This window comes from Aliirhizobium smilacinae (genome assembly GCF_006335145.1).
Classification (GTDB): Bacteria; Pseudomonadota; Alphaproteobacteria; order Rhizobiales; family Rhizobiaceae; genus Neorhizobium; species Neorhizobium smilacinae.
On the sequence record NZ_VDMN01000007.1, the window covers coordinates 112,242 to 226,386 of the forward strand.

At 59.9% G+C, this 114,145-nt stretch carries 107 protein-coding genes, 1 tRNA gene, 2 pseudogenes and 2 riboswitches (2 of these 112 only partly in view); of the genes and pseudogenes, 45 read left to right on the forward strand and 65 right to left on the reverse strand.

Annotation, left to right across the window (positions count from 1 at the left end):
• The 5 genes from typA to FHP24_RS23880 all read right to left on the reverse strand — a co-directional run.
• On the reverse strand, window positions 1-1,813 hold the 5' portion of the coding sequence (gene typA, locus FHP24_RS23860; protein ID WP_139678753.1) for a translational GTPase TypA. 8 nt of this gene lie to the left of the window's left edge; 1,813 of the gene's 1,821 nt are visible here — the first part of the coding sequence; the start codon lies at window positions 1,811-1,813; its stop codon lies off the left edge, out of view.
• 122 nt (window positions 1,814-1,935) lie between these two features.
• Window positions 1,936-3,615: an ABC transporter permease gene (locus FHP24_RS23865; RefSeq protein ID WP_139678754.1), complete on the reverse strand. Its 1,680-nt coding sequence runs from the start codon at window positions 3,613-3,615 to the stop codon at window positions 1,936-1,938.
• Between the two features lie 132 nt (window positions 3,616-3,747).
• Window positions 3,748-4,707 carry an ABC transporter substrate-binding protein gene (locus FHP24_RS23870; protein ID WP_139678755.1) on the reverse strand — a complete coding sequence of 320 codons (960 nt, stop codon included), beginning with the start codon at window positions 4,705-4,707 and terminating at the stop codon, window positions 3,748-3,750.
• A gap of 13 nt (window positions 4,708-4,720) precedes the next feature.
• Window positions 4,721-5,815, reverse strand: a complete 1,095-nt coding sequence (locus FHP24_RS23875; protein WP_139678756.1) for an ABC transporter ATP-binding protein — start codon at window positions 5,813-5,815, stop codon at window positions 4,721-4,723.
• Window positions 5,816-5,925: 110 nt separating this feature from the next.
• Entirely contained in the window at window positions 5,926-8,013 is a 2,088-nt protein-coding gene (locus FHP24_RS23880) for a M3 family metallopeptidase (RefSeq protein ID WP_394344666.1), read from the reverse strand.
• A gap of 158 nt (window positions 8,014-8,171) precedes the next feature.
• Between FHP24_RS23880 and FHP24_RS23885 the strand changes: the two genes are divergently transcribed.
• Together FHP24_RS23885 and FHP24_RS23890 are read left to right on the forward strand one after the other, a co-directional pair.
• Window positions 8,172-8,669 carry a MarR family winged helix-turn-helix transcriptional regulator gene (locus tag FHP24_RS23885; protein ID WP_139678757.1) on the forward strand — a complete coding sequence of 166 codons (498 nt, stop codon included), beginning with the start codon at window positions 8,172-8,174 and terminating at the stop codon, window positions 8,667-8,669.
• A gap of 22 nt (window positions 8,670-8,691) precedes the next feature.
• On the forward strand, window positions 8,692-9,867 hold the full coding sequence (locus FHP24_RS23890) for a multidrug effflux MFS transporter (protein ID WP_139678921.1): 1,176 nt from the start codon (window positions 8,692-8,694) through the stop codon (window positions 9,865-9,867).
• 50 nt (window positions 9,868-9,917) lie between these two features.
• On the opposite strand, the gene FHP24_RS23895 is transcribed toward FHP24_RS23890, so the two are convergent.
• From FHP24_RS23895 to FHP24_RS23905, 3 genes are all read right to left on the reverse strand, one after another.
• Window positions 9,918-11,141, reverse strand: coding sequence for an argininosuccinate synthase (locus tag FHP24_RS23895; RefSeq protein ID WP_139678758.1), 1,224 nt, complete (start codon window positions 11,139-11,141; stop codon window positions 9,918-9,920).
• A gap of 110 nt (window positions 11,142-11,251) precedes the next feature.
• Entirely contained in the window at window positions 11,252-11,542 is a 291-nt protein-coding gene (locus FHP24_RS23900) for a type II toxin-antitoxin system RelE/ParE family toxin (protein ID WP_139678759.1), read from the reverse strand.
• Window positions 11,539-11,790 carry a type II toxin-antitoxin system ParD family antitoxin gene (locus tag FHP24_RS23905; RefSeq protein WP_139678760.1) on the reverse strand — a complete coding sequence of 84 codons (252 nt, stop codon included), beginning with the start codon at window positions 11,788-11,790 and terminating at the stop codon, window positions 11,539-11,541. Before FHP24_RS23905 ends, FHP24_RS23900 begins: the two co-directional genes overlap by 4 nt.
• A 102-nt stretch (window positions 11,791-11,892) precedes the next feature.
• On the opposite strand from FHP24_RS23905, the gene FHP24_RS23910 reads away from it, so the two are divergent.
• Together FHP24_RS23910 and FHP24_RS23915 are read left to right on the forward strand one after the other, a co-directional pair.
• On the forward strand, window positions 11,893-12,747 hold the full coding sequence (locus tag FHP24_RS23910) for an SDR family NAD(P)-dependent oxidoreductase (RefSeq protein WP_139678761.1): 855 nt from the start codon (window positions 11,893-11,895) through the stop codon (window positions 12,745-12,747).
• Between the two features lie 71 nt (window positions 12,748-12,818).
• Window positions 12,819-13,460, forward strand: a complete 642-nt coding sequence (locus FHP24_RS23915; RefSeq protein ID WP_139678762.1) for a LysE family translocator — start codon at window positions 12,819-12,821, stop codon at window positions 13,458-13,460.
• A gap of 20 nt (window positions 13,461-13,480) precedes the next feature.
• Here the strand turns inward: FHP24_RS23915 and FHP24_RS23920 are convergent, their stop codons facing one another.
• From FHP24_RS23920 to FHP24_RS23930, 3 genes are all read right to left on the reverse strand, one after another.
• Window positions 13,481-14,275: an ABC transporter ATP-binding protein gene (locus tag FHP24_RS23920; protein WP_139678763.1), complete on the reverse strand. Its 795-nt coding sequence runs from the start codon at window positions 14,273-14,275 to the stop codon at window positions 13,481-13,483.
• On the reverse strand, window positions 14,272-15,153 hold the full coding sequence (locus tag FHP24_RS23925) for an ABC transporter permease (protein WP_139678764.1): 882 nt from the start codon (window positions 15,151-15,153) through the stop codon (window positions 14,272-14,274). The genes FHP24_RS23920 and FHP24_RS23925 overlap by 4 nt, the downstream gene beginning before the upstream one ends.
• Before the next feature lie 102 nt (window positions 15,154-15,255).
• Entirely contained in the window at window positions 15,256-16,209 is a 954-nt protein-coding gene (locus tag FHP24_RS23930) for an ABC transporter substrate-binding protein (protein ID WP_139678765.1), read from the reverse strand.
• Between the two features lie 191 nt (window positions 16,210-16,400).
• On the opposite strand from FHP24_RS23930, the gene FHP24_RS23935 reads away from it, so the two are divergent.
• Together FHP24_RS23935 and FHP24_RS23940 are read left to right on the forward strand one after the other, a co-directional pair.
• Complete coding sequence (locus FHP24_RS23935; protein WP_139678766.1) at window positions 16,401-16,868, forward strand: MarR family winged helix-turn-helix transcriptional regulator; 468 nt, start codon at window positions 16,401-16,403, stop codon at window positions 16,866-16,868.
• 2 nt (window positions 16,869-16,870) lie between these two features.
• Window positions 16,871-18,721 (forward strand): FUSC family protein, encoded by a 1,851-nt coding sequence (locus FHP24_RS23940; protein ID WP_139678767.1) that lies wholly within the window; start codon window positions 16,871-16,873, stop codon window positions 18,719-18,721.
• A 12-nt stretch (window positions 18,722-18,733) separates the two neighbouring features.
• Here the strand turns inward: FHP24_RS23940 and rlmN are convergent, their stop codons facing one another.
• Together rlmN and FHP24_RS23950 are read right to left on the reverse strand one after the other, a co-directional pair.
• Window positions 18,734-19,978, reverse strand: a complete 1,245-nt coding sequence (gene rlmN, locus FHP24_RS23945) for a 23S rRNA (adenine(2503)-C(2))-methyltransferase RlmN (RefSeq protein WP_139678768.1) — start codon at window positions 19,976-19,978, stop codon at window positions 18,734-18,736.
• A 217-nt stretch (window positions 19,979-20,195) separates the two neighbouring features.
• A complete protein-coding gene (locus FHP24_RS23950) occupies window positions 20,196-20,705 on the reverse strand; it encodes an invasion associated locus B family protein (RefSeq protein ID WP_139678769.1) in 510 nt (169 codons plus the stop codon).
• Window positions 20,706-20,957: 252 nt separating this feature from the next.
• Between FHP24_RS23950 and FHP24_RS23955 the strand changes: the two are divergent.
• Window positions 20,958-21,517, forward strand: a pseudogene (locus FHP24_RS23955) (sigma-70 family RNA polymerase sigma factor).
• 6 nt (window positions 21,518-21,523) lie between these two features.
• Here FHP24_RS23955 and FHP24_RS23960 read toward each other — a convergent pair.
• From FHP24_RS23960 to FHP24_RS23975, 4 genes are all read right to left on the reverse strand, one after another.
• Entirely contained in the window at window positions 21,524-21,916 is a 393-nt protein-coding gene (locus tag FHP24_RS23960; protein WP_139678770.1) for a YkvA family protein, read from the reverse strand.
• Between the two features lie 64 nt (window positions 21,917-21,980).
• Window positions 21,981-22,283 (reverse strand): 4a-hydroxytetrahydrobiopterin dehydratase, encoded by a 303-nt coding sequence (locus FHP24_RS23965; RefSeq protein WP_139678771.1) that lies wholly within the window; start codon window positions 22,281-22,283, stop codon window positions 21,981-21,983.
• A gap of 30 nt (window positions 22,284-22,313) precedes the next feature.
• Window positions 22,314-22,901, reverse strand: coding sequence for an RNA 2',3'-cyclic phosphodiesterase (gene thpR, locus FHP24_RS23970; RefSeq protein ID WP_139678772.1), 588 nt, complete (start codon window positions 22,899-22,901; stop codon window positions 22,314-22,316).
• A 69-nt stretch (window positions 22,902-22,970) separates the two neighbouring features.
• Window positions 22,971-23,621, reverse strand: a complete 651-nt coding sequence (locus FHP24_RS23975) for an arylesterase (protein WP_139678773.1) — start codon at window positions 23,619-23,621, stop codon at window positions 22,971-22,973.
• Between the two features lie 51 nt (window positions 23,622-23,672).
• Here FHP24_RS23975 and FHP24_RS23980 point away from each other — a divergent pair, with 51 nt between their 5' ends.
• The 4 genes from FHP24_RS23980 (at window position 23,673) to FHP24_RS23995 (ending at window position 28,592) form a co-directional block, all read left to right on the forward strand.
• On the forward strand, window positions 23,673-24,404 hold the full coding sequence (locus FHP24_RS23980) for an ABC transporter ATP-binding protein (protein ID WP_394344667.1): 732 nt from the start codon (window positions 23,673-23,675) through the stop codon (window positions 24,402-24,404).
• Window positions 24,401-26,944, forward strand: a complete 2,544-nt coding sequence (locus FHP24_RS23985; RefSeq protein ID WP_139678775.1) for an ABC transporter permease — start codon at window positions 24,401-24,403, stop codon at window positions 26,942-26,944. Before FHP24_RS23980 ends, FHP24_RS23985 begins: the two co-directional genes overlap by 4 nt.
• 229 nt (window positions 26,945-27,173) lie before the next feature.
• On the forward strand, window positions 27,174-27,911 hold the full coding sequence (locus FHP24_RS23990) for a Bax inhibitor-1/YccA family protein (protein ID WP_139678776.1): 738 nt from the start codon (window positions 27,174-27,176) through the stop codon (window positions 27,909-27,911).
• A gap of 123 nt (window positions 27,912-28,034) precedes the next feature.
• Window positions 28,035-28,592, forward strand: a complete 558-nt coding sequence (locus tag FHP24_RS23995; protein WP_139678777.1) for a GNAT family N-acetyltransferase — start codon at window positions 28,035-28,037, stop codon at window positions 28,590-28,592.
• 19 nt (window positions 28,593-28,611) lie between these two features.
• Here the strand turns inward: FHP24_RS23995 and FHP24_RS24000 are convergent, their stop codons facing one another.
• The 4 genes from FHP24_RS24000 to acnA all read right to left on the reverse strand — a co-directional run bounded on the left by FHP24_RS24000 (window position 28,612) and on the right by acnA (window position 33,831).
• Window positions 28,612-29,001, reverse strand: coding sequence for a DUF2794 domain-containing protein (locus tag FHP24_RS24000; protein WP_139678922.1), 390 nt, complete (start codon window positions 28,999-29,001; stop codon window positions 28,612-28,614).
• A gap of 302 nt (window positions 29,002-29,303) precedes the next feature.
• Complete coding sequence (locus FHP24_RS24005; protein ID WP_139678778.1) at window positions 29,304-30,053, reverse strand: DUF1223 domain-containing protein; 750 nt, start codon at window positions 30,051-30,053, stop codon at window positions 29,304-29,306.
• A gap of 184 nt (window positions 30,054-30,237) precedes the next feature.
• On the reverse strand, window positions 30,238-30,975 hold the full coding sequence (locus tag FHP24_RS24010) for a sulfite exporter TauE/SafE family protein (protein WP_210237869.1): 738 nt from the start codon (window positions 30,973-30,975) through the stop codon (window positions 30,238-30,240).
• 162 nt (window positions 30,976-31,137) lie between these two features.
• Window positions 31,138-33,831, reverse strand: a complete 2,694-nt coding sequence (gene acnA, locus FHP24_RS24015) for an aconitate hydratase AcnA (RefSeq protein WP_139678779.1) — start codon at window positions 33,829-33,831, stop codon at window positions 31,138-31,140.
• Window positions 33,832-34,103: 272 nt separating this feature from the next.
• Between acnA and ccmA the strand changes: the two genes are divergently transcribed.
• The 5 genes from ccmA (at window position 34,104) to FHP24_RS24045 (ending at window position 37,282) form a co-directional block, all read left to right on the forward strand.
• Complete coding sequence (gene ccmA / locus FHP24_RS24020; protein WP_139678924.1) at window positions 34,104-34,748, forward strand: heme ABC exporter ATP-binding protein CcmA; 645 nt, start codon at window positions 34,104-34,106, stop codon at window positions 34,746-34,748.
• Between the two features lie 271 nt (window positions 34,749-35,019).
• Entirely contained in the window at window positions 35,020-35,679 is a 660-nt protein-coding gene (ccmB, locus tag FHP24_RS24030; protein ID WP_139678780.1) for a heme exporter protein CcmB, read from the forward strand.
• A 43-nt stretch (window positions 35,680-35,722) separates the two neighbouring features.
• The gene (locus tag FHP24_RS24035) at window positions 35,723-36,493 is read left to right on the forward strand and encodes a heme ABC transporter permease (protein WP_139678781.1); all 771 of its coding nucleotides are present in this window, start codon (window positions 35,723-35,725) and stop codon (window positions 36,491-36,493) included.
• A 1-nt stretch (window position 36,494) separates the two neighbouring features.
• A complete protein-coding gene (ccmD, locus tag FHP24_RS24040; RefSeq protein ID WP_139678782.1) occupies window positions 36,495-36,674 on the forward strand; it encodes a heme exporter protein CcmD in 180 nt (59 codons plus the stop codon).
• On the forward strand, window positions 36,671-37,282 hold the full coding sequence (locus FHP24_RS24045) for a DsbE family thiol:disulfide interchange protein (RefSeq protein WP_139678783.1): 612 nt from the start codon (window positions 36,671-36,673) through the stop codon (window positions 37,280-37,282). The genes ccmD and FHP24_RS24045 overlap by 4 nt, the downstream gene beginning before the upstream one ends.
• Before the next feature lie 12 nt (window positions 37,283-37,294).
• On the opposite strand, the gene FHP24_RS24050 is transcribed toward FHP24_RS24045, so the two are convergent.
• From FHP24_RS24050 to dapF, 6 genes are all read right to left on the reverse strand, one after another.
• Window positions 37,295-38,476: a GGDEF domain-containing protein gene (locus tag FHP24_RS24050; protein WP_139678784.1), complete on the reverse strand. Its 1,182-nt coding sequence runs from the start codon at window positions 38,474-38,476 to the stop codon at window positions 37,295-37,297.
• 112 nt (window positions 38,477-38,588) lie between these two features.
• Window positions 38,589-39,167, reverse strand: coding sequence for a DUF2585 domain-containing protein (locus FHP24_RS24055; protein WP_139678925.1), 579 nt, complete (start codon window positions 39,165-39,167; stop codon window positions 38,589-38,591).
• Between the two features lie 5 nt (window positions 39,168-39,172).
• The gene (locus tag FHP24_RS24060) at window positions 39,173-39,826 is read right to left on the reverse strand and encodes a septation protein A (protein ID WP_139678785.1); all 654 of its coding nucleotides are present in this window, start codon (window positions 39,824-39,826) and stop codon (window positions 39,173-39,175) included.
• A gap of 53 nt (window positions 39,827-39,879) precedes the next feature.
• A complete protein-coding gene (gene ftsY / locus FHP24_RS24065) occupies window positions 39,880-41,430 on the reverse strand; it encodes a signal recognition particle-docking protein FtsY (RefSeq protein ID WP_139678786.1) in 1,551 nt (516 codons plus the stop codon).
• Between the two features lie 17 nt (window positions 41,431-41,447).
• On the reverse strand, window positions 41,448-42,734 hold the full coding sequence (mtaB, locus tag FHP24_RS24070; protein WP_139678787.1) for a tRNA (N(6)-L-threonylcarbamoyladenosine(37)-C(2))-methylthiotransferase MtaB: 1,287 nt from the start codon (window positions 42,732-42,734) through the stop codon (window positions 41,448-41,450).
• Window positions 42,731-43,633, reverse strand: a complete 903-nt coding sequence (gene dapF, locus FHP24_RS24075) for a diaminopimelate epimerase (protein WP_139678788.1) — start codon at window positions 43,631-43,633, stop codon at window positions 42,731-42,733. The genes mtaB and dapF overlap by 4 nt, the downstream gene beginning before the upstream one ends.
• 172 nt (window positions 43,634-43,805) lie before the next feature.
• On the opposite strand from dapF, the gene FHP24_RS24080 reads away from it, so the two are divergent.
• The gene (locus tag FHP24_RS24080) at window positions 43,806-44,477 is read left to right on the forward strand and encodes a spermidine synthase (protein WP_139678789.1); all 672 of its coding nucleotides are present in this window, start codon (window positions 43,806-43,808) and stop codon (window positions 44,475-44,477) included.
• 22 nt (window positions 44,478-44,499) lie between these two features.
• Here the strand turns inward: FHP24_RS24080 and FHP24_RS24085 are convergent, their stop codons facing one another.
• The 4 genes from FHP24_RS24085 to FHP24_RS24100 are packed head-to-tail and all read right to left on the reverse strand — an operon-like array spanning window position 44,500 to window position 46,946.
• The gene (locus FHP24_RS24085) at window positions 44,500-45,087 is read right to left on the reverse strand and encodes a biliverdin-producing heme oxygenase (protein ID WP_139678790.1); all 588 of its coding nucleotides are present in this window, start codon (window positions 45,085-45,087) and stop codon (window positions 44,500-44,502) included.
• A 54-nt stretch (window positions 45,088-45,141) separates the two neighbouring features.
• Window positions 45,142-46,227 (reverse strand): MBL fold metallo-hydrolase, encoded by a 1,086-nt coding sequence (locus FHP24_RS24090; protein WP_139678791.1) that lies wholly within the window; start codon window positions 46,225-46,227, stop codon window positions 45,142-45,144.
• Between the two features lie 39 nt (window positions 46,228-46,266).
• Window positions 46,267-46,704: a type II toxin-antitoxin system VapC family toxin gene (locus FHP24_RS24095; protein WP_139678792.1), complete on the reverse strand. Its 438-nt coding sequence runs from the start codon at window positions 46,702-46,704 to the stop codon at window positions 46,267-46,269.
• On the reverse strand, window positions 46,704-46,946 hold the full coding sequence (locus FHP24_RS24100) for a type II toxin-antitoxin system VapB family antitoxin (RefSeq protein ID WP_139678793.1): 243 nt from the start codon (window positions 46,944-46,946) through the stop codon (window positions 46,704-46,706). The genes FHP24_RS24095 and FHP24_RS24100 overlap by 1 nt, the downstream gene beginning before the upstream one ends.
• 311 nt (window positions 46,947-47,257) lie before the next feature.
• Here FHP24_RS24100 and ffh point away from each other — a divergent pair, with 311 nt between their 5' ends.
• The 5 genes from ffh (at window position 47,258) to trmD (ending at window position 51,076) form a co-directional block, all read left to right on the forward strand.
• Window positions 47,258-48,838: a signal recognition particle protein gene (gene ffh / locus FHP24_RS24105; RefSeq protein ID WP_139678794.1), complete on the forward strand. Its 1,581-nt coding sequence runs from the start codon at window positions 47,258-47,260 to the stop codon at window positions 48,836-48,838.
• A 12-nt stretch (window positions 48,839-48,850) separates the two neighbouring features.
• Complete coding sequence (locus tag FHP24_RS24110; RefSeq protein WP_139678795.1) at window positions 48,851-49,165, forward strand: chorismate mutase; 315 nt, start codon at window positions 48,851-48,853, stop codon at window positions 49,163-49,165.
• Window positions 49,166-49,290: 125 nt separating this feature from the next.
• Window positions 49,291-49,653: a 30S ribosomal protein S16 gene (gene rpsP / locus FHP24_RS24115; protein ID WP_139678796.1), complete on the forward strand. Its 363-nt coding sequence runs from the start codon at window positions 49,291-49,293 to the stop codon at window positions 49,651-49,653.
• A gap of 122 nt (window positions 49,654-49,775) precedes the next feature.
• Window positions 49,776-50,384, forward strand: a complete 609-nt coding sequence (gene rimM, locus FHP24_RS24120) for a ribosome maturation factor RimM (RefSeq protein WP_139678797.1) — start codon at window positions 49,776-49,778, stop codon at window positions 50,382-50,384.
• Between the two features lie 8 nt (window positions 50,385-50,392).
• On the forward strand, window positions 50,393-51,076 hold the full coding sequence (trmD, locus tag FHP24_RS24125; protein ID WP_139678798.1) for a tRNA (guanosine(37)-N1)-methyltransferase TrmD: 684 nt from the start codon (window positions 50,393-50,395) through the stop codon (window positions 51,074-51,076).
• A 66-nt stretch (window positions 51,077-51,142) separates the two neighbouring features.
• Here the strand turns inward: trmD and FHP24_RS24130 are convergent, their stop codons facing one another.
• Window positions 51,143-51,892, reverse strand: coding sequence for a sulfite exporter TauE/SafE family protein (locus FHP24_RS24130; RefSeq protein WP_139678799.1), 750 nt, complete (start codon window positions 51,890-51,892; stop codon window positions 51,143-51,145).
• Between the two features lie 269 nt (window positions 51,893-52,161).
• Between FHP24_RS24130 and rplS the strand changes: the two genes are divergently transcribed.
• Entirely contained in the window at window positions 52,162-52,704 is a 543-nt protein-coding gene (gene rplS / locus FHP24_RS24135; protein WP_139678800.1) for a 50S ribosomal protein L19, read from the forward strand.
• 59 nt (window positions 52,705-52,763) lie between these two features.
• On the opposite strand, the gene FHP24_RS24140 is transcribed toward rplS, so the two are convergent.
• Window positions 52,764-54,071: an MFS transporter gene (locus FHP24_RS24140; protein ID WP_139678801.1), complete on the reverse strand. Its 1,308-nt coding sequence runs from the start codon at window positions 54,069-54,071 to the stop codon at window positions 52,764-52,766.
• Between the two features lie 184 nt (window positions 54,072-54,255).
• Between FHP24_RS24140 and FHP24_RS24145 the strand changes: the two genes are divergently transcribed.
• On the forward strand, window positions 54,256-55,053 hold the full coding sequence (locus tag FHP24_RS24145; protein ID WP_139678802.1) for a transporter substrate-binding domain-containing protein: 798 nt from the start codon (window positions 54,256-54,258) through the stop codon (window positions 55,051-55,053).
• Between the two features lie 40 nt (window positions 55,054-55,093).
• On the forward strand, window positions 55,094-55,927 hold the full coding sequence (locus tag FHP24_RS24150) for an amino acid ABC transporter permease (protein ID WP_139678803.1): 834 nt from the start codon (window positions 55,094-55,096) through the stop codon (window positions 55,925-55,927).
• Between the two features lie 2 nt (window positions 55,928-55,929).
• On the opposite strand, the gene FHP24_RS24155 is transcribed toward FHP24_RS24150, so the two are convergent.
• Complete coding sequence (locus FHP24_RS24155) at window positions 55,930-56,955, reverse strand: sensor domain-containing diguanylate cyclase (protein ID WP_139678804.1); 1,026 nt, start codon at window positions 56,953-56,955, stop codon at window positions 55,930-55,932.
• 352 nt (window positions 56,956-57,307) lie between these two features.
• Here FHP24_RS24155 and leuC point away from each other — a divergent pair, with 352 nt between their 5' ends.
• The gene (leuC, locus tag FHP24_RS24165; protein ID WP_139678805.1) at window positions 57,308-58,717 is read left to right on the forward strand and encodes a 3-isopropylmalate dehydratase large subunit; all 1,410 of its coding nucleotides are present in this window, start codon (window positions 57,308-57,310) and stop codon (window positions 58,715-58,717) included.
• A 168-nt stretch (window positions 58,718-58,885) separates the two neighbouring features.
• Here leuC and FHP24_RS24175 read toward each other — a convergent pair whose 3' ends face one another.
• The gene (locus FHP24_RS24175; RefSeq protein WP_139678807.1) at window positions 58,886-59,437 is read right to left on the reverse strand and encodes a L,D-transpeptidase family protein; all 552 of its coding nucleotides are present in this window, start codon (window positions 59,435-59,437) and stop codon (window positions 58,886-58,888) included.
• Window positions 59,438-59,572: 135 nt separating this feature from the next.
• On the opposite strand from FHP24_RS24175, the gene FHP24_RS24180 reads away from it, so the two are divergent.
• Entirely contained in the window at window positions 59,573-60,253 is a 681-nt protein-coding gene (locus FHP24_RS24180; RefSeq protein WP_139678808.1) for a response regulator transcription factor, read from the forward strand.
• Entirely contained in the window at window positions 60,253-60,708 is a 456-nt protein-coding gene (locus FHP24_RS24185; protein WP_139678809.1) for a cyclic nucleotide-binding domain-containing protein, read from the forward strand. Before FHP24_RS24180 ends, FHP24_RS24185 begins: the two co-directional genes overlap by 1 nt.
• 176 nt (window positions 60,709-60,884) lie before the next feature.
• Here the strand turns inward: FHP24_RS24185 and FHP24_RS24190 are convergent, their stop codons facing one another.
• The 6 genes from FHP24_RS24190 to tesB form a co-directional block, all read right to left on the reverse strand.
• Window positions 60,885-61,685: an exodeoxyribonuclease III gene (locus tag FHP24_RS24190; RefSeq protein WP_139678810.1), complete on the reverse strand. Its 801-nt coding sequence runs from the start codon at window positions 61,683-61,685 to the stop codon at window positions 60,885-60,887.
• Between the two features lie 105 nt (window positions 61,686-61,790).
• The gene (locus FHP24_RS24195) at window positions 61,791-62,438 is read right to left on the reverse strand and encodes an outer membrane lipoprotein carrier protein LolA (RefSeq protein ID WP_139678811.1); all 648 of its coding nucleotides are present in this window, start codon (window positions 62,436-62,438) and stop codon (window positions 61,791-61,793) included.
• A gap of 85 nt (window positions 62,439-62,523) precedes the next feature.
• Window positions 62,524-65,211: an FtsK/SpoIIIE family DNA translocase gene (locus FHP24_RS24200; RefSeq protein ID WP_139678812.1), complete on the reverse strand. Its 2,688-nt coding sequence runs from the start codon at window positions 65,209-65,211 to the stop codon at window positions 62,524-62,526.
• A 211-nt stretch (window positions 65,212-65,422) separates the two neighbouring features.
• Entirely contained in the window at window positions 65,423-66,784 is a 1,362-nt protein-coding gene (locus FHP24_RS24205; RefSeq protein WP_139678813.1) for an ammonium transporter, read from the reverse strand.
• A 26-nt stretch (window positions 66,785-66,810) separates the two neighbouring features.
• The gene (locus tag FHP24_RS24210) at window positions 66,811-67,161 is read right to left on the reverse strand and encodes a P-II family nitrogen regulator (RefSeq protein WP_180356110.1); all 351 of its coding nucleotides are present in this window, start codon (window positions 67,159-67,161) and stop codon (window positions 66,811-66,813) included.
• A gap of 209 nt (window positions 67,162-67,370) precedes the next feature.
• Entirely contained in the window at window positions 67,371-68,249 is an 879-nt protein-coding gene (tesB, locus tag FHP24_RS24215; RefSeq protein WP_139678815.1) for an acyl-CoA thioesterase II, read from the reverse strand.
• Between the two features lie 87 nt (window positions 68,250-68,336).
• On the opposite strand from tesB, the gene FHP24_RS24220 reads away from it, so the two are divergent.
• On the forward strand, window positions 68,337-69,551 hold the full coding sequence (locus tag FHP24_RS24220) for a ubiquinone biosynthesis hydroxylase (RefSeq protein WP_139678816.1): 1,215 nt from the start codon (window positions 68,337-68,339) through the stop codon (window positions 69,549-69,551).
• Between the two features lie 124 nt (window positions 69,552-69,675).
• Here FHP24_RS24220 and FHP24_RS24225 read toward each other — a convergent pair whose 3' ends face one another.
• The 4 genes from FHP24_RS24225 to FHP24_RS24240 all read right to left on the reverse strand — a co-directional run bounded on the left by FHP24_RS24225 (window position 69,676) and on the right by FHP24_RS24240 (window position 72,205).
• Complete coding sequence (locus FHP24_RS24225; RefSeq protein WP_139678926.1) at window positions 69,676-69,864, reverse strand: Trm112 family protein; 189 nt, start codon at window positions 69,862-69,864, stop codon at window positions 69,676-69,678.
• Between the two features lie 7 nt (window positions 69,865-69,871).
• Complete coding sequence (locus FHP24_RS24230) at window positions 69,872-70,549, reverse strand: LON peptidase substrate-binding domain-containing protein (RefSeq protein ID WP_139678817.1); 678 nt, start codon at window positions 70,547-70,549, stop codon at window positions 69,872-69,874.
• A gap of 106 nt (window positions 70,550-70,655) precedes the next feature.
• The gene (gene trxA, locus FHP24_RS24235) at window positions 70,656-71,645 is read right to left on the reverse strand and encodes a thioredoxin (RefSeq protein WP_139678818.1); all 990 of its coding nucleotides are present in this window, start codon (window positions 71,643-71,645) and stop codon (window positions 70,656-70,658) included.
• 62 nt (window positions 71,646-71,707) lie between these two features.
• Complete coding sequence (locus FHP24_RS24240) at window positions 71,708-72,205, reverse strand: prolyl-tRNA synthetase associated domain-containing protein (protein WP_139678819.1); 498 nt, start codon at window positions 72,203-72,205, stop codon at window positions 71,708-71,710.
• Window positions 72,206-72,470: 265 nt separating this feature from the next.
• On the opposite strand from FHP24_RS24240, the gene FHP24_RS24245 reads away from it, so the two are divergent.
• Both FHP24_RS24245 and FHP24_RS24250 read left to right on the forward strand, forming a co-directional pair.
• Window positions 72,471-72,545 (forward strand) — tRNA-Gly (locus FHP24_RS24245).
• Between the two features lie 186 nt (window positions 72,546-72,731).
• Window positions 72,732-72,968, forward strand: a complete 237-nt coding sequence (locus FHP24_RS24250) for a hypothetical protein (RefSeq protein WP_139678820.1) — start codon at window positions 72,732-72,734, stop codon at window positions 72,966-72,968.
• Window positions 72,969-73,044: 76 nt separating this feature from the next.
• Here the strand turns inward: FHP24_RS24250 and FHP24_RS24255 are convergent, their stop codons facing one another.
• Entirely contained in the window at window positions 73,045-74,067 is a 1,023-nt protein-coding gene (locus FHP24_RS24255) for an aldose epimerase family protein (RefSeq protein WP_139678821.1), read from the reverse strand.
• A 100-nt stretch (window positions 74,068-74,167) separates the two neighbouring features.
• Window positions 74,168-75,091 (reverse strand): homoserine O-acetyltransferase MetA, encoded by a 924-nt coding sequence (gene metA, locus FHP24_RS24260; RefSeq protein WP_139678822.1) that lies wholly within the window; start codon window positions 75,089-75,091, stop codon window positions 74,168-74,170.
• A 62-nt stretch (window positions 75,092-75,153) separates the two neighbouring features.
• Window positions 75,154-75,231: riboswitch (SAM riboswitch) on the reverse strand.
• 128 nt (window positions 75,232-75,359) lie between these two features.
• Here metA and FHP24_RS24265 point away from each other — a divergent pair.
• The 8 genes and pseudogenes from FHP24_RS24265 (at window position 75,360) to FHP24_RS24300 (ending at window position 84,263) form a co-directional block, all read left to right on the forward strand.
• Complete coding sequence (locus tag FHP24_RS24265) at window positions 75,360-76,010, forward strand: thiamine diphosphokinase (protein ID WP_139678823.1); 651 nt, start codon at window positions 75,360-75,362, stop codon at window positions 76,008-76,010.
• Window positions 76,011-76,019: 9 nt separating this feature from the next.
• A complete protein-coding gene (locus FHP24_RS24270) occupies window positions 76,020-77,846 on the forward strand; it encodes an ABC-F family ATP-binding cassette domain-containing protein (protein ID WP_139678824.1) in 1,827 nt (608 codons plus the stop codon).
• Window positions 77,847-78,009: 163 nt separating this feature from the next.
• Window positions 78,010-78,462 carry a response regulator gene (locus FHP24_RS24275; protein WP_139678825.1) on the forward strand — a complete coding sequence of 151 codons (453 nt, stop codon included), beginning with the start codon at window positions 78,010-78,012 and terminating at the stop codon, window positions 78,460-78,462.
• A gap of 104 nt (window positions 78,463-78,566) precedes the next feature.
• Window positions 78,567-78,961, forward strand: a pseudogene (locus tag FHP24_RS24280) (VOC family protein).
• Between the two features lie 60 nt (window positions 78,962-79,021).
• A riboswitch (TPP riboswitch) is annotated at window positions 79,022-79,130 on the forward strand.
• A gap of 48 nt (window positions 79,131-79,178) precedes the next feature.
• A complete protein-coding gene (gene thiB, locus FHP24_RS24285; RefSeq protein ID WP_246091927.1) occupies window positions 79,179-80,180 on the forward strand; it encodes a thiamine ABC transporter substrate binding subunit in 1,002 nt (333 codons plus the stop codon).
• Between the two features lie 27 nt (window positions 80,181-80,207).
• A complete protein-coding gene (gene thiP / locus FHP24_RS24290; RefSeq protein WP_139678827.1) occupies window positions 80,208-81,827 on the forward strand; it encodes a thiamine/thiamine pyrophosphate ABC transporter permease ThiP in 1,620 nt (539 codons plus the stop codon).
• Window positions 81,820-82,527: a thiamine ABC transporter ATP-binding protein gene (locus tag FHP24_RS24295; RefSeq protein WP_139678828.1), complete on the forward strand. Its 708-nt coding sequence runs from the start codon at window positions 81,820-81,822 to the stop codon at window positions 82,525-82,527. The genes thiP and FHP24_RS24295 overlap by 8 nt, the downstream gene beginning before the upstream one ends.
• Before the next feature lie 317 nt (window positions 82,528-82,844).
• Entirely contained in the window at window positions 82,845-84,263 is a 1,419-nt protein-coding gene (locus FHP24_RS24300; RefSeq protein WP_246091928.1) for a M48 family metalloprotease, read from the forward strand.
• A gap of 27 nt (window positions 84,264-84,290) precedes the next feature.
• Here the strand turns inward: FHP24_RS24300 and FHP24_RS24305 are convergent, their stop codons facing one another.
• The 5 genes from FHP24_RS24305 to FHP24_RS24325 all read right to left on the reverse strand — a co-directional run bounded on the left by FHP24_RS24305 (window position 84,291) and on the right by FHP24_RS24325 (window position 90,526).
• Window positions 84,291-85,154 carry an RNA polymerase factor sigma-32 gene (locus FHP24_RS24305; protein ID WP_112458855.1) on the reverse strand — a complete coding sequence of 288 codons (864 nt, stop codon included), beginning with the start codon at window positions 85,152-85,154 and terminating at the stop codon, window positions 84,291-84,293.
• Window positions 85,155-85,433: 279 nt separating this feature from the next.
• Window positions 85,434-86,006 carry a CarD family transcriptional regulator gene (locus FHP24_RS24310; protein WP_139678830.1) on the reverse strand — a complete coding sequence of 191 codons (573 nt, stop codon included), beginning with the start codon at window positions 86,004-86,006 and terminating at the stop codon, window positions 85,434-85,436.
• 391 nt (window positions 86,007-86,397) lie between these two features.
• Entirely contained in the window at window positions 86,398-86,736 is a 339-nt protein-coding gene (gene fdxA / locus FHP24_RS24315) for a ferredoxin FdxA (protein ID WP_139678831.1), read from the reverse strand.
• A 193-nt stretch (window positions 86,737-86,929) separates the two neighbouring features.
• Entirely contained in the window at window positions 86,930-87,367 is a 438-nt protein-coding gene (locus FHP24_RS24320) for an RNA-binding S4 domain-containing protein (RefSeq protein WP_139678832.1), read from the reverse strand.
• Window positions 87,368-87,373: 6 nt separating this feature from the next.
• Window positions 87,374-90,526 (reverse strand): helicase-related protein, encoded by a 3,153-nt coding sequence (locus tag FHP24_RS24325; RefSeq protein ID WP_139678927.1) that lies wholly within the window; start codon window positions 90,524-90,526, stop codon window positions 87,374-87,376.
• Between the two features lie 496 nt (window positions 90,527-91,022).
• Between FHP24_RS24325 and FHP24_RS24330 the strand changes: the two genes are divergently transcribed.
• Entirely contained in the window at window positions 91,023-91,178 is a 156-nt protein-coding gene (locus tag FHP24_RS24330; protein WP_082547286.1) for a DUF3309 family protein, read from the forward strand.
• A 30-nt stretch (window positions 91,179-91,208) separates the two neighbouring features.
• Window positions 91,209-91,466, forward strand: coding sequence for a YMGG-like glycine zipper-containing protein (locus FHP24_RS24335; protein WP_139678833.1), 258 nt, complete (start codon window positions 91,209-91,211; stop codon window positions 91,464-91,466).
• Window positions 91,467-91,553: 87 nt separating this feature from the next.
• Here FHP24_RS24335 and phbB read toward each other — a convergent pair whose 3' ends face one another.
• Together phbB and FHP24_RS24345 are read right to left on the reverse strand one after the other, a co-directional pair.
• Window positions 91,554-92,282, reverse strand: a complete 729-nt coding sequence (gene phbB, locus FHP24_RS24340; RefSeq protein WP_139678834.1) for an acetoacetyl-CoA reductase — start codon at window positions 92,280-92,282, stop codon at window positions 91,554-91,556.
• 34 nt (window positions 92,283-92,316) lie between these two features.
• A complete protein-coding gene (locus FHP24_RS24345; RefSeq protein WP_139678835.1) occupies window positions 92,317-93,498 on the reverse strand; it encodes an acetyl-CoA C-acetyltransferase in 1,182 nt (393 codons plus the stop codon).
• Window positions 93,499-93,728: 230 nt separating this feature from the next.
• On the opposite strand from FHP24_RS24345, the gene phaR reads away from it, so the two are divergent.
• Window positions 93,729-94,310: a polyhydroxyalkanoate synthesis repressor PhaR gene (gene phaR, locus FHP24_RS24350; RefSeq protein ID WP_139678836.1), complete on the forward strand. Its 582-nt coding sequence runs from the start codon at window positions 93,729-93,731 to the stop codon at window positions 94,308-94,310.
• Window positions 94,311-94,397: 87 nt separating this feature from the next.
• On the opposite strand, the gene rpmF is transcribed toward phaR, so the two are convergent.
• The 3 genes from rpmF to mtgA form a co-directional block, all read right to left on the reverse strand.
• Window positions 94,398-94,583 (reverse strand): 50S ribosomal protein L32, encoded by a 186-nt coding sequence (gene rpmF, locus FHP24_RS24355; RefSeq protein ID WP_112458846.1) that lies wholly within the window; start codon window positions 94,581-94,583, stop codon window positions 94,398-94,400.
• Window positions 94,584-94,750: 167 nt separating this feature from the next.
• Window positions 94,751-95,410 carry a glutathione S-transferase family protein gene (locus FHP24_RS24360; RefSeq protein ID WP_139678837.1) on the reverse strand — a complete coding sequence of 220 codons (660 nt, stop codon included), beginning with the start codon at window positions 95,408-95,410 and terminating at the stop codon, window positions 94,751-94,753.
• A gap of 67 nt (window positions 95,411-95,477) precedes the next feature.
• Window positions 95,478-96,179 (reverse strand): monofunctional biosynthetic peptidoglycan transglycosylase, encoded by a 702-nt coding sequence (gene mtgA / locus FHP24_RS24365; RefSeq protein ID WP_139678838.1) that lies wholly within the window; start codon window positions 96,177-96,179, stop codon window positions 95,478-95,480.
• Between the two features lie 173 nt (window positions 96,180-96,352).
• On the opposite strand from mtgA, the gene FHP24_RS24370 reads away from it, so the two are divergent.
• Window positions 96,353-97,267, forward strand: coding sequence for a polyprenyl synthetase family protein (locus tag FHP24_RS24370; RefSeq protein WP_139678839.1), 915 nt, complete (start codon window positions 96,353-96,355; stop codon window positions 97,265-97,267).
• Between the two features lie 68 nt (window positions 97,268-97,335).
• On the opposite strand, the gene FHP24_RS24375 is transcribed toward FHP24_RS24370, so the two are convergent.
• Window positions 97,336-97,992 (reverse strand): OmpA family protein, encoded by a 657-nt coding sequence (locus FHP24_RS24375; RefSeq protein WP_139678840.1) that lies wholly within the window; start codon window positions 97,990-97,992, stop codon window positions 97,336-97,338.
• 124 nt (window positions 97,993-98,116) lie between these two features.
• The gene (locus FHP24_RS24380; RefSeq protein ID WP_139678841.1) at window positions 98,117-98,611 is read right to left on the reverse strand and encodes a cupin domain-containing protein; all 495 of its coding nucleotides are present in this window, start codon (window positions 98,609-98,611) and stop codon (window positions 98,117-98,119) included.
• Between the two features lie 71 nt (window positions 98,612-98,682).
• Between FHP24_RS24380 and FHP24_RS24385 the strand changes: the two genes are divergently transcribed.
• On the forward strand, window positions 98,683-99,285 hold the full coding sequence (locus FHP24_RS24385; RefSeq protein WP_139678928.1) for a TetR/AcrR family transcriptional regulator: 603 nt from the start codon (window positions 98,683-98,685) through the stop codon (window positions 99,283-99,285).
• Here the strand turns inward: FHP24_RS24385 and ispG are convergent, their stop codons facing one another.
• The 5 genes from ispG to FHP24_RS24410 all read right to left on the reverse strand — a co-directional run bounded on the left by ispG (window position 99,286) and on the right by FHP24_RS24410 (window position 107,075).
• A complete protein-coding gene (gene ispG, locus FHP24_RS24390; protein ID WP_139678842.1) occupies window positions 99,286-100,539 on the reverse strand; it encodes a flavodoxin-dependent (E)-4-hydroxy-3-methylbut-2-enyl-diphosphate synthase in 1,254 nt (417 codons plus the stop codon).
• Window positions 100,540-100,638: 99 nt separating this feature from the next.
• Window positions 100,639-101,832, reverse strand: a complete 1,194-nt coding sequence (locus FHP24_RS24395) for an MFS transporter (protein WP_139678843.1) — start codon at window positions 101,830-101,832, stop codon at window positions 100,639-100,641.
• Window positions 101,829-102,641 (reverse strand): DeoR/GlpR family DNA-binding transcription regulator, encoded by an 813-nt coding sequence (locus tag FHP24_RS24400; RefSeq protein ID WP_139678844.1) that lies wholly within the window; start codon window positions 102,639-102,641, stop codon window positions 101,829-101,831. The genes FHP24_RS24395 and FHP24_RS24400 overlap by 4 nt, the downstream gene beginning before the upstream one ends.
• A gap of 121 nt (window positions 102,642-102,762) precedes the next feature.
• A complete protein-coding gene (gene pyc / locus FHP24_RS24405) occupies window positions 102,763-106,221 on the reverse strand; it encodes a pyruvate carboxylase (RefSeq protein WP_139678845.1) in 3,459 nt (1,152 codons plus the stop codon).
• Between the two features lie 113 nt (window positions 106,222-106,334).
• Window positions 106,335-107,075 carry a helix-turn-helix transcriptional regulator gene (locus tag FHP24_RS24410; protein WP_139678846.1) on the reverse strand — a complete coding sequence of 247 codons (741 nt, stop codon included), beginning with the start codon at window positions 107,073-107,075 and terminating at the stop codon, window positions 106,335-106,337.
• 272 nt (window positions 107,076-107,347) lie between these two features.
• Here FHP24_RS24410 and FHP24_RS24415 point away from each other — a divergent pair, with 272 nt between their 5' ends.
• Window positions 107,348-109,123 carry a glucan ABC transporter ATP-binding protein/ permease gene (locus FHP24_RS24415; protein WP_139678847.1) on the forward strand — a complete coding sequence of 592 codons (1,776 nt, stop codon included), beginning with the start codon at window positions 107,348-107,350 and terminating at the stop codon, window positions 109,121-109,123.
• A gap of 723 nt (window positions 109,124-109,846) precedes the next feature.
• Here FHP24_RS24415 and FHP24_RS24420 read toward each other — a convergent pair.
• Window positions 109,847-114,145 carry the 3' portion of a GH36-type glycosyl hydrolase domain-containing protein gene (locus FHP24_RS24420; protein WP_139678848.1) on the reverse strand. 4,164 nt of this gene lie beyond the right edge of the window, so 4,299 of the gene's 8,463 nt are visible here — the last part of the coding sequence; its start codon lies off the right edge, out of view; it ends in the stop codon at window positions 109,847-109,849.

Here is a 114,145-nt window from a genome sequence, read left to right on the forward strand (position 1 = left end):
CGGCCTTCGACTTGTCGAAGCGCTTGCGGTCGTTTGCGTCGAGATAGATCTTGCGCAGGCGGATCGACTTCGGCGTCACTTCCATCAGCTCGTCGTCCTGGATCCAGGAGAGAGCGCGGTCGAGCGTCATGCGGATCGGCGGCGTCAGGCGGACGGCTTCGTCCTTGCCGGCCGAACGGATGTTCGTCAGCTGCTTGCCCTTCAGAACGTTGACCTCGAGATCGTTGTCGCGGGTGTGGATGCCGATGATCATGCCGGCATAAACCTTTTCACCCGGCTCGATGATCATCGGGCCGCGATCTTCCAGGTTGAACATCGCATAGGCGACGGCTTCACCAGCCTGGTTGGACAAGAGAACGCCGTTGGTACGGCCGCCGATTTCACCCTTGTAAGGCTGATAGTCGTTGAACAGGCGGTTCATGATCGCCGTGCCACGCGTGTCGGTGAGCAGTTCCGACTGGTAGCCGATCAGGCCGCGGGTCGGGGCAAGGAACTTCAGACGAACGCGGCTGCCGCCCGAAGGACGCAGTTCGGTCATCTCGGCCTTACGCTCGGACATCTTCTGCACGACGATACCGGAATGTTCTTCATCAACGTCGATGACGACTTCTTCGATCGGCTCCATCGTGACGCCGTTCTCGTCCTTGTGCATGACGACGCGCGGACGCGAAACGGCAAGTTCGAAACCTTCGCGACGCATGGTCTCGATCAGGACGGCAAGCTGAAGTTCGCCGCGGCCGGACACGTAGAACGAATCCTTGCCTTCGGCTTCTTCGATCTTCAGCGCAACGTTGCCTTCGGCTTCCTTGAACAGACGGTCACGGATGACGCGGCTGGTAACCTTATCGCCTTCGGTACCGGCAAGCGGGCTGTCGTTGACGATGAAGGACATGGTAACGGTCGGCGGGTCGATCGGCTGAGCCGTCATCGCCTGGGTGACCGACGGGTCGCAGAACGTGTCGGCGACGGTGCCCTTGGAGAGACCGGCAATGGCGACGATGTCGCCAGCGATCGCTTCATCGATGGCCGTACGCTCGATACCGCGGAATGCGAGGATCTTGGAAATACGGCCGGTTTCGACCGTCTTGCCGTCCTGTGCCAGAACCTTGACGGCCTGGTTCGGCTTGATCGAGCCGGAAGCAACGCGGCCGGTGATGATACGGCCGAGGAACGGGTTGGCTTCGAGAAGCGTACCGATCATGCGGAACGGGCCTTCTTCGACCGTCGGCTCCGGAACATGGCTGAGCACGAGATCGAGAAGCGGTGCCAGACCCTGATCCTTTGGACCTTCCGGGTTGACGTTCATCCAGCCATCGCGACCGGAACCGTAGAGGATCGGGAAGTCGAGCTGCTCATCGGTGGCGTCGAGGTTTGCGAACAGGTCGAAAACTTCGTTGATGACTTCTTCGTGGCGGCCGTCCGGACGGTCGATCTTGTTGATCGCAACGATCGGGCGCAGGCCAACCTTCAGAGCCTTGCCGACCACGAACTTGGTCTGCGGCATTGGGCCTTCCGACGAATCGACCAGAACGATCGCGCCGTCCACCATCGACAGGATACGCTCGACTTCGCCGCCGAAGTCGGCGTGGCCGGGGGTGTCGACGATGTTGACGCGAACGCCCTTCCATTCAACCGAAGTCGCCTTGGCGAGAATGGTGATGCCGCGTTCCTTTTCGAGATCGTTCGAATCCATCACGCGTTCTGCAACGCGCTGGTTCTCGCGGAACGAGCCGGACTGTTTCAGGAGCTCGTCAACGAGGGTCGTTTTGCCATGGTCAACGTGCGCGATGATCGCGATGTTGCGAAGTGCCATACTGGGGTTCTCTGAAGTTGGGGCGCAACAATCACGGGGCCACGCCAATTTCGTTGGCGCGCTCATACCCCGTTTTTTGCAAATGCGAAAGGGGGGCAGAGCGCAACGGCTTAATCCACGGTCTATTCGGCGACGAGACCGCTCCTCTTCAGGAGTGCCAGAAGCGTCAACGGCAGGAGTGTTGTGATCAGGATGGCGATAAAGGCCATGGCCATGCCGAGCCCGATCGACCCCTGTTCGAACTGTCGCCAGATGAAGGTAGCGATCGTCTGCATGCCGACCGGAGCAATGACGACGGAAGCAACCAGTTCTCGCGAGGCAAGCGCAAAGACGAGCAGCATGGCCGAGGCGAGGCTGGGGAAAACCAGCGGCAAAAGAATACGCCGGAAGGCTGTCACGCCGCTTGCACCGAATACACGTGCCGCCGCTTCCAGATTGTCGCCGATCTGCTGGAAAGCCGCCGTGGCGTATCGCATCGGCTGCGGCAGCAGAATGCAGCAATAGGCAAGCAGCAGTATGAAACCGGTATTGTAGGGTGTCACGGGTAGCCAGGGCATGTTCCACGCCAGAATGAGACCGACGGCCACGACGATGCCGGGAAGCGCATTGGGAATGATCGTCAGCGTATCGATCGCCAGCCGCCCGCGGATTTTTGTCTTCACTACGGTATAGGCGGCCGTCACCCCGATCAGCCCGGTGATCAGCGCAGTGCCGATGCCGAGCGAAAAACTGTTGGCAAGCGCACCGAGCGCACCGGCGCTGTTCTGGAAAACCGCCAGAAAATTATCGAGGCTGAGATTGTCGAACGCCAGCCCGCCGGAAATCGTCCGCGACAGGGCCGTCGCAAGGATCGACAGAAGCGGCACCCCGGTTGCCAGGAACGAAACGATGGAAAATGCCAGCACGACGGGCAGCTTGAGCGCCCCGAGCGGCCGTTTGTCCTTCGAGGTCGGCTTGCCGTTGACCGTCTGATAGGAGCGGCGCGACAGGATCCAGCGCTGGCCGAGGAAGGTGACCAGCGACAAGCCCACCAGCAGCAGCGACATGATCGAAGCGCCCGGAAGGTCGATCGGCCAGTCGGAAATTCTGAGATCGATACCTGTGACGAGAACCTGGAAACCCGCACGGCGCCCCAGCGCTGCAGGTGTACCGTATTCCTCGATCGCAGCGGCGAACACCAGCATCAGGCTGGCGGCAAGGCCGGGAGCGGAGAGGGGCAGCGTGATGCGCCAGAAGGCGCGCGCAGGCGTGGCACCGAACACACGACCGACATCGGCATAACGCGCACCGACGGCCTCCACCGTGCGGGAGACCGCGAAATAGACGACCGGAAACGTGTTGAACGCCATGACCATGGTCATGCCGGCCAGCGAAAACAGGAACGGGGAAAGATTGAAGCCAAGCAACTGCTGCAGATAACCGCGCGGTTGCAGTGTCATGATCCAGCCGAGCGTCGCGATATAGGGCGGGATCATAAAGGGCACGAGCAGTAGAACATCGAACAGAGCCGCACCCGGCACGCGATACAGCGCGCGGAACACACCGAGCGGCACGGCCATCAGCGCCGACGCCAGCACGACGCAGGCGCCGAGCAGGATCGTATTGCCCGCCATGCCGATCAGCGCGCCGTCATTCAGCGTTGCAATGAAGGAGGAGAAGGGGCCTGAAAAGGAACCCTGTCCGAGATTGGGGAAAATGGCCTGCAAAACGATGGCGACGAAGGGAACGACAACCACGAGAACCAGTCCCGCGATCGCCAGCCATGCTGCCGGAGCCGGTCCGCCAATGCTTTTTGCCGCCATCGATCAGTCCTTCATGACCTGTCGCAGCATTCTTCAAGCCATCGCGTTAGGCGACCTGAAGAATGATGCGCGATCTTCTAAAAACGGAAAGGCGCCGCCTGACACGAAGGACAGGCGGCGCCAGAGAGAGAATTATTTGCCACCAAAAATCTTGGTGATCTCGCCGAGTGTTTCCTTGCGCTTGCCATAGACGGCAGCGTTATCGAACTTCAGGAGCTTGAGATCGCCGATCAGCGGACGGTCGGCCGGGATATCGGTGCGGGCCGGCATCAGCATCTGCGCGGCAACCAGCTTCTGGCCGGCGTCGGAGAGCATGTAATCGATGAACTTCTTGGCCTCGTCCTGGTTCTTGGACCAGTTGAGGATCATCGCCGGACGCGGTGCAATGACCGTACCGGATGCCGGGAAGATCACGTCGATGCTTTCGCCCTTCTTCTTGGCGGCAAGCGTGATGTAGTCGACGGCGCCGAAGACGGCAGCCTTGGCACCCTGCAGAACGGGGTTAAGTGCTTCGGCATTGGCACCGGCAATGATCGCGCCATTGGCCTGAAGGTCCTTGAACAGCTTGAACTCGTCCTGGCCGGCAAGTGCAGCCGTCAGTTCGAAGGACGAGCCGGACTGGGCCGGGTCGGGAATGTTGACCATGTCCTTGTATTCGGCCTTGGTCAGGTCAGCCCATTCGGTCGGCTTCGGCGTGCCGCTCTTGGTGTTCCAGGCGATGCCGAGGGCCGAAATGCCCTGTGCGACGGCATAGTCCGACTTCAGGAAATCCGGAACCTTGGCAGCGTTGGGGCTCGAATACTTGACCAGCCAGCCGCGCTTTTCGAAATCGGTCGCGGTATCCCACGAAGCGGAGATCAGTACGTCGACAACCGGGTTCGAAGCTTCGGCTTCGATACGGGCCATGACCTTGCCGGTGGTTGCCTGGAAGACGTTGACCTTGATGCCGGTTTCCTTGGTGAAACCTTCCGACATCTTGTCGATCAGGCTCTGCGGGCCGGCGGTGTAGACGGTGACATCGGCGTGAGCGACGCCGGCCATCAGGGCGGCAGCGACAACACCGAGCGAAAGGCTCTTCAACGACTTGAACATATCCCAAAATCTCCTATTGGGGTGAATGCACTGGATGTGCGAACCAGCGGATCTGGTCGTGATCGATCAGGAGCCCGACCCCGTCTCCGGGCTTGAGCTTGTGGCGGCTGAGAACCTGCAATTCGACATGATCGGCACCGATCAGCGAGACGGTCGCCAGATGCCCGTCGCCGCGAAACTGTGACCGCAGCACGGTTGCTGCCAGACGATCCGGCTGGATATCGCCCGGTGTGATGGCGGCGACAGGGATCAGCACGCGGCTGTTGTCGGTGCGGCCTTCATCGGCACGCATGAGGGCGATGTCGCTATTGCGGAAAACCCAGCAGGCATCCCGCCGTTCGAGTTCGGCAATGCCGCCCAGTCGCAGGAAATCCGCGACTTCAGGGGTTGCCGGCTGCGCCACGAGTTCGTCCGGTGTCGCCAGCTGTTCGATCAGCCCGCCGCGCATCACCGCGACCTGATCCGCAAGCGTCAGCGCCTCGCTGTGATCATGGGTGACATAGATGGCGGTAAGGCCGAGCGAGGCGATCAGCTCTGCCAGTTCACCGACCATGTTTTCGCGCAATTCGCGGTCGAGATTGGAAAGCGGCTCGTCGAACAGGATGAGTTGCGGTTCGGCAACGATGGCACGCGCGATCGCCACGCGCTGCTGCTGACCACCGGAAAGATCGCTCGGCCGACGTCCGGCATAGGCAGAAAGACCAACCCGATCCAGCGCATGCAGGGTCCGTCGCTCCCGATCGGCACGGGAAACGCCACGCATTTCCAGCGGAAAGGAAACATTGCCGCCGACCGTCATATGCGGCCAGAGCGCATAGTCCTGAAAGACCATGCCGAGATTGCGCTTTTCCGGTGGCGAAAAGGCGTTGGTCGCTGCGTCCGCCACGATCTGGCCGGCAATGGCGACCGAGCCCTTGCTCGGCGCCAGAAGACCGGCGACCAGTCTTAGTAGTGTCGTCTTGCCACAGCCCGAAGGACCGAGAAGAGCAAGCGTCTTGCCCTGGCCAAGCGACAGGTCGATGCCGCGCAATACCGGTGTTGCACCATAGTGCAATTCCAGTCCGGCCGCAGAGACGGCAGCGTTGCTTGTCGAGGGATCGATTGTCATGGGAACCGGCGTCGGAGAAGAGATGCCGGTTCCATAGTCAGCCTGCATGACAGGACGGTTACATTTTTATGACAGCAGAATGACAGTTGTTCCCGAAGGATGGGATCCGCCTATGCGTCGCTGCCGGTAAGCTCGGCTACCATGGCCAGTCCCTTCTTCTTCAGCATGGCCGTCGGATCGGGCAGCTTGCCGCGGAAAGCCGTGTAGGTCACTTCCGGATCGATCGAGCCGCCGACGGAATAGATATTATTCTTCAGCTTGCGCGCCATCACCGGATCGAAGGGGTTGCCGACCTCCTCGAATGCCGAAAATGCATCGGCATCCAGCACTTCCGACCACATGTAGGAATAATATCCGGCCGAATATCCTTCGCCGGAAAACACGTGCTGGAAATGCGGAGTGGCGTGACGCATCACGATCGAAGCCGGCATTTTCAGCTCCGACAGAACCTGCGCCTGCATCGCCATCGGATCCTCCACCGTGTCTCTTGTGTGGAACGCCATGTCGACCAGCGCCGACGAGGTAAACTCGACGGTCGCGAAACCTGCGTTGAAAGTGCGCGCCGCCAGAACCTTGTCCAGCAACTCCTTCGGCATCGGCTTTCCGGTCTCGTAATGCACGGCGTATTTTTCGAGGATTTCCGGCACCGTCAGCCAGTGTTCGTAAAGCTGTGACGGCAGCTCGACGAAATCGCGCGAGACGCCGGTCCCGGAGACGGATGGATAGGTCACATCCGACAGCATGCCGTGCAGTGCGTGGCCGAATTCATGGAACAGCGTGCGCGCATCGTCGAGCGACAGAAGCGCCGGCTTGCCTTCCGCCGGCTTGGCGAAATTGCAGACGTTGAAGATGATCGGCAACTCGCCCTCAGCGCCGCTTTTCAGCGTCAGCTTGTGTTGCGACTGGAATGAACTCATCCACGCGCCGGAGCGCTTGGAGGACCGGGCGAAATAATCGCCGAGGAAAAGCGCCTTCAGCGCACCGCTCTCGTCGCGCAATTCGAACACGCGCACGTCCGGGTGATAGGCTGCAATCCCCTTCAGCTCGGTCAGCGTGACGCCGAACAGGCGCTTGGCGACATCGAAGCAAGCCTCGATGATCTTTTCCAGCCGCAGATAAGGCTTCAGCTCGGATTCGGAGAAAGAGAAGGTCCGCTCACGCAGCTTCTCGGCATAATAGCGCCAATCCCACGGCATGACCGAATGGTTCTTGCCCTCTTCCGCCACAAGCTTGCCAAGGCTCGCCTCTTCCTCGAGCGCCTTGGAGCGTGCCTTTTCCCACACCTGGCCAAGCAGATCGTTCACAGCATCAGCCGTTTTCGCCATCGTGTTATCGAGCTTCAGGGCGGCAAAGTTCTCATAGCCCAGAAGTTTCGCCTTTTCAGAACGCAGGGCGAGCGTCTCCCGTACGATCGCGATATTGTCCCGCACACCGCCATTTTCGCCGCGAGCCACCCAGGCCCGGAAAGCCTGTTCGCGCAGGTCGCGCCGTGCGGAAAACGTCAGGAACGGCTCGATGATCGAGCGGGACAGCGTCACCATGTACCCATCGGCCTCGCCGCGGTCGCTTGCGGCAGAAGCCATCGCATCACGCAGGAAGGTCGGCAGGCCTTCGAGATCGGCTTCCTCGGTCAGCTTCAACGACCATTCCTTCTCGTCTCCGAGAACGTTCTGGCCGAACTGCGCACCAAGGCCCGCGAGTTTCTCGCCGATCGCCGAAAGCCGGTCCTGCTCGGGCTTTTCAAGCTTCGCACCCGACTTGACGAAACCCTTCCAGTGGCGCTCCAGCACCCGCTCCTGTTCGAGCGTCAGGTCAAGCTCGGCCCGCTTTTCCCACAACGCATCAATGCGCGTGAAAAGTGCGGCATTGGTGCCGATCTTCGAATAATGGCGCGACATCTTTGGCGCGATCTCGCGCTCCAGCGCTTGAATCGTCTCGTTCGTGTGGGCACCGGCCTTGCCCCAGAACAGGGACGAGACGCGGGAAAGCTCGTCGCCGGCGATTTCCAGTGCCACGACCGTGTTTTCGAAGCTCGGCGCGTCCGCATTGTTGGCAATCGCGTCGATCTCTGCCTCGTGGCTCGCCAGGGCCACCTCGAAAGCGGGGGAAAAATCCTCGTCTTTGACGAGATCGAACCGCGGCAGGCCTTCGTGCCCGCTCCATTCGACGAGGGCACGGTTGACGGAAGCGTTGGCCATCAGGGAGATCCTTCTGCGATTCAAAATTGTTTCTGGTCTACAGGATAGGTTGTCGGGCGCTTGGATCAAGTCCGACGAAGCGGAGCTTCACGCATTCGTTGCGAAGGGTCTCAAGCTTTTCCGTTTGCGGCCACGCGGAAAGATAGTAAGTCAACCTTATGAGCCTTCCAGTCAAAATTTCCCATGATGAATCGCAGGGCGATCTCCTGGGTCTGCTGATCGTCGATACCGCACGCGCATTGCGGACTGCGTTTGAAAATCGCATCAACGCGGCAGGGTTGGGCCTCACACCCGGCGAGGCAAGGGCGCTGATCCACATTGCCGACCATGAGGGCAGCCGGCAGCTCGACATCGCCTCGCAGATGGGCGTCGAGCCTATGACGCTTTGCACCTATCTCGACAAGTTGCAGACGCTCGGCCTGATCGAACGCCACAAATGTATTGCGGACCGGCGCGCCAAGCGGATCGGACTGACGACGACGTCGGACGACATGATCCGCAGAATCCGCGCAGAGCTCCACGTCATTCTGGATCACGCGACATCCGGCCTGTCCCACGAGGCCAAAAGCCATCTGGAAGCGTCGCTCGCCGTTCTAAACCGGAACCTTCAGGAGGCATGCCCTCCAGCTCAACCAGGTACAGATGAGAGCCGCTAACGCCGCCGAACACTCTCCGATCATGAGCGAGAGGCGCACGACCGTGCTCGGCGCCCTGTTGACTGCGATCGGCCCGATATCGATGGCAGTTTATACGCCGGCAATGCCGGAACTGGTGCGCGCCTTCGGCACGACGGAAGCGGCGATCAAACTCAGCCTGTCACTTTATTTCGGCGGCTTCGCCATTGCCCAGCTTCTGGCCGGTCCCGTCTCGGATGCTTTTGGCCGGCGTGCCGCCTCCATCGCCTTCCTGACGATCTATGTCCTGGGTTCGTTGGTTGCCGCGATGGCGATCGACGTCAACTGGATCCTCGCGGGACGCCTTATCCAGGGTATCGGTGCCTCGGTGGGCGTGACTGTCGCGCGTGCCGCCGTCCGCGACCAGTTCACCGGCGAGCGAGCCTCCCGCATCATGAACATGATCGGCATCATTTTGGCGATCGGCCCGGCGCTCGGGCCCACCATCGGCGGGCTCGCTCTTTCCACCTTCGGCTGGCAGTCGATCTTCCTGCTGATGGTCGCCTTCGGCGGCGGGGCTCTTTTGGCCTGCATATTCGTGCTGAAGGAAACGACGGTTCCGGATCGCTCACGTCTGCAACCCGTCACGCTCGTGCGCACCTATGCCGGCCTCATCACCGATCTCCGCTTCCTCCTCCCCTCGCTCATCCTCGGCGGCTCGATCGGCGCGCTTTATGCCCAAGGCACCATGTTGCCCTTTGTGCTGATCAATGTCGTGGGACTGAGCCCGACCGAATTCGGCCTCGGCATGCTGGCGCAGACGGGCTCCTATCTGGCGGGCTCGATCGCTTTGCGCACGGTCTCGGGGCGCATATCCGGCCCTGCGGCTGTTTCGATCGGCGTCAGTTTCTGCGGGGTCGGCGGCCTGCTGATGTTCCTCTCAGTTCATCTTCTGAGCCCGACCTTCCTGTCGATAATGGTCCCGGTCGGCATATGCACTTTCGGCATTGCCTTTCTGTCGCCTCATGTCGTGACCGCCGGCCTTGCAGCCTTCCCCAGGACGGCAGGGTCCGCGTCGGCGCTGATGGGCTTCATCCAGATGGGCGGCGGTTTTGCCGGAGGGCTTGCGGCAGCCGCTTTTGCCAGCCCGCTGACCTCCTTTGGTACGATCATTCCCGCAATGGAGTTCACGGCAGTCGCGAGTTATCTCGCCTATCGCTTCGTCAGCAAACGCCAATAAAAAAACCCGCTGCGGTGACAGCGGGGCATGTTTCTAGATCGAGAACCCGATTACTTCGACTGGTTGCGCTTGGCGAGCGTGCGCAGACGCAGCGCGTTGAGCTTGATGAAGCCGGCTGCATCCTTCTGGTCATAGGCGCCCTGGTCGTCCTCGAACGTGACGAGCTGGTCGGAATAGAGCGACTTTGCACTCTCGCGGCCGATGACCATGACATTGCCCTTATAGAGCTTCAGCGTCACTTCGCCCTCGACATGCTCCTGGCTCTTGTCGATCATCGCCTGCAGCATTTCGCGCTCCGGCGAGAACCAGAAGCCATAATAGATCAGCTCGGCATATTTCGGCATCAACTCATCCTTGAGGTGAGCAGCACCTCGGTCGAGCGTGATCGATTCGATGGCGCGATGGGCCGCCAGCAGGATCGTGCCGCCGGGGGTCTCGTAGACACCGCGCGACTTCATGCCGACATAACGGTTCTCGACCAGATCGAGACGGCCGATGCCGTTGTCGCGACCGTAATTGTTGAGGGTGGCGAGCAGCGTTGCCGGCGACATAGCGACACCGTTGATCGAAACGGCATCACCCTTGTTGAAGCCGACCTTGATCGTCGTTGCCTTGTCGGGAGCGGCTTCCGGCGAGATCGTGCGCATATGCACGTATTCGGGAGCCTCAACGGCCGGATTTTCCAGAACCTTGCCTTCGGAAGACGAGTGCAACAGGTTGGCATCGACCGAGAACGGCGCTTCGCCCTTCTTGTCCTTGGCAACCGGGATCTGGTTTTCTTCGGCAAACTTCAAAAGATCTGTACGGCTCTTGAACGACCAGTCGCGCCAAGGTGCGATGACCTTGATATCCGGGTTCAGCGCATAGGCCGAAAGCTCGAAACGAACCTGGTCGTTGCCCTTGCCGGTCGCGCCATGGGCGATCGCGTCGGCACCGGTCTTCTTGGCGATGTCGATCAGGTGCTTGGAGATCAGCGGACGGGCAATCGACGTGCCGAGCAAATAGACGCCTTCATAAACGGCATTTGCGCGGAACATCGGGAAAACGAAATCGCGGACGAATTCTTCGCGGACGTCCTCGATATAGATTTCCTTGATGCCGAGCATTTCGGCCTTCTTGCGGGCCGGCTCGAGCTCTTCGCCTTGGCCGAGATCGGCGGTGAAGGTAACGACTTCAGCATTAAGCTCGGTCTGCAGCCATTTCAGGATGATCGAGGTGTCGAGACCGCCGGAATAGGCGAGAACGACCTTTTTTACGTCTTTCGGGAGTGCCATGATGAAAATGTCCGTCTGCGGGTGGTGGCGGAAACAATCCGCCCAATTTGGATCGCCGAAGTTTTTAGCGAGTTTCTGCTGTCACGCAAGAAAAACCCGGCAGGACGGGATCAGAGATGACGCCGCACGTTCATGCGCTGGTGAAGGATGCGGATAATTGCGATACGATCATCTCCACCGAGATAAATGATGACGTGCGAATTAAAGGACAGCGCGAGATAGTCTCGTTTTAAACCCGCAATCACCTTGCCGGAGCGACGTCCTTCCGCAATCATTCGGCACGCATCCCGAAGATCGAAAATGTAAGCTTTAGCCTTCTCGAAGCCCCAATGCTCTTCGGTATAATCATAAATTTCGTCGATATCGGCTTCGGCCTTTGGCGAGAAGACAAGTGTCTTCATCTCTGCGCGCGCTGTGCTCTTTTGCGTTCGATGAATGCGTCGAAATCAAACGGCTGCGGCTCTCCCGAAGCCTCACCCTCATCGATCGCCGCCCGGATCGCCTCGATCTCGTCCTCTTCGCTTTCCTTCAAAAGCCGTAGCGCCTCTTCGATGACCTCGCTCTCGGACGCATAACGTCCGTCATCGACCTGCTTCTTGACGAAGGCGGTCAGTTCCTCATCCACCCTGATCGATATGATTTCGCCCATCGGCCCGGCTCCGCTTCAATATCCCGTCATGTTGACGGGATAGCGGTAAGTACCATATCCCGGCGGACCTTTGAACAGAAGCGTCATAGAGGAGACCGACCCATGACCGTTACTCATCCCGCTCTGAAAAAGGACAACGTCGCCGTCGTCACCGGAGCCGCATCCGGCATCGGACTTGCCGCAGCGAAGGAATTTGCCCGTCTGGGCCTTTCCGTCGTGCTGGTCGATCTCGAAGGAGACAAGCTTGTCGAGGCAGCCCGCGAGGTGACGGCACTTGCCGAAGGCGGCGAGCATGACGTTGCAGCCATCGGCACCGACGTGTCGAAACCGGAAGAGATCGCAGCTCTTGAGCGAGCCGTCATCCAGCGTTTCGGCCGGGTCCATGTGCTGATGAACAATGCCGGTATCCAGCCCGGCAGCAGCATTTTCGGCCCGCAGGCGAATTGGGAGAACGTGCTTGCCGTCAACCTGATGGGCGTCGTCAACGGCAGTCGCATCTTCGGCCCCGCGATGATTGCCCATGGCGAACCGGCCCTCATCATCAACACCGGTTCGAAACAGGGCATCACCACGCCTCCCGGCGACCCCGCCTACAACGTTTCCAAGTCCGGCGTAAAAACCTTCACCGAGGCGCTGCAGCACGAGTTGCGCAACACCGAAGGCTGCCAGGTTTCGGCGTATCTCCTGATCCCCGGCTTCGTCTATACCGGTCTCACAACCGGTCACACCGAAAAGCCCGAAGGAGCCTGGACATCGGAACAGACGGTCGAGTTCATGATAGAAAGCCTCGGTCACGGTGATTTCTACATCCTGTGCCCCGACAACGATGTCGATCGCGCCACCGACGAACGCCGCATGGCCTGGGCGATAGGCGACGTCATCGAAAACCGCCCGCCGCTTTCCCGCTGGCACCCGGATTTTGCCGATGCATCAAAACAATTCATCAACAACCGTTGATTGATTGATTTGGCAGAAGCACGAAAGCCGGATAAACGAACCCGACGATCCTCCGGCTTTCGAGAACGACCATGGAATTCCTGCCAAGCCTGCCTATTCTGCTTGCCTTCACCGCCGCCGGTCTTCTGCTCTCGATTACGCCGGGGCCGGATATGACATTATCGGTCAGCCGCGCCATCAGCGAAGGCCGCAAGCCGGCACTATTTGTTGTGCTGGGCACAAATCTCGGGGTCGTCTGCCACACTCTGCTGGTCGCTTTCGGCATCTCGGCACTGATCACCGCCTCGCCGACCGCCTTCTTCATCCTGAAGACCGGCGGTGCGGCCTATCTTCTCTGGCTCGCGATTCAGGCGATCCGCTTCGGCTCCAGCCTGTCGGTGGAAAAGGTCGAGCGGCCGGAAAGCAGCGCGCTTGCCAGCATGTCGCTCGGTTTCTGGGTCAACATATTGAACCCCAAGGTCATCATCTTCTTCATGACCTTCCTGCCGCAATTCGTCTCGGCGCAGGATCCGCATGTCACGGGCAAACTGATCTTCTTCGGGCTTTATTTCATTGCCATCGGCATGCCGATCAACCTGATCGTCGTGCTGGCCGCCGACAGGCTCTCCGCCTGGCTGCAGGCCAATCCAAAAGTCCTGCGCGGCATCGACTACACCTTTGCCGGCGTCTTCTCGATCTTTGCGGCAAAAATCTTCTTCACTCAGGCTCGCTGAAAAATGGCACGCTGACCGGCTCAGCCGATCAGCAACGCGTCGTCGTCCAGCGTTTCGCCCCGCATCTTGCGGAACATGGCGATCAGGTCCTCGACCTGCAGGTCCTTGCGGCTGTCGCCGCTGACATCGAGAATGATCTCGCCGCCATGCAGCATGATCGTGCGATGGCCGAAATCCAGCGCCTGACGCATGGAATGCGTCACCATCAGCGTCGTCAGCTTGCGCTCCGACACGACGCGCTGGGTGAGTTTCATGATGAACTCCGCCATGCCCGGATCGAGCGCCGCCGTATGCTCGTCGAGCAGCAGCACTTCAGAGCCCGCCAGGGTTGCCATGACCAGTGACACCGCCTGTCGCTGACCGCCGGACAACAGGTCCATGCGATCCTTCATCCGATTTTCGAGCCCCAGATTGAGTTCGGCAACCCGCTCGCGAAAAAGCTCGCGACGGCGCGGGCCGAGCGCCGAACGCAGCCCACGACGTTCGCCGCGCCGCGCTGCAAGCGCAAGGTTTTCTTCTATCGACAGGGAGCCGCAACTGCCGGCCAGCGGGTCCTGGAACACTCGGGCGACGAGACCGGCACGGGCGGATGTCGACTTGCGCGTGACATCGGTCTTGCCGATCATCACCTTGCCTTCGTTGGCCAGCACGTCGCCGGCCAGAACGCCGAGCAGGGTCGACTTGCCGGCGCCATTCGAGCCGATCACGGTCACGAACGAGCCTTCCTCGATCGTCAGGTTGACGCCCTTGAGCGCCTCCTTCTGCAGCGGCGTACCCTTGCCGAAAGTAACGTGGATGTTGCTGAGATCGATCATGACGAGGCTCCCCGGCGCAGGCGCGGCAGAACGAGCGCCACGGCCACCAGAACGGCGGTGACGAGATTGAGATCGGAGGCTTTCAGGCCCAGCGCATCCGTCGACAGCGCCAGCTGGATGGCGATACGATAGAGAATCGAGCCGACAACGCAGCCGATCAACGCCAAGAGGATGCCACGTGCGCCGAACAGCGTCTCGCCGATTATGACGGCGGCAAGACCGACGACAATGGTACCGACACCAGACGTGACATCGGCAAAACCGTTGGTTTGCGCAAACAATGCACCGCCCAACGCGACCAGCGCGTTGGAAAGCGCAAGCCCGAGATAGACCTGCCAACTCGTATCGATGCCTTGCGCCCGCGACATGCGCGGATTGGCGCCGGTCGCCCGCATCGCCAGCCCGGCATCGCTCTCCAGAAAGCGCCAGACGGCGATGACCGCAATCACTACCAGCACGCCGACGAACAACGGACGTACATAGACTTCCCTCAGGCCCAGACCGAAGAACGGGCTCAGCATCGTATCGGCATTGATCAGCGCGACGTTCGGCTTGCCCATCACCCGAAGATTGACGGAGAAGAGCGCGATCATCGTCAGGATCGAGGCGAGCAGGTTGAGGATACGGAAGCGCACATTGAGAAACGCCGTCACCGTACCGGCGGCAGCACCGGCCAGCATGGCGGCAAAGGCTGCAAGCCACGGGTTGATACCGACCGTAATCAGCACAGCCGCGACGGCGGCCCCGAGCGGAAAGGAACCGTCCACGGTGAGATCGGGAAAATCGAGCACCCGGAAAGCGAGAAATACACCGATGGCGACAAAGGCGAAAACCAGCCCGAGTTCCACTGCGCCCCAGAAGGCGATCTGACTAAGCACCTTGTCGTGCCCCCCTCTTTATCCGGCGCGTGGCGCGCCGGTTGGTCGTCGGTCACACCGGATGAGAATTATCCCTCATCCGGTGCTTTGGTGACAGGCGGATTATTCGACGGTGCGGGTGGCGCGCGAAACGATGGCTTCCGGCAACGTCACGCCCATGCGGGTTGCGGCACCCTTGTTGATCACCAGATCGGTTCCGGCAGCAACGGTCACCGGAATATCGCCGGGAGCTTCGCCCTTGAGGATACGGGCAACGATCGCGCCGGTCTGCTTGCCGACATCGTAATAGTTGAAGCCGAGAGCGGCAACGGCACCGCGATCGACCGAACCGGTATCGGCGGCATAAAGCGGGATCTTGGCTTCCTCGGCAACACCAACGGCCGCCTCGAAAGCAGAAACGATCGTGTTGTCGGTCGGAATGTAGAAGACATCGGCGCGGCCGACGAGCCCGCGGGCAGCCCCCTGCACTTCAGCGGACTTGGTGGCGACCGATTCGACGACGGTCATGTCGTTCTTGTTGGCTTCTTCCTTCAGCGCGGCGAGGATCGAAACGGAATTGGTTTCGGCCGTATTGTAAAGAAAACCGATCGACTTCGCCTTGGGCGAGATTTCCTTGATCAGCTTGATATGCTCGGCCACCGGCGACATGTCCGAAAGGCCGGTCACGTTGCGGCCGGGCTTCGTCACATCCTTCACCAGCTGCGCGCCAATCGGATCGGAAACGGCGGTAAAGACGACCGGAATATCGCGCGTCGCGGAAACTACGGCCTGGGCCGAAGGCGTGGAGATCGGCACGATGACGTTTGGCTCTTCGCCGACGAACTGGCGGGCGATCTGCGCCGCCGTGCCGGGATTACCCTGCGCCGATTCATACAGGAACTTCAGGTTCTCGCCGTCCTTGTATCCGGCCTCCGCCAGCGCGTCCTTCACGCCATCACGCACGGCGTCGAGCGCAGGATGTTCGACGATGGCAGTCACGGCAACGGTGACGTCCGCAGCCTTGACAGGCATGGCAAGAGCCGTCGCAGCGGCAAGGGCAAGAATGAAAGCGCGCATAGGTTTCCTCCGGTCAATTTTTTGTCTTTCGCGCTTTTAGAAAGCATACGGCCCAAAATCAACAACGAGCTGGTCGCAGCAGGCTACTGCAAATTTTCAACGGGTGATCCGGCCGCGCCCTGCACCCATTGCATCACAATCAAGATGATTGAGCACTTGCAGAAATAATAGTTTTGATCCAAATAATTTTAATGCATAGAAATCCAAATGATCCCAAGGCCGTTTTTGGTGGCGCCATCGTCGTATTTGCCCGCCGATGGCGCATGTTCATCGATGAAAAGCTGGCGGAAAGCGGCCTGACCGACGCCAGCTGGACACCGCTGATCTATCTGCACCGGCTGGGCGACGGCCTGCTTCAGAAGGAGCTGGCCGCTGCCTCCGGTCTCGACGAATCCAGTCTCGTGCGGCTGATCGATATTCTATCGCAGCGCGGCCTTCTCGAACGCCGGATCGATCCAGACGATCGCCGCGCGCGCAGGCTGTATCTCACCGACGACGGCCGGCAGACGGCCGCTGCTATTCGCCTGCAACTTGTGGCGCTTGAGAACGAACTGCTGGCCGACTTCAGTGATGGAGACGTCGCCGCCGTTCTGGGCATCTGTGAAGGCGTTGAAGCCAAGATCGAAAAGGCAAAATCCGAAATTAAGGCGCGGGGATAAAAATGTTCTCCGCCCTTATCGACATCGATCCGGCCCGGCTGCGTGTCACTGCCCGCACGGCGATCGCCTCATGCCTGGCGCTGGGTATCGGCATTCTCATTGGGCTGGATCATCCTCAATGGGCGGCGATGACCGTCTGGATCACCGCACTGCCGACACGGGGTCAAAGGCTCGAACGCAGCCTTGCCCGCGTTGCCGGCACGATCGCCGGTGCGCTGGCCGGTGTCGGTCTGATGGCTCTCTCGGGAAACTATCCCGCCGGCATCATCATCGGACTGACGCTCTGGCTGGGGCTGTGTGCAGGGATCGGAAATCTGCTCACTGGCCCCGCGTCCTATATCAGCCTTCTCGCCGGATATTCCGCTGCGATGGTTGCACTCCTCGGATACGGCCACGACACGTCGCTCTGGATGCTCGCCGTCGATCGGGTTGCAACGATCTGTCTCGGCGGTGCAGTGGGCACGATCGTCGCTCTGGTCTTTTCCCCCAAAACCCAGCCGGTCGACATCTCCCGGCGCATACAAACCGTCATGCACGCCTGCCTCGACCATATCGCCGCCGGCGGGACCGACAGGGCAGAACGGGCGCGCCTGATCAGGGAGATCGCCGCGCTGGACGAAAACCTCGATCTAGCCTCGGCCGGTTCGCTTCGCGTCCGCCGGCAGGCTCGCGACATCCGCAGCCTGTTCTCCGCCCTGACCGAATTGCTGCTGGATACACCGCTGTCACGCGATCGCAGTCCTGTAGCGCATGAGGGCAAGGGAGACTTGCTAACAAGGCTGAACCAACTGGCAAGCCAGATGGAGGCGGATTGTCCGCAGCGCGCCGCTCTGTTGAAGGCTTTGGTGCCGCTTTGGCAGCGTGCGAACCAAACAGCGGAAGCGATCGGGCCTGTACCGGAGCGCCACGCGCCCATCCCCCTGCATCGTGACTGGATATGCGCCCGTTATGCGGCGCTGAGATCGATGAGCGCAGTCGCGGCAACCGGGCTGGTGTGGATCGCAACCGGCTGGTCGCTCGGTCCCTACATGGTCATGGGTGCAGCCATCATGACCTCGGTCTTTTCCACCTTCCCGAACCCCGGCCTGCAGATGCGCTGGGTCGTGGGAGGCTCCTTGAGCGGCGCTTCAGCCGCGGTCTTGGCCCATGTCTTCATCATGCCGATGGCAAGCAGCACCGGCGCCGCGGTCCTGCTCACCATGCCTCTCATGCTTTTCGGCATGGTCGTCATGGCGCATCGCCGCGTCGGATTGGCCGGCATGGAATACAATCTCATCTATCTGCTAATGATGAACCCCAACCTGCCAGCCGATCCCCAGGTTGGCCACGCGCTTCTGCAAGCCTTCGCCGTGTTGATGGGACCTGTCAGTGCCTATCTCGCCTTTGTCGCACTTCCCGTCGATGCCCGCCGACGGCTGGATTTCGTCATCCGGCTGATGGTGCATGAGCTGACGGCCATGGCCAAAGGGGCATTCGACAGTCCGGGCCGCCATCGGCATTGGCGCCTGCGCCTCTATCATCGCCTCGTCATGCTGGTTCGCTGGGGCGAACGAAACGGATATGGCGGGGATTTTGCCACTGATGGCGGCATGGGCACGTTGCAGCTCGGAAACAGCCTGCATGTCATCCGCGAAATGATGGCGGAGGGAGTGGTCGATGCTCGTTCAAAACGGGCGCTCCGCGCCACGTTATTGAGCGTAGCCTATCTGCCGCGGAAACCGGAACGTGTCGAAAAAGCCTTGAGGAGAGCGGCAAGAAACCTGCAATCAGCCTACCCGGAAAATGCCGCTAGGCTGGATGAGACGGCCGCTCTTGTTGCGGCCAATCAGGATTTCTTCCGCCGGGCCGGCTGAACTAGGACAGGCTCAGTCGTCGTCCTCACCATGGCCGGCGATCATCATCGCTTCGAAGGCAAGCCGCTCGGTCTTGCGCATCCGTTCGGATTCCGACTTCAGCTGGCCGCAAGCAGCGAGAATGTCACGGCCACGCGGCGTTCGGATCGGTGAGGCATAACCCGCCGCGTTGATGAAATCGGCAAATTTTTCGATCGTCGCCCAGTCGGAGCACTGATAGTTGGTGCCCGGCCACGGGTTAAAGGGAATGAGATTGATCTTCGCCGGGATGCCCTTCAACAGCTGCACCAGCAGCTTGGCATCTTCCAGGCTGTCGTTGACATCCTTCAGCATCACATATTCGAAGGTGATGCGGCGGGCATTCGACAAGCTCGGATATGCGCGGCAAGCGTCGAGCAGATCTTTCAGCGGATACTTCTTGTTGATCGGCACCAGCATGTCGCGCAATTCGTCGCGCACCGCATGCAGCGAGATTGCCAGCATCACGCCGATCTCTTCACCGGTCCTGTAGATTTCCGGAACGACGCCCGAGGTCGACAGCGTCACGCGGCGTTTCGACAGCGACAGGCCATCGCCGTCGGTCGCGATCAGAAGCGCGGTCTTGACGGCTTCGAAATTGTAGAGCGGCTCGCCCATGCCCATCATCACGATATTGGTAACCTTACGGTCGCCGGTCGGCACGAAACCGCCGGGTGGCGTATCCGCACCCGGAAAATCGCCGAGGCGTTCGCGGGCAAGCAGCAGCTGCGAGAGGATTTCCTCCGCCGTCAGGTTACGCACCAGCATCTGCGTTCCGGTATGACAGAACGAACAGGTCAGCGTGCAGCCGACTTGGCTGGAAATGCACAGCGTGCCGCGGCCCTCTTCCGGAATGTAGACGGTCTCGATCTCGACCGGGCGGCCGGCACCGCGCGACGGAAAGCGCAGCAGCCACTTGCGAGTACCATCGTTGGAAATCTGTTCCTCGACGATTTCGGGACGCGAAATGGTGAAATGCTGCTTCAGCATTTCACGCATATCCTTGGCGACATTGGTCATCGCGTCGAAATCGGAAACGCCGCGGATATAGAGCCAGTGCCAGAGCTGGTTGACGCGCATGCGCAACTGCTTTTCAGGCACGCCCTTTTCATGCAGGGCTTTTGCCATCTGCGCCCGGCTCAGGCCGATCAGCGATGGCTTGGATGTGAAAAGATCCGGATTGGCGACCAACGGCTTCTTGGCGACGGCGTTGGGTGCAATGGCGTCTGCGACTGACATATTCTATCCCGTTCAAACACATGACCATCGCCACCGCGGTTCGGCGGAAGGGCTGGGGCATGTCTGTTCGTGAAACCTGTTTCGGCCGTGGCAACATCAGGCCCGACCATGTTGAGCGGGCCTTTACCATCAAAATGGGGCCAAGTCACGCTGTCTTCAACAAACACGAAAGGCCGGCTCATCGAACCGGCCTCCGTCAGAACATGCAACGCGATGCTTACTTGCAGGTTTCGATCTGCTTCAGTGCCGCCGAAATGCCCTGCAGCGAATAGGCGTAGGACGTCTTGGTGCCGCGGCCGGAAACGGCGCTGACGCTCATGTTGTGGCCGGTCTTCATCGCGTTGACGAGCGCCGGCTCTTCAGCGGCGTTCTCGACCCAGGCGGCCTTTTCCTTGGTGAACATGGTGAAATTCTTGTTGTCGATGGTGACGGTCACCTTCGAATTTGCCTGCAGCGGATAACCGACCATTGCCTGCGGTTCATAGGAAACGCTCTGGCCCGGACGCTGGGAAACGATGAAGAAGATGTCGCCGTGATCGACGCTTGCGGGTTCCTTGGTCGTCGGAACCGAAAGGACGTAGCAGACCGTGCTGTTGCCGGACTTGTAGGAATATGCACCCCATGCCTTGAACTGCTGGATGCGGGTCGGCGTTTGAGCCGAGGCGATGCCTGCGCTTACGAAGGTAAGAGCAAGGGCGAGTGCGAGTGCGACTGTACGTGCGGACATGGTTTCCTGCCGGGTTTGTTATACGTAACGCTTCAACGTCGATGGTGAATGAAGCGGGCCATGATCTGGTTCATTTTGACTTAATTCTGGTTACCAATCCGTCAACATCGGAACTGGTTGCGCGCTCGCTGGGACGCGCTGTCAATGACACAAGGAATAGGGCAACAGTTTGTCCTCTTCCAAACTCCCGCAATGACATTAGTATGGCAGCATAGATGCGAATCTAGGTTTTGAAAGAATTGCGTAGTTTGGATGCAGGGTGACGATCGGGACTACTTTGCGCGTTTGACCATGGCTGTTGCCGTGGAGCGTGATCAGGTGGCCTTTGGCCTGCTCTTCGATCATTTTGCTCCCCGGCTCAAATCCTGGTTGACGGGCCAGCGTATGCCTGTCGATGAAGCGGAGGAGCTTGTGCAGGAGGTCATGACCATCCTCTGGCACCGCGCTTCGTTATACGACCCACAAAAATCATCACTGTCCACCTGGCTGTTTCGCATTGCGCGCAACCGGCGCCTCGATGCGCAGCGCCGTGCCAAGGGAAGGATGCGTTCGGCGAGGCGCAGTGGCAGATGATGGAAATACAGGCGACCGATTCCCTCGTCGAGCACAAAGAGCGTGACGCGCGCGTGCGTCACGCTTTGAGCCGAATACCCGGCGAACAGATGGAACTGGTGAAAGCCGCTTTTTTCTTGGGACAGACTCACTCGGAGATTGCACAGGCGACCGGCCTGCCCCTTGGCACGGTAAAATCCCGGATCCGCCTTGCCTTCCAGCACCTGCGACGTGCCCTGGAAGATCCGGCCGCGCCATAATACCGGTTACGCCGGAGCTTTTCCGACATCGGGATTGTCAGTCAGCATCTGATCCGCCGCATCATAGTGGCGATCGGCGATATGGCCCTGAACCATCCTCAGCGCCGCAGCGAGCACGGCAACGTCATCTGTAAATCCGACCATGACGAACATATCCGGGATCAGATCAAAAGGCAGGACGAAATACGCGAGTGCCGCCAGAAGCACGCCGCGAACCCTGGTCGGCGTCTTCGGATCGACGGCGCAATAATAAGCAGCCACCAGGTCGCGGCTGAACGGCACGAATTTGACCGCCCGCTTCAGCGTCGGCCAGAATTTCGCACGAACCTGCTTTTCGCGACGATCCTGGGTATAGTCGTCACCGGGCAAGAGAATTTCACCGATCTTTACGTCGTCCATGAGCGCTCCGTTGGAGACCTTCATCGATTTCATCATGCCCCATATGGGGATCGACAATGGTGTTTCAAAGGCGGCGCGCCCAGGCTTCATCCATCAGTGCGGCGAGCCTGAAGTCGCGGTCGGTCAGCTGTTTCCTTGCATGTGTCGTCAGCTTTACCTCGACACGGGAATAGCTGTTGCTCCAGTCCGGGTGATGATCGAGCTTTTCCGCAGCCAATGCGCATTCGGTCATGAAACCGAACGCCTCTGCAAATGACCGGAATTTGAACGACTTGCGGATAAAGAGACCATCCGCAGAAAGCTCCCAACCCTCCAGCTTGGCCAGCTCCTTGCCGACCTCATCCGGTTCCAACAATTCGTAGGTCATGGGCGTTTAGCCCCTTGAGAACAGCTCCCGTCAGAAATAGCTCTTGGCCGTTTCCGCGTCACTATATTCGTAAGCGAAATTGTCATCCCTCAAGGAAAAAATTTCTTCCGTCACATAAGGCCCGCCGCCGACGGATTCCTTTGATGACATCAGAACAAATCGCGAGACGTTGAAAGCCGTGGTGTGGAAATTGCCGCGACCCGAGAGATAATGCACCACGTCGTCGAGACGGCAGTGCTTGAGCCGTGCAAGTGTCACATGCGGCATGAACTTGCGCGGGTCGGGTGGCAGTGCGATCCGCTGGCATATCCGCTCGATCTCGCCCTGTAGCGCCAGCATGTCGGCAGACATGGAAACACCGGCCCAGATAGAATGCGGCTTCTTCGATCCGAATGAGCCGATCCCGGTCAGCTGCGCCTGAAATTCGGGCCGGTCGATCCGGTCCAGCCGATCGACGATCTCGTCGGCAGTGCGGTTATCGACATCGCCGATGAAGCGCAGGGTGATGTGGTAATTCTCGACGTCGATCCATCGCGCGCCCGGTATTCCGCCCCGAAGAAGGGACAGGCTTAAGGCAACATTGCGCGGGACTTCGAGGGCGGTGAAAAGTCTCGGCATACGCAGAACCTCCTCGAATCTCTAGCAGATATCAATAGCGGAACACGCAATCCGGTTCCGTGCAAGTTGTTATTTTGTGGCCGAACCGATCTCCCCTAAAAATGATTCCACCATGGGAAGAGTGCGCTCCACCATCACGGCCAAGCCCCGGGCATTTGGATGCATCCCGTCTTCCAGCTGCATTCCCGGCACGGTCGTGACCCCGTCGAGGAAGAAAGGATAGAGTGGAACCGCATATTTTTCGGCCAGTCTCTTGTAGATCGGGTTGAACTTTTCCGCATAGTCGCCGCCCATATTCGGCGGCGCCAGGATCCCCACCAGCAGCACCGGAATCCCGCGCTCCTTCAACCGCATCAGCATCGCATCGAGGTTCTTTTCCGACTGCTCCGGCGCGATACCGCGCAGTGCGTCGTTGGCACCGAGCTCGAGAATGACGCCGTCCGTCCCATCGGCGACCGACCAGTCGATGCGGGAAAGCCCGCCGGACGTCGTGTCGCCCGAAACGCCGGCATTGGTGATCGTCACGTTACGTCCCTTGGCCTTCAACGCCGCTTCAAGTTGGGCCGTGTAGGATTCCGAGGGTGCGAGCTGATATCCCGCCATCAGGCTGTCGCCGAAGCCGACCAGATTGATCGCTTTATCCTGCGCTTTTGCCGAAGCTGAGCCGGCGAAAAGCGCAACCATGACGATGAAGTGAAGAAGGCTTGCTTTAAAACTCAACTCACGTCTCCTAGATTTCCACAACGGCGCTGCAGCATTGACCGGCGCACCATGGATATAGGGTTATTCGCTTTGACTGAAACCGTTATCGATCTCAAAAATGCCGACCTGACCCTCGGAAGCGCCGCAGCCTCCGTCCATGTGCTGAAAGGCATCGACCTGACCATCAAAGCCGGTGAGGCCGTCGGCATCATCGGGCCCTCCGGTTCCGGCAAGTCGACCCTCTTGATGGTTTTGGCGGGGCTCGAACGGCTGGATAGCGGCGAGATCTTCATCAAGGGTGAGCCCCTTCACAGCTTTTCAGAGGACGTGCTGGCGGAATTCCGTGGCCGCAACATCGGCATCGTCTTCCAGTCCTTCCACCTGATCGCCAACATGACCGCGCTGGAAAATGTTGCCGTTCCGCTCGAGCTTGCAGGCAATTCGGAAGCCTTCGATATTGCAAGACGCGAACTGACGGCGGTCGGGCTCGGCGAACGGCTCAACCACTATCCGGGCCAGCTTTCCGGTGGCGAACAGCAGCGCGTGGCGATCGCCCGCGCACTCGCCCCCTCGCCGGCCCTGCTGATTGCCGATGAGCCGACCGGCAATCTCGATACCGAAACCGGCCGGCAGATCGCCGATCTTCTTTTTGCCAAACAGGCCGAACGCGGCACGACGCTGCTGCTGGTCACCCATGACAACAGCCTTGCTGCCCGTTGCTCGCGGCAGATCCGCGTCAGATCAGGAGAAATCGTCGAGGACAGCGCCGACCGGCCGATCGGTCAGGCGGTGCCGGCATGAGCGCGGCTACGGCCCGCATGTCCATCGCCTTCCGCCTGGCGCTTCGCGAGATGCGCGGCGGCCTCGGCGGCTTCTACATCTTCCTCGCCTGCATCGCGCTTGGAACGGGCGCGATAGCGACCGTCAACTCGGTTTCGACGGCGATCACCGGCGCAATCGCCAATCAGGGACAGGCGCTGCTCGCAGGCGATGTTCGTTTCGAACTCAACAATCGCGAAGCCAGCGAAAGCGAACGCGCATTTCTAAATGGCCTTGGTGAAGTCAGTGTCTCGACCGGCCTGCGGTCGATGGCGCGCAAGCCGGACGGCTCCAGCCAGGCGCTGGTCGAGGTCAAGGGGGTCGATGGCGCCTATCCGCTTTACGGGCAGATGCAGACCGAACCGCAGCAGCCGATCAATCAGCTTCTGGCCCAACAGGGCAACGGATTTGGAGCGGTCGCCGCACCGCTGCTTCTGGAGCGGATGGGCCTTTCGGTCGGCGATGAAATCCTTCTCGGAAACACCCGCCTTGTCCTCAAGGGCACGATCGCCAACGAACCCGATGCCCTTTCCGATGGTTTCGGTTTTGCACCGCGTCTGATGATCAGCCGGGAGGCGCTCACCGCGTCCGGATTGATCACCATCGGCAGCCTTGTCGAACATTCCTACAAGATCCGCCTCGAAAACCCGTCGACACGGGCGTCCATCGTCACAAGAGCAAACAGTGATTTTCCCGATGCCGGCTGGTCGGTGCGCACCAGCGACCGCGCAGCGCCTTCGCTCGCCGAAAACATCGACCGTTTCTCGCAATTCCTCACGCTCGTTGGCCTCACCGCACTGATCGTCGGTGGCGTCGGTATCGCCAATGCGGTCCGCGCCTTCCTCGACGCCAAACGGACGACTATCGCCACGTTCAAATGCCTCGGCGCCCCGGCCTCGGTCGTGACGATGATCTACCTTTTCCAGATTATGCTTCTGGCCGCGATCGGAATTCTCATCGGCCTTATCATCGGCGCCATCTCGCCCTTCATCGCTTTCCGTTATCTTGAAGGCGTGCTTCCTATTCCCGAGCAGACGACCATTTATGCCAGCGCGCTGGCGATTGCGGCCGCCTTCGGTCTTCTCGTCACCTTCGCCTTCGCCATCCTGCCGCTCGGCCATGCGCGGGAAGTCCCTGCGACGGCACTGTTCCGCGAACAGGGTTTCGAGGCACGGCGCCTGCCGTCATGGCCTTATCTCCTCGCAGCCGGCGCGGCACTCGCCTTGCTCGCGGCACTTGCCGTATTCTGGGCCGACGATAGGCGCATCGCCTCCGTCTTCCTCGTCGCGGTTGCAGGCGCATTTCTCCTGCTGCGGGTCGTGGCTGCCGGTATTACTGCGCTTGCCCGCAAAAGCCCTCGTGTAAACTCACCGGCCCTGCGCCTCGCGATCGGCAATATTCACCGCCCCGGAGCGCTCACGCCCTCCGTCGTGCTGTCGCTCGGGCTCGGCCTTGCACTTCTCGTGACGCTGGCGCTGATCGACGGCAACATGCGCAACCAGCTGACCGGTAGGATCACCCAAGGCGCACCGAATTTCTTCTTCGTCGATGTCCAGAGCGCCGAAGTCGACGGCTTCCGGCAGTTATTGAAGACCCAGGCTCCCGAAGGCAAGGTCTTCGAAGTGCCGATGCTGCGCGGACGCATCCTCGCATTCAACGGGCAGGACGTCAGCCAGATGAACGTGCCGCCGGAAGGCCGCTGGGTTCTGCGCGGCGATCGCGGCATCACCTACGCGAAAAACAAACCGGAAAGCTCGACGCTGACCGCAGGCGAATGGTGGCCGGCGGATTATGACGGCGAACCGCTCGTTTCCTTTTCCGCAGAAGAGGCGGGCGAGCTCAACCTGAAACTCGGCGATACCGTCACCGTCAACGTGCTCGGCCGCAATATCGCCGCCAAGATCGCCAGCTTCCGCAATGTCGAATGGGAATCGTTGTCGATCAACTTTGTCATGGTCTTTTCGCCAAACACGTTCCGCGGCGCACCTCATGCCTGGCTGGCGACCTTGACCGATCCTTCCGCCTCGGCGGCCAAGGAAGCAGAGATCCTGCGCACCGTGACAACCGCCTACCCGACGATCACCAGCGTCCGGGTCAAGGATGCGATCGATCTCGTCGATCAGCTGGTCGGCCAGCTTGCAACCGCCATCCGTGCGGCAGCGGCAGTGGCGCTCGTTGCCTCGGTTCTGGTCCTGGCCGGTGCGCTTGCGGCCGGAAACCGGGCACGAACCCATGATGCGGTCGTCCTGAAAACGCTCGGCGGTACCCGCAGCATGCTGATGCGCGCCTTCGGTTACGAATACTTGATCCTGGGCGCGGCGACGGCAGTCTTCGCGCTTCTCGCCGGCGGCATATCCGCATGGTTCGTCGTTTCCCGCATCATGCGCATGCCATCGTCCTTTCTGCCCGATGTCGCAGCGTTTACCCTCTTGATTTCACTCGTTTTGACGGTCGGGATCGGTCTTTTGGGCACCTGGCGCATCCTCGGACAGAAAGCGGCTCCGGTCCTGCGCGAGCTTTGATCGACCAAAAGTTGCAAAACGCATATATAGGCGATCAAATTCCCGTCAGAATGTCCCAGAGGTTGCTAAATTACGCTTCCTGCTGATCTTTTCCCAAGGCGTGCCCCTTGTATGCAAAGCGATCTGGCATCATATTCGCCTATAGGCTTGCTGGAGCTCCGCAGCGGCGCCTGGGACTGATATAAAAGTGCCCGACACCGTAGTAATTCCGGAGCTTAAAGAGGAAACAATGGCTGACTTCAACAACTACCAGAACCGAATGGCGCAGTCCCGCGCCCAATCCGGTGAGATGATCGATGCAGGCCTTCGTGCCTACATGCTGAAGGTTTATAACCTGATGGCTCTCGGTCTGGCGATCACCGGTCTGGCAGCTTACGGCACCTACGCTTTCGCGGTTTCCAACCCGGCTGTTGCGCAGGCGCTTTACGGCGGTCCGCTCAAGTGGGTGATCATGCTGGCGCCGCTGGCAATGGTCTTCTTCCTGAGCTTCCGCATCAACTCGATGAGCGTACCTGCCGCGCAGACAGCCTTTTGGGTCTATGCCGCGCTGATGGGCCTGTCGCTGTCGTCGATCTTCCTGGTCTTCACCGGCCAGAGCATCGTCCAGACGTTCTTCGTCACCGCCGCTTCGTTCGGCGCCCTGTCGCTTTACGGCTACACGACGAAGAAGAGCCTGTCCGGCCTCGGCTCGTTCCTGATCATGGGTCTTTTCGGCCTGATCATCGCGTCGATCGTCAACATCTTCCTGCAGTCGTCCGCAATGGGCTTCGCGATCTCCGCCATCGGCGTGCTGATCTTCGCTGGCCTGACAGCCTATGACACGCAGAAGATCAAGGAAATGTACTGGGAAGGCAATGATTCCACCACGACCGGCCGCATGGCGATCATGGGTGCGTTGACGCTTTACCTCGACTTCATCAACCTCTTCACCTTCCTGTTGCAGTTCATGGGCAACCGCAACAACTAAACGGAAGTGTGATACCTACGAAGAAGGCGTCTCTCGGGACGCCTTTTTTATTGCCTTGTTTTTGGCGCAAGCCTAGGCTGAAGCCAAATCCCTTAAATCCAACATCCATTTCGCTCCTCCGCCATGACATTTTCCATTCGTAATGCCACCGCGGCCGATCTGCCGGCCATCACCGAGATTTATCGTGACAGTGTTTTGAATGGCACCGCAAGTTACGAAATCACGCCCCCTGACCTTGCTGAGATGGACAGTCGCCAGTCGGGCATTGTCGACAAGGGTTATCCCTATATCGTGGCAGAGGCGGAAGACGGCACCCTTCTCGGTTATGCTTATGCCTCGGCATTTCGGACCCGCCCCGCTTATCGATGGCTGGTGGAGGATTCGATTTATCTCGCGCCGGAAGCACGTGGACGTGGTGTCGGCAAGGCACTGTTAAGGGAGCTGTTGGTCCGCTGCGAAGCCTTGGGATTTCGCCAGATGGTGGCCGTCATTGGCGGCGCCAGCCCCGCTTCGGTTGCCGTTCACAAAACACTCGGCTTCGAGCTCACCGGCACTCTCAAAGGCACCGGCTTCAAACACGGGAAATGGCTGGATACCGTCCTGATGCAGATCGCACTCGGCGAAGGTACGGAAACCGAACCTGATCTTGAGGCTTATCCCGGAACGCTGTTTGCCGGATGATGAGAGGGTGGGTAACCCCTCAGTCGATCAGCTTCAAGGCCTTGTCGAAAACCTTCAGCACCTGCTTCAACTCCTGGCCTCGCTTCAAAATCATCCCGTTGGTGTTAATGACGGAATAGGCGCCCTGTTTGGCGGCAAGCTTTGGATTTTTTTCGATACGGAAAAGCGGCAATTCACCGGATCGCTTGAAGACCGAAAACACTGCGCGATCCTTCAGGTGATCGATCGCGTAGTCTTTCCATTCTCCTTCTCCGACCATGCGGCCGTAAATCCAGAGGATAGCGTCCAGCTCGCGCCGGTGAAACGTTACCGGAGCGGGATCGAGACTTTGCTTGTATTCACTGAGACTGACGACAACGGCCGCATCCTGCGGTCCTGCGCGCGCTGGCAAATCAGACTGATCAGCCATCAAAGCTCCAAATCTTATATGTCGTTGGCATGACAGTGTGCCCGAGCCGCGCAAAAATGCAAGCCGTAGGAAATCACCCTCTACAGAGACGATCGGCACGACAGATTTTTTCGTCTGCCTAAATTCGGACAAAACAGCGCCTAAATCGCCATCCATGTTGTGGATGTTGGTTGGCGCGTTTAGCGCCATTGGCCCGGTCAGGTGCATTGACCCTTACCCCCAGCCCCCCAATGTTTCCGGGCCGGGCCATCAGCCAACAATCTCCTGAAAAAACCAGAAGACGTCCTGACAAAAATGTCAGCTCAGTCTTTTTTGCGGCCCGCCATCAGAACTGTGGCGCCGATGATCGAGGCCGGCTCACCGCCCGAACCAGAGGTCTGCAGAAGGATGGCGCATCCATCCTTCTTGGTCTTGCCCAGCGCCTTGCCGGGCAGTTTCAGCGTCATCTTCTGGCCATTCCACATGCCCACCGACTGCACGTCGTAAACGGCATGCCAGTATTCCATGTTCTTGCCGCTGTTTTCGCCCTTGGTCACGTCCACCTGCTGATGCCTGGTGAAATAGGCCACAACCACATCGGCCTGTCCCTGCCCTTCACCGATCTCGATCTCGATCTCGTCACCATGCATGGTGGCTGCGACAGGAACCGTCAGGCCCTGACCTGCCTTCTGCAGACCATCAACCTTGCCGTTGATCATCGCCTGATCGGTGCCCTTCACATGCTCCCGGCCATTGATGATCGCCTGAGGCGTATAGACGCCACTGCGTCCCATCGTCTTGGCATAGCCATATTGCCGCTCGGTATTTTCCTTGGAAGACAAGGTATCGGTCCAGCCGAGATAGTTCCAGTAATCCACATGGTAGGAAAGCACCACCAGATCACCTTGGGCAACCAGCTGCGACAGCGTGTTGTCGGCCGGTGGACAGGAGGCGCAGCCCTGCGAGGTGAAGAGTTCGACGACGCCCTTTGGCGACCGCACCTCTCCGGCCGATGCGACACTGCCGACGAGCAGGCTCGCAAGGACGATAAGGGCACGCAAGGCAAACGGCATGGACGGCAAACCTTTTGTCAGGGCAATCGCAGGAAGCGCTTGCCATTGGCAGGGAAGAACAAATCTCTGGGCTGGCGGAAAGTAACCATCCACAATTTCAAGAGAAAGTCACGATGGGGTGAGAACAGAAATGTGATCGATATTCGCCTTTTGGTTGAAAATCGAATCCCACGCTTGATCATCGTCACATAAGCTTGAGTATGCCTTGAGCGAGATAGACGGCCCCGACACCGGTAACGACCCAGCGGGTCCAGGCGCGGAAATTGGCATCCGTCATCTTCTGCAGGATACCGTTGCCGGCACGTGCGCCGAGAATGGCGATAGGTGCGGCAATCAGCACCGCGATAGCGTCTACCGACGGCAGTTGCGAGGCTGCATCCCAGTAGAAGGCAATCTTTGCCAGGTGTGACAACGTCTGGATCGATGCCTTGGTGGCAATGATCTTGCGGCGGTCCATCTGCGTGCGGATAAAGAAGATATCAACCGTCGGACCGGCAACGCCGACGCTGATCGTCATCGCGCCGGAAAGAAGCCCCGCCAGAAACGCGTGCGACGGACGCGAGGCATCAAGCTGCAGCCGATTGACCGGCAGCCAGACAAGGATCGGCATCAGGCCGACCCCGATCAGCACCACCATCAGGCTCGGCGTATAATTGGTCAGGAACAGGATGACGGCCGACAGTGCCACCCCGGAGCACAGGATGGAAAGGATCCTCCAGTCGATATAGGCCCGCGAAAACCAGGCGCGCGACCCGTTCGACACCATCTGGATGACGCCCTGGATTGCGATCGCGGTGCCGACGGGATAGAGAAAGAGTAGCACCCAGAGGAGGATCAGGCCACCGGCCATGCCGAAAATGCCGGACAGAAGCGACGTCAGGAATACGGTGACGGCCATGCCGATGAAAATGATGAGGGACACGCGGTAGGAACCTTGGAGATGCGATGAGAAAGCGAAAACGCCCACCACCCTCATTCCCGTCCTAGGGCTTGTTCCGGGGATTGGCACAGGAATGAGGGAGATTTTGGCACCCTCGCGGGCAAGAAACCACCCGCCGGAAAACCCGGCGGGTGGCTGATGTCGTTAAGCCACGAGATCCCGCAGAACCGTTTGCAAAATGCCGCCGTTGTTCATGTAGATGACCTCGTCGAGCGTATCGATGCGGCAGAGGATGTTGATTTCCTTCACCGTGCCGTCGCCATAGGTGATCTTGGCGGTTTTCCATTCGCGCGGCTTGATGTCGCCTTCGAGACCGAGGATCTCGACGACCTCGTCACCCTTGAGATCGAGCGAAGCCCAGGTCGTGCCTTCCTCGAAGACGAAGGGAACGACGCCCATGCCGACCAGGTTCGAGCGGTGGATACGCTCGAAGGACTGGGCGATGACGGCCTTGACGCCAAGCAGGTTGGTGCCCTTGGCAGCCCAGTCGCGCGACGAACCATTGCCGTATTCGACACCGGCGAAGATGACCAGAGGCACACCCTCTTCCTTGTACTTCATTGCCGCATCGTAGATCGACATCTCTTCCTTCGACGGATAGTGGATCGTGTAGCCACCTTCCTTGCCGTTCGGACCGAGCATGTGATTGCGAATGCGGATATTGGCGAACGTTCCGCGCATCATCACTTCATGGTTACCGCGACGCGTACCGTACTGGTTGAAGTCGGCAACGGCGACGCCGTTTTCCGTGAGGTAGGCACCGGCAGGCGATGCCGCCTTGATCGAACCGGCAGGGGAAATGTGGTCGGTAGTGATCTTGTCGCCGAAGAGACCGAGGACGCAGGCGCCCTTGATGTTCTTCAGGCCCGAACCGGTCTTGCCCATGCCGACGAAATAAGGAGGGTTCTGCACATAGGTCGACTTGTCGTCCCACGCATAGGTCTCGCCATCCGGGATCTGCACGGCCTGCCAGTTTTCATCGCCCTTGAACACATCCGCATACTTGCTCTCGAACAGTTCACGGGTGACGTATTTCTGGATGAACTCCTGCACTTCGGCAGAGGTCGGCCAGACGTCCTTGAGGAAGACCGGCTGGTCATCGCTGCCGATCCCGAGCGGTTCCGTCGTCAAATCCTTCTGCACCGTGCCAGCCAACGCATAAGCGACGACGAGCGGCGGTGAAGCGAGATAATTGGCCTGGACGTCCGGCGAGATACGGCCTTCGAAATTACGGTTGCCCGACAGCACGCCCGAAACGATCAGGCCCTTGTCGTTGATCGTCTTGGAGATCGGCGCCGGCAACGGGCCGGAATTGCCGATACAGGTCGTGCAACCGAAACCGACGAGGTTGAAGCCGAGTGCATCGAGCGAATCCTGCAGGCCGGACTTGGCGAGATATTCGCCGACCACCTGGGACCCTGGTGCAAGCGAGGTCTTCACCCACGGAGCGGTTTTCAGACCCTTGGCGACTGCGTTGCGGGCAAGAAGGCCGGCAGCGATCAGCACGCTCGGGTTGGATGTGTTGGTGCAAGAGGTGATGGCGGCAATCGCCACGTCGCCATGGCCGAGATCGAAATCGGTGCCTTCGACCGCATAACGGTTATCGAGCTGGCCCGGCTTCTTGTAGTCGCTTTCCATCGAACCGGCGAAACCGGAAGCGATACCCTCGAGCGGAATGCGGCCTTCTGGTCGCTTCGGGCCGGCCATGGACGGCACGACGTCGCTCAAGTCGAGCTCCAGCGTGTCGGTGAACACGAGGTCGGCGCCATCGCTATCGCGCCACATGCCTTGAGCCTTGGAATAGGCTTCGACGAGCGCAATACGCTCCTTGGTGCGGCCGGACATGTTGAGATAGTTGACGGTTTCGGCATCGACGGGGAAAAAGCCGCAGGTCGCGCCGTATTCCGGGCCCATATTGCCGATCGTTGCGCGGTCGGCGACCGGCATATTGTCCATGCCCGGGCCAAAGAACTCGACGAATTTGGAAACGACGCCCTTCTTGCGCAGCATCTGCACGACGGTCAGCACCAGGTCGGTCGCGGTGACGCCTTCCTTCAGCTTGCCGGTCAGCTTGAAGCCGATGACTTCAGGCAGAAGCATCGAGACCGGCTGGCCGAGCATCGAGGCTTCCGCTTCGATACCGCCCACACCCCAGCCGAGCACGCCGAGACCGTTGATCATCGTAGTGTGCGAATCGGTGCCAACGCAGGTATCCGGATAGGCGGTTGTTTCGCCGTCTTCCTCGTTGGTCCACACCGTCTGGCCGAGATATTCGAAATTCACCTGATGACAGATGCCCGTGCCGGGCGGCACCACGCGAAAATTCTTGAACGCCTGCTGGCCCCATTTGAGGAAGCGGTAACGTTCGCCGTTGCGCTGGTATTCCAGCTCCACATTGCGGGCAAAGGCGGTCGGCGTGCCAAATTCGTCGACGATGACCGAGTGGTCGATGACGAGATCGACGGGCACCAGCGGATTGATCTTTTCAGGATCGCCGCCGAGCGCCTTGATACCGTCGCGCATCGCGGCAAGATCGACCACCGCCGGAACGCCGGTAAAATCCTGCATCAGGACACGAGCAGGGCGATAGGCGATTTCAGCCTCGGTCAGGCCCTTGTTGTTGAGCCAGTCGGCAACAGACAGGATCTGTTCCTTGGTGACGGACTGTCCGTCTTCGAAGCGCAGCAGGTTTTCCAGCAGCACCTTCATCGAGAAGGGCAGCTTCGAAACCCCGGCGAGACCGTTCGCTTCGGCCTTCGGAAGGCTGTAATAGACATAGTCCTTACCACCTACGGTAAGGACGGAGCGACATTGAAAGCTGTCGATAGATTTGGTCACGGAAAATAACCCCGCTGATATCAAGAGCCAACACGCGCGTGCGGACGCCTATGCACTTTAGAGATGCACTATAGGATGCGGGTGCGACCATTTCCGCTGTCCGCACGAGAAGATTTTTATCTTCAGGTCCGGCGCTGAGTGGAAATCACGCCGGCCGCTGGCGTGGTTGCTATGTATATAGATAGTTTCTAAGAACCTTCCAGACACTTTGTCGCAGCGGGCAAAAGATTTTTTGCGGCTAGATGATTGAGAACTTAAACAAGGTTTCCGTGATGCGGCTGACGGCCGAAAACTTGAGCGCCAGGCGCGGTGAAGACCTGATTTTCAAGGACATTTCCTTCACTCTCGGTGCCGGCGAAAGCCTCGTCCTGACCGGCCGCAACGGCTCCGGCAAATCAACGCTGCTGCGCACGGTGGCAGGATTGCTGCGTCCCGAGACCGGTCGGGTGGCGTGGACATCCGATGGCGCAGAGGCTGGAATGCGCGCCGCGGAAGCCTGTCATTATCTGGGTCACCGCAACGCGATGAAGGCCGAGTTGTCCGTCTCCGAGAACCTCGCTTTCTGGAAAGACTGCTTTGGCGACTTTTCTGGCGGACGCGGCATCTCGGTCGGCGAGGCAGCGGAATCCGTTGGCCTCGGCGGCATCACCCACCTGCCTTTCGGTTATCTTTCCGCCGGCCAGCAACGCCGCATGGCGTTTGCAAAACTCCTCGTCGCCTGGCGCCCGGTCTGGATACTGGATGAGCCCACCGCGGCGCTGGATGTAAATGCCGAAAGCGTCTTTACGACCTTGATAGAGAACCATCTCGCAGCCGGCGGCATCCTGCTTGCCGCCACGCACCAGCCTCTCGGACTGCAGAATGCGCAGGAACTGAAAATGACGGGGTTCGCAGGGGTGATGGAGAATGTGTGGTGATCAATCTCCCTTATCCGCTCGCCACTGCAGCCCCCCTCTGCCCTGCCGGGCATCTCCCCCACAAGGGGGGAGATCACAAGCCGACTGACCATCGCTTCTCCAAAAAACTTGCGCGCTGCAGAAAAGCCAATGTTGTTTGTGGAGCGTGCTCCCAGCCGATCTCCCCCCTTGTGGGGGAGATGCCCGGCAGGGCAGAGGGGGGTAGCTCCACTCACCAAGGCGGCAATTCTCCAAGCACGGCCAGTGCTTTGATCCGCAAAGGCCAGCCGCAATGACCGCCCTCCTCCTCCGTGACCTGAAACTCTCGATCCGTTCCGGCGGCGGCGCATTGATCGGTGTGCTGTTCTTCATGACGGTCGTCGCCGTCATTCCCTTCGGCGTTGGCCCCGATCTCAATCTTCTGTCGCGCATCGGCCCGGCGATCGTCTGGATCGGCGCGCTTTTATCCGCCCTGCTCGGCCTCGACCGGATGTTCCAGACCGATCGCGAGGATGGCTCTCTCGACCTGCTTTTGATGCAGGAACATCCGCTCGTCCTGACGGTACTGATCAAATGCCTGGCCCACTGGCTGGGCAACGGCCTGCCGCTGGTCATCGCCTCGCCGCTACTCGGTCTGTTCATGAATATGAGCGAAGTGGCGATCGGCGCGACCATGCTGACGCTGTTGGTCGGCACGCCGGCGCTCACATTCATCGGCGCGGTGGGTGCAGCCGTCGCCGTTGCCCTGCCGCGCGGCGGCCTGCTCGTCTCGATCCTTGTCCTGCCGCTGGCAATCCCGGTTCTGATCTTCGGAGTGAGCGCATCCTATGCGGCAGTCGAGGATCCCGCCCCCTTTATGCCGCCTTTTCTGATATTGGTGGCCATCACGATGTTTTTTGCGGTGATCGGTCCAATCGGCGCTGCGCTCGCTTTGCGAAACACGGCGGATTGATTAGAATCATTCTTGATCCCGCGCTATCCGGTTAGAAAGTACAATGCCCGAAAGTCTCGCCATCACGAAATTCTCCGATCTGGCCAACCCGACGCGGTTTCTAGGCCTCGCGGCACGCATCCTGCCCTGGATGGCAGGTATTACCGCGATCCTGTTCGCGCTAGGGCTTTATCTGACCTTCTCCAGCGAAGGCGATTACCAGCAGGGCATGACGGTGCGCATCATGTATGTGCACGTACCTGCCGCCTGGCTGTCGATGATGTGTTATTCGGTCATGGCCGTATCGGCGATCGGCACGCTCGTCTGGCGCCATCCGCTGGCCGATGTGTCCCACAAGACAGCCGCCCCTATCGGCGCAGCCTTCACCCTGATCGCACTCGCCACCGGCTCGCTCTGGGGCAAGCCGATGTGGGGCACGTGGTGGGTCTGGGATGCCCGGCTGACCTCCGTCTTCGTGCTGTTCCTGATGTATCTCGGCCTGATCGCGCTCAACCGCGCCATGGACGATCCGGGCAAGGCCGCCCGCGTTTCCGCCGTGCTGATCCTCGTCGGCTTCGTCAACATTCCGATCATCAAGTTTTCGGTCGACTGGTGGAATACGCTGCACCAGCCGGCAAGTGTGATCCGCGTGGACGGCCCGACGATCGACAAGGAATTTCTCTGGCCGCTGCTGATCATGGCGATCGCCTTCACGCTTCTGTTTTTCACCCTGCATATCGCGGCGATGCGAAACGAGATCTGGCGCCGCCGCGTTTCCGCCCAGCGCCGTATGGCCGCCCGCATGGCCGGCCAGACCCCGGCAAAGGAGGCGTAAGATGACCCACACCTTCTACATATCCGCCTCTTACATCGTTGCCGCCATTGTCATCCTCTGTCTGATCGGCTGGGTCTGGCTCGACGGCCGCGCCCGCCAACGGGAACTGGCCGAACTCGAAGCCTCAGGCATTCGCCGCCGCTCGGCTCGCCCGGCCCCGACAGACGGAGCAGCATTATGACAACCGAGACGGAGGACAAAAACCTCAAGCCTCAGCGCAATCGCACCCGTTATGCACTTGCTCTGATCCCGCTTCTGGTCTTCGCCGGTTTTGCCGCAATTGCCGGCAAGATGCTCTACGACCAGGACGTAAACGGGCTCGACGTTTCCGCTATTCCTTCCGCGCTGATCGGCAAGACGGCACCGTCGCTCGCATTGCCGCCGCTGGAAGGCTCGAACACGGCGGCTCTCACAAATACCGCCATCACCGGCAAGCTGACCCTGGTCAACGTCTTCGCATCATGGTGCGTACCGTGCCGGCAGGAACACCCGATCCTGAAGCAATTGGCAAACGATAGTCGGCTCAACATTGTCGGCATCAACTACAAGGACCGCAACGACAACGCCCTGCGTTTTCTCGGCGAACTGGGCAATCCGTTCAAGGCGATCGGTGTCGATCCGAACGGCAAGGCGGCGATCGACTGGGGTGTCTACGGCATTCCGGAAAGTTACCTCGTCGGCCCCGACGGCAAGATCCTCTACAAGAAGGTCGGACCCTTCGATGAGCGCAGCCTGACGCAGGACCTGCTGCCCGCGATCGCAAAAGCCTCGGCCGCAGCCAAAAGCTGAACAAGCTCAAATTTACGAGACGATCCTGAGCGGCGGCGGACCTTCGGGCGGGCGCTGCCCCTCGGTTACCACCCTGTTGCGACCCGCATTCTTCGCCACATAAAGACAGGCATCCGCCCGCGAAATGGCATCATGAACGGAATGATCGCCGGGCGCGCTGGCGGAGACGCCAAAGCTTGCGGTGATCGTCGCATCGATTCCGTGATCCTGCCAATTCATGGCGGCAAAACCGAGCCTTGCCTTCTCGACCATCTCCGCCGCTTCCGCTTGGCCGACACCCGGCAGAAAACCGACGAACTCCTCCCCGCCAAAGCGGGCGATCGCTACGCTTTTGAGATTTGCCCTCAGGATCTGCGCAAATCCGATAATGACATGGTCACCGGCCGCATGGCCGAACCGGTCATTGACCTGTTTGAAGTGATCGATATCCCCGACGATAACGGCACCCGCTGGAAAAGCTCCGCCCCTTGCCTGCGGCAGGGCCTGCTCGAAACCACGCCGGTTGAACAGCCCGGTCAGCGGATCGCGCGCCGCCGCGTCGCGATGCCCCGTCACCACATCGGAGACGACCGACCCCAGCACGGAGAGTGCCATGATAAAGCCGACGATACTTGCCGCCATCTGCATCAGGAAGGCGTAGTCGGACGACAGGAACTGGTCTAGCGATTCAAAGCTGTCTGCAGACGTGGAAAGCAGAAGAACTGTCACCCGTATGGCCGTTTCCAGCACCACCATCGACGCCATGGCCACAAGCATGCGGTCGATAGCCGATCGGGCAAACCTCCAGCCAGAAACGACAGCGATGCCAAGCAGCACCGCCAGTGACGAATCGCCAACCGCAAGCTGCGATCGCAGATCCTCCCGGACGACGATCAGCCAGCAGACGACGGCGAAGGCTGCCAGCGTGAACAGAAGTCTCGGCAGCAACAGCGTCGGTCGCCTGAACCGGACAAGCATGGCGTGGCCGTAAAGGAAAAAGGCAACGTAGAAGAACACGTTGGAAAGCACGGCCTGTACGGGCAATGGCAGCGCATAGGCGACGATCGGAAAAGCGAAGCCGAGCGCCGCCGAAATGTAACCCAGCCCCCAATAACGCGCGGAGCCATCGGACCATCGGTCGACAATCAGGAAAATCGTGCCGAAGACCAGAAAAATGAATGGTAAAAGATAGGCAAAATTATCGGTCTGTTCCATCTGACCCTGCGCAGACGCCGTCATGCGTCCTGTCGGTAATGGAAAAAGCCGTAGGCTCAGAACGTTAACAATTCAACGCCGGAAAGATACCAAAAGATGCCTCTGCACAGGTTCAACCGATGGCTCCCTGCCACACCTTGATCGCCTCGACAGGCCAGACAAGCATTAGCACGTTGAGCGTAAGATTGTCGCGGATCAGCCAGCCGGTAAAAAGCTCGAAGACGATCGCGATCGAAACCGTCAGCCAGACCGGCGCGCGAGCCGCGAACAGAAACCCGAGCGCCATGAACACCGTGTCCATAGCCGAATTGAGAATGCTGTCGCCCGAATAACCGAGCGCCATGGTGGCGTTGCGGTAACGGTCGATGATGAGAGATGAGTTTTCCGCGATCTCCCAGGCAGCTTCGATGAAAACCGCCAGCGCCAAGCGTTCGGATTTCGACGCACGACGCAGGACCAGCCAGCCGAAACCGTAAAACAGAAAGCCGTGAATGATGTGGGACGGCGTGTACCAGTCAGCCAGATGCTGCGAGTTTCCGGGCGAATTTACGCCCGGTTCGAACAGCTTGATGTAACCGCATTCGCAGATCGGAACGCGCCCCATGACATAAAGGATTGTGATCTGCAGCAGGAACAGCACAAGCGCCGCGAGCAGCCAGCGCTTCGACGACAGGCTGTGCTCCGGCTCCATATCCCTCACTTGTCGGCGTCCGCCGTGGAAACGTCCTGAACGGTATGGCGCATGATCAGCGGCATCTGGGCGAGCGTGAAGAGGATGGTGATCGGCATCGTGCCCCAGACCTTGAAATTGACCCAGGCTTCGTCAGAGAAATTGCGCCAGACGAATTCGTTGAGGACAGCAAGGAACAGGAAGAAGATACCCCAGCGCAATGTCAGCTTCCTCCAACCTTCCGCATCGAGGTTGAACGCCGCGTTGAAGACATAACCAAGCAGCGACTTGCCGAAGAACAGACCGCCCAGCAGCACGACGCCGAACAAAGTGTTGACGATGGTCGGCTTCATCTTGATGAACGTGTCGTCCTGCAGCCAGATCGACAGCGATCCGAACACCAGAACCACGACGCCCGACACGAAGGGCATGACCGGCAGGTGCTTGAAGACGATTTTCGAAATGACCAGCGAGATCACGGTGGCAACCATGAACAGCGCGGTTGCGACCAGCAGAGGCCCACCGATCGTTGCAAGTACCGGGAATTTTCCCACCAGCCATTCGCCGCGCAGGTTGCCGAAGAAGAAGACCATCAGAGGGCCGAGTTCCAGCGCCATTTTCAGGCCCGGTTTCTGCTTCTCTTCCTTGGTCGGCTTGATATCGCTTTCGATCGTCTGCATGGGACCCAACTTAGAACTATGGTTGCGCGGAGCAAAATCGTTTTTCTGTGTCATCAATGCGGCGCGGGCGTAAGCCCTGCAATCGCTTCGGCAAAATCCTTCGCCTCGAAGGGCTCAAGATCGTCGACACCCTCACCGACGCCGATGAAGTACACCGGCAGCCGGTGCTTGGCGGCGATGGCGACGAGAATGCCGCCCCGCGCCGTGCCGTCGAGCTTGGTCATGATCAACCCGCTGACGCCGGCAACGTTGCGGAAAATCTCCACCTGGTTCATCGCGTTCTGCCCGGTTGTCGCGTCGAGCGTCTGCAACACCGTATGCGGCGCATCGGGATCGAGCTTGCCGAGCACGCGAACGATCTTCTCCAGTTCCGCCATCAGCTCGGTCTTGTTCTGCAATCGGCCGGCGGTGTCGATGATCAGAACGTCGGACTTGTTTTCCTTCGCCTGCACATAGGCGTCATAAGCAAGACCGGCCGCATCGGCGCCGAGCTTGGTGCCAATGAATTCCGAACCCGTACGATCCGCCCAGATCTTCAGCTGCTCGATCGCCGCGGCACGGAACGTATCGCCGGCGGCAAGCATGACCTTGAGGCCGGAGCCTGAAAGTTTTGCCGCCAGCTTGCCGATCGTCGTCGTTTTGCCGGTGCCGTTGACGCCGACGACGAGAATGACATGCGGCTTGTGATTGAGATCGAGCTGCAGCGGTTTTGCGACCGGCGCCAGCACCTTGGTGATTTCCGCCGACATGATGCGCGACACGTCCTCGCCGGTCACGTCCTTGCCGTAACGCTCGGAGGACAATGTGCCGGTAATCCGCATCGCCGTCTCGACGCCGAGATCGGCTTGGATCAGCAGGTCTTCCAGATCTTCAAGGGTCTCGTCGTCAAGCTTGCGCTTGGTGAACAGCGCCGCGATCTGGCCGGTCAGCTGCGACGAGGTGCGCGAAAGCCCGGCCCGCAGGCGCTGGAACCATGTGAGCTTGAGCGGCGGTACGACGACGACCGTTTCCGGCTCGGAACTCGAGGTGGAGAAGCCCTTGGGAAGAACGAGCGGCGCGACAACGACATCCTCGGAGGCGCCCCCCCCCTCTGTCCTGCCGGACATCTCCCCCACAAGGGGGGAGATCGAGTCGTGGGCAGCGACTCGCTCTACGCCAGATACCGTGTCCGCTGAAATGTCTTCGGAAGTGGCTCTTTCACCTTCCGCACCTTGCTCGAATGCAGCCGAAGAAGGCGCATCCGTGATCTTCCCACCTGTGGGGGAGATGCCCGGCAAGGCAGAGGGGGGGGTATCAGCAGAAAGCCCGCCATCCACTTCAGCCGCAGCCTCGGCCTCCAGCAGCGACAATGGCACGACGCCGAGATCGGAGATTTCCTCAACGCCCGGAAGAACCGCAGCCACTTCATCATCCGCAGCGACATCGCCCGAAGGACCACCGGCAGTCTCGATCTCCGCTGGTGCGACCGGATCGATGGGCGTGACGGGCAGTGTTTCAGTGGCAACGACGTCCGCTGCGGGCGAATGGTCTTCAACAGGCTTTTCAGCCGGCCGATCGACCGGTTTGTCGCCGAAGGTGAAGACGCGTTTGATAAAACTTACCATGAAAAATTCCGTTTCAGTCAGGCCGCCTGCTCTTCGCGAGTGTCGGCGATGACCCGCATGTCGAGATGTTTGCCACTATGTCCGGTAATCATAACGTGCTTGATGTCGCGGGGAACCAGCCCCGGCGTTGCAACCAGCGAAAAGTTTTCCGTATGCGCCATGCCGTTGTTTTCTACGACGATCGTCTGTTCGGTTCCGACCATCCGGTCGAGATGCGCAAGATGGAGCGCCTCGCCCCGTGCCCGAAGCCGTGCGGCGCGATCCTTGACCAGCGCCCGATCGACCTGCGGCATGCGCGCAGCCGGCGTGCCGGGACGCGGGCTGTAGGGGAAAACGTGTAGGAACGAGATGCCGGCCTCTTCCGCCAGCGACGCCGCCCCTTCGAACATCTCTTCCGTCTCGGTCGGAAAACCGGCTATCATATCCGCGCCGAAGGCGATCTCTGGCCGCAGACGTCGCGCCTGTTCGACAAAGGCCAATGCCTCGGCGCGCGAATGGCGGCGCTTCATCCGCTTCAAAATCATGTCGTCGCCATGCTGCAGAGACAGATGCAAGTGCGGCATGAAACGCGGTTCGTCGGCGATCAGGTCCCAGAGATGATTGTCCGCCTCGATACTGTCGATCGACGACAGGCGAAGCCGCAGGATTTCCGGCACCTGTTTCAAAAGCGTCTTGGCAAGATAGCCCAGCGTCGGGTGGCCCGGCAGATCGGCGCCGTAACTCGTCGCGTCGACGCCGGTGAGCACGATTTCGCGATAACCGCTCTCGACGAGCCTGCGGGCCTGCTCCACCACGGCGCCTATCGGCACCGAGCGGGAATTGCCGCGACCATAAGGGATGATGCAGAAGGTGCAGCGATGATCGCAGCCGTTCTGCACCTGGATGAAGGCACGCACATGCCCGTCGATATGCCTGACCATCTGCGGCGCAGTCGCCTTGACGCTCATGATGTCGTTGACGCGCAGCTTCTCTTCCGCTGAAACGCCGAAATCCGGCAGGCCGCGATAGGAGCCGGCTCTCAGCTTTTCCTCGTTGCCGAGCACCGCATCGACTTCCGCCATTTCGGCAAAGGTCTGCTTCTCGGTCTGCGCGGCGCAGCCGGTAACGATGATGCGTGCATGCGGGTTTTCACGGCGAACACGGCGGATCGCCTGGCGTGCCTGGCGCACCGCCTCGCCGGTCACGGCGCAGGTATTGACCAGCACGGCATTGTTCAGGCCCGCCTTCTCGGCCTGCGCCCGCATCACTTCCGATTCGTAGGTGTTGAGCCGACAGCCGAAGGTTATGACCTCGACGCCGCTCAATTGACCCTCACCTCAGGTTCTGCATCGCGGATAAAAGTGCCGGTCACGGGATCGACCTTGCCGGACCATTCCCATTCGGCAGGGCCGGTCATCACGACGTGATCGTTATCCCGCCATTCGATGGTAAGCGGCTGACGGCTAGGCGCAGAGGCTACATCGATCGTGACCCTGCGTCCCGTGCGACCGGTGCGGGCGGCAGAGACACCTGCGGCACAGGCAGCCGAACCGCAGGCAAGCGTCAACCCGGCGCCGCGTTCCCAGGTGCGGGTGCGCAGAGACGTGTCGGATGTAACTTGCGCCAGCGTGATATTGGCCTTTTCCGGAAACATCGGATGATTTTCCAGAAGCGGTCCGAAACGTTCGAGATCGAACGTCATCGGGTCCTTGTCGACCCAGAAGATCGCATGCGGATTGCCCATCGACATCACCGCCGGCGAATGCAGGATAGGCGCGTCGATCGGCCCGATCTGCAGCTCGATACGGCTGGTATCGAAAAACTCTTCCGACAGCGGAATCTTGTCCCAGGCAAAGACCGGCTTACCCATGTCGACGGAAATCGTGCCGTCCTCATGCTCCTGCGCATTCAGGATGCCGGCAACCGTCTGGAAGGTAAAAGTCTTGCGGCCGGTCTCAGAGCTCAGCGCCTGCACCACGCAGCGCGTGCCGTTGCCGCAGGCCTGCGCCTTGGAGCCGTCGGAATTCAGGATATCGATCCAGGCATCGGTACCTTGTGCCTTGGGATCGTGGATCGCCATGATCTGGTCGAACTGGGTGGCCGGATCGGCATTGAGCGCGACCGCCGCCTCAGGCGTCACCTTGTCGGTGCGGCCACGCATGTCGACGACCAGGATCTTGTTGCCAAGCCCGTTCATCCGCGCAAATTCGACCTGTCCTGCCATGATGCTGATCCATTCCCAGGGGACCGGCCAAACCGCCAGCCCGCAATCTTACGGCGTATATGGCCGAAAGTGCTGCAAATTACCAGTGGCGGCGCTGCGCATCCTTAATAGCCAGGCAATGGCGAAATGCCCTGACCCATGTTAGGGGAGCCGTAAAAATGAGGCTTCGATCATGTTTCCCTGGGTTCAACTGGACAGCGCGAAAATACCGGACGATGGCGGCGAGCTGCGGCTGAAGCAGCGCGGCCAGGAGTTTTCCATCATGCTCGGATCGAACGAGCTGATGAACAGCCGACTGAGCGGATCGGAAGAGGCGCTCGCCACACTTTCCTGGGAAAAGATCAGGGATCGCCAGAGGTCATCCATTCTCATCGGCGGCCTCGGCATGGGCTTCACCCTGCGTGCGGCGCTGGCAATCGTACCGCCGGATGCCTCCATCACCATCGCCGAACTCGTACCAGCCGTGGTGAAATGGGCGCGCGGCCCGATGGCCGACGTCTTCAAGGGATGCCTCGACGATCCACGAACGCATATTCATCAAGGTGACGTGGGAGAACTGATCCGCGATTCGAAAGGCGAATTCGATGCGATCTTGCTCGATGTCGATAACGGACCTGATGGCCTGACGCGGGAATCCAACGACAGCCTGTATAACCGCCGTGGTCTGCGGGCAACCTATGACGCGCTGCGCCCCGGCGGCGTCCTGTCCGTCTGGTCATCCGGGCCGGATAACGGTTTTACCCGGCGCCTGAAGGAAGTCGGCTTCGACACGGAAGTGGTCAATACCCGTGCCAACGGCAATCGCGGTGCCAAGCATGTCATCTGGGTGGCGACGAGGCCCTGAACTTGAAGCAGAACCGGCTTCCTCAGCCGAAAATCTCGTCGACCAGCGCATGCACGCGACGGAAGGCAGCCTTGGCGCCTTCGGCAGCTTCGAGCTCCTCCGCTTCGGTCAGCGGCAGATCGTTATAGGCGGCGACGAAATTGCGCCAATGCAGCCCGCGCCCATCGGGATGGCCGGCGAGATGCCGGGCACCGAAATCGTCCGAAAGTCCGATCTTGGCCGCTTCCTTGCGCAGGAAAGCGGCGCCGAGATTGGAACCTTCAGCCACATAGACCCAGCCGAGCGCTGCGGCAGGCGTCAAGGGGCCGGTCGTCGCGGCCAGCTTTTCCGCAACGCCGCCGAGATCAGCAATATCCTGGCGAAGCGCCTCGAAGCGGTTGCGATCGGCAAGGCCCGGCAGACGGTGGTTGAGGTCCTCATCGGCGTAAAGCGGCGCCACGTCGGCATGGAAATGATGCTGCACATCGAGGAACAGCGCATAGCGTTCGCGGCTGGCGAAGGGTTCGGCGCGCATGATGCGTTTATCGAGCGTGTCGTGCGTGCCGGTCGTCATCGCCTTCAAGCGCTGGATGCGGGTGGCTTCAGTCGGACGGTCCAGCTCGATCTGCATTACTTTCCCCATACACTCATATTTTCCGCATCAAGCAAATGAAGGAGCGACAAGTCAAGCAGGAGTTGGATCCGGAACCTCGAAAACTTCGCCCGGTCGCATCGGACGAAAACGCTCGCGGGCAATTTTTCGTGCGTCGAGCGCGGTATGAAGCGCCTCGACCGGCTGCTCGATACCCTCGTCGGTCAGCTTCACCGTACCCCAGTGATGTCCCGCAGCGAAGGAAGCCCCGCAAAGCTGCATCCCCTCGACGGCCTCTTCCGGATTCTGGTGCTGCGCCTCCATGAACCAGCGCGGCTCATAGGCGCCGAAGGGTAGGTTGGCGAGACGGAACGGCCCGTGTTTCTGGCCGGCAGCACGATAGTTCCTGCCCTCGTGAAAACCGGTATCGCCGATATGGTAGATCTTGCCGGCCGGTGTTTCGAAAACGAAAGCTGCCCATAGCGCCATGCGGCGATCGCCAAGGCCCCGTGCCGACCAGTGATGGCATGGCTCGCAATGGAAAATGGCGCCGGGACCGACCGTCTCGCTGCCGCCCCAGTCCATCACGGTAATCCGTGCATCCGGAGCGCGGGGCCGGATGATCGCATCATTGCCAAGAGGCGTTATGAAATGCGGCTTGTCGCGCCCCTGCAGTACCCGAAGCGTCTCAAGATCGAGATGGTCGTAATGATTGTGGGTGACGAGCACGATGTCGATCGGCGGCAGGTCGCCGATGCGGATACCGGGCGGATTGACGCGTTTGGGGCCGGTCCAGGTAAACGGACTTGTGCGCTCCGACCAGACCGGGTCGGTCAAGATATTGAGGCCGGCGACCTGGATCAGCAGAGATGCGTGGCCGACCATGGTGACGACCAACCGATCGCCATCGACGCGAGTTTCTGGCACCGCCTGCGGAAACGGGCTGGTGAAGGTGTCGGGCCAGGGAATATTGCCGTTGCCGAGTTTCCAACGCAGCAGGTCCAGCCCGCCGCGCGGCTCCACGCCGCCCGGATTGAAAAAGCTCGTGCCGTCGAAATGATCCGAGACGGGACCGGAATAATATTTGTTGCCAGCCATGGCGCTCCTCGCGGTCACCCCACCGGCAAGCGCTGCGATAGCTGCAAGACCGGACCATTTGAAAAATTTGCGACGATTCATGAGATCTGTCCGGTGGAGGGTGTTTTCAAGGAGGACCGCTTAGGCGGCTTCGATATCCGTTTGTGCAAAATCGTTTCCGACGAAAAGAAGCGACGTTTCGAGTTGCTTTGCGCACGCATATGAGAAGCAGTCGCCAAAATTGAGCTTGGCTGGATGACCGACAAAACGGCCATAGGTCCTGGCAGCGTTGAGTGCGGTTTTATGCAGGCCAGATGAAAGCTCAACTTCCGTGGCCTCTATGTCCCGTAGAAAGGCTTCGACTGAAACTTGAGTGTTGGCGATCAATTCGGGCGGCGTAGGAGCATGTTCGCCAAGCAAGGCAATCTTTTTCTGGCGAGCGAGAGCGACAACGACCTCAAAAACCACCAGCGATGAGTATCGGAGCGGTTCCTTCGAGGTCTTCATGCGAGCGATCAGTGAGCCCGCATTATCTTCCGCCTTAAGGATTGCAACAATCGCAGACGCATCGAGAAACATCAGTATTCCCACATTTCGTCCAAAAACGCCTTTTCATCGAAATTCGGATCATTAGGACCAAGTGCAGCAATCTGTGCCTGATATTTTTTGGCAATCTCCTCAAGCGAGGGCTTGCGCTGCTCTCGTTTCAACTGGTTTTCTAGCGCCAGACGAACAGCTTCCGTCTTGGTCTTGGTGCCAAGCTGGCGCATCACCTCATCCGCCAGTTCATTGACCTTCGGATCTCGAATATAAAGAGACATGGCACTTCACCTGCCGGCACGAGCGATGGAATATTCAATATAGGCCAATTGAATATTCCTGCAAGCAGGCGCCCAAAACTGCCCGCACCTTGACTCTCCGCCCCATTTCCTGTTTAAGCCACGCCATCTGCTGACAAGTCACGACTTGGAGCCGCCGACCGGGGCCGACATACTGAGCCCGGAGGTCAACATCCGACAGCGCGTTGCGCCCTCGGGTGCTTTTTGGCTTTGCGCGTTTCTGACGTCTTGTTTTTGCCGGCAAAAGACCCGACGTTTCCGGACACTATCCGGAAGCGAAGAAGGAAGACACGATGTTTGAAAACCTCCAGGACCGTCTTGGCTCCATTCTGAATGGACTGACCGGCCGTGGCGCATTGAGCGAAGCGGATGTTTCCGCCGCCCTGCGCGAGGTTCGCCGTGCGCTGCTCGAAGCCGACGTGGCGCTCGAAGTCGTGCGCGCCTTCACCGACAAGGTCCGCGAAAAGGCCGTCGGCGCCGAAGTTCTGAAATCGATCAAGCCCGGCCAGATGGTCGTCAAGATCGTTCATGACGAGCTGATCGAGATGCTCGGCTCCGAAGGCGTCGGCATCGATCTTCATGCTGCCGCCCCCGTTGTCATCATGATGGTCGGCCTGCAGGGTTCGGGTAAAACGACAACGACCGGCAAGATCGCCAAGCGGCTGACCGATCGCGACAAGAAAAAGGTGCTGATGGCGTCGCTCGATACGCGCCGCCCTGCAGCCCAGGAACAGTTGCGCCAGTTGGGCGTACAGACCGGCGTCGATACGCTACCGGTGATCTCCGGCCAGTCGCCGACCGATATCGCCGCGCGCGCCGTACAGGCTGCGAAGCTTGGCGGCCATGACGTCGTCATTCTCGACACCGCCGGCCGCACGCATATTGACGAACCGCTGATGCAGGAAATGGCGGAGATCAAGCGGAAGTCCAATCCGCATGAAATCCTGCTCGTGGCCGACAGCCTCACCGGTCAGGACGCCGTCAATCTCGCCCGCAATTTCGACGAACGCGTCGGTATTACCGGTCTCGTTCTGACCCGCATGGACGGCGATGGCCGCGGTGGTGCAGCGCTTTCGATGCGTGCCGTCACCGGCAAGCCGATCAAGCTGATCGGCGTCGGTGAAAAGATGTCGGAGATGGAGGAATTCCATCCCCGCCGTATCGCCGACCGTATTCTCGGCATGGGCGACATCGTTTCGCTCGTCGAAAAGGCTGCTGAAAACATCGACGCGGAAAAAGCCGCGGCGATGGCCAAGAAGATGCAGTCGGGAAAGTTCGACCTGAACGACCTTGCCGACCAGCTGCGCCAAATGAAATCGCTCGGCGGCATGGGCGGGATCATGGGCATGATGCCGGGCATGGCCGGCATGAAGGACAAGCTCGCCGCATCCGGCATGAGCGACAAGACCTTCGACCGCCAGATCGCCATCATCGGCTCGATGACCAAGGCCGAGCGCGCCAATCCCGATATGCTGAAACACTCCCGCAAAAAACGCATCGCTGCCGGCTCCGGCTCCGATGCTGCGGAAATCAACAAGCTTCTGAAAATGCACCGCCAGATGGCCGACATGATGAAAATGATGGGCGGCAAGGGCAAGGGCGGCATGATGAAGCAGATGATGGGCGGCCTTGCCGGCAAGATGGGGCTCGGTGGCATGGGCGGCGGAATGGGCGGCATGCCCGACCTTTCCAAGCTCGACCCGAAGCAGCTCGAAGCGCTTCAGAAGCAGGCGGAAGCCGCAGGCCTGAAGCCGGGCGGCATGCCGGGCATGGGCGGTGGCCTTCCTGGCGGCATGGGCGGCCTTCCCGGCCTTGGCGGAGCCAAGCTCCCCGGTCTCGGTGGTTTCCCCGGCCTGCCCGGAAAGAAGAAATAAGGGAGGATGTCCATGGTTGATCCCGAAGTGAAGGCGCGCCTTATGAGCTACCGCCAGTCGATCGATAATATCGATGCTGCACTGGTGCATATGCTGGCCGAGCGCTTTCGCTGCACCAAGGAAGTTGGCCTCCTGAAGGCCAAATACGAATTGCCGCCGGCAGACCCGGCGCGCGAGGAATACCAGATCGAACGTCTTCGCCGTCTGGCGAAGGAGGCCAATCTGGATCCGGATTTCGCCGAGAAGTTCCTGAACTTCGTCATCACGGAAGTCATCCGGCATCATGAAGCCATCGCCGCCGAACACGGCGGCAAGGAAACAGCATGACCGAGCCCGCCTGACGGCGGCCTCAAACAGAACCTGGCCAAAACCCGGCTTGCCGGCAGCGGCCCGAAACCAATCCATGGCCCACCGGATGGTGGCCCACAAGAAAACACCTAAGGAGTAACACAATGTCCCTGAAGATTCGTCTCGCCCGTGGCGGTTCCAAGAAGCGTCCTTACTACACCGTCGTCGTTGCCGACGCCCGTTCGCCGCGTGACGGCCGCTTCCTCGAAAAGCTCGGTTCCTGGAACCCGATGCTCGGCAAGGAAGACGCAAAGCGCGTTGAACTGAACGAAGAGCGCATCAAGCATTGGATCGCTGCCGGCGCACAGCCGACCGACCGCGTTCTGCGCTTCCTCGCAGAAGCCGGCATTGCCCAGCGCGAAGCCAAGAGCAACCTGGAAAAGGCAAAGCCGGGCAAGAAGGCTCAGGAGCGCGCTGCCGAGAAGGCTCAGAAGGCTGCTGACGCCGCCGCTGCTGCTGCAGAATAATTTCTGACCATCGATGCAAAACGGGCGGTGCGGCGACGCGCCGCCCGTTTTGTTTTCTGCGTCTTCCTCTCAAGCGGTTTAGAGGTTAAATGAGCGCAGCCCACGAAAACGGAACGCCCCGCATGACGAAGCTCGAAAACCCTATCCTGATGGCGATGATCGGTGCCGCCCAAGGCCTGAGGGGCGAGGTGCGGGTAAAATCCTTCACCGCCGACCCGACAGCACTTGGTGATTACGGCCACCTTTATGCCGAGGACGGCCGGGTGTTCGAAATCCTCGAAATCCGCGAGGCGAAGACCGTCGTCGTCGTCCGCTTTCGCGGCGTGAATGATCGCAATGCAGCCGAAGCCCTGAACGGTCTGGAACTGTTCGTTGAGCGGGACAACCTTTCCGATGACGAACTGGATGAAGACGAGTTTTATTACGCCGATCTTGAAGGCCTCGAGGCCGTAGACAAAGACGGCAAGAGCTACGGCACGGTCAGCGCCGTCTTCGATTTCGGCGCCGGCGACCTGCTTGAGCTGAAGGGCCCTGGCCGACGCCCGGCACTCATTCCCTTCTCCGAGGCCGCCGTTCTGGAAATCGACCTCGACGCCGGCAAGATCCTGATAGACCCGGATGCCGCCGGCCTGATCGAAGACCCGAATGACCGGGATCCGACCGCTGTCGGCAAACCCAAGCCCAAACCTCGCCAGGGTCCCGGCAAGAAAGACCCCGGCCAGAGCGAATGAGCGGGCGCATGACGACGTTCCGCGCCACCATCCTGACGCTCTATCCGGAAATGTTCCCCGGCCATCTCGGCTTCTCGCTATCCGGCAAGGCGATGGAGCGCGGCGACTGGTCGTTGGATACGGTGCAAATCCGTGATTTTGCCGAGGACAAGCATCGTACGGTGGACGACACGCCGGCCGGCGGCGGTGCCGGCATGGTGCTGAAGCCCGACATTCTGGCGAAAGCGATCGATTCCGTCGCCGCCGATACCCGCCCCCGCCTGCTGATGAGCCCGCGTGGGCGACCTCTGACACAGAAACGCGTGCGCGAACTTGCCGATGGCGAAGGCGTGGTGATCGTCTGCGGCCGTTTTGAAGGCATCGACCAGCGCGTCATCGATGGGCGCAATCTCGAAGAGGTCTCGATCGGTGACTATATCCTCTCCGGTGGAGAGCCGGCAGCGCTGACGGTGCTGGACAGCGTTATCCGGCTGCTGCCCGGTGTCATGGGTAATGTCCATTCCGGCACCAATGAGAGCTTCGAACACGGGCTGCTGGAACACCCGCATTATACCCGCCCGCAGGTTTTCGAAGGCGAGGAAATCCCCGCAGTGCTGACCTCAGGCAATCATGCCGCAATCGAGAAATGGCGACTGGAAAAAGCGCTGAGATTGACCGGGGAACGGCGTCCGGACCTGCTGACCGACGACTGACCGAAGCCTGCGGCTTGACGGACATTTAGCTTGAGGCTCAGCACGTTCGGCTACGCCTATAATTCCTTACCCGCTCACGAAATAATAGACCGTCAGTGCAGTCCCCACGCAAACGACGCACCAGCGCAGCAATGCCTGCGGTACGCGCCGTGCCAGCCACACGCCGGAATAACCGCCAAGCGCGCCCGCCGGGATCATCACCAGCGCCTGTGGCCAGGCCACTACGCCGCCGCCGATGAACACCACGATCGCCACGCCGGCGATCAGCATCGCAAACAGGTTCTTCATCGCATTGAGGTGATGATAGGTGCCGCCGGTGGTCAGTCCAAGCACGGCAAGCATCATGATACCCATGCCGGCACCGAAGAACCCGCCATAAATGGCGTTGAGGAACTGGCTGACGACGCTGGTGACGGAACTTGCACTGTACTCAGCGGAAGATGCCTTCGGCGAAAGCCACGGACCTGCGGCAAAGATCGCGGTGGCTGCCAGAAGCAGCCAGGGCACCAGCGTCCTGAACGACGGGTTGTCCAGCGACAGAAGGATAAGCGCACCCACCAGCGCCCCGAAAAGCGACACGATGCCGAGCACGACGATGCTGCGCCAGCGATGCATGATCTCCGCCCGATAGGCGAGCGTCGAGGTCACGTAGCCGGGAAACTGGACGATGGAAGAAGTGGCATTGGCGGAAATCGGCGGGATGCCTGCAAGCGTCATCGCCCCGAAGGTGAGAAACGTCCCGCCTCCCGCAATCGCGTTGACCGCGCCCGACAGAAAACCTGCCGCGGCCAACAGCAGCATCATCGTAATTGTCATTTGTCATTTCCTCATCCCGGCAGACGAGATATCCCGTTCCCGGCGAGGCAGCAACGATGGCGCGCGACAAAATTCGCGACAATGGGATGACAAACGCTCGGTCTTGGTGTATCGCCACCTCCGGAAATGGGAAAACTCCCGTCGACCAGCAACAAAGAATAGCGAATTCGCTACGCCCGCAAGGCACGTCACGAGGCCCTTCTGGATAAGGAGGCGACCAAGGATGTAGGCGCTCTGGCTGTTTCAGAAGAAATGAAAAGGTTTGACCGATGAACATCATCCAGCAGCTGGAAGCCGAACAGGCAGCCAAGATCGAAGCCAAGCGCAAGCTTCCCGCATTTGAAGCCGGCGACACTGTCCGCGTCAATGTCCGCGTGACGGAAGGTACCCGTACCCGTGTACAGGCTTACGAAGGCGTCTGCATTGCCCGTTCGGGCGGCGGCATCAACGAGAGCTTCACCGTTCGCAAGATCTCCTACGGCGAAGGCGTCGAGCGCGTATTCCCGGTTTACTCGCCGCTCGTCGAAGGCGTCGAAATCGTTCGCCGCGGTAAGGTCCGTCGCGCCAAGCTGTACTACCTGCGCGATCGTCGCGGCAAGTCGGCTCGTATCGTCGAGAACACCGGCACCCGCGCCCGCAAGCTGAACGACGCCGAGCGCGCCGCAGTTGCCGAGGAAAAGGCACGCCTTGAAGCCGAAAAGGTAGCAGCAGCACAGGCACTGGCCACCGAAAAGGCAGCACAGGAAGCTGCTGAAGCAAAGGCTGCACAGGAAGCTGAAGCAGCGAAGGCTGCAGAAGCTTCTGCAGAATAAGAATTGCCGTTACGGCATGAGAAAAAGGCGGCCTCCGGGCCGCCTTTTTTGTTGCGCTGTTATCGCGGACCACCCGGCCTGACCGAGGGCGGCACGTCGCCCGCCTGCCGGCCCAGCGTCCGGCCGACAACCATCACCAGCACACCCGCTATCGCAAGGCAGGCCGCCAGGAAGAACATCGGCAGGATGTTGCTACCCGTCGCATCGTTGATCCATGGCACGACATTCTGGGCGATGAAGCCGCCAAGATTTCCGACCGAGTTGATCGCGGCGATACCGGCGGCGGCACCTGCTCCCTTGAGGAAACGCGACGGCAGGCTCCAGAATACCGGCTGGCCGGCAAAGATCCCCGCGGCAGCCACGCACAGGAAGGCAAACTGCAGATAAGGTGAGGTCACCAGGACCGAGAACGCCAACGCGGCTGCACCGACAAAGGCCGGAACAACGATATAGGGCGTCTTCTTCTCCGTCTTGTCGGCAGCGGCGGGCACGACCCAGAGCGCAACGGCGACGATGATCCACGGAATGATGTTGATGAAACCGTTGGTCGTGTTGGAGACGCCGAAACCCTTGACGATCGTCGGCAGCCAGTAGCTGAGACCGTAGGCTGCCAGCGGAAAGCCGATATAGCAAAGCGCCATCAGCAACACCCGCGGATTGACCAGCGCCTTGAAGCCGTGATCCGCATCCTCCTCCATTCCGGCATTTTCCCGCGCCAGCCGGTCCTTCAGCCAGCGCTTCTCGTCGTCGGTAAGGAATTTCGCCTTCTCCGGCGTGTCGTCGAGATAGAAGAAGGTCACGACACCCGCGATCACGGCCGGCACGCCGGTTGCTAGGAATACCCATTCCCAACCCGCAAGCCCCAGCGCACCGTCGAGATCGAGCAGCACACCGCCGAGCGGCGCTCCCACCGCATTGGCAAGCGCGCTGAAGATCATGAACAACCCGACCATACGGCCGCGATAATCCTTCGGGAACCAGAGCGTAAGCAGATAGAGCACACCGGGAAAGAAGCCCGCTTCGCAGACGCCGAGCAGGAAGCGCAGGATATAGAACATCGTCATGTTCTGTGTGAAGGCGAGGCCGATCGTCACCAATCCCCAGGACACGAGGATACGTGTGAACCAGATCCTTGCCCCGAAGCGGGTGAGGAAAAGATTGGCAGGCACTTCGAAAATGAAATAGCCGACGAAAAACAGGGATGCGCCAAGGCCATAGGCATATTCGCTCATGCCGAGCGCATCGACCATCTGCAGCTTGGCATAGCTGACATTCTGCCGGTCGATATAGGCGATCAGGTAGAGGATGCCGAGAAACGGCATCAGACGCCACGTGATCTTTGAAATGAGTTGATTTTCGGAAACCAAATTGCTCCTCCGGGCCGCATGGCCAAAGCATGCTGATGCTAGGTCATTTAGTCGCAGTCTTCGAACCGGCAAGTGCCGTACCGAAATGGAGATTTCCGGTGATCACCGTTCGGGAGAATGGTTGTGCTTGTCATGGCGGCAGAATTGGTGAGACTTGCCGGGACCGTTTTCTTGAGGATCCCCGATGCTGACCAGACGCGCCCTATTTGCAGGCTTCGCCATCGCAGCCCTGTTTCCCGTTGGCGTTTTTGCGCAGGGCTTGCCCGACCTGAAAGGCCGCCCGGTCACCGTCGTCACCGAAAATGCCTATCCGCCGCTGCAATTCGTTGATCCGAAATCGGGGCAGGCGATCGGCTGGGAATATGACGCGATGAACGAGATCGCCAGGCGGCTGAATTTCAAGCTCGAGTACCAGAACGTCTCCTGGGATGCGATGATCCAGGCCGTGTCCGACGGCCAATACGACATCGGCATGACCGGTATCACCATCAAGGACGAGCGTAAGGAGAAGGTCGATTTCTCGGAGCCCTACATGCGCTCCGAACAGTTCATGCTGGTGCGAAGCGACGAGACCCGCTTTTCCGAGGAAAAGGGCTTTGCCGCCGTGGGCGACGCGCTGATCGGGGCGCAGCCCGGTACATCCCCCTTCTACACCGCGGTCTACAACATCCTCGACGGCAACGAACAGAACTCTCGCATCAAGCTGTTCGAGACGTTTGGCGCGACGGTGCAGGCCCTGAAGACCGGCGATGTCGATCTCGTCCTCACCGATAGCGTCGCCGCCAAGGGATATGTCGATGCGTCCAATGGTGGGCTCAAGGTGATCGGTGGGCCACTCGGCGCAGAAGATTTCGGCTTCATCTTCAAGAGGGGCTCGGATCTTGCCGCACCGGTCAACGCAGCAATCACGGCCTTGAAGGCAGACGGCACGTTCGACGCGCTGAACAGAAAATGGTTCCTCGATTACAAGATGGGTCAATGATCAGCGACCGGGAAGAAATGCACCTCCGGATCGCAGCCTGATGGGCTTTCAGACCTTGCCGTCATCAAATGGCAGCGACGACAGGCCGTGGTGGCTGATCGCACTCGTCGTCATCGGCGTTGCGATTGCCGCTGTCATCGTCGCCAACGACCTTTACGCTCAGGTGTTTTCCACGGTTTCACGCGGCATCTGGATCACGGTCTTCGTTAGCGTCGTGGCCTTCGCACTTGCTTCTGCGCTCGGCCTCCTGATTGCGCTTGCCGGAATTTCCGACAGCCTCGTCCTGCGACAGACGGCACGTTTTTATATCGAGGTGGTACGCGGCATCCCGGTTCTCGTGCTGCTCTTCTACATCGCCTTCGCCGGTGCGCCGGGTCTCGTTGACCTCTATAATTTTCTCATGACGCCCCTGGTGGAAGCCGGTTGGCTGAAGACGGCGCAGGTTCGCGACATATCGCTGATGTGGCGGGCAATCATCGCTCTGATGATCGGTTATTCCGCCTTCATCGCAGAGATCTTTCGCGCCGGCTTTCAGTCCGTGGACAAGGGCCAGATCGAGGCGGCCATGGCGTTGGGGCTGAACCGCGCCCAGCGCTTTCGCCTGATCGTCTTTCCCCAGGCGATCCGGGTGATCTTTCCGCCGCTGTCGAACGATTTCGTCGCCATGGTGAAGGATAGCTCGCTGGTCTCCGTTCTTGGCGTTGCCGATATCAGCCAGGCCGGCAAGATCTATGCATCCGGCTCGTTCCGCTTTTTCGAGACCTACTCGATTGTCGCTTACATCTACCTGATCCTGACAATCGGCCTGTCGCTTGGCCTGCGGCGGGTCGAGAAACGCCTGAAGAACCGCGGGCGCGAACCCGAAAGGCGGTAAGCCTATCGCAGCACGTAGCGGTCCCGGCCGGCTTCCTTGGCCTGATAAAGCGCCGTATCGACGGCCTTCAACAGGCTGATCCGGTCCGACCCTGCATCCGGCGCAAGAGCCGCCCCTATGCTCAGCCTTGCGCTGACGATAGTGTCATCCACCACGAAGGGACGACGGAATTCCTCGAGAAGACGCTCGGAAAGCACAGACAGCGCAGCGGCATCCGGCGGGTCCGGCACGAAGATCGCAAACTCGTCGCCCCCCATTCGGACCACGACATCGCTCGCACGCAGGCATTCGCTGATCCGCTCTGCGGCATGGGTGAGAACCTGATCGCCCGCCGGATGGCCGAGCCGGTCGTTGATCTGCTTGAAACCATCCATATCGAGATAAAGCACGCCGAACCCTTGGTGCGAGGACAGCGCATTGCCCAGCATCACATCGATCAGCGAGACGAGCGCCGATCTGTTGTAGAAACCGGTCAGCGGATCGGTCATCGCCGCGAGCTTCAGCTTCTCCTCGGCAAATCCCATGACGAAATTCGCCTTCTGCAGCCGCAAAAGGCCGCTGGCGACATCCGCGAATTGGCGCAGGTTGCGGATTTCGGCATCGCTTAGGTCCCTCGGCCTGACATCGAGCAAGCAGAACGAACCGATCGGAAGATCGGGCTCCAGCGAGACGGGGGCACCGGCATAAAACCGGAAGCCGGGTTTGCCCGCGATGGCCGGGAAATTGCGAAATTCCGGATGCCGGCTGAGATCGGGCACAACAACGACCTCGTTTTCATACACCACGCGGGAGCAGACGGAATCGTCGCGGCTGCATTCACCGATCGGGATAGTGCCGACCTGGCAGGCAACCCGCTGCCAATCCTCGTCGATGATATTGACCGCTGCGCAGGGTGTGCCGAAAACATCCTTTGCCAGCTGCACGAGCGCGGCGAGTTCCGGTGTTGTATTGCCATCCGTCGAGATCAGGCCTCGAACCGAAAGCAGGCGGTCAGCTTCATTGGCAGGAAGCTGGACTGTGAGTGCCATATGCACCTCCTCATTGCCCCTGCCCGCCGCCGCCGCACACGAATAAGGACACAAAAAATAGAGCTTTAACTGCCTCTTGCTTGTGCCATGTGCCTCCCATCGAAGCAATTGCCGCCGCTATAAAAAACTGCTAATGAACCTTCCATGGGATCAAAATTCGGATGCCTCGCGAACCAGATGATCGTGCTGCAGGACCATAAGCGTCTGCCGGCACGCTTCTTCGCGCGCGTGTCGGGCGCCCTTATCAGCCGACTTAGCTGACGGCCGCAGCATGCGGCCCGTGCCACGGCACACGTCCTTGCCGATATCCTGAATCCATCTTCCAAAACTGTTCTCGAACGGAATAGCAGCCATGAGCGCACCTCGTACCCTCTACGACAAAATCTGGGACGACCACATCGTCTCTCAGGACGAAAACGGCACCTGTCTTCTCTATATCGACCGTCACCTGGTTCACGAGGTGACGTCGCCGCAGGCCTTCGAGGGACTGCGCATTGCCGGCCGCAAGGTTCGCGCGCCGGAAAAGACGCTTGCCGTCGTCGATCATAACGTGCCCACCACGGCCGATCGCCACGAGGGAATCAAGAACGAGGAAAGCCGTATCCAGGTTGAAGCGCTCGCCCAGAACGCTGCCGATTTCGGTGTCGAATATTATTCCGAAAAGGACGTCCGCCAGGGCATCGTCCATATCGTCGGACCGGAACAGGGTTTTACCCTGCCCGGCATGACCATCGTCTGCGGTGACAGCCACACCTCCACCCACGGCGCGTTCGGCGCCTTGGCCCACGGTATCGGCACGTCGGAAGTCGAGCATGTTCTCGCCACCCAGACGCTGGTGCAGAAGAAGGCCAAGAACATGCTGGTGCGCGTCGATGGCTTGCTGCCGCAGGGCGTCACCGCCAAGGATATCATCCTTGCCATCATCGGCGAGATCGGCACGGCCGGCGGCACCGGCCACGTCATCGAATTTGCCGGCGAGGCGATCCGTGCGCTGTCGATGGAAGGCCGCATGACGATCTGCAACATGACGATCGAAGGCGGCGCGCGCGCCGGCCTGATCGCGCCGGACGAGACGACGTTCGACTATATCAAGGACAAGCCACGCGCCCCGAAAGGCACCGCATGGGATATGGCGGTCGACTACTGGAAGACGCTCTACACGGAAGAAGGCGCCCATTACGACAAGGTCGTCGTGCTGGATGCCGCCAACCTGCCGCCGATCGTCTCCTGGGGTTCGTCGCCGGAAGATGTCGTCTCCGTTCAGGGCATCGTTCCCAACCCGGACGACATCCAGGATGAGAACAAGCGGACCTCCAAACAGCGCGCACTCGACTATATGGGCCTGAAGGCCGGTACGAAGATGACCGACATCACCGTCGATCGTGTCTTCATCGGCTCCTGCACCAACGGCCGAATCGAGGACCTGCGCGCAGCGGCAAAGGTGGTCGAAGGCCGGAAGGTCGCGTCTACCGTTTCCGCGATGATCGTTCCGGGCTCCGGAATCGTCAAGGAGATGGCGGAAGCCGAAGGCCTCGACGTCATCTTCAAGGATGCCGGCTTCGAATGGCGCGAGCCTGGCTGCTCCATGTGCCTTGCGATGAACGACGACCGCCTGAGCCCTTACGAGCGCTGTGCCTCCACCTCGAACCGCAATTTCGAGGGCCGCCAGGGCTACAAGGGCCGCACCCATCTGGTCTCCCCGGCAATGGCAGCGGCGGCGGCGGTTGCCGGTCACTTCGTGGATATCCGCGAGTGGAAGTAGGCGCCAACAAGGCTGCCCCTCACCCCGCGCGCGGGGCGAGGGAACCTGCCCCGCTCGACGTTACGGGGAACAGCAACGGCATGGCTTGCTCCCTTCTCCCCGCATGCGGGGAGAAGGTGCCGGCAGGCGGATGAGGGGCAAACCTCTCCGACAGGCCACAAGATCGAGCTACCCCACCACCTTCACCATCGTCCCCTTCCTCAGATGCGGCAAAAGCCGCTTCATATCGCGCGGACTGACCGCGATGCATCCGGCTGTTGGCTGGTAACCCGGCTTGATCAGATGGAAAAAGATCGCCGACCCGCCATGGCGTTTCCGTGACGTGATATTCCAGTCGAGTACGAGGCAGACGTCGTAGAGTCCGTCGGCGCGCATCATCTCCTCATGGCTTGGCCGGAAGGGTGACTTCACCAGACGATTGTAGGCGGCATGTTTCGGCTCGTCACACCACAGCATGTCGCGACCTATGCGCCGCATCGAAAGCGGCGTCTGCGGCAAGCGGATTCGCTCTCCGCGAACGAACCCGTTCAAGAGCCGCATCGAGGCAATCGGCGTCGCTCCATCCCCTTCCCGCTTAAAGGCGGAGACCCCGGAACGGCCGATTGCGGCCTGAAAAGTGATTCCCTTGAACGAGACAATCGCCCGTTGTCGGCTCCGCGGTGCCGTCCGAACGGTGATGATCGATTGTTTTTTGGGGTTTTGCACACGGAAAAGCGGCATTTTCTCACGAGGTTTTGCTTTGAATATCATTTCGTTTGAAATCATAGCATCTTGGGCTTTACATCGAGGAGCCCTAAATACGCTTAGAATCCGCATGCGCGGGTGCAAACGGGCGACACGAAAGGCAAGAACTGTATGGCAAGAACGATACTCCTGGTGGACGACGACAATGACCTGCGCGAAACGCTGGTCGAACAATTGTCGTTGTACGACGAGTTTTCGCTGTTGCAGGAGGAGAATGCCACCAAGGCCATGAACACGGCCAAGACGGCGCAGGTCGACCTTCTGATCATGGATGTCGGGTTGCCCGACATGGATGGACGCGAGGCCGTCAAGCTCCTGCGCAAGAACGGCTTCAAGGCGCCGATCATCATGCTGACCGGCCATGACACGGATTCCGATACGATCCTCGGTCTCGAGGCCGGCGCCAACGATTATATCGTCAAGCCCTTCCGCTTTGCCGTGTTGCTCGCCCGTGTACGCGCGCAGCTGCGCCAATACGAGCAAAGCGAGGACGCCACGTTCACGGTCGGCCCCTATATCTTCAAGCCGAGCCAGAAGCTGCTGACCACCGACGATGGCAAGAAGATCCGCCTGACGGAAAAGGAAGCGGCGATCATCCGCTATCTCTACCGCGCCGGCCAGAAGGTTGTCACCCGCGACGTGCTTCTCGAAGAAGTCTGGGGTTACAATTCCGGCGTCACCACCCACACGCTCGAAACCCATGTCTACCGTCTTCGTCAGAAGATCGAGCGCGATCCATCCAGCGCAGAGATCCTCGTGACCGAAAACGGCGGCTACAAGATCGTCCCGTAATGGCGCTGAACGACGATATACGGCTCCTCTCCAGCGTGCCGCTCTTTCGCGAGCTGGACGAAGATCAGTTGCGGCTCGTCGCCTTCGGCGCCGAGCGGCGTTCGCTTGCCGAGAGCCAGGAACTGTTTCGCGAGGGCTCGCCCGCCGAAGCCGCCTATATCGTCGCCAAGGGGCAGATCGCACTCTATTCGGCCGACCGGATAGGCGACATCCGCCATCAGAAGACCGTCGGTCCGGGCACGCTTCTCTCCGAACTCGCGCTTGTGACGATGGTGGAGCGCAAGTTCACCGCCGTCGCGGCTTCGGACGCCGAGGTGATGAAGATCAACCGTCAACTCTTCCAGCGCCTGCTGGAGGAATACCCGCAGGTGGGCCGGCTGATCGAGGCCCGCATCCGCGAGAATATCGCAGGCCTCGCCAAGGCTGCGGCCGCGATGGGGCATCGGTTCCGATAAAGTTGTTTGGGCATTGCAGCCCCTCATCCGGCTGCCGCCACCTTCTCCCCGCACGCGGGGAGAAGGGATATGCCGCGCGTTATCCATCCACCTCTCATGTCCCGTGAGGCATGTCCCCTCGCCCCGTTTACGGGGAGAGGGTTAGGGTGAGTGGCGCGGCTTGCTATGCGTATCCCTCAGATCTTGAACACCGCCGTTACCGGCACGTGGTCGGACGGCTGGTTCCAGCCGCGGGCTTCTTTCAGGATATCGATCCGCTCGAGGAAAGGCCCGAGATCCGGCGACGACCAGACATGGTCGAGGCGGCGGCCCTTGTTGGCCGCTTCCCAGTCCTTGGCGCGGTAACTCCACCACGTATAGATCTTTTCCGGTTCCGGCGTGTACTGACGCATCAGGTCCAGCCAGCCACCCTTGGCGATCAGATCCTTCATCCCCTCGGTTTCCACCGGCGTATGGCTGACGATCTTTAAAAGCTGCTTGTGCGACCAGACGTCGTGTTCCAGCGGCGCGATATTGAGATCGCCGACGAGGATCGACGAGACACCGGGCATATCCGCCCTCAACGCCTTCATCTCCTCGACGAAATCGAGCTTGTGGCCGAATTTCGGATTGACCGTCCGGTCCGGCTCGTCGCCACCAGCAGGCACATAGAAATTATGCAGCCGGATGCGCCGCGAGCCACGCTCGAAGATTGCCGAAATATGCCGCGCATCGCCCATGCCGCAATAATTCTGCCGGTGGTCCTCGGCAAGCGGCAGTTTCGAGGCGATGGCAACGCCATGATAACCCTTCTGGCCGTGGACGATGATGTGTTCGTAACCGAGATCCCTGAGCGGCTGGTGGGGAAACTCCGGCTCCTGGCACTTGATCTCCTGCAGGCAGAGAATATCCGGCTGGTTGCGGACGATGAACTGCTGCACGATCGGCATGCGCAGGCGCACCGAATTGATATTCCAGGTGGTCAGGGAGAATGTCATGGAAAACCTCGATTGTCGGTCGAGGTCTAGGCCATTTCGGGAATCATGAGAAGCAAAAAGGGCCGCGAATGTCGCAGCCCTTCAGATAGCCCGATGATGTGAAACTTACCCGCGGCCGCGAACCTCGGCATAGTCGATCGCAAACACCTTCTCGTCCAGGCCGACGCCCGTCTTGACGTTGTAGATCATCACCGACGTGTCCTTGCCCTGGTTGTCAGTGATCGTCCACTGGCGCAGGTCATAGGTCTTGCTGTCAAACATCATGGTGATCGTCGAATCGCCGAAGATCGTCTTGTTGCCGAGCACAATCGTGGTGAGATCGCTTTCCTCGCGCACGCTGCGCACGGCATCGTTGGACAGGTCGATCCGATCCGACAGAAGCAGCGTCAGCGGCGTCTTCGACAGCGGATAGAGATCCCAGGTCTTCAGCTTGATATTGCCGACCACCACGTTCTTTCCGTCGGAAATGACGCGCAGCGGCGATGGGTCCTCGAAGTTGAAGCGCAGCTTGCCCGGACGCTCGATATAGAACTTGCCGCCGGTCTGCTCGCCGCGAGGGCCGAACTGCACGAACTCGCCCATCATCGTCTTCACCGACGAAAAATGGTCGGCAATCTTCTGCGCCGCGGCCCCGCCGGCACCCTGCGCAGATGCGATTGCGGGCAGGAATGTGGAAGCCGCAAGGCCGAAAAGGCCTGCGGAAAACTGTCGGCGATCGATCCGAATGGAAAGAGCTGTCTTTTCTTTTGTCATTCTGGTCTCCATCCGAATGCACTGGGCCGCAAACGCGGCGGCTTGATGACGGACTCAAGTCCGCCTGGGCTCGATCACGAAAGTGCTACCGTTCGAGCACATCGGCCTCGGTCGGCACCAGGATCTCTCGTTTGCCGGCATGGTTCGCCGGTCCGATCAATCCTTCCTTCTCCATCCGCTCGATCAGCGAGGCGGCACGGTTGTAACCGATGCCGAGGCGTCGCTGGATGTAGGAGGTCGAAGCCTTGCCATCCCGCAGAACGATCGCAACGGCCTGATCGTAGGGATCGTCCGAATCCGACAGATTGGACGTGCCCGCCGGGCCGCTGCCACCACCGTCTTCATCCTCGTCGTCGGCCGTGATCGCTTCGAGATATTGGGGCGACCCTTGAGTTTTCAAGTAGGCGACGATCTCTTCCACCTCGGTATCCGAAACGAAAGGTCCGTGAACACGCTGGATGCGTCCGCCACCGGCCATGTAGAGCATGTCGCCCTGGCCGAGAAGCTGTTCGGCACCCTGTTCGCCCAGAATGGTGCGGCTGTCGATCTTCGACGTCACCTGGAAGGAAATACGCGTCGGGAAGTTGGCCTTGATCGTACCGGTGATGACATCGACCGACGGCCGCTGCGTCGCCATGACGACGTGAATGCCCGCGGCACGCGCCATCTGCGCCAACCGCTGCACCGCACCTTCGATATCCTTGCCGGCCACCATCATCAGGTCGGCCATTTCGTCGATAATGACGACGATATAGGGCATCGGCTCGAGATCGAACTCCTCCGTCTCGTACATCGCCTCGCCCGTCTGGCGGTCGAAGCCGGTCTGCACGGTGCGGGTCAGGATCTCGCCCTTGTCCTTCGCCTGCTCGACGCGGGAATTGAAGCCGTCGATATTGCGCACACCGATCTTCGACATCTTCTTGTAGCGCTCTTCCATCTCACGGACGGTCCATTTCAGCGCAACGACGGCCTTTTTCGGATCCGTGACGACAGGAGAAAGCAGATGCGGAATGCCGTCATAGACGGACAGTTCGAGCATCTTCGGGTCGATCATGATCAGGCGGCACTTCTCCGGCGTGTAGCGGTAGAGAAGCGACAGGATCATCGTGTTGATGGCAACCGATTTACCCGAGCCGGTGGTGCCGGCAACCAGCAGATGCGGCATCTTGGCGAGGTCGGCCACGACCGGTTCGCCGCCGATCGTCTTGCCCAGCGCCATGGCGAGTTTCGCCTTGCTGGTCTCGAAATCCTTGGAGCCGATCATCTCGCGCAGATAGACAGTTTCGCGGGTGCGGTTCGGCAATTCGATACCGATCGCATTGCGGCCCGGAACGACCGCGACACGGGCGGCAATCGCGCTCATCGAGCGGGCGATGTCGTCCGCAAGGCCGATAACGCGGGACGACTTGATGCCCGGCGCCGGCTCCAGTTCGTAAAGCGTCACGACCGGGCCGGGACGGACATGGATGATCTCGCCCTTGACGCCGAAATCCTCCAGCACGCCTTCCAGCATGCGGGCATTTTGTTCGAGTGCATCTGCCGAAAGCGTTGCATCGCGGGCAATGGCCTTCGGTTCGGCAAGCAGATGCACGGAAGGCAGCTGAAAGCCGTCCGGACGGATGAAGGAACCCTGGGCATCGCGGGTAACGCGCGCGCTCGGTTTGGGTGCGGTTGCAGCCGGCGCAACGCGCGGCGAACGACCGGCGGATTGAGGCGCGCGCGACGTCACGAACGGAGCGTCGTCATCATCCTCGTCATCGGAAAGGATACCGGCCGGCCGGCGGGGCATGTCGTCCGTGTCGAACGGCGGGTCTTCGTCGTGGCCATAGATCGGAGGAGCCGAAACCACCCGACGCGGATTTCCGGCAACGCGTTCACCCGCACCGTCGAGCGAGGGCTCCATCCGGCGCGTATCGCCATTGGAAGCCTTTGCCCGGACAGGCTCGTTCAGCGTACCGAATTCGTCCTCGTTGAAATCATAGGGCTGATCGTATGCCTGGCGCGTACGCGGCTTCATGCCCACCATACGGCGCAGACGTGCCTGGGTGATGTACCAGTAATGCGCGGCAAGGCCGAGCGGCAGGATGCGCTCCAGGAAGCTGCCGTCGTCTTCCTCTTCGTCCTCTTCATCCCGCCGCGCACGCGATACGACGGCCGCGACCGGCTGGTCATCGTCTTCCGGCGTATCGAGTTCAAGCGGATCGCCGACGAGACCCGAGGCAAACAGCATCAGCCAGATGCAGGGAATGGTGAAGACACCGCCCAGCACCATGGCGACCATGCCCGTGGGATAGGCGCCGACGAACAGCGCCGGAAACCGCAGGATCATGTCGCCGATGACGCCGCCGATACCGTTGGGGATCGGCCATGTCTGTGGCGCGGGAAAACAGCCGAGCGTAGCGGAGGCCAGAATCGTACCGCCGCCCCAGGCAGCAATCCGCGCCGGAATGCGATCGAATCGACGACCGGAGATCAGCGCCAGCGCGAAGGAAAGTACAGGCAGAAGCGCGATGAGCCCGGCAAGGCCGAGAAACTGCATCATCAGGTCGGCAAAGGCCGCGCCACCGAAGCCGAGAAGATTGGTTGGCGGGTTATCGGTCGCGTAGGAAAAACTCGGATCGGCGACATTCCAGGTGGCAAGTGCCGCAACCGCAAGCGCAAGCCCCAGGAAAATGCCGAAGCCCACCAGCGCCAGCGTCTGCCTGAGAACGAAAGAGCTGAGAACCGAGCGGGTTGACCGGTTTGCCAATGCCGCCGAACTGCTTCTGCTCATCGTGTCTGCCCGCCGTCTGTGAAACGAAATAAGGTGCGCTGTCCGGCGAATGCCGTCGCACAATTCCAAGACAAGGTAACGCAGGGATGGTTAATGCAGTTTTAACCAGATGCGCTGCAGATGGCTTCCACACATGAAAATGGCCCGACACAAGACCGGGCCAGCTTATTCTTTAGGAGTGGTCAGGCCGGTTGAACCCGGCCTCCCCCTTTTAGCTGTGGTAGGCGGATTCGCCGTGGGCAGAAAGGTCGAGGCCTTCGCGCTCGGCTTCGACCGGAACGCGCAGACCGACGATCAGGTCGACAACCTTATAGAGGATGAACGAGCCGATACCGCACCACAGGATGGTGACGACGACAGCCCAGACCTGTGTCATGAACTGGCCGCCCATGGTTACGCCTTCAGCATAACCGATGCCGCCTAGCGACGAGGAGGCGAAGATGCCGGTTGCAAGCGCGCCGAACAGGCCGCCGGCACCGTGAACGCCGAACACGTCGGCCGTGTCGTCATAGCCGAACTTGTTCTTGATGACGGAGACGAAGAAGTAGCAGATCGGCGAAACGAGCAGACCCATGACGATGGCGCCCATCGGGCCGGCAATGCCGGCAGCCGGTGTGATGGCGACGAGGCCGGCGATCATGCCGGACACCGCGCCGAGCAGCGAAGCCTTGCCGCGGGTAAACGTTTCGACAACCGACCAAGAGACGACGGCTGCAGCGGTTGCGAGGAAGGTGTTGACGGTTGCGAGCATCGCACCGCCGGAAGCTTCCAGGTTTGAACCGGCGTTAAAGCCGAACCAGCCGAGCCAAAGCATGGCTGCACCGACCAGCGTCAGCGTCATCGAATGCGGAGCCATCATGTCCTTGCCGTAGCCGGTACGCTTGCCGACCATGATGGCGCCGATGAGACCTGCAAGACCGGCATTGATGTGAACGACGGTGCCGCCGGCGAAGTCAAGCGCGCCCCAACCGAAGATCAGGCCGTTTGCGTCCCAGACCATGTGGGCGATCGGGAAGTAGACGAAAGTGACCCAGAGCAGGCAGAACAGGACCGCAGCCGAGAACTTGATGCGTTCGGCAAAGGCGCCGACGATCAGAACAGGCGTGAGCGCTGCGAATGTCATCTGGAACAGCATGAAGATGAATTCCGGAATGACGACGCCATCCGAGAAGGTCGTTGCGGTCGAATCGATCGTCACGCCCGAGAGGAACATCTTGGCCGTACCGCCCCAGAAGGCAGACGTACCGCCACCGAAGGCGAAGGAATAACCGTAGATGACCCAGACGAGCATGATGGCGGAACCGACGACGGTGCACTGCATCAGCACGGACAGCATGTTCTTGCTGCGTACGAGGCCACCGTAGAACAGGGCGATGCCCGGCATGATCATGAAGAACACCAGAAGGGTGCAGACGAACATGAAGGCGGTATCGGCCTTGTCCGGAACCGGGGCAGCAGCAGCAGCTTCGGCGGCCGGCGCTGCAGCGGTCTGCGCGAAGGCGGCAACCGGCGCAAACAGGGCGGCTGCAGCAGCGCCCATGCGTCCGAGATTGGAAATTCTGGTCAATTGCATGGTTTTAAATCCCCTGTAAGCCGTTTTTAGAGCGCTTCGGTGTTGGTTTCGCCGGTACGAATGCGCACGGCCTGCTCGATGGAATAGACGAAGATCTTGCCGTCCCCGATCTGGCCGGTCTTCGCGGAAGAGGCGATCGCCTCGATGGCCTTTTCCACCAGGTCGGCGGATACGGCGATTTCGATCTTCAGCTTCGGCAGAAAACTTACGGCATATTCGGTGCCGCGATAGATTTCGGTATGTCCCTTCTGGCGTCCGTAACCTTTGACTTCGGTAACGGTCAGGCCCTGGATACCGACAGCCGTGAGTGCTTCGCGCACCTCATCGAGCTTGAACGGCTTGATAATGGCCATCACGATTTTCATCTGGCTTCCCATCCTTTGTTTATTTTTCGGCCGAGGCCGACTCTCCTGATCACTGGCGTCAGAGCCCGAGACTGCCCCACTACATTCAAAGGGCGTGCCAGTTTTGAATATCCGTTAAGTTATTGAAAAGTAAAGGAACAATTATCAGCCTCTACAAATGAGGCAGTCGGGCGCCATAAAGGAGCCGAAATTCTGTGCATTTTGTATTTTTAGCACAAATTTTAGTCATTTGCCTTTTTACGAATCAACCCCTCCTGCGCCACCGAAGCGACAAGCACGCCGGAACGCTTATAGAGGCTGCCACGCGTCATTCCTCGTCCACCGGAAGCACTCGGACTTTCCTGGCTGTAGAGCAGCCAGTCGTCGAACCGGATCGGCCTGTGGAACCACATCGCGTGATCGAGGCTTGCCGCCTGAAGCCGCGGATCGAAAACCGAGGTGCCATGTGGATAAAGCGAGGCGTCAAGAAGCGTCATGTCGGAGAGATAGGCGAGGATTGCCGCCTGGACGCCACGGTCGTCCGGCACGGCACCGATGGTGCGCACCCAGACATCCTGGCGGGGCTCCAGCTTCTCCGTCGTCAGATAATGTTTCAGTGATGTGGGCCGAAGCTCGATCGGGCGCGGCCGCTCCCAGTAACGACGAATGGCATCCGGCGCCTTGGGCAGGAAAAGCCGCTTGAACTCGGCCTCCTCCATCAGATCCTCCGGCTGCGGCACATCGGGAAACTCGATCTGGTGCTCATAACCGCCTTCGTCAGGCTGGAACGAGGCCAGCATGGAGAAGATCGCCTTGTCATGCTGGATCGCCTGCACCTGACGCGTGGCGAAACTTCCGCCGTCTCGGATCCGCTCAACCTGGTAGACGATCGGAACGTTGGGATCGCCCGGACGCACGAAATAGGCATGCAGCGAATGGACGAAGCGATCGGCATCGACAGTCCTCTGGGCGGCAACCAGCGCCTGCGCAATCACCTGCCCGCCGAACACGCGCTGCCAGCCGATGCTCGGCCCCGTACCACGATAGAGATTGTGCTCCAGCCGCTCCAGATCCAGCGTCTTGATCAGCTGTTCCATCGGGTTAAGGGTCGAACCTGACATTTTTACGAACTCCGGCAATAGGAAGCAGCGGTTGGATGATCTATATCCACCCCATCAACAACCACAAGACTGACAGGAGCCTGGCAGATGCTGGACATGATGGTGGTAGGAGCGGGCTATGTCGGTCTGGCAGCGGCGGTCGCCGTCAAGCAGGCTGCCCCGCATCTCAACATCGAGGTCGTGGAAGCGGCTCCCGCGCATGTATGGGAAAAGGATGAACGAGCTTCCGCCATCATCACGGCGGCCAGCAAGATGCTCGACATCCTCGGCGTCTGGGACGAGATCCTCGTCCACGCGCAGCCGATCAACCGGATGATCGTCACCGACAGCCGCACGTCCGATCCTGTGCGCCCGGTTTTTCTCACCTTCGATGGCGAGATCGAGGAAGGAAAACCCTTCGCCCATATGGTGCCCAATGTCGAAATGGTGAGAGCATTGAGGGGCGCTGCCGAACGGCTTGGCATCGCAATCCGCCACGGGCTTTCAGCCACCGCATTTACCACCGGCGGAACCTGCACCACCGTTACCCTGTCCGACGGTTCGACGGTCGAGACGCGCCTCCTTGTCGCCTGCGATGGCGTGCGCTCGAAACTACGCGACATGGCCGGCATCAGGACAGTGAACTGGCAATACGGACAGTCCGGCATCGTCGCGACCGTAGCGCATGAACGCCCGCACGAAGGCGTGGCCGAAGAACACTTCCTGCCCTCCGGACCGTTTGCCATCCTGCCACTGACCAACAACCGCTCTTCGCTCGTCTGGACGGAACGGACGGCCGATGCCGACCGGCTGATCGCGTCAGACGATCTCGTCTTCGAGGATGAGTTGCAGCGCCGCTTCGGCCACAAGTTGGGCGAACTGACCGTGGTCGGCGGCCGCAAGGCCTTCCCTCTCGGCCTCACCCTCTCCCGTGCCTTCGTCGCCCCGCGCTTCGCGCTCGCCGGCGATGCCGCCCACGGCATCCACCCGATTTCCGGCCAAGGCCTCAATCTCGGCTTCAAGGATGTCGCGGCTCTTGCCGAGACCGTGGTCGAAGCCGATCGTCTCGGCCTTGATATCGGCTCGCTCAATGTGCTGGAACGTTATCAGTCCTGGCGCCGCTTCGACACCTTCCGCATGGGCGTCACCACCGATGTGCTGAACCGGCTGTTCTCCAACGACATCACCCCGATCCGCATCGCCCGCGATTTCGGCCTCGGCCTCGTCGAGCGCATGCCGAAGCTGAAGGATTTCTTCATCGGCCAGGCAGCCGGAACGACCGGAGAAGGCAATCCGAAGCTTCTGGCGGGAGAGCAAATCTAAGGTATCGACCCACCGCACGTCATCCTAGGGCTTGCCCTTAGGATCTAATCACGTTGAGAAAGAATAGAAGCGAAGCAGATGCTCGGATTGAACCCGAGGACCGGCACGATGAAAATCAGGGCCTTCAGTCCTCGATCTTCCGGGCCTCGGAAACCAGCATGATCGGAATGCCGTCGCGGATCGGATAGGCCAGACGGGCTCTCTCGGACACGAGCTCGTTTCGTTCGCGATCAAGAGAAAGCGTCCCTTTCGTCAGCGGGCAGACAAGCAGATCCAGAAGCTTCGGATCAACCTTGCTCATTTTCTCGTCCATCATCGCCTCACTGCAGAATGGTGTCGGTATCCCCCACCCCTCGGGCGAGCAGGATTTCCGTAATCGCGATTAGCGTCTCGGCCCGCGTCCTGAGATCGGGCGCCTCGAGCAGCGCCTGCTTTTCCGCCGGTCCGAAAGGCGACATCATCGACAGCGAATTGACGAGCGTGCGATTTCCGGCGCGCCCCACGCTCTCCCAGTCTACCTCCAGCTTGTTGGCGTCGAGATAGGCCCGGAACACCCGTAAAAGCTCGCGGCGGTCAACGGACCCCTCATCATCTTCTTCCGACAGATCGCTCATGAAGGGTGCGAACCGGAAAATGCGGTAAGGCTGACTATCATCCGCTTCGTCCAGCAGGCGGAAGCGGCATACGCCGCTGATCGAGGTAATGTAACGCCCGTCTCCGGTTTCGGCAAACGACGTGATCCGCCCAAGGCAACCGACCGACGAAAGAGCCGGGCGCAGAGGATCGGACGTATCGGATGGCTCCAGAAGAGACGGCTGGATAACGCCGATCAACCGGTTACCGGCAAGCGCCGCATCGAACAGAGCAAGATAACGCGGCTCGAAGATATTGAGTGGAAGCTGTCCGCTCGGAAGCAGAAGCGCTCCCGTCAGCGGAAACACCGGCACGACTTCCGGCAGATCTTCACGTTTTACGTACCGCGCGTTTCCCACATGCATCGGCTCGGCACCTCCCGCAGAATGCTCCTGATTACAGTTTTCCTACCCGAGTATCTGGGGCTCCAGCCGCCGATCGCAAGACCGGCGGTGACGGATAACGTGTTGTTTAGGAAAAGAGGATGGACGAAAGCCGCCGGCGAGCCGCGATCGTCGCCGGATCTTTCGGACCCCAGACCTCGAAGAACTGCAGAAGTTCGCGACGCGCGCCGTCGTCGTCAAAAGTGCGGTCCTTGCGCATGATCGCCAGCAGATGATTAGCAGCCTCTTCGCGCTCGCCCTGCACGTTGAGGATCTTCGCAAGCTTGATCCGCGCCGCATGGTCGTCCGGATTGGCTGCGAGTTCGCGCTCCAATGCAACGGGATCGCCGAGCTTGCGGGCTTCGACGATCTGCTCCAGCTTTTTCGAGACCGCCTGGATTGCCGGATCGGCCGTCATTTCCTCGGGCAGGGACGCCAGCATCTGGCCGACGCGCTCCGTCTCGCCCATGGCGATCAGGCATTGCATCATGCCGGCAGCGGCCTTCGCGTTTTCCGGATCGGCCTGCAGCACGGCGCTGTAGAGCTGCGCTGCGCCCTCGATGTCGCTATTGGCAAGCAACGTATCCGCCTCACCGAGGATCGCCTCGATCTCGGCCGCTTGATCGGCACCGGCAGGTCCGGCGACCTTGTCGATGAATTCGTTGACCTGGCTTTCCGGCACAGCACCCATGAAACCATCGACCGGACGGCCATCGACGAAGGCGATGACGGCCGGGATAGACTGAATGCCGAGCTGGCCGGCGATCGACGGATGATCGTCGATATTCATCTTGACCAGCTTGACGCGCCCCTGGGCCTCGTTGACGGCTTTTTCGAGCACCGGTGTCAACTGTTTGCACGGACCGCACCACGGCGCCCAGAAATCGACCAGAACCGGCTGCTGGCGCGATTCTTCCAGAACATCCTTGGTAAATCCGGCCGTCGTCGTATCGCTCACATAGCCGCCTGCCGCCGGAGTAACCGCGTCAGGGGTAGCCGAAGCCGCGCCGAAATTGGCGGTCTGGCCACTGTATCCGCCGCCATAGGACCCGGCATAGGGATTGTCGTTGCCGCTCATGGATGTTCTCCCGGGAAATCAGGGTATGAACCCTTTTAAATGTCTGCCCGAAACATCGTATGTCAGGCCGTAACTTTCAAGACAAGCGGCGTGTGACCGGTCGCCTCCAGAAAACGGATGAGATCATCTCGCCCGATCGACGTCGTCGCGTCGTTGGAAAGCGGATGACCGTTGATGATCTCGTGTCGCATCAGGTCTTCATCGATTACGAACGTGACGTTGTGGCCGGCATCGCAGAATGCACCGAACACCGTCACCGAACCCGGCACCACGCCGAGATAGTCCAGCATCATCTCCGGACGGCCGAACGATACCCTGCTCGAAGCGCCAATCACCTTGTGGACCGTTTTCAGATCGACCACCGCATGTTCCTCGACGGTGATGACGAAATACTGGTCCTTCTTGTCCTTCACGAACAGGTTCTTCGTGTGCCCGCCAGGGATCTCGTCCCGCAGGCTCTGCGATTCGGCCACGGTAAAAACCGGCTCGTGATGTTTCGTCGTGTGGGAAATGTTGAGGCTGTCGAGAAAGGCGAACAGATCGGCGGCTGTTTTTGGCATAATTCCGGTCACAAAAGAGGGCACCACGGGCGGGGAGCTGGACTATAACGGGATTGCTCCACACCACCAAGTGCCGCCGCACACAATGCGCCACGACGAAAATCCCTGCATTTCAAGGGATTTAGCGGATAGCCAAAAAATCTTTGGCCGGATCGTCATTTCCCTGTTGCATTTGAAAATCGGCTGGGCCATATAGCGCCTCGTCGGCGGCAACGAGCCACGGCCCAACGGTTCAGACTACCACCACGAACCGATGGATTTATGAGCGGGTGTAGCTCAGTGGTAGAGCACAACCTTGCCAAGGTTGGGGTCGAGGGTTCGAATCCCTTCGCCCGCTCCAAATCTTCCCGAAGAATACAGAAGATCGACGGAAGTCCGGGTAACAATCCGGGAACATACGTTGTTTCGCGACGTCGAAAACCTTGGATCTCGTGTTCCGCTTTTCATCAGCAGAATCTTTTCGACATTGCCAATTGACTTATCCCACCGAAGCAGAACAAAATGCGAACACACAAGGATAATCAAAATGGCCCATGCGGAAAAGTTCATCGTCCTGCAGTTCAAGAAGAATCGCGGCCAGATCGTGCCGGGCGAGATGCGTCAGGCGTCGAACGCCGTGTCGGCGGAAAAGATTGCCGCGGCAATGGCTTCGCGCGTGGTTGGCGTGGCAGCTTACGCAGTGATGGTCGACGAGGAAACCGGCGACATGGCCTCGCCCCGCCTGATCTCCCAGCATGGCGAGACGACTGACCTCGCGGCATAGTCACCCGCGAGGCGAGAACCCACCACAGCACGAAGACGCAGCCAGCCTCTCGAGAGATGCTCGCGCCGGCTTCTCCTCAGGTCTTCGAAAACACGTAATCCGTTTCCTGCCGCAGGACTTCGCCCGGACGCAGCACCGCATTCGGGAAGTTCGCGTGGTTGACCGCATCCGGCCAGACCTGCGTTTCCAGGCAGAAACCGGCATAGGGGCCATAATGATGGCCATCGAAACCCGGCACCGGAACATTCAACATCACGCCTGCATAAAACTGCACGCCAGGCTCGGTCGTCCTGACTTCCAGCGTGACGCCCGAATAAAGGCTGCGCACCAGTGCCACCGAACGCTTTTCGCCGCGCTCGGGCGAGAGGCAATAATTATGGTCGAAGGGCACCTGCCGGCCATCTTCGAACGAGCGGCGCACAGGCCCCATCTGGCGTAGATCGAAAGGTGAGCCTGTCAGGTCCTTCAGCACACCGGTCGGAATAAGCTTTTCATCGACATCCGTCATCCGGTCGGCGGCAATCATGATCTCATGCCCGAAAATGTCTTCCCGGCCGTCGAGATTGAAATAAGAATGCTGGCAGGCATTTGCCGGCGTCGGCTGGTCCGACACCGTTTCATAGACCACCGACAAGACGCCATGATCCTTGAGCTGATAGGTTGCCGTTGTCGTGCAATTGCCCGGATAACCGGCGCGACCGTCCGGGTCGGTGATCGTCAGCACCACCCTGTCGGGCTGGTGGTCCGAAATCGTCCAGTTGCGCTTTGCCATCCCGTCCGAGCCGCCATGCAGATGCGTGACCCCACGCTCGTTGAGTTCGAGCTTGTAGGCCCTGCCGTCGATCGAGAATTTTCCGCCGCCGATCCGGTTGGCACAGCGGCCGGGCGTCGCGCCGAAATAGGGCGAATGGGCGGGATAGGAATCGAAATCGTCAAATCCAAGCACCAACGGCGCATCGTGCCCCTCCAGGCGAAGATCCTGAATGACCGCGCCCCATGTCAGAACACTGGCACTTAAGCCGCCACCGACGATATGAACACGAAACACGGGTTCACCATCCTTCGTCGTGCCGAAAACTTCGAACGCCTGCCCTGCCATTGCTTTTCTCCGCCCTTGAGACCGGCGGCAAACTGCGCGATTTGGCGAACAGCCGCAATGGAAATCGGCGGGCTGCGGCAACCCTTACCCGGACACTCTCTTACTTGCTGCCGATCTTGCTCAGGTCATATTGGGTGGTCTGGTAGAGTTCGTTGATCCAGTTGCCGAACAAGAGATGCGCATGACCGCGCCAGCGGTTCAGGGGCGTCAGCGTATCGTCATTGTGCGGAAAATAGTCGTGCGGCATCTTGATCGGGATGCCGGCATTCACATCGCGAAAATATTCGTCCGCCAGCGATGTGGAATCATATTCGACGTGATTGAACATGTAGAGCCGGTTTCCGGCCTTCTCGTGCACGAGGCACAGCCCCATCTCGTCTGATTCCATCAGGATTTCGAGCGTTTTTCCGGCCTTTTCGACATCCTCGCGGCGCACTTCCGTCCAACGCGACACCGGCACCTGGAAATCGTCGGAGAAACCGTTGAGATAGACAGAAGCCGGCGCGAGATTGCGATGCCGGTAGACGCCGAACGCCTTTTCGGTCAACGGATGTTTCGGCACGCCATGGAAATGGTAGATCGCAGCCATCGCGCCCCAGCAGACATTCATCGTCGAATGAACGTTGGTCGTGGTCCAGTCGAAGATCTGGCGCATCTCGTCCCAGTAGTTCACATCCTCGTAGTCCATCTGCTCTACCGGCGCGCCGGTGATGATGAAACCGTCGAACTTGCGGTCCTTCACCTCGTCCCATGTCTGGTAGAAGGAAAGCAGGTGTTCTTCCGACGTATTTTTCGCCTTGTGGGTTCCAAGCCGTACAAGCGTGAACTCCACCTGCAGCGGCGAGGCCCCGACGAGCCGTGCCATCTGCACCTCGGTCTTGATCTTGTTGGGCATGAGGTTGAGGAGCCCGATCTGCAGCGGACGGATGTCCTGGCGCACAGCGACCGTTTCGGTCATGACGCGCACGCCCTCGGAAACGAGGGTGGTAAACGCAGGAAGCGTATCGGGAATCTTGATCGGCATAGTCAGGCCCCACAAACAAAAAGCCGGCAACGAAAAATCGCAACCGGCCCGTGGGAAGTGAAATCCATCTTCTCGCGGCCCTTTAGCGACTTTTTTAACGTGGCTGCAAGCCGGCCGGCCAAATCACCACGAATTACGACTTCTCAAATAATCCTTGCCAAGGCCGGCGTCAATGGGAGCAAATTCGACCGCGGCGTGCATGTCGCGACCGAAATAAGCAGGCGTCCTCGCTTCCCCTTCCCCCACCCTTTGCGCTATGGGCTCATCCATGGCCTTTTCGACCTTCACCATCCTGCTCGGCGGAAACCTCACCGTCACTGACCGCGTAGAAAACGCGATTGCGGGAAGCCGTGTGATTGCAGCCGATAGCGGCATGCGGCATGCAGTCGAACTGGGCGTCACGCCGGAACTGTGGGTCGGCGACTTCGATTCCTCGGATGAGGATCTGATTGCCCGCTTCCCGCATGTCGAGCGCAAAACCTATCCGCCGGCGAAAAACGAGACCGATGGCGAGATTGCCACGGCGGAAGCGATAGAACGTGGTGCGAATAAACTGATCCTGATCGGTGCGCTTGGTGGTGAGCGGTCCGACCATGCACTCCAGCATCTCCTGCTTGCCATGGGCCTTGCCGAACGCGGGATAGACGTGCTGCTCGCCTCGGGCGATGAGGAGGCTGTTCCTTTCCTGCCCGGAACGAAAAACATCGACCTGCCCAAGGGCGCGTTGTTTTCGGTCCTCGGGTTTTCGGCCCTTGCAGGCCTCGATATTTCTGGTGCGCGATATCCGGTGAAGGATTTTTCGCTGCCCTTCGGTTCCTCCCGCACCGTCTCGAACGTTGCGGAAGGGCCGCTCGAATTCCATCTAAGAGAGGGCAAGGCGATGATCCTTGCCCGCCCCCACGACTTTTCCGGAGCATAAACGGTCCTCATGGCACCTCCCATTCTCAAGCTTGACAACATCTACCTGAGTTTCGGCGGCGCGCCGCTTCTGAACGGCGCCGGCCTGCAGGTGGAGCCGGGCGACCGCATCTGCCTCGTCGGCCGCAACGGTTCAGGCAAGTCGACGCTGATGAAGGTCGCAGCCGGCATGGTCGAGGCGCAGTCGGGCGAGGTTTTCCGTCATCCGTCCGCGACGATCCGTTATCTCGAACAGGCACCCGACTTTGCCGGTTACACGACCGTGCAGGCCTATGCCGAAGCGGGGCTTGGCCCGGGCGACGATCCCTATCGCGTCACCTATCTGCTTGAGCATCTGGGCCTGACCGGCGAGGAACATCCGGACCAGCTCTCCGGCGGCGAGGCACGCCGTGCGGCACTCGCCCGCGTCATGGCGCCGGAACCCGATATCCTGATGCTCGACGAGCCGACCAACCATCTCGACCTGCCGACTATCGAATGGCTGGAAGACGAGCTGCGCAAGACGCGCAGCGCGCTGGTCGTGATCTCTCACGACCGTCGTTTTCTGGAAAAGGTTTCGAATGCGACCGTCTGGATCGATCGCGGCACCGCGCGCCGGCTTTCCCGAGGCTTCGGCCATTTCGAAGCCTGGCGTGATCAGGTTCTCGAAGAGGAAGAGATCGAACAGCACAAGCTCGGCAAGGCGATCGAACGCGAAGAACACTGGATGCGTTATGGCGTGACCGCAAGGCGCAAGCGCAACATGCGCCGCGTCGGCGAGCTGCAGGCCATGCGCGCCAGTTATCGCGGCCATAACGGGCCGCAGGGTAGCGTACAGGCCTCGGTTGCCGAAGGCCGCGAGTCGGGCAAGCTGGTGGTCGAGGCCGAAAACATCACCAAGGCCTATGAAGAGCGCACGATCGTGGCGCCCTTTTCCATCCGCGTCCACCGCGGCGACCGCATCGGTCTCGTCGGCCCGAATGGCGCCGGCAAGACGACGCTTCTGAAGATGCTGACCGGCCAGCTGAAGCCCGATAGCGGCTGGATCAAGCTTGGCACAAATCTGGAAATCGCCACGCTCGACCAGAAACGCGAGGACCTCGATCCCGAGGACACCCTGTCCCATTACCTGACGGATGGGCGCGGTGAGACACTGCTGGTCAATGGCGAACAGCGCCATGTCGCGGGCTATATGAAGGATTTTCTGTTCCAGCCGGAACAGATCCGCACGCCGATCAAGAACCTGTCGGGCGGCGAGCGCGCCCGTCTGATGCTGGCCCGCATGCTGGCAAAACCGTCGAACCTGCTGATCCTCGACGAACCGACCAACGACCTCGATATCGAAACGCTGGACCTGCTGCAGGAAATCGTCGCCGGCTACAACGGCACCGTCATCCTCGTCAGCCATGACCGTGACTTTCTCGACCGCACGGTGACCTCGACCATCGCACCCGCCAACCCCGACGCGCCCGATGGCCGCTGGATCGAGTATGCCGGCGGCTATTCGGATATGCTGGCACAGCGCAAGGGCGCTCAGGACGAAAGACGCAAGGCCGAGAAGGCAGCGGAAAAGTCGAAGACCGAAAACACGTCTTCGTCCTCCGACGCCCCCAAGACCAAGGGTAAGCTCTCCTACAAGCAGAAATTCGCGCTGGAGAATATTCCGAAGGAAATGGAAAAGGCCGAAGCCGAGATCGCGCTCCGCGAGAAGAAGATGGCCGACCCGAACCTTTTCATCAAGGATCCGGCAACCTTCACAAAGCTCGTCGCCGAGATGGAAAAACTGCGCGAAAAGCTGGCGGGCATGGAAGAGGAATGGCTTCAGCTGGAGATGCTTCGCGAAGAAATCGAAGGTTGATCCACCTCCTCTAAATTAAATATTTGTTAGCCTTAACAGATAGTTAATCGCATAATTCATTGTCTCGCTGCGGAACAATCCCGGCGTTCATCGCGTTTGGTCTCCAGTTCGATTGCTAGAAGCATGCAACCGGCGAAACCGAGATGAACTCTGGAGGCGTCCAATGCTGACAAATGTATCGCGTCGTCGGCTGGCCAGTGAGGCGATGAATCAGCGCGTATTGATTATCGAGGATGAGTTTCTGATCGCTCTCGACGTGGCTGACACGATCGAGAACATGGGGTTGAAGGTCGTCGGCTTGGCCAACGCCCGCAAGCACGCCCTCTCTCTTGCCGCCCATGCGGACATCGCTCTGGTCGATGTCAATCTTGCCGATGGCCGCACAGGACCGGATATCGGCCGCGAGCTTGCCGAGCAATATGGTTTGACGGTCGTGTTCATGACCGCCAATCCTGAAGACATAGCGGACGGAGTTGACGGTACGCTCGGTGTATTGACCAAGCCGGTCATGCCCGAAGTCGTCGAACAGACGGTCGACTACGCGATCGCCAACCGCCTTGGCGGCATGGCCATCGTCCCGCGCGAACTCAAGGTTTTCCGCGGCAAAGATCACTGATACGGAAAATCCGACATGGACTTGTCGGATCCTTGCCGCATCTTTCGTCCTTGGAGAAATGGTGCCGAGCCATGGCACCCTTCAACGATGGAGGAGTTTCCGACATGCGGATGATTTTCGTGAACCTGCCGGTGGCAGATCTTCAAGCTTCTACGGCTTTTTACACGGCGCTGGGTTTCACCAGGAACCCCAATTTCTCCGACGGTACGGCAAGCTGCATGATCGTCAGCGAGCAGATCTATGTGATGCTGCTGACCCACGAAAAATTCAAGGGATTCATCAACGGGGAGATCGCCGATCCGAAGCGGACGAAGGAAGTGCTCAACTGCCTGTCCGCGTCGGGCCGCGATGAAGTCGATGGCTTCAAGGCCAAGGCGCTTGCCGCCGGTGGGCCGAATGGAAACCCAATATGGAAATGGGTCCCATGTACGGCTGCAGCTTCCAAGACCCGGACGGCCATGTCTGGGAAATCATGTATATGGACATGTCTGCCGGCTGACGGATTACGCCACCTGTAAGCGCCCTCTTGCCAGCATGAAGAGAGGCCGCTAAATCTTTGCACGCTCTAACGGGGTGCCCTGCAGGTTGCAGGGCTGAGAGACCTTGATGGTCAACCCGCGGAACCTGATCCGGCTAACACCGGCGGAGGGATTAGACGGCTCATCACCAGCGCCTATTCCCCGTATCGATTTTATGAGGAGGCGCTGATGCGCGGTATGTCGACTATTCTCATCGTGGCAGCAGCCGCTGCCTTCACGCCCTTTTCCGTTCAGGCTGAGGAAAAGACGCTCACCGTCTATACTTATGAAAGCTTCACCTCGGACTGGGGTCCTGGCCCGAAGATCAAGGCGGAGTTCGAAAAGACCTGCGCCTGCACGCTGAACTTCGTCGGCGTCGCAGACGGCGTCGCGCTTTTGACCCGCCTCAAGCTGGAAGGCGCAGAATCGCAAGCCGATATCGCGCTCGGCCTCGATACCAGCCTGATCTCCGAAGCCAAGGCGACCGGACTTTTTCAGCCTTCAGGCGTCGATGCAACTGCCGTGAAGGTTCCCGGCAATTACAGTGACGACACTTTCATTCCCTACGACTACGGCCATTTCGCCGTCATCTACGACACGCAAACGATCAAGAACCCGCCAAAAAGCCTGAAGGATCTGGTCGAGGGCGACGCTTCGCAAAAAATCGCCATTCAGGACCCGCGCACCTCGACGCCTGGCCTTGGCCTGCTGCTCTGGGTGAAGGCCGTTTATGGCGACAAGGCGCCGGAAGCCTGGGCAAAGCTGAAGGATCGCGTGCTTACAGTCACGCCCGGCTGGTCGGAATCCTATGGCCTGTTCACCAAGGGCGAAGTGCCGATGGTGCTCTCCTACACCACCTCGCCCGCCTATCACATGGTCGAGGAAAAGACCGACCGCTATCAGGCAGCAAGTTTTTCGGATGGCCACTACATCCAGATCGAGGTTGCAGCCACGCTGAAAAATGCCATGGACAAGGATCTGGCAAAAAGCTTCCTGACATTCCTCGTCTCACCGGCGGCACAAGGCATCATCCCGACCACCAACTGGATGATGCCGGCAGCCGCCACCTCCACCCCGCTGCCCGATGCCTTCGACAAGCTGGTGAAACCGGGCAAGACGCTGCTGATCGGCTCAGACGAAGTGGCGAAGAACCGCCAGGCATGGATCGACGAATGGCTGACCGCCATGAGCAGGAAATAACATGAACGGCAAGCGTGGAAACCGCATGTGCTGACGCTTGCTGAAAGACGGCGCGGCATCGGCGCCGGCCTCACCGTCCTCATCGCCGTGATTCTGTTTGTCGGCACCGCGGTTGTGACGCTACTGGCCTGGGATGGCGATCAATCGGCATCCCGGCTTTTCACCGCCTATACCTGGAGCATCCTGCGGTTCACGCTTCTGCAGGCGGCACTCTCTACGCTGCTGTCGATCCTGTTCGCCATTCCCGTCGCACTGGCGCTGGCGCGGCGTCCAGGTTTTCCGGGCCGCGTCTGGATCGTCCGCCTGATGGCCTTGCCCATGGGGCTGCCGGCGCTGGTCGGTGCCCTCGGTCTTCTGGGCGTCTGGGGCAGGCAGGGTGTTCTGAACGGCTGGCTCACCGCCGCCGGGCTGGAACAGCCGGTCAGCGTCTACGGCCTTTCCGGCATCCTGCTTGCTCACACCTTCTTCAATATCCCGCTTGCCGTGCGCCTGCTGCTCGCCGTGCTCGAACGGTTGCCGGCTGAATACTGGCTTCTGTCGGCCAGTCTCGGCATGAAGCCGTTCTCGATTTTCCGCTTTGTCGAATGGCCGGCCTTGGCGCGCGTCGTGCCCGGCGTCGCCGGCCTGATCTTCATGCTCTGCGCCACCAGCTTCACGCTGGTCCTCGTGCTTGGCGGCGGACCGGCCGCAACCACGCTCGAGGTGGCTATCTATCAGGCCCTGCGTTTCGATTTCGACCCGCCCCGCGCCATAGCGCTCGCCTTCCTGCAGATTACAGTCACTGCAGCCGTCGTCGGCCTCGTGACACTTCTGCCGGCCGCAACCGATATGGTCAGAACCGCAGGCCGCAGTATACAGCGCCTCGACGGCCGATCGGGTCCATCCCGTTTATGGGATTTTTTCGTCATCGCCGCCGCCGTAATTTTCGTCGCCTCGCCGCTTCTCTCCGTGCTGGCCGCCGGCCTTCGTGCCGATCTGTGGAAACTCGTTACCGGCCCCCGCTTCATTCAGGCCGCCACGACAAGCCTCGCGATCGCCGTGACAGCTGGAACAATCGCCGTCACCGCTTCGCTGGCAATCCTCAACGCTCGGCAGGCAATCAGGGATCGGCGTGACCCGAATTTAGCCGAACGGCTACTGTCCACTTCACTTGCCGGCACATCGTCACTGGTTCTCGTCATCCCGCCGATCATTCTCGGCACCGGCTGGTTCCTCGTTTTGCGCCAATTCGGCAATGTCGGCGATTTTGCTCCCTATCTCGTCGCAATCATCAACGCGCTTATGGCGTTGCCCTTTGCCGTCAGGGTGCTGGAACCGGCACTGGAAGACCATCGACGCCAGACCGCGCGACTGGCTGCCGCACTCGGTATCGGCGGTATAGACAAATGGCGGCTGGTCGACATCCCCGTCCTGCTCCGTCCCATTCTTACCGCCCTGTCCTTCGCCATGGCCCTGTCGCTGGGCGATCTCGGCGCGGTCGCCCTGTTCGGCTCCAGCGATCTCGTCACCCTGCCCTGGCTGGTCTACAGCAGCCTGTCGAGCTACAGGACCAATGACGCGGATGGTCTGGCCCTGATACTTGGCGTGGTCTGCCTTTTTCTGACGATCCTCGGCACTGCCGGCCGAAAGGAACACAACAATGTTTGACGGCATCGTGCTCGATAAAACCGCCCTGACACTCGGCACCACGCACTTCGATTTCGATTGCCGTATCGAAGCCGGCGCGATCACCGCGATTGCCGGCCCGTCGGGAGCAGGAAAATCGACGCTCCTCAATCTGGTCGCGGGTTTCGAGCAACCGCAATCGGGGCGGATATTCATGACCGGAACCGAGCAGACCTTGAGCCGTCCGTCCGAAAGACCGCTTTCGGTGGTCTTCCAGGATCATAACCTGTTTGCGCATCTCGACGTCTTCACCAATGTCGCACTCGGCATCAGCCCTTCGATGCGGCTTTCCCCGCATGACAGGGGCCGTATCGAGGACGCATTGACGCGTGTCGGCCTTGAAGGTTTTGGCAAGCGCATGCCGGGCTCGCTGTCGGGCGGCGAAAAACAGCGTGCCGCCTTCGCCCGCGCCCTTGTGCGCCGCAAACCCGTCCTGCTGCTGGACGAACCTTTCGCCTCACTGGACGCCGACTTGCGGGTCCGGATGTCCGATCTTCTGCTCAAACTTCATCGCGAAACGGCAAACACGGTCATCATGGTCACTCATGACCGCGAGGAGATCGCCCGAGTGGCGGATCGTGTCGTGCTGGTGGAAGGCGGAAAGGTGGCATCCAGCGAAGCGAAGGCGGATTATCTTTTGCGGTTTGCATCGCCTGCTTCCACTCGACCCGGCACTGTGTGAACGAATGTCATCAAGCGTGCTTCGGCACTGCCACAATTTGGACGTGGCCAAATGGCATCGCCCTTTTCGCGTTATTTTCTTTTCTTACCCAGTAGGCGATACATATTCATTTAGGAATATCTGTGCAGCTGGCGCAAAAGACGGTAAGCGACAGCAGGCGGAAGACGAGACGAGGCGCGACGGCAGGAAGCCGAAGTGCAATTCCGGAGATGATGGTGCAGGCGAAGACGGTAAAGACGGACCAGGCAAGGTCGCCGAACCTTTGGCAGCACGCCCGCGCATTCCGGTCCGTAGCAGTGCTCTTGCTTGCCACGTCGATGCTTTACGGCTGCCAGTCGATCTTCGACCAAGCCTATACGCCCAATGTCTCGCCTTCAGACAACCCGCAGACCGTCGATCAGGTGCAGAAAAACGATCCGCGTGCGCAGATGGGTGCTCGCGAGCACCCGCGCATCGTGGCAAGCTATGGCGGTGAATATCATGATGCCAAGACCGAGCGTCTTGTGGCGCGCATCACGGGCGCATTGACCGCAGTCTCGGAAAACCCGAGCCAGTCCTTCCGCATCACCATTCTCAATTCGCCGGCGATCAACGCCTTCGCCCTGCCGGGCGGCTATCTCTACGTCACCCGTGGTCTTCTCGCGCTTGCCAACGATGCGTCGGAAGTCGCGGCCGTGCTGTCGCATGAGATGGGCCACGTCACCGCCAACCACGGCATCGAGCGCCAGAAGCGCGAAGAGGCGGAGGTCATCGCCAGCCGTGTCGTGGCCGAAGTGCTATCGAGCGATCTCGCCGGCAAGCAGGCGCTTGCCCGCGGCAAGCTGCGCCTGGCGGCCTTCTCGCGCCAGCAGGAGCTGCAGGCAGACGTCATCGGCGTGCGCATGCTCGGCGAAGCCGGTTACGATCCTTATGCCGCCGCCCGCTTCCTTGATTCGATGGCAGCCTATGCCCGGTATTCGGCCGTCGATCCCGACAACGACCAGAGCCTCGACTTCCTTTCCAGCCACCCGAATTCCGCCCAGCGTGTCGATCTCGCACGCCGCCATGCGCGCGCCTTTGGCCAGGAAGGCGTCGGTGACCGCGGTCGCGATTATTACCTCGCCGGCATTGATGGTCTTCTTTACGGCGACAGCCCGCAGGAGGGTTACGTCCGCGGCCAGACCTTCCTGCATGGCAGCCTCGGCATCCGCTTCGATGTGCCGCCGGAGTTCAGGATCGACAACAAGGTCGAGGCCGTATTGGCAACCGGCCCCGGCGAAAGCGCTATCCGCTTCGACGGCGTCGCCGCGGGCGAAAACAACAGTTTGACGAATTACCTGACGAGCGGTTGGGTCGCCGGGTTGCAGCCGGAGACCGTGCAGGAGACGACGGTGAACGGCCTGCCAGCCGCAACCGCCCGAGCTTCTGCTGAGCGCTGGGATTTCGATGTCACCGTCGTCCGGCTCAATGACCAGATTTTCCGCTTCCTGACGGCCGTGCCGAAGGGCAATACGACGCTGCAATCGACGGCAGATACACTGCGCAACAGTTTTCGCCGCATGACGCCGGAAGAAATCGCATCCCTGAAGCCGCTACGCGTCCGCATCGTCACAGTTGGCCCCAGCGATACGCTGGCGTCGCTTTCGGGCCGCATGATGGGCACCGACCGCAAGCTTGATCTGTTCAAGCTCATCAATGCGCTACCGGCCGGCGCGACGGTGTCGCCCGGCCAGAAGATGAAGATCATTTCCGAATAGCAGGGTGGAATCTCACCCTGCAAAACTTCAGCAGACTGCGGCCATCTGCGGATTGGCTGAAACAAGTGCCGACTTCAGCTTTTCGATGGCACGGCTTTCGATCTGACGTACTCGCTCCTTGGAAATGCCGAGTTCCGTTCCAAGCGCTTCAAGCGTCGCACCATCATCCGTCAGCCGGCGGGCGCGAATGATCTTCTTTTCGCGGTCATTGAGCTTGGTCAGCGCGCCCTGCAGCCATTTCAGCCGGCGCTCACCGTCGATCATCCCGGAAACCTGTTCGTCGGGAAGCGGTTCATTGCTTTCCAGCATGTCGAGACGCTCACCGCTATCGGCATCACCGGCAATCGTCGGCGCCTGAAGCGATGCATCATTGGCGGAAAGCCGTGCATCCATCGTCTGCACGTCATTGACGCTGACGCCGAGCGCAACCGCGATTTCCTCGTGGATGGCGCGGGCGGTCAGGTTGCTGTCGCCACGGGCGAGCTTTGCCCTGAGGCGACGAAGGTTGAAAAAGAGGGCCTTCTGCGCCGAGCTCGTGCCGCCGCGGACGATCGACCAGTTGCGCAGAATGTAATCCTGCATGGAAGCGCGGATCCACCAGCTTGCATAGGTTGAAAAACGAACGTCACGAGCAGGTTCGAACCTTGCCGCCGCTTCAAGCAGCCCTACATAACCTTCTTGTACAAGGTCGCTCATGGGAAGACCGAAGCCGCGAAACTTCGATGCCATGGCGATGACGAGACGCATATGCGCAAGTGCGATCTGGTTACGTGCGTTTTGATCCTGGCCGTCTTTCCATCGGATGGCGAGATCCCGCTCTTCTTCCCGGGCGAGATAGGGAGCTGACATCGCTATCTTGATCATTGTGCGGTCTGCGGACATGGCTGTCATCGTCTTCTCCGTCAACGGTTCTGATCTGACGATAAACAGCGGAAAACCTGGCGAACGCATATCCACGAAGGATTTCTGCGTAAGTTTGGACTGCTGCTTTCGCCCCCTCGTGAAAACGACCCGGAACATCCCGGCCGCAATCGGTTCAGACGGGAACCGAGGGCAGCGTTACGCAGCAATCAGTTCGCCGTTCCGGCGGGTTAACGCGGCAACGGCGCAAAAGTTCCAATAAAAAACCCGGCACAAGGCCGGGTTTTTTATGTCCATATTTCAGGAAAATCAGGCAGCTTCTTCCTGCGATTCATCCTCGTCGAGTGTCTTGCCGCGCTTGGGTCCCTTGGCGAGATTGACTTCGACAAGACGAACCGCTTCGGTGTCCGACATTTTGTTGACGGCTGCGATTTCACGAGCCATCCGGTCCAGAGCAGCTTCGTAAAGCTGACGCTCGGAATAAGATTGCTCCGGCTGGTTTTCGGCACGATAGAGATCGCGGACCACTTCAGCGATAGAAATCAGGTCACCGGAATTGATCTTCGCATCATATTCCTGGGCGCGACGCGACCACATGGTGCGCTTCACGCGAGCCTTGCCCTGCACAACCTTGAGCGCGCGCTCGACAAAATCCGTTTCCGAAAGTTTGCGCATGCCGATCGTCACGGCCTTGGTGACCGGAACCTTCAGGCGCATCTTGTCCTTTTCGAAGTCGATTACAAAAAGCTCAAGCTTCATGCCAGCAACTTCTTGCTCTTCAATCGCGGTAATCGTACCAACGCCGTGAGCGGGATACACGATCGATTCGCCGGTCTTGAAGCCTTGGCGAGCCGGGGAATTCTTTTTCTGCTGAGTCGTCATTCGTTTCAAAAACTCCCTTCTACTCACCCATATTTGGGTCAGGGGAAAGCCGGGTCTGTCAGGCCCGGATGAGACGGGGGAAACCGTCGGGTCACTCCATACTGGTCCGACAAAACGCGCGCGAAAAAACAAATCCCATCGCTGAGCTGCGACCGACAACATTAAACGACGTTATGTCTCGGAGAGCGCGTGTGATTGATCTGTGCTTTCGTGATGTTTTTTGGGCACGCGAGTGCCGCCTTGTGGAACAGTGTCTCTTGTCTACCACAAAAAAGTGCGGAAATCAATAATTTGCTTTGCACGAGTCCAGACAGCAACATCGTAACCAGATGCCTATGAAATCGGCAACTGGTTAACGTGTCCTGCGACAGCATGTCGGTTCGGGCAGGCGTCAGTCGCCCGCGCCCGGCTCCGGTGAGAAATACTTCTCGTACTTGCCTGCCTCGCCGTCAAGTTCCTTGGCACCTTCCATCGGATCTTTCTTGATCGTGATGTTGGGCCAGATCTGGGCGAAATCGGAATTGATCTTAAGCCATTTGTCCAGCCCCGGCTCGGTATCGGGCTTGATCGCCTCGGCGGGACATTCGGGCTCGCAGACGCCGCAATCGATGCATTCGTCGGGATGGATGACGAGAAAATTCTCGCCTTCATAAAAGCAATCCACCGGGCAGACTTCGACGCAATCGGTATATTTGCAGCGGACACAGTTATCGGTCACGACATAAGTCATGAAGTACTCCACATCAACGCGTTGGTCAGGGCACGATTGGGTACAGTCGGGCCCCGAGGGCCGGACGGGGGCAACGCAACCGCTGGAACGACAGAGGCGGGCTATCCGGCATTTTGGAACGTCACGTAAAGCCTTTATCCAAGCTTAGCAAGAATAAAGCATTTCGAAAAAACCCGGAAACAGGGCGCATTTTCTAATCGTCGCGCCAATCGATAGCGGAGCCCACATCCATGTCGCCTGCACTGGGAAAAAGCCGGTCGGTTTCGCGACGCTCCTTCTTGGTCGGTCGACCGGAGCCTTTGATCCGCTGCGCCTGCTCCAGGGCGCTGAGGCGCTCAGTTTCCTCTCGCGGCGGCGTCAGATCGTCGTAGAGCTGCCGCGCTTCCTCGTAAGGGCCACGACGCTCGCCACAGGATTTGACGACGAGTATCAGGTTGCGCCGCTCGAGCGAGATTTCCAGCCTGTCGCCCGCCTTCAGCTGAAAACTCGGCTGGCGGATCGAAGTCCCGTTCACTTTCACATGCCCGGAACTGAGCAGGCTCTGGGCGAGTGATCGGGACTTCACCATGCGGGTGAAGAAAAGCCATTTGTCGATGCGTTGCCGCAAATCACCGGATGGCTTTTCAGTCATGGCCTCTTACTTCTTCATCTGCTCCTTGAGAGCAGCCAGCTTTGCGAAAGGAGAATCCGGATCAATCGGCTTTTCCTTGCGCGGCGGCTTGGCTTCGAAGCGTGCGGGCTGGTTGCCCTTGCCGCGATCGCCGCGTTCCGGCCGTGGACCATTGTCGTTGCGTTCGCCGCGGAACGGACGATCGCCCTGCGGACGCTTGTTGCCACGCTGATCGTTGGGCCGGTCGCGACCGCCACCGGCCTCGCGCTTGTCCTGTTCACCGCCACGACGGTTATTGCCACGCTCGCCGTCACGACGGCCTTGCGGAGCATTTTCGCCGCCGGCATTGCGCTGACCGGCGCGATCACCACCCCGGTCGCCGTTGTTTCCACGGCGGTCGCCATTCGGACGGCCACCACGTTGATTGTTTTCACGACCGCCACCCGGACGCCACAGCAAAACCGGCTTCGGCTCTTCGGCTTCGGCGGCAGCTTCCGCAGGCTTTTCGCCTTCGGCTTCAACTTCGGCAGGCGCTTCGATTGCAGCAGGCTCTGAAACCGTTTCAGTCACCGCCTCTGCAACAGCAACGGGTTCTTCCGTTGTTTCCGACTGCGCTTCGGCAGTCTCGGCATCCGCAGTTTCTTCGACAGCAGGCGCTTCAGGCACCTCAACCGAAGCGTCTGCTCCAGTTTCGACCGCAGGAGCGGCAGCGGCAGGCGTAAGGCTGGCGAGATAGGTCTGAGCTTCTTCTGCCGTCACCGAATCCGCACGGTAGCCGAGGCCCTTGAGAATTTCTTCCATATCGTCCGGCGTAGCACCCAGGATCGACAGCATGGCCGTCGTCGTGGTGAAACGGCGGCCGTCATAGGCGCCTTCCGGACGCTGGGCTGCACCCGGCTTCCACTGCAGCAGCGGTCGGATGAGATCTGCGAGACGCTCCAGAATGTCGACGCGAACAGCGCGCTTGCCGAGGAAACGGAAGCCGGCAAGCTTGTAGAACATCCGCTCATAAGTCGGATCCGCGACGACCGACGTGCGTCCTGCGGCAAGTGCCGGAATGAGGTCGCCGTAACCCGGTTTGTCGAGACCGTCGTTCTTCAGCGCCCAGAGCAGCGTGATGAGTTCGGCCGGAGCCGGCTTCAGCAGTGCCGGCATGAAGACGTGATAGGCACCGAAGCGGATGCCATAGCGGCGCATCGAGGCGCGGGCATCCTGATCCAGCGACTTCACATCATCGGCAACGTCACGACGGAACAGCACGCCGAGATTTTCGACGATCTGGAACGCGAGACCCTTTGCCAGACCCTGCAGGTCTTCGGCGCGCGACAGGTCGTCGAGCGGCTTCAGGACGGTCGCAATGTGATGATTGACGAAGCGCTCGATACGGGCAGCCACATGTTCGCGGGCAGCGCCGGTCAATTGCTCGTCCGACAGCAGGATCACGCGCGGACGCATGACATGGTCGCTTGCAGCAAGGCGACCGACCGGATCGCCAAGCCAGCGCACGAAGCCATCGGAGCCCACGGCAAGATCGTTATTGCCGGACGCATAAAGCCGGGCGGCGCGCGCCTCGAACTCCAGCGCCAGCGCCTTTTGTGAGGCGGCCTGAACAGCCTTGGCATCCGGTCCTTCGGTCCCTGAGACCGGAGTAAAGCGGAATCCCGCCAACTGTCCGACGTGATGTCCTTCGACAAACACATCGCCATTCACACTGATTTCTGCTTCCAGCATCGCATTCTCTCTTAGGCGCCTCATGAGCACAGATGTCCTGCGATCAACAAAGCGTTTCGTCAACCTATCATGTAGCGCGTCCGACAACCTATCCTCGATTTCCCGTGTCTTTTCTTGCCAGTGTGTCGGATCGGCAAGCCAGCCGGGTCGGTTTGACACATAGGTCCAGGTTCGAATCTGCGCGATTCGGGCAGACAGGGTATCGATTTCGCCGTCGGTGCGGTCGGCCCGGCGAACCTGCTCCGCCATGAAGTCCTCGTTCACCGTTCCACGACGTACAAGATCGAAGAAAAGCGTCGAAATGAGGTCCGCATGCTGAGCAGGCGCAATTCTCCGGTAGTCAGGGAGCGCGCAGGCGTCCCATAGTTTCTCCACCCGCTCGGCCGTCGTGACGATATCCCTCACGTCCGGGTAACGGGAGAGATAGTCCAGCGCCTGGCTGTCGGTAGCCGGTAAAGCGCGTGTCAGCCCCGGTATTGTCGGGGAGGTGTCGAGGCTGCGCCGCAGATCCTGCAACGACGCGAAGCTGAGGTTCTTCGAGCGCCACTGCAGCACTTTCACATTGTCGAAGTGATGGCCCTCGATACGCTCCACCAGTTCGTCGTCGAACGGAGCAACCTGCCCCGTGACCCCGAACGTGCCGTCCCGCAGGTGGCGGCCCGCGCGACCGGCGATCTGCGCCATTTCGGCAGGGTTGAGATTGCGGAACTGGTATCCGTCGAATTTCCGGTCCTGGGCAAAGGCGACATGATCGACATCGAGGTTGAGGCCCATGCCGATCGCATCGGTGGCGACCAGATATTCCACATCGCCTTCCTGATAGAGACCGACCTGGGCATTGCGGGTCCGCGGGCTGAGCGCACCGAGCACGACGGCCGCACCACCGCGCTGGCGTCTGATCAATTCGGCGATCGCATAGACCTCGTCGGCCGAAAAGGCGACGATGGCGGTCCGTTGCGGCAGGCGGGTGATCTTTTTCTGGCCCGCATAAAAGAGTTGCGACAACCGCGGCCGTTCGACGATGGTGATGCCCGGCAGGAGATGTTCCAAAATCGGCCGCATGGTCGCAGCACCGAGCAGAAGCGTCTCGTCGCGACCTCGCAGATGCAGGATGCGGTCGGTAAAAATATGTCCGCGCTCGAGATCGCCGGCGAGCTGCACCTCGTCTATCGCGACAAACGAGGACTTGGTTTCGCGCGGCATCGCCTCGACGGTGCACACCGAATAGCGGGCCATATGCGGGGTGATCTTTTCTTCGCCGGTGATCAGCGCAACATTGTGGTGGCCGACCTTTTCAACCATCCGCGTATAGACTTCACGCGCCAGGAGTCGCAACGGCAGGCCGATCACGCCGGAGCCATGCGCCACCATGCGCTCGATCGCGTAATGCGTCTTGCCGGTATTCGTGGGGCCAAGCACGGCGGTTACGCCACGCCCGCTAAAGATCATGGGCTGAGAATTCAAAGCGAAGTTCCGCGTCTAACTAACTGCAAGCCAAATTACCGCCCGAAGTCCCGCAACACATGGCGTTGCATTACGACAAACGCAAGAAGAAAGACGGTCGAAGCCATTGAAAACCGGTCTGGCTAGTCTCTTCGGAACAAACGCGAACGAATCGGCGACGAATCGAAGACTCAGACGATTCACCTTCCGTTCTCACAACATGTAGACAAAGATTCGATTGAGAATACCGAATGTTGCGCAGGCATGCGATTCCGTTGAATCCAGGCTCAAACAGCCAAAGGACTCGCAACGGTTGAAGAGTCAATGGCGGAAAACCGGCATTTCATCACCGCAACCTCATCCGCGATGTCCCGTTTCAACGCGCTTTAACAGCCGGTAACGAGGAGTGAGAACAAGTACTTCCGATCCGATGGAACAAAACTTCCGCCATGACGTTCTCACCGCGAATTCATCCTGGTTTCAGGAAAGCGGAGACAAACCCATGCTCGGAACGATCCTACTCGTAATACTCATTCTGCTCCTTATCGGCGCTCTGCCGAACTGGGGCCATAGCCGGAACTGGGGTTATGGCCCGTCCGGCGGCTTGGGTCTTGTCGTTCTCATCATCATCATCCTGCTTCTGATGGGCAGGATCTGACAAAATCAACGTGGAAGGGAAGGAATACCAATTATGAAAAAGATCCTGCTGATCGCCGCACTTGTCGGCACTCTCGCATCGTGCACCTCGACTGAAAAGGGGACTGCCATCGGTGCTGGATCCGGTGCGCTTATCGGCGGCGCCGTCACAAACAGCTGGGGCGGCGCAGCAGTTGGTGCAGTCGGCGGCGGCCTGATCGGCGCAGCCATCGGCGAATCCCAGAAGCGTAACGGCTACTGCGTCTATCGCGACCGTTATGGCCGTAACTACGAGGCACGTTGCCGCTAAGCGGTACGTTTTCCAAAGACAAGTTAAGGCCAGGATAGGGAAACCGATTCCGGCCTTAACTTTTTGCGATTCCGGAAATTGAAATTTTCAGCCGGCCATGTACTGGCCGCCATTGGCAGTAAGCGTCGAGCCGGTGATGAAACCTGCATCGTCGGATGCGAGAAACACCACGCATCGGGCAATTTCCTCCGGCTTGCCGAGCCGCCCCACCGGAATATGCGGCAGGATCTTTTCCTCCAGCACCTGGCTGGGAATGGCTTTCACCATGTCGGTCTCGGTGTAACCTGGGCAGATCGCATTGACCGTGATGTTTCGGGATGCCCCTTCGAGCGCCAGCGCCTTGGTAAAACCGAGATCGCCCGCCTTTGCTGCGGCGTAATTCGCCTGACCGAGCTGGCCCTTTTGCCCGTTGATCGAGGATATGCTGATGACACGACCGAAACCGCGCTCGCGCATGCCCGGCCAGATGGGATGGGTCATGTTGAACAGGCCAGTCAGATTGGTACCGATCACCTCGTTCCATTGCTGCGGTGTCATGCGATGGAACATGTTGTCCCGCGCAATGCCGGCATTGTTGACGAGGATTTCAACCGGTCCTAACTGCTTTTCGACGGCCGCGACGCCGGCAACGCAGGCGTCGTAATCCGACACGTCCCACTTGAATACCGGAATGCCGGTAGCCTCATGAAACTGGGAGGCCCGCTCGTCATTGCCATGATAACTTGCCGCGACACGATAGCCCGCAGCCTTGAGCGCGATCGAAACCGCAGCACCTATGCCGCGCGTTCCGCCCGAAACGAGAGCAACCCGCCCCATCACTCTTCCTTCTCTTTATAAACCGACACGAGACTCAAGCCCGTTCCAGACACATTGCGACACCCATGCCGCCACCGATACAAAGCGTCGCCAGTCCCTTGGACGATCCGCGTCGCTTCATCTCGAACAACAAGGTGTTGAGAATACGGGCTCCGGACGCGCCGATCGGATGACCGATGGCGATCGCTCCACCATTGACGTTGACGACCGATGGATCGAGACCGAGGTCACGCACCACAGCACAGCTTTGTGCTGCAAATGCCTCGTTCGCTTCGATGAGGTCGAGATCCGCGACTTTCCAGCCGGCCTTTTCCAGCGCCTTTCGCGACGCCGGGATCGGTCCCGTTCCCATGATCTGCGGATCGACACCAGCCGTTGCCCAGGAGGCTATGCGAGCAAGCGGCTCTATGCCCCGACGCCTGGCTTCATCTTCCGTCATCAGCACCACGGCTGCAGCACCGTCATTGAGACCGGAAGAATTTCCGGCCGTCACCGTGCCGTCCTTGTCGAAGGCCGGACGGAGTTTTGCCATCAGGTCGAATGTGGCACCGGCGCGGATATATTCGTCCTGATCGACCGTTACATCACCCTTCCGGCCCTTCAGCACAAAAGGCAGGATCTCGTCGGTGAACCGCCCGGCCGCCTGCGCGGCCTCGGCCTTGTTCTGTGAAGACACCGCATACTGATCCTGGTCATCGCGCGACAGCCGCCACTGACGGGCGATGTTTTCCGCCGTGATTCCCATGTGATAGCCATAGAACGCGTCGGTCAGGCCGTCCTTCAGCATCGTATCGACCATCTTGAAATCACCCATCTTCACGCCGCCGCGAAGATGGGCGCAATGCGGCGCCATGGACATGGATTCCTGGCCGCCGGCGACGATGATCTTTGCATCCCCGAGTGCGATCTGCTGCATGCCGAGCGCAACGGCGCGCAGGCCCGAGCCGCAGAGCTGGTTGACGCCCCAGGCCGTTGCCTCCTGTGGCAAGCCTGCCTTCATGGCGGCCTGCCGCGCCGGGTTCTGCCCCTCGCCCGCCGGCAGAACCTGCCCCAAGATCACCTCGTCCACCTCACCCGCCTCGACACCGGCACGCGCAAGCGCGCCCCTGATCACGGTGGCCCCGAGTTCATGCGCCGGGACACTTGCAAAGGCCCCGTTGAAAGATCCGACGGCGGTACGACCGGCGGCGGCGATGACGATAGCTGGGCTGGCCATGAGCGTCCTTGCGTTTCCTCTAAATTTATTGCGGCGGACACTGGCAAAGCTTGGTCGGGGTGTCAAATGGACACATGCAGAGATGCATCTGGCACAATTTGCTGCGCAACACGATTTTCGTCGCGCCGCACAAAAACATTGTCTCACAGCATGGTTTGGGCTTACATTTCCAGCGGGAGAAGGGCGTTAGCCCGAAAAATCACAAGATCCATGCTGTGGGAGGCAAAGCTATGGCGAAAGCCGAAGGCGAAACCGTTATCAAGAAATACGCCAACCGGCGGCTGTATAACACCGGTACGAGCACCTATGTCACCCTTGAGGATCTCGCCAAGATGGTGAAGAAGGGCGAGGTTTTTGCGGTGCAGGATGCCAAAAGCGGCGAAGACATCACCCATTCCGTCCTGACGCAGATCATTTTCGAGCAGGAATCGAAGACCGGAAACACGCTGCTGCCCGTTTCATTCCTGCGGCAGCTAATTTCCTTTTACGGCGACCAGATGCAGACGGTCGTGCCGACTTTTCTGGAACAGTCGATGCATGCCTTCACCGAGCAGCAGGTGCAGATGCGCGAACAGATGACGCGCGCCTTCGGCGAGACCCCGCTCGGCAAGAATTTTCAGGCCCCGATACAGATGATGGAGGATCAGGTGCGCCGCAACACCGAAATGTTCCGCCAGGCCATGCAGATGTTCGCGCCCTATTCCGCGGCACCGGCAAGCCCCGCACCGAAAAAGGCGGAAGCTCGGGATATCGACGAGTTGAAGGAACAGCTGCGCAATCTGCAGAGCCGGCTGGACAGCCTCGGCGCCTGACACCGCAACGTCGAAAGATCAGAACCAAGCGCAACAAAAAAGCCCGGTGAAAACCGGGCTTTAAAGTGATTGCTCAAAAGCAAGCGCTTATGCGCTTTCCTTCGGCGTCAGAACCTGGCGACCGCGATACATGCCGGTCTTCAGGTCGATGTGGTGAGGACGGCGAAGTTCGCCGGAGTTCTTGTCCTCGACGAATGTCGGGGTAGCGAGCGCGTCGGCGGAGCGGCGCATACCGCGCTTGGATCGGCTAACTTTTCTTTTTGGTACTGCCATTTGTGTTACTCCACTTCGTGCAAAACGCCATATTCGGCCCCGGTGAGGCCGAACCCGTCACGTCTCGATCTCGGAAATTTGGCTGGCTTATACATGCCAGTCAGGGCTTTGACCAGTCCCCACCGGCATTTTTTCGCATGAGTACTGGATCATGCGAATCAAAGGCATCAGGCTTCGTCCGCGGGTACGATCCAGGTCTCGGCAAGGGCCGCCGTCTCCCATGCTTTCCATGCAGAATGCGCCTTCATTGCGGCGATGTAGGCAAGCACCGCCTTGTCGGACGACAGCTCGTAAGCTTCGAACCGATTGACGACCGGCGCAAACATCGCGTCCGCCGCCGAAAACTCACCGAACAGATAAGGCCCGCCCGAGCGTGCCGTCAGTTCAGTCCAGATCGCGGAGATCCGCGCGACGTCGGCGTCGACGCCCGCCTGCACGTCCTGCGGCAGATCGAGCGACCGTTTTGGCCGGCGAATGTTCATCGGGCAGGCATTGCGTATCCCCCTGAAGCCCGAGAGCATCTCCATCGAGATTGAACGCGCCACGGCCCGGTCAGCCGTTGCTTTCGGCCAGATGGCCTTTTCCGGAAAAAGCTCGGCGACATATTCGATGATCGCAAGCGATTCCCACACCCGAAACTCGCCATGATGCAGAACCGGCACCCGGCCCGTGGGCGAGATCGTCCTGAATTCCGGATTTCCCCCGGCATCGTCGAATGGGATCAGCACTTCGCGAAACGGCACGCCGGCCGCCGTTAATGCGATCCACGGCCGGAACGACCATGACGAATAATTTTTGTTGCCGATATAAAGGGTGAGTTCGTCCATCGCAGCCTCCAGCGTTACGCGCAGGCTACAGGCGGTCGCCCCATGTCTCCAATGAAAAGCTTAGAACTCACCCATAAATGCATTTGATATACTCGCCGGAATTGCGAGCGCGGCGATCGATCAGGGCCGCAAGACGGCGCATGCCACGTCCGGGCTTGCTGGCAACGCGGGTGAACGGATTGGGAAGGGCGACGGCAAGCAGCGCCGACTGGCTGGTGCTGAGTTTCGAGGCACTGGTCTTGAAATAATGTTGTGCCGCCGCCTCGGCGCCATAGATGCCCGGCCCCCATTCGGCAACATTAAGGTAGATTTCCATCATCCGCCGTTTCGACCACACGGTATCGGAAGCGAGCGCCAGTGGCAGTTCCAGCACTTTGCGCACGAAGAAGCGGCCATTCCACAGGAACAGGTTCTTGGCGGTCTGCATCGATATCGTGCTGGCGCCGCGGGTCGCCTCTCCATCGAGCGCATCCTGCATCACACCGCGCATCTGCCTCCAGTCGACACCGCCGTGGGAACAGAACTGCCCGTCTTCCGACATCATAACGGCGCGCACGAGATTGGGAGATATTGCGTCGATATCCACCCAGCGCCGGTCATAACCGCGAAGCAGCACGAGTTCCGATAGCATCAGAGTCGAGACCGGCCGGGTGAAGGGCAACGCATAGACCGGGATCAGCAGATAGGGCAGAACCAGAAGCACCAGGACTACCAGAACCACACGCCTTGCGGCATGTCTGAGCGATCCCGCCTTTAGCCGTTTCGGCATGGCGGGCTCCTCTTCCGCGTCTTGTCGATCCGGCGTGATGTCCAACGTGACGTTCCCATGGGCTGTGACTTTCATAGCCACAATGACAGCCTGTGACGAGTCCGGCACCAAAACTTCCTGTGGGGTGGTAAATCCCGTTGCCAGCCGTCGAACGGCATGCAAGACAGCGGCCCATGAGCAAAGAGCAGACCTCCTTCGAGATCCGATTGAAGCAGAGCGCCGCCGAGACGGAATCTCTGCTGATGCGCCTGCTGTCGCAGCAGGTTCTGGATGACGAAATCGCCCGGCCGGAAAATCTGACCGCCGCCATGCGTCACGGAACGTTGAACGGCGGCAAGCGGCTCAGACCCTTTCTCGTCGTCGAAAGCGCCGCCCTTTTCGGCGGTAACCACGAGACTGCATTGCGAATCGGTGCAGCGCTGGAATGCCTGCATTGTTATTCGCTCATCCATGACGATCTGCCGGCCATGGACGACGACGATCTGCGCCGCGGCCAGCCGACGGTCCACAAGGCTTTCGACGAGGCGGTCGCGATCCTCGCCGGCGACAGCCTGCTGACCTACGCTTTCGATATCATCGCAGCACCGGAGACGGCGCTTGCAGCAGACGGCAAGGTTCAGCTGGTCTCGGCATTGGCACGCGCAGCAGGCGTCGGCGGCATGGCCGGCGGACAGGCGCTCGATCTGGCAGCCGAAAAAAATGCACCCGATGAAGCCGGAATCCGTACCCTGCAGGCAATGAAGACCGGCGCGCTTTTACGCTTCGCCTGCGAGGCCGGCCCGGTCATTGCCGGAGCATCCGATGACGACCGCAAGCGGCTGAGGGTGTTTGGCGAAAAGATCGGCCTCGCCTTTCAGCTGGCCGACGATCTTCTCGACGTCACCTCCGATGCAGCAACGCTCGGCAAGGCAGCCGGCAAGGATGCCGGACGCGGCAAGGGCACGCTGATCGGACTGCATGGGATGGAATGGGCGGAAAAGACGCTGAACGACCTGACCAGGGAAGCCGTCGACCTGCTTGAGCCTTATGGCGCGAAAGCCGAGATCCTGCAGCAGGCAGCCCGCTTCGTCGCAAATCGCCAGAGCTGATCCGACAACATCGTACCTGACAAAAATTGAGCCTGCCGCCGACCGATGAGACGACGGCAGGCTGATTTTTACTGCTGGATCGGTGCGATCGCCACTTCGACGCGGCGGTTCTGCGCGCGGCCGTCCGCCGTCGCGTTGGAAGCGACCGGCTGCGACGGACCGAAGCCCATGGTCGAGATGCGGCGCTGGTCGACACCACGGCCACCCAGATAGTTGGCGACGGAGGCAGCACGGCGCTCAGACAGGCCCTGGTTATGCTGCAGGCTGCCGGTCGAGTCGGTATGGCCGTTCACGTCGATATAGGTCTTGCCGAACTTGTTCAGAACGATCGCGACGGAATCCAGCGTCTGGTAGAACGGCGGGATGACCTGATCCTGGTCGGTCGCAAAGGTGATGTTCGACGGCATGTTGAGGATGATGCGATCGCCCTGGCGGGTAACCGAAACGCCGGTTCCCTGCAGCTGCTGGCGCAGTTCGGATTCCTGACGGTCCATGTAATTGCCGATCGCGCCGCCGGCGAGGCCGCCGATTGCTGCACCGATAAGCGCATTGCGGCCCTTGTTGCCGCCGCCGATGACGAGACCGCCGAGAGCGCCGATACCGGCACCGATCGCGGCGCCGCCCGCGGTGTTGGAAACCTTCTGCTCGCCCGTATACGGGTCGGTCGTGGTGCAGGCAGAAAGGAAGGTCGCAGCCAGTGCGACGATGGCAAATTTCTTGAGCATTCGAATCGTTTCCCGTCCTAGGTGGTCGCACTTCCTTACCACGAAATGCGGCAAAACGAGGAAGGGGCTGCTTTCTCCCGGTCATTGGCCACTGACGAGAAGAAAGCCCCACTTGCGATCGCCGTCATGCGGCGGGCGGAAGGATTTCGATATGGTTGCGCAAACCGCTGGCGACAATGGCCGGAATATCCGGCGGTGCAATCGGCGAGAAAGCCGTCTGCCTGAACTCGGCCTTGTCGCCGACATCTACGAAAAAAGCCTCGTGATGGCTGCCGGGCGAATTGATGATCAGCATACGTGCATCGGTCTTTCCCGGATTGCGGAACGCGTGAACGGTGCCGGGCACGATATGAACCGCCTCGCCCGCACCCTTCAGGTGCCAGTCGCCATCGAGGAAAAATTCGTATTGCCCTTCCAGAACATAGAAAGCTTCGTCGTCTGCCTGGCGATGCAGAGGCGCGCCCTGTCCGGGTGCGGTGCGGTTCTCGATCAGAGTAAACTTGTCACCGGTTGCGGCGCTGCGGACATGGAAGGTCAGCAGGTTGCCGAGAAAATGAACCGTCATCGGTCCGGTGTCGCCACATATGTTGCTGTTTGAATCGACCTTGGCGGCCATCATCGTCTTGTCCTCTTTTCTATTTATGATACGATCGCCTCTTAATGAGATTATTATCTCATAAAGGAAACATGATGACCGGTCAAGTATTGCGCGAAACCAAGTTTGAGAGAATCAACCAGAAGAAGAGAACACGCGCCGAACTGCTGAGAACGGCTCGTCAGATGATCGAACAGGGAACGTCGTTTTCGGTGGCGGATGTCGCGGATGCATCCGGAATTTCGCGCGCCACGGCCTATCGTTATTTCTCGAAACCGGATGACATGCTGCGAGAAGCGGTGCTGGATGCGGTGGCGGAACAGGTCCATCTTTCCGAGGAAACTGCCCGGACAGGCACGGTCGAGCAGCGGCTGGATGAGATGGTTGGCCGGATTTTCCGCATGGTCGCCGAAAACGAGAGCGTCTTCCGCGCGTTTCTGGCCGCAGCCGTCACCAACGACCAGATCCCCCGCACCGGCCGCCGTATTCCCTGGCTGTCGCAGGCATTGCAGCCTATCGAGGAAAGGCTGTCGAAATCGGCCTATGAGGAGCTTCTCGCCGGCCTGTCACTGCTAACGGGCATCGAGGCGATCGTCGTGCTGCGCGACGTCTGTGCCATGGATATAGGAAGAGCCGAACAGATCGTACGCTGGTCCGCCCAGGCCATGCTCGCGAAAGCGCTGGCCGAGGCCGAGTGATTATTCGGCAGCCGTGCGGTTCTGGCCGAAACGGTTTTCGATATAGTCAGCGACGAGCTTCTCGAAATCGCCGGCAATATTCGGGCCTTTCAGCGTCATCGCCTTCTTGCCGTCGATAAACACCGGCGCCGATGGCGTTTCGCCCGTACCCGGCAGGGAGATGCCGATATCGGCATGTTTGCTTTCGCCCGGACCATTGACGATGCAGCCCATCACAGCGACGTTCAACGCTTCGACGCCCGGATATTTCTCGCGCCAGACCGGCATGTTCTTGCGGATGTCATTCTGAATGTTCTGGGCCAGTTCCTGGAACACCGTCGATGTTGTGCGACCGCAGCCCGGACACGCGGCGACCACCGGAATGAACTGGCGGAAGCCCATGACCTGCAGGATTTCCTGGGCCACCTGGACTTCCTTCGTCCGGTCGCCATTCGGTTCAGGCGTCAGCGAAACGCGGATAGTGTCACCGATACCATGCTGCAGCACATAGCCCATCGCAGCCGAGGAGGCGACGATGCCCTTCGACCCCATGCCAGCCTCGGTAAGGCCGAGATGCAGTGCATGGTTCGACCGTTCGGCCAGCATCGAATAACAGGCGATCAGGTCCTGCACCTGGCTTACCTTGGCGGACAGGATGATGCGGTTTCGCGGCAGGCCGATCGATTCGGCAAGCTCGGCGGAAATCAGCGCCGACTGCACGATCGCCTCGTGCATGACCTGCCGGGCCGAAAGCGGCGAACCGGCCTGCGCATTGCGGTCCATCAGCGTGGTCAGCAGATCCTGGTCGAGCGAGCCCCAGTTTACGCCGATACGCACAGGCTTGTCGTAACGGATCGCCATCTCGATGATGTCGCCGAACTGCTTGTCCTTCTTGTCCTTGAAGCCGACATTGCCCGGATTGATCCGGTATTTCGCCAGCGCTTCGGCACAGGCCGGATGGTCGGACAGAAGCTTGTGGCCGATATAATGGAAATCGCCGACAAGCGGCACGTCGAGGCCGAGCCGCAACAGGCGCTCGCGCACCTTCGGCACGGCCGCCGCACTCTCGTCGCGATCGACGGTGATGCGGACGATCTCGGAACCGGCCTTGTAGAGTGCTGCGACCTGCGCCACGGTCGCATCGATATCAGCCGTGTCGGTATTGGTCATCGACTGCACCACGACCGGTGCACCACCACCCACGATGACGCCGCCGACATCGACCGCAACGGTCTGACGGCGCGGTTTCGGATCGAAGTCGATGGGTGATGTCATGGTCGCGTCTCGGTGCCTACAAGCAGAGTTGCAATTCAGGTGGCGTATGCCTTGCCGCTTGTCAACCACTCACCTGCGGCACTTTTGCGGCATTCGCCTTCAGTGATGCGTACCATCTGCATGTCGGGCAAGCCGGGATACGGCGAGCACGACCACGAGAAAACCCGACAGGGCAAGAAAGATCGACGCCAGCCCGGTATGTTCGGCAACGAAACCGATCACCGACGGTGCAAGCAGGATGCCGGAATAACCCATCGTCGTGACCACGGAAAGTCCGACCCCGGCCGCCATGCCCGGCAGATTGCCGGCAGCCGAAAACACGATCGGCACCATGTTGGAAATACCGATCCCAGCCAGCGCAAAGCCCGCGATCGCGATGGTCGTGTTCGGTGCAAGGCCGATAGTGGCAAGCCCGCAGATCGCGATCGTGCCGCAGATCCGCAACGTCATTACCGCACCCAGCCGGTCACGGATCAGATCGCCGGCAAACCGCATGATCGCCATGGTGAGGGAAAAGCCGGCAAAGGCGAAACCGGACAACGCCACCGATGCGCCGAGCTCGTTGCGCATGTAAAGCGCGCCCCAATCGAGGATCGCCCCTTCCGGGATCATGCAGAACAGCGCAATCACGCCGATCAGCCAGGGCAGCGGCGAACGCGGCAACCGGCTTTTCGTCCCGTCCTTGTGCTCGTCCGGATGCGGCGCGTCATGCAGCACGATCCGCCATGCAAGCACGATCATCAGGGCAGCGACCACGGTAACGATGATCGCATGCGGAAGAACGCCCGCCCATTGAATGAGGAAACCGCCCGTCGATGCGCCGATCAGGCCTCCGAGGCTCCAGAATGCGTGGCAGGACGACATGATGGCCCGGCGCATGTGCTTTTCGGTTGCCACCGCATTGGCATTCATCGCCACGTCCATGGCGCCGATGAGACCGCCGAACAAGAAGATCGCCACGACCCCGCTCCAGATTTCTCCGGTCACCGACAGAAGCAGCAGCATGGGTGTCAAAAACACGGCGATGAACTTGGATACGGTACTGGACCCGAACCGTGCGATCTGGCTTCCGGCAATCGGCATCATGATGATCGAGCCGACGCCGAAAACCAGGATCATCAACCCCAGCTCTTTTTCGCTGAGACCGAGGCGCGAGGCGAATTCCGGTATTTTCGGCGCCCATGCGCCGATCATGAAACCGTTCATCAGGAACAGAAGCGCGACACCTGCCCTTTCCTTGGTCACATAGGATGCAAGCGGGCGCGCCGCCTTTTCGACATCCGACTGGCTCATGGCGTATTTCCTCTCGATGATTTTTTTTCGTTGTTTGGTTCGGCGGCATCGCTTCGATGTGCCGCAACGCCACGAAGAGCCAGTTCCTGGACAAGAACTTCGTCCGCATCGGCCTCAAGCACGAGAGACAGAGGCGCCTGCAGCATGCCGACATGGAATGCCGCCCTGAGCCCAAGCTTGTCCGAGGTGACGGCGGCAAGGCTGTTTTTGCTCGCGGCACTGGCCAGACGCTTAAAGGCGGCATCTTCAAAAATGTCTGCAGTCAGCCCGTCTTCCAGCGTCAGGCCGCAAGTGCCGATAACGCAAAGATCGGGACTGATCGTTTCAAGCTGGCGGATTGCCGTGGAATCGATCGCGGCCCCGACGGACGGCTCCACCCGCCCCCCGATGACGATCAGCTCGACACCCGGCCGGCCGGCGAGCTCAGCGGCAATCGCCGGGGTATTGGTGACGGCCGTCAGACGAAATCCCTCGGGAAGACTGCGGGCAATTGCCAGATTGGTCGAACCCGCATCGAAGAAGACCACGCTGCCTTCCGCAAGCAATTCAACCACCTTACTCCCCAGAACCATCTTACGATCGGGTTGCTCGGAAATTCGCGTTTTCAGCGGAACCGTCTGCCCGCTCGGCAACAATGCACCGCCATAGACCCGCTCGCATTCTCCGCGCCCGGCCATTTCCCGCAGGTCACGCCGTATCGTGTCTTCCGAGACACCAAAGGCCTGGGCGAGATCTTGTGCTGCGACACGCCCCTTGGCACGAAGCTCCGCAAATATTCTCGCCTGTCTTTCACCGACAAAATGATCCATACCGAAATCATGCATTAATCGGCATTAATGTGCAACATCGTGCAAAACACGAAATGTGTCGGAATGAAAAAGGCGGCCCGCATAACGAGCCGCCTTTGCATCAATCACGCTTGAACATCTCTCAGCTCGCGTAGACCACCAGCAGGTCCTTGGCGTCGATCTGGTCGCCCGTCTTCACCAGCACTTCGGAGATAACCCCGTCCTTTTCCGCATGAAGAGCGGTTTCCATCTTCATTGCCTCGATGGACAAGAGCACGTCACCCGCCTGCACCGTCTGGCCGGAGGATACGGCCACCGTCGAGACGACACCCGGCATCGGCGCACCGAGATGCGCGACATTCCCGGTCTCGGCCTTGCGGCGGACGGTACCGGAAGCGGCGCGGTTGCGATCCGGCACCTTGATGCGGCGCGGCTGGCCGTTCAGCTCGAAGAACACCGTCACCATGCCCTGCGCATCCGCAGCGCTCATCGCCTGGTTGACAATGACAAGCGTCTTGCCGCGTTCGATATCGGCAAACATTTCCTCGCCATCCGCCAGCCCATAGAAATAGGTGGGCGTCGGCAGGACCGAGACCGGACCATAAGTTTCGGACGCCAGGGCGAAATCGGTGAACACCTTCGGATACATGAGGTAAGAGGCGAACTCGAAGTCGTCGACCTTGCGAGAAAGCTTCTCCTCGATGTCCTGGCGCTCCTTGAAAAGATCGGCCGGCGGCAGCAGCGAGCCGGGTACAGCTGTATAGGGCTTTTCGCCCTTCAGCACCTTTTTCTGGATCGCTTCCGGCCATCCGCCCGGAGGCTGGCCGAGATCGCCCTTGAGCATAGAGACGACCGATTCCGGAAACGCGATATCCTTGTCCGGGTTCTCGACATCGGCAACCGTCAGGTCCTGAGAAACCATCATCAATGCCATGTCGCCGACCACCTTGGACGACGGCGTGACCTTGACGATATCGCCGAACATCTGGTTCACGTCGGCATAGGTCTGGGCGACCTTGTGCCATTTGGTATCGAGCCCCAGCGAACGGGCCTGTTCCTTCAGATTGGTGAACTGTCCGCCCGGCATTTCATGCAGATAGACTTCCGATGCGGGTCCTTTCAGATCGCTCTCGAAGGCCGCATACTGGTTGCGCACCGCTTCCCAGTAGAACGAGATTTTTCTGATCCATTCCGGATCGAGACCCGGATCGCGCTCGGAACCAGAGAGCGCCTCGACGATCGAACCGAGGCAGGGCTGCGATGTGTTGCCGGACAGCGCATCCATTGCCGCGTCGACCACATCGACGCCGGCATCGACAGCCGCAAGCACGGTCGCCGCCGAAATGCCGGACGTATCATGCGTGTGGAAATGGATCGGCAGCGATGTCGCTTCACGCAGTGCCTTGAACAGCACCCTGGCGGCGGCGGGTTTCAAAAGCCCGGCCATGTCCTTGACGGCGATGATGTGGGCACCGGCCTTTTCCAGTTCCTGTGCCAGGCCGACATAATATTTGAGGTCGTATTTGGGCCGTGCCGAATTGCCGAGATCGCCGGTATAGCAGATCGCTGCCTCGCAGAGCTTGCCTTCCTCGTTCACCGCATCCATCGACACGCGCATGTTGTCGACCCAGTTCAGGCAGTCGAACACGCGGAACAGATCGATGCCGCCTTTCGCCGCCTGGGCAACGAAATATTTGACGACATTGTCGGGATAGTTCTTGTAGCCAACACCGTTTGCCCCGCGCAGAAGCATCTGCAGCAGGATGTTCGGCGCCGCCTCGCGAATGAGCGCAAGCCGTTCCCACGGATCTTCGGTTAGGAAGCGCATGGAAACGTCGAAAGTGGCGCCGCCCCAGCATTCGAGCGAGAACAGGTTCGGCAGCGCGCGGGCATAAACCCCGGCAATATTGGCGATGTCGTGCGTGCGCATGCGGGTGGCAAGCAGCGACTGGTGACCATCACGCATCGTCGTGTCGGTAATCAGAGCCCGGCCTTCGCCGCGCATCCATTCGGCAAATTTCTTCGGCCCGAGTTCATCGAGCTTCTGTTTTGTGCCGGCCGGGATCGTCCCTTCGATGAAGGGCAGAACCGGTTTCGATATCTTGTCCGAAGGCACCGGCCGCCCCTTCGTCTCAGGATGGCCGTTGACGGTCACATCAGCGAGATAGGTCAGAAGCTTCGTCGCGCGGTCGGCGCGCTTCACCTGCTCAAACAGTTCCGGCGTCGTGTCGATGAACCGCGTCGTATAGGTATTGTCGCGGAATTTCGGATGCCCGATGATCGCTTCGAGGAAGGTCAGATTGGTCGCCACACCGCGGATACGGAATTCACGCAGTGCGCGATCCATGCGGCTGATCGCTTCCTGGGGAGTGGAGCCCGACGCCGTGACCTTGACCAGTAGCGGATCGTAATAACGGGTGATGATCGCGCCCGAATAGGCCGTGCCGCCGTCGAGCCGGATGCCGAAACCGGCAGCCGAACGATAAGCGGTGATACGGCCGTAATCCGGAATGAAGTTGTGTTCGGGATCTTCCGTCGTGATCCGGCATTGCAGCGCATGACCGTTTAGACGGATATTTTCCTGAGAAGGAACGCCCGATTCCGGCGTGCCGATCGCAAAACCTTCGAGGATGTGGATCTGCGCCTTGACGATGTCGATGCCGGTAACGACTTCCGTCACCGTATGCTCGACCTGGATGCGCGGATTAACCTCGATGAAGTAGAACTTCTGCGTGTCCGCATCCATCAGGTATTCGACCGTGCCGGCGCCGACATAATTCGTCGCAGCAGCGATCTTGAGGGAATAGGCGGCAAGCTCGGCCCGCTGAGATTCCGATAGATAAGGTGCCGGCGCGCGTTCCACGACCTTCTGGTTACGCCGCTGGATCGAACAATCACGCTCGAACAGATGCACGACATTGCCGTGCGTATCGCCCAGAACCTGGCTTTCCACGTGGCGGGCACGCTCGACCAGCTTTTCCAGATAGACCTCATCCTTGCCGAAGGCGGCCATCGCCTCGCGCTTGGCCTCAACCACTTCGCGGGCAAGGTCCTTCGGGTCTCGGATGGCGCGCATGCCGCGCCCGCCGCCGCCCCAGGAGGCCTTGAGCATCACAGGATAACCGATCTCCTCGGCCATCCGTGCCACTTCGGCCGTGTCGTCCGGCAGCGGCTCGGTTGCCGGCACAACGGGAACGCCGACGGAAATCGCCAGATTGCGGGCAGCCACCTTGTTGCCGAGCTGGCGCATCGTATCCGGCCGCGGACCGATGAAAATAATCCCGGCCTCGTCGCAGGCATCGACAAATTCAGGGCTTTCCGACAGCAGGCCGTAACCCGGATGGATCGCATCGGCGCCGGAAAGCTTGGCAACCCTGATGACTTCCGGGATAGACAGATAACTTTCGATCGGACCGAGATCCTTGGAAAGATGCGGACCGCGCCCGACCTGATAACTCTCGTCCGCCTTGAACCGATGCAGCGAAAGTTTGTCTTCCTCTGCCCAGATCGCGACCGTCTTGATCCCGAGTTCATTGGCTGCGCGAAAAACACGGATTGCGATCTCGGATCGGTTGGCAACAAGGATCTTTTTTATCGGCAAGGCGATCTCCCCACGGCAGAATTGGATTTATTGCAGCGCAAGAGATCAATATCCCTGAAATTACGCAAGTATAAAGTTGATTGAAAAAGGAGCCTCCGGTTGCACAGATTGCCTCAGGCGATCAGCGCCAGCCGAAATGCAAGCGCGATCAGATGTTGCCGGTTATTCGCTCCGAACTTTTCGTGCAGGCCGTTAATGTACCAATCGACGGTATGACTGGAAATATCGAGCTCCTTCGCGATTTCATTGGAGGTGAGGCCGTTGGCGAGCAGAAGCGTGACCTCCATTTCGCGCCGCGTCAGCTGCAGGTCGCTCAGCGGGATATTCTCGAAAATATCCGCCTGGTGGCGAAGCTCCAGCAATTTCCAGAAAACCGCCTTGGCCGCCGCATCGAACAGGTTGAGTTCGGCCGGCGAAAGATCAACAGGCTGGCCACCGATGGCAAAGCTGCCGACAAGCCCGTTGCGGCCATGGATGGGAAACACATACCCGTCATGCAGCCCGTGCCGTCCTGCCTCCTGCATCATCCGCTTCATCCGTTGACGGTGTGGATCGGCCTTTAATGTCAGCAGTGCCTCCTTCCAGCGAAACGGCCGTTGCGCCGCACGCAGCCAGCGCAAGGTCGGATCGATCAGGGAATATTTCCGCTGTGCATAGAGTTCCGTCCAGTTTTCCGGCCATTGGGCGGCCAGAACCGACCTCTGCAGCTTCAGCTGCGGCAATGGCTGGATGAGGACACTGTAGAAATCGAATCCGTAGCTGCTGACCAGGCCTTCCAGCTGGGCGTCAACCTGTTCCTGTGTCTTTGCTTCCCCAAGCAAGACGAGGAACTGGACAATCATGGTAATATTCAATACCGCCCCCGCGCCCGAACCGGGCATGCCGAATTACATATGCCGCAATCGCCTGAATTGTTTACAACGGTCGTTAGCATTCGTTGAAACCGAACCGTCAAATCTAGCATTGCGCAATCGATAAACACTACAAATACGTGCATTCCAGTTTTTTTACACGACACACCATACTGACACAATCGACCGTACGATAATGGCTTGGAATCGCCTTGTATTGTCCATAAAGCTCAGTGACCCACATTAGGGTGGAAGCGACTGAAGAGGTTGAACGGTTGACACTATTTCAGGTTTACGCGCGGGCACTAAAATACCTGGGCAAGAACAAGTGGCGGGTTACGGCTGTCGTCATTGCAAACATCGTGCTGGCCGTGATCACCATTGCCGAGCCGATCCTGTTCGGCTGGATCATCGATGCCATATCCTCCGGTGGGGCAGTAACCAACGTCCTGATCCTATGGGCAGGTTTCGGCGTCTTCAATACGGTGGCCTACGTACTCGTGGCCCGTGAGGCAGACCGGCTGGCGCATGGACGCCGGGCCTCTCTGCTGACCGAAGCCTTCGGACGAATCATCTCGATGCCGCTTTCCTGGCATCACCAGCGGGGCACCTCGAACGCGCTGCATACCCTGCTTCGCGCCGCCGAAAGCCTGTTCGGCCTCTGGCTCGAATTCATGCGCACGCACCTGGCAACAGCCGTGGCGATCCTCTTCCTGATCCCGACTGCGATCTCCATGGACTGGCGCCTCAGCCTCGTGCTTCTTTGCCTCAGCGTCTTTTACTGGATCATCGGCGTCGCGGTCATGAAACGCACCAAGGAGGGCCAGGCATCCGTCGAGAGCCATTACCACCAGGTCTTCTCCCACGTCAGCGATTCGATCAGCAACGTCTCCGTTCTGCATAGCTACAATCGCATCGAGGCAGAAACACAGGCGCTCAAGGCTTACACCAAGGATCTGCTCAAGGCGCAATATCCGGTGCTCGATTGGTGGGCGCTTGCCGGCGGCCTCAACCGCACCGCTTCCACTGTTTCGATGGGCGTCATCCTCGTCATCGGCACGACGCTGGTCCAGCGCGGCGAGATCCGTGTCGGCGACGTCGTCGCCTTCATCGGCTTCGCCAACCTTCTGATCGCCCGCCTCGACCTGCTGCGACAGTTCGCCACCCAGATCTTCGAAGCCCGGGCCAAGCTTGAGGATTTCTTCGCTCTCGAGGATTCGGTCGAGGACCGTGCCGAACCGGCCAATGCCGGCGAGCTTCGCGACACCAGCGGCGAGGTAGAATTCCGCGACGTGAACTTCGGTTTTGCCAATACCAAGCAGGGTGTTTACAACATCTCGTTCACTGCCAAAGCCGGCCAGACCGTCGCGATCGTCGGCCCGACCGGTGCCGGCAAGACCACGCTCATCAATCTCCTCCAGCGGGTTTACGATCCGCAACAGGGCAAGATCCTGATCGACGGGATCGATATCTCGACCGTCACGCGCAAATCGCTGCGTCAGCAGATCGCCACCGTCTTCCAGGACGCCGGCCTTCTGAACCGCTCCATCAGCGACAATATCAGCCTTGGCCGCGAGGGTGCGACCGAGGAGGACATCATCAAGGCGGCCGAAGCGGCCGCTGCGACCGAGTTCATCGAAACCCGCCTCAACGGTTTCGAGACCACGGTCGGCGAGCGCGGCAACAAGCTTTCCGGCGGCGAACGCCAGCGTATCGCCATCGCCCGCGCCATCCTCAAGAACGCCCCCATCCTCGTGCTGGACGAGGCGACCAGCGCGCTCGACGTGGAAACCGAAGCCCGCGTGAAAGTGGCGATCGACAAGCTGCGGCAGGACCGCACAACCTTCATCATCGCCCACCGTCTTTCGACCGTACGCGATGCCGACACGGTGATCTTCCTCGACAACGGCCGCATCGCCGAAATGGGAAGCTACGACGAACTGAGCCGCCTCGGCGGCCGCTTCGCCTCACTGCTGAGAACCAGCGGCCTGCTGGACGACAGCGACGAGGAGAAAGCCAAGAAGCTGGAGGCTTCGCCGACGCCGGTGTGATCGGCTTTCGATGAAAGACCAGGGCCTGGCATTCCAAGGAATGTCAGGCCTTTCTGTTTGCGGGGTTGGCATAGGCCTGCCTTCCGGCGTCATCCTGGGGCTTGTCCCTAGAATCTAACCACGTCGCAACATACCGAAACCTGGCAGATGTTCGAGACAAGTCCGAGCAAGACGAAAGAGGGGCTGTCTCGTCCCAAAGCGGAATGACAGCGGGACGAAATCCGCCTCCTGTGCAAAAAACACCATTCACAATCAACCGGCTGGCGAAAATATTCTGCTCCCATCATCCCCGTATGCACAGACGGCCGTAACCTGATCACGTCATTGAACAGGGGGCCGGGTCGCGAACCGGACGACCACGGAGAAGAAATCCGGCGCGAGATGATGGTCGAAAGGCGAAAGGACATGCCGTCAGGGCAAAAGTCCTCGACCGGAAGGGAAAGCGGGGTTCGCATCCTCCGCAAGCCCTTCGGAACGTCTCAAGATCGGGCGGGCAGAATGCCTGACACCAAACCCTAAAACTATCGCACTGCCCGCCTCCCATCTGGCTGGCCGTGACGGCTTCGCCCGTCGCGGTCGCTTGGGCTGCTCTTAAGGGCAGTTCCAAAAACAGGGAATGCTCTCTTCAGACAGGAGGCCGTTATGCTGACCTAAAAAGCATCGCCCCGAAAACCGGCTGGTTTTCGGGGCGATGCCGTTTCAAGAGATGGTCAGCTGCGAGGCCTATTTGGACGACAGGATAAAACTGTTGTCCTTGTCCGCCGGCTTGCCGTCCACCGTGATCGTACCGCCCTCGACCTTGATCGCATGGACGGTTCCGTCGATCGTCAGGTCGGCGGTAAAGCCGTCCCAGCCGGTCGGCAGCGCCGGATCGACGAACAACCGGTCACCCTGACGCTTGATACCGAGGATACCCTCGATCGCTGCGCGGTAGAGCCAGCCGGCAGAACCCGTATACCAGGTCCAGCCACCGCGACCCTGATAGTCACCGGCGCCATAGACGTCGGCGGCAACCACGTAGGGCTCGACCCGATAGGTATCGGCTGCATCGCGCGAAAGCGCATGGTTGATCGGGTTGAGGATCTGGAAGCACTTCCAGGCATCGTCACTGCGCTTGAGCTGCGCCAGTGCCATCACGACCCATATGGCCGCATGGGTATACTGACCGCCGTTCTCGCGGACGCCCGGCGGATAGGCCTTGATATAGCCCGGATCGCGGCGGGTGTTTTCGAACGGCGGCGTGAACAGCCGGATGATGCCGGTCTCTTCGTCCACCAGCTTGTCCATGACCGCATCCATGGCCTGGCCACGGCGCTCGAGATTGCCCTGACCGGACAACACGCTCCACGACTGGCCGAGCGAATCGATACGGCATTCGTCGCTCTTGGCAGAACCGAGCGGCGAGCCATCGTCGAAATAACCGCGACGATAATAGGTGCCGTCCCAGCCATCGGTCTCGAGCGCTTCCTTCAAAGTCTCGATATGCGCCTTCCAGCGGTCGGCACGCTTCTTGTCGCTACGCTTTTCCGCGTAAGGAATGAAGTCGCGCAGCGCTGCAGCCAGGAACCAGCCGAGCCAGACGCTCATGCCGCGACCATTGACGCCGACACGGTTCATGCCGTCGTTCCAGTCGCCACCGAGCATCAGCGGCAGCCCCATGTCGCCGGTGCGGTCGATCGCCAGATCGAGCGCACGCGCCGCATGTTCGTAGAGGCTGCCGATCTCGTTGGTAACCTCCGGCTGGATAAAGGCGTCGTGCTTGCTCTTTTCGAGGATCGGCCCGGAGAGGAACGGAAGTTCCTCTTCGAGCAAGGTCTCGTCGCCCGTAACCGATACATACTGATGCACCGCATAGGCGAGCCAGACCACATCGTCGGAGATCGTCGTACGCACGCCGGCACCGGTATTCGGCAACCACCAATGCATCACGTCGCCTTCACGGAACTGGCGCGAAGCGGCGTTGACGATCTGCCTGCGGGCAAGCGAAGGCTCATGTACGAGGAAGGCCAGCGTATCCTGCAACTGGTCGCGGAAGCCGAATGCACCCGATGCCTGATAGAAGGCGGTTCTAGCCATGATGCGGCAACCGAGCGCCTGATAGGGCAGCCAGTGGTTGACCATGTTGTTGAGCGACTTGTCCGGCGTCGAGATCTTCAGGCGACCGGTGAACTCGTTCCAGAAACCACGGTTTTCCGAAAGCACGCCATCGAACCTTGCGGTCTTCAGCTCAGTGGAAAGCGCAACCGCTTCTTCCTTTGTCGCAGCATCGCCGAGGAAGAAGGTGACTTCTGTCTCCTCGCCCGGCGCAAGCTCCACGTCATAGGCCAGTGCCGCGCATGGATCGCCGTCGAGATCGAGCGATCCGCTCAAGGCGGACCCGCCGATTACCGCTGCCGGCATCTGCACCGAACCGAAGCGGCCGATGAATTCGCGGCGGCTCGCGGTAAAGCCGGACGGCATCTGCGCCATGCCGAGGAAAGCGAAGCGGCTGAAGTTGATGCTGAACGGATTGGTGGCAAACAGCGTGCCCGTCGCTTCGTCGCGTGTCGGCAGGATGAACGGCACCGTCCGTTGCGGATTGGCACCGAGCAGCCATTCGACATAACCGTAAAGCTTGAGCTTTCTGGTTTCCGCACCGGAGTTTCTCATCTTCATGTGAGAGAACTTGGCGTGACGCGTGCGGTCGACGGTCTGCGTCACCTCAATCTTCAGCCCGTCCTCTTCCGAAGAGAAGACCGAATAACCGAGGCCGTGACGCGCTTCGAACAGGACTTCCGGACGACGCGAGAGTGCGGCGAAGGGTGTGTAAACCTTGCCCGTTTCCGTGTCGGAGACGTAGAAACCCTCGCCCGGACGGTTGATGACGAGATCGTTGGTCCACGGCGTCAGCTGGTAGTCGCGCGAGTTTTCCGCCCAGGTGAAGCCAGAGCCTTCTGCCGAGACGTGGAAGCCGAACGTGTCGTTGGAGATGACGTTGATCCACGGATGCGGCGTCGACTGGCCACCATTGAGGTGAACGACATATTCGCCGCCGTCTTCCGAAAAGCCGCCGATACCGTTCCAGAAGTCGAGATCTGTCGGTTCCTTCGGCAACACCTCCGGCGCGGCGAAGATTTCGCCGTTCAAGAGCGGACGACGATCGGCTTCGATCTGCTGTTCCGTTGCCGGCGCGAAGATCGTGCTGGTACGGTTCAGCTGGTCGCCGAACTGGCCGTTGCGGGCATGCAGGACGACGCGCGACGCGGCGATGAGACCATCGGCGCCGGCACCTTCCAGAAGATCGCGGCGCAGCGTGAACACGTGCTGGCGTCCGCCTTCCTGGCCCATGCGGGTGGCCATCTGTTCGATCGACTGCTGCATGTCCTGCGCGTCTTCGGCAGCTCTTTCGTTGAAGATCACCAGATCGGTGACGACGCCGCGCGAGCGCAGATATTGCTGCGCCAGGATCGCTTCCTTGGCGACAGGCATGTCGCTTTCGTCATTGATCCTGAGCGTGAAGATCGGAAGGTCGCCGGAAACAGACGAGGCCCACAGACCCGACTGCGCCTGCATGCCGGCCTGCAGCGTCTGCTGGTCGGCGCGAAGCTGCATGTCGGGATAGACGAGATAACGGGCCAGATGCTGGAACGCCGCGGCATCCTGCGAGGTAACGCCGAGATGGCGCATCTGCATCTGGGTCCGTGTCCAGGCCTGGGTCAGCTCGTTCTGGAAGGTTTCGGCATGGCGATAATGCTCAATCGCCTTGTCGAGATCTTCGCGCTTCGGTGCGGCGATCGTCCAGAAGATGACGCTCACCTTCTTGCCCGCCGGAACCCGGACGCTGCGGCGCAGCGACAGGATCGGGTCGAGCGTGAAGCCGTCAGTATTCGACAGGGACGCACCCGGATCGAAAGCCGCAGCCTCCGACAGCGTACGGCCGCGGCCGAGGAACTTGCGGCGGTCGGTCTCGTATTCGGTCGGGCGCGACGCACCGGAACTGTCGGCGGCCAGATGTGCCACCAGCATGTCAGGTTCACTGTGATCGCGCTTGTTGCGCCAGGCGCGGATCACGTCGCCGCGCTTGCCGATCTCGGTGTTGATGAACATGCGCGAGAAGACCGGGTGACCGCTATCGCCGTCATCACCGGCGATCACCGGTTCCATATAGGACGTCACTTCGATGAAGCGGTCCTCGGTACCCATGTTGAGCAGCGTCACGCGACGGCCTTCGGCATCGTGCTCGGTGCCGACAATGACTTCGACCGTGCTGGTCAGGTCGCCGACCGTCTTGTGGAATTCGGCCTTGTCGTCGCCGAATACGGTTTTCGACTGTTCGCCTTCCGCACGGCGCGGCTCGGACGTGGTCGACCACCAGTCGTTCGTCGCGGTGTCGCGCAGGAAGATGAACTGACCCCAGCGATCCTCGGTCGGATCGGGCTTCCAGCGGGAAACGGACAGGCCGTTCCAGCGCGAATAACCCGAACCGGTCGCCGTCAGCATCAGCGAGTAGTGACCGTTGGAGAGCAGGACCAGTTCGCGGTCCTTGGTCGCCGGGTTGTTGATCGTGCGGATTTCCGGACGCAGCAGCTCGCCGCCGCCGGTGCCCGGCTTTTCCTCGTGCTTGGCGCTCATCACAGGGATGTCGCGCGGTGCCTTTTCCTGCAGCAGCAGTTCGGCTGCCTCGATTACCGGATCGGCGTGGAAGAGTTCACGCAGCAGGCCGTTCATCACGACGTTGGCGACAGCCGCGATCGACATGCCATGGTGGTGGGCATAATAGTTGTAGACGACGGCGCAGCGTTTGCCTTCCGGCACGCGGGTCGGCGTGAAATCGACCGCGTCGTGGAAGCCATAGATGCCGAGCGCACCGAGATCGCGCAGTTCGGCAAGGTTTTCGACGGCTGCCGTCGGATCGTACTGGCTGGCGAGGATCGACGCATAGGGTGCGATGACGGCATTCTGGCCAAGACCGCGCTTCAGGCCGAGCGTCGGCACACCGAAATTGGTGTACTGGTAGTGCATCTGATGGTCGAGCGCGTTGAA

Coding starts and splice junctions, on each gene's coding strand:
- FHP24_RS23865 (WP_139678754.1), bottom strand. CDS start 3,615: ATGGCGGCAAAAAGCATTGGCGGACCGGCTCCGGCAGCATGGCTGGCG.
- FHP24_RS23870 (WP_139678755.1), bottom strand. CDS start 4,707: ATGTTCAAGTCGTTGAAGAGCCTTTCGCTCGGTGTTGTCGCTGCCGCC.
- FHP24_RS23875 (WP_139678756.1), bottom strand. CDS start 5,815: ATGACAATCGATCCCTCGACAAGCAACGCTGCCGTCTCTGCGGCCGGA.
- FHP24_RS23880 (WP_394344666.1), bottom strand. CDS start 8,013: ATGGCCAACGCTTCCGTCAACCGTGCCCTCGTCGAATGGAGCGGGCAC.
- FHP24_RS23885 (WP_139678757.1), top strand. CDS start 8,172: ATGAGCCTTCCAGTCAAAATTTCCCATGATGAATCGCAGGGCGATCTC.
- FHP24_RS23890 (WP_139678921.1), top strand. CDS start 8,692: ATGAGCGAGAGGCGCACGACCGTGCTCGGCGCCCTGTTGACTGCGATC.
- FHP24_RS23895 (WP_139678758.1), bottom strand. CDS start 11,141: ATGGCACTCCCGAAAGACGTAAAAAAGGTCGTTCTCGCCTATTCCGGC.
- FHP24_RS23900 (WP_139678759.1), bottom strand. CDS start 11,542: ATGAAGACACTTGTCTTCTCGCCAAAGGCCGAAGCCGATATCGACGAA.
- FHP24_RS23905 (WP_139678760.1), bottom strand. CDS start 11,790: ATGGGCGAAATCATATCGATCAGGGTGGATGAGGAACTGACCGCCTTC.
- FHP24_RS23910 (WP_139678761.1), top strand. CDS start 11,893: ATGACCGTTACTCATCCCGCTCTGAAAAAGGACAACGTCGCCGTCGTC.
- FHP24_RS23915 (WP_139678762.1), top strand. CDS start 12,819: ATGGAATTCCTGCCAAGCCTGCCTATTCTGCTTGCCTTCACCGCCGCC.
- FHP24_RS23920 (WP_139678763.1), bottom strand. CDS start 14,275: ATGATCGATCTCAGCAACATCCACGTTACTTTCGGCAAGGGTACGCCG.
- FHP24_RS23930 (WP_139678765.1), bottom strand. CDS start 16,209: ATGCGCGCTTTCATTCTTGCCCTTGCCGCTGCGACGGCTCTTGCCATG.
- FHP24_RS23935 (WP_139678766.1), top strand. CDS start 16,401: ATGCATAGAAATCCAAATGATCCCAAGGCCGTTTTTGGTGGCGCCATC.
- FHP24_RS23940 (WP_139678767.1), top strand. CDS start 16,871: ATGTTCTCCGCCCTTATCGACATCGATCCGGCCCGGCTGCGTGTCACT.
- rlmN (WP_139678768.1), bottom strand. CDS start 19,978: ATGTCAGTCGCAGACGCCATTGCACCCAACGCCGTCGCCAAGAAGCCG.
- FHP24_RS23950 (WP_139678769.1), bottom strand. CDS start 20,705: ATGTCCGCACGTACAGTCGCACTCGCACTCGCCCTTGCTCTTACCTTC.
- FHP24_RS23960 (WP_139678770.1), bottom strand. CDS start 21,916: ATGGACGACGTAAAGATCGGTGAAATTCTCTTGCCCGGTGACGACTAT.
- FHP24_RS23965 (WP_139678771.1), bottom strand. CDS start 22,283: ATGACCTACGAATTGTTGGAACCGGATGAGGTCGGCAAGGAGCTGGCC.
- thpR (WP_139678772.1), bottom strand. CDS start 22,901: ATGCCGAGACTTTTCACCGCCCTCGAAGTCCCGCGCAATGTTGCCTTA.
- FHP24_RS23980 (WP_394344667.1), top strand. CDS start 23,673: ATGGATATAGGGTTATTCGCTTTGACTGAAACCGTTATCGATCTCAAA.
- FHP24_RS23985 (WP_139678775.1), top strand. CDS start 24,401: ATGAGCGCGGCTACGGCCCGCATGTCCATCGCCTTCCGCCTGGCGCTT.
- FHP24_RS23990 (WP_139678776.1), top strand. CDS start 27,174: ATGGCTGACTTCAACAACTACCAGAACCGAATGGCGCAGTCCCGCGCC.
- FHP24_RS23995 (WP_139678777.1), top strand. CDS start 28,035: ATGACATTTTCCATTCGTAATGCCACCGCGGCCGATCTGCCGGCCATC.
- FHP24_RS24000 (WP_139678922.1), bottom strand. CDS start 29,001: ATGGCTGATCAGTCTGATTTGCCAGCGCGCGCAGGACCGCAGGATGCG.
- FHP24_RS24005 (WP_139678778.1), bottom strand. CDS start 30,053: ATGCCGTTTGCCTTGCGTGCCCTTATCGTCCTTGCGAGCCTGCTCGTC.
- ccmA (WP_139678924.1), top strand. CDS start 34,104: ATGCGGCTGACGGCCGAAAACTTGAGCGCCAGGCGCGGTGAAGACCTG.
- ccmB (WP_139678780.1), top strand. CDS start 35,020: ATGACCGCCCTCCTCCTCCGTGACCTGAAACTCTCGATCCGTTCCGGC.
- FHP24_RS24035 (WP_139678781.1), top strand. CDS start 35,723: ATGCCCGAAAGTCTCGCCATCACGAAATTCTCCGATCTGGCCAACCCG.
- ccmD (WP_139678782.1), top strand. CDS start 36,495: ATGACCCACACCTTCTACATATCCGCCTCTTACATCGTTGCCGCCATT.
- FHP24_RS24045 (WP_139678783.1), top strand. CDS start 36,671: ATGACAACCGAGACGGAGGACAAAAACCTCAAGCCTCAGCGCAATCGC.
- FHP24_RS24050 (WP_139678784.1), bottom strand. CDS start 38,476: ATGGAACAGACCGATAATTTTGCCTATCTTTTACCATTCATTTTTCTG.
- FHP24_RS24055 (WP_139678925.1), bottom strand. CDS start 39,167: ATGGAGCCGGAGCACAGCCTGTCGTCGAAGCGCTGGCTGCTCGCGGCG.
- FHP24_RS24060 (WP_139678785.1), bottom strand. CDS start 39,826: ATGCAGACGATCGAAAGCGATATCAAGCCGACCAAGGAAGAGAAGCAG.
- ftsY (WP_139678786.1), bottom strand. CDS start 41,430: ATGGTAAGTTTTATCAAACGCGTCTTCACCTTCGGCGACAAACCGGTC.
- dapF (WP_139678788.1), bottom strand. CDS start 43,633: ATGGCAGGACAGGTCGAATTTGCGCGGATGAACGGGCTTGGCAACAAG.
- FHP24_RS24080 (WP_139678789.1), top strand. CDS start 43,806: ATGTTTCCCTGGGTTCAACTGGACAGCGCGAAAATACCGGACGATGGC.
- FHP24_RS24085 (WP_139678790.1), bottom strand. CDS start 45,087: ATGCAGATCGAGCTGGACCGTCCGACTGAAGCCACCCGCATCCAGCGC.
- FHP24_RS24090 (WP_139678791.1), bottom strand. CDS start 46,227: ATGAATCGTCGCAAATTTTTCAAATGGTCCGGTCTTGCAGCTATCGCA.
- FHP24_RS24095 (WP_139678792.1), bottom strand. CDS start 46,704: ATGTTTCTCGATGCGTCTGCGATTGTTGCAATCCTTAAGGCGGAAGAT.
- FHP24_RS24100 (WP_139678793.1), bottom strand. CDS start 46,946: ATGTCTCTTTATATTCGAGATCCGAAGGTCAATGAACTGGCGGATGAG.
- ffh (WP_139678794.1), top strand. CDS start 47,258: ATGTTTGAAAACCTCCAGGACCGTCTTGGCTCCATTCTGAATGGACTG.
- FHP24_RS24110 (WP_139678795.1), top strand. CDS start 48,851: ATGGTTGATCCCGAAGTGAAGGCGCGCCTTATGAGCTACCGCCAGTCG.
- rpsP (WP_139678796.1), top strand. CDS start 49,291: ATGTCCCTGAAGATTCGTCTCGCCCGTGGCGGTTCCAAGAAGCGTCCT.
- rimM (WP_139678797.1), top strand. CDS start 49,776: ATGACGAAGCTCGAAAACCCTATCCTGATGGCGATGATCGGTGCCGCC.
- trmD (WP_139678798.1), top strand. CDS start 50,393: ATGACGACGTTCCGCGCCACCATCCTGACGCTCTATCCGGAAATGTTC.
- FHP24_RS24130 (WP_139678799.1), bottom strand. CDS start 51,892: ATGACAATTACGATGATGCTGCTGTTGGCCGCGGCAGGTTTTCTGTCG.
- rplS (WP_139678800.1), top strand. CDS start 52,162: ATGAACATCATCCAGCAGCTGGAAGCCGAACAGGCAGCCAAGATCGAA.
- FHP24_RS24145 (WP_139678802.1), top strand. CDS start 54,256: ATGCTGACCAGACGCGCCCTATTTGCAGGCTTCGCCATCGCAGCCCTG.
- FHP24_RS24150 (WP_139678803.1), top strand. CDS start 55,094: ATGGGCTTTCAGACCTTGCCGTCATCAAATGGCAGCGACGACAGGCCG.
- FHP24_RS24155 (WP_139678804.1), bottom strand. CDS start 56,955: ATGGCACTCACAGTCCAGCTTCCTGCCAATGAAGCTGACCGCCTGCTT.
- leuC (WP_139678805.1), top strand. CDS start 57,308: ATGAGCGCACCTCGTACCCTCTACGACAAAATCTGGGACGACCACATC.
- FHP24_RS24175 (WP_139678807.1), bottom strand. CDS start 59,437: ATGCCGCTTTTCCGTGTGCAAAACCCCAAAAAACAATCGATCATCACC.
- FHP24_RS24180 (WP_139678808.1), top strand. CDS start 59,573: ATGGCAAGAACGATACTCCTGGTGGACGACGACAATGACCTGCGCGAA.
- FHP24_RS24185 (WP_139678809.1), top strand. CDS start 60,253: ATGGCGCTGAACGACGATATACGGCTCCTCTCCAGCGTGCCGCTCTTT.
- FHP24_RS24190 (WP_139678810.1), bottom strand. CDS start 61,685: ATGACATTCTCCCTGACCACCTGGAATATCAATTCGGTGCGCCTGCGC.
- FHP24_RS24195 (WP_139678811.1), bottom strand. CDS start 62,438: ATGACAAAAGAAAAGACAGCTCTTTCCATTCGGATCGATCGCCGACAG.
- FHP24_RS24200 (WP_139678812.1), bottom strand. CDS start 65,211: ATGAGCAGAAGCAGTTCGGCGGCATTGGCAAACCGGTCAACCCGCTCG.
- FHP24_RS24205 (WP_139678813.1), bottom strand. CDS start 66,784: ATGCAATTGACCAGAATTTCCAATCTCGGACGCATGGGCGCTGCTGCA.
- FHP24_RS24210 (WP_180356110.1), bottom strand. CDS start 67,161: ATGGGAAGCCAGATGAAAATCGTGATGGCCATTATCAAGCCGTTCAAG.
- tesB (WP_139678815.1), bottom strand. CDS start 68,249: ATGTCAGGTTCGACCCTTAACCCGATGGAACAGCTGATCAAGACGCTG.
- FHP24_RS24220 (WP_139678816.1), top strand. CDS start 68,337: ATGCTGGACATGATGGTGGTAGGAGCGGGCTATGTCGGTCTGGCAGCG.
- FHP24_RS24225 (WP_139678926.1), bottom strand. CDS start 69,864: ATGGACGAGAAAATGAGCAAGGTTGATCCGAAGCTTCTGGATCTGCTT.
- FHP24_RS24230 (WP_139678817.1), bottom strand. CDS start 70,549: ATGCATGTGGGAAACGCGCGGTACGTAAAACGTGAAGATCTGCCGGAA.
- trxA (WP_139678818.1), bottom strand. CDS start 71,645: ATGAGCGGCAACGACAATCCCTATGCCGGGTCCTATGGCGGCGGATAC.
- FHP24_RS24240 (WP_139678819.1), bottom strand. CDS start 72,205: ATGCCAAAAACAGCCGCCGATCTGTTCGCCTTTCTCGACAGCCTCAAC.
- FHP24_RS24250 (WP_139678820.1), top strand. CDS start 72,732: ATGGCCCATGCGGAAAAGTTCATCGTCCTGCAGTTCAAGAAGAATCGC.
- FHP24_RS24255 (WP_139678821.1), bottom strand. CDS start 74,067: ATGGCAGGGCAGGCGTTCGAAGTTTTCGGCACGACGAAGGATGGTGAA.
- metA (WP_139678822.1), bottom strand. CDS start 75,091: ATGCCGATCAAGATTCCCGATACGCTTCCTGCGTTTACCACCCTCGTT.
- FHP24_RS24265 (WP_139678823.1), top strand. CDS start 75,360: ATGGCCTTTTCGACCTTCACCATCCTGCTCGGCGGAAACCTCACCGTC.
- FHP24_RS24270 (WP_139678824.1), top strand. CDS start 76,020: ATGGCACCTCCCATTCTCAAGCTTGACAACATCTACCTGAGTTTCGGC.
- FHP24_RS24275 (WP_139678825.1), top strand. CDS start 78,010: ATGCTGACAAATGTATCGCGTCGTCGGCTGGCCAGTGAGGCGATGAAT.
- thiB (WP_246091927.1), top strand. CDS start 79,179: ATGTCGACTATTCTCATCGTGGCAGCAGCCGCTGCCTTCACGCCCTTT.
- FHP24_RS24295 (WP_139678828.1), top strand. CDS start 81,820: ATGTTTGACGGCATCGTGCTCGATAAAACCGCCCTGACACTCGGCACC.
- FHP24_RS24300 (WP_246091928.1), top strand. CDS start 82,845: ATGCTTTACGGCTGCCAGTCGATCTTCGACCAAGCCTATACGCCCAAT.
- FHP24_RS24305 (WP_112458855.1), bottom strand. CDS start 85,154: ATGACAGCCATGTCCGCAGACCGCACAATGATCAAGATAGCGATGTCA.
- FHP24_RS24310 (WP_139678830.1), bottom strand. CDS start 86,006: ATGACGACTCAGCAGAAAAAGAATTCCCCGGCTCGCCAAGGCTTCAAG.
- fdxA (WP_139678831.1), bottom strand. CDS start 86,736: ATGACTTATGTCGTGACCGATAACTGTGTCCGCTGCAAATATACCGAT.
- FHP24_RS24320 (WP_139678832.1), bottom strand. CDS start 87,367: ATGACTGAAAAGCCATCCGGTGATTTGCGGCAACGCATCGACAAATGG.
- FHP24_RS24325 (WP_139678927.1), bottom strand. CDS start 90,526: ATGATCTTTAGCGGGCGTGGCGTAACCGCCGTGCTTGGCCCCACGAAT.
- FHP24_RS24330 (WP_082547286.1), top strand. CDS start 91,023: ATGCTCGGAACGATCCTACTCGTAATACTCATTCTGCTCCTTATCGGC.
- phbB (WP_139678834.1), bottom strand. CDS start 92,282: ATGGGGCGGGTTGCTCTCGTTTCGGGCGGAACGCGCGGCATAGGTGCT.
- FHP24_RS24345 (WP_139678835.1), bottom strand. CDS start 93,498: ATGGCCAGCCCAGCTATCGTCATCGCCGCCGCCGGTCGTACCGCCGTC.
- phaR (WP_139678836.1), top strand. CDS start 93,729: ATGGCGAAAGCCGAAGGCGAAACCGTTATCAAGAAATACGCCAACCGG.
- rpmF (WP_112458846.1), bottom strand. CDS start 94,583: ATGGCAGTACCAAAAAGAAAAGTTAGCCGATCCAAGCGCGGTATGCGC.
- FHP24_RS24360 (WP_139678837.1), bottom strand. CDS start 95,410: ATGGACGAACTCACCCTTTATATCGGCAACAAAAATTATTCGTCATGG.
- mtgA (WP_139678838.1), bottom strand. CDS start 96,179: ATGCCGAAACGGCTAAAGGCGGGATCGCTCAGACATGCCGCAAGGCGT.
- FHP24_RS24370 (WP_139678839.1), top strand. CDS start 96,353: ATGAGCAAAGAGCAGACCTCCTTCGAGATCCGATTGAAGCAGAGCGCC.
- FHP24_RS24375 (WP_139678840.1), bottom strand. CDS start 97,992: ATGCTCAAGAAATTTGCCATCGTCGCACTGGCTGCGACCTTCCTTTCT.
- FHP24_RS24380 (WP_139678841.1), bottom strand. CDS start 98,611: ATGATGGCCGCCAAGGTCGATTCAAACAGCAACATATGTGGCGACACC.
- FHP24_RS24385 (WP_139678928.1), top strand. CDS start 98,683: ATGACCGGTCAAGTATTGCGCGAAACCAAGTTTGAGAGAATCAACCAG.
- ispG (WP_139678842.1), bottom strand. CDS start 100,539: ATGACATCACCCATCGACTTCGATCCGAAACCGCGCCGTCAGACCGTT.
- FHP24_RS24395 (WP_139678843.1), bottom strand. CDS start 101,832: ATGAGCCAGTCGGATGTCGAAAAGGCGGCGCGCCCGCTTGCATCCTAT.
- FHP24_RS24400 (WP_139678844.1), bottom strand. CDS start 102,641: ATGGATCATTTTGTCGGTGAAAGACAGGCGAGAATATTTGCGGAGCTT.